The 84362-nt window shown below is 71.1% G+C and carries 77 protein-coding genes, 7 tRNA genes and 2 pseudogenes; 69 read left to right on the forward strand and 17 right to left on the reverse strand.

The window, feature by feature from the left end; translation table 11 throughout:
- Nucleotides 1-1064 (reverse strand): serine/threonine-protein kinase (locus tag BG482_RS27510; RefSeq protein ID WP_069771854.1); only part of this gene is annotated, 1064 nt, incomplete at its 3' end.
- A 197-nt stretch (nucleotides 1065-1261) separates the two neighbouring features.
- Here BG482_RS27510 and BG482_RS27515 point away from each other — a divergent pair.
- The 4 genes from BG482_RS27515 (at nucleotide 1262) to BG482_RS27530 (ending at nucleotide 3457) form a co-directional block, all read left to right on the forward strand.
- Nucleotides 1262-1537, forward strand: a complete 276-nt coding sequence (locus tag BG482_RS27515; RefSeq protein ID WP_069771855.1) for a hypothetical protein — start codon at nucleotides 1262-1264, stop codon at nucleotides 1535-1537.
- A 197-nt stretch (nucleotides 1538-1734) separates the two neighbouring features.
- Entirely contained in the window at nucleotides 1735-1929 is a 195-nt protein-coding gene (locus tag BG482_RS27520; protein WP_069771856.1) for a hypothetical protein, read from the forward strand.
- A gap of 205 nt (nucleotides 1930-2134) precedes the next feature.
- Nucleotides 2135-3070 (forward strand): aminoglycoside phosphotransferase family protein, encoded by a 936-nt coding sequence (locus BG482_RS27525; protein ID WP_069771857.1) that lies wholly within the window; start codon nucleotides 2135-2137, stop codon nucleotides 3068-3070.
- A gap of 81 nt (nucleotides 3071-3151) precedes the next feature.
- Nucleotides 3152-3457 (forward strand): zf-TFIIB domain-containing protein, encoded by a 306-nt coding sequence (locus BG482_RS27530; protein WP_079142217.1) that lies wholly within the window; start codon nucleotides 3152-3154, stop codon nucleotides 3455-3457.
- 56 nt (nucleotides 3458-3513) lie between these two features.
- On the opposite strand, the gene BG482_RS27535 is transcribed toward BG482_RS27530, so the two are convergent.
- The 5 genes from BG482_RS27535 to BG482_RS27555 all read right to left on the reverse strand — a co-directional run bounded on the left by BG482_RS27535 (nucleotide 3514) and on the right by BG482_RS27555 (nucleotide 3975).
- A tRNA-Val gene (locus tag BG482_RS27535) sits at nucleotides 3514-3585 on the reverse strand.
- A 34-nt stretch (nucleotides 3586-3619) separates the two neighbouring features.
- Nucleotides 3620-3691, reverse strand: a tRNA-Val gene (locus BG482_RS27540).
- Between the two features lie 26 nt (nucleotides 3692-3717).
- Nucleotides 3718-3789 (reverse strand) — tRNA-Val (locus BG482_RS27545).
- A 1-nt stretch (nucleotide 3790) separates the two neighbouring features.
- Nucleotides 3791-3864, reverse strand: a tRNA-Cys gene (locus BG482_RS27550).
- Between the two features lie 38 nt (nucleotides 3865-3902).
- Nucleotides 3903-3975, reverse strand: a tRNA-Gly gene (locus BG482_RS27555).
- 188 nt (nucleotides 3976-4163) lie between these two features.
- Between BG482_RS27555 and BG482_RS27560 the strand changes: the two genes are divergently transcribed.
- The 3 genes from BG482_RS27560 to BG482_RS27570 all read left to right on the forward strand — a co-directional run bounded on the left by BG482_RS27560 (nucleotide 4164) and on the right by BG482_RS27570 (nucleotide 6934).
- Nucleotides 4164-5216, forward strand: a complete 1053-nt coding sequence (locus tag BG482_RS27560) for a chorismate-binding protein (protein WP_069771859.1) — start codon at nucleotides 4164-4166, stop codon at nucleotides 5214-5216.
- Nucleotides 5213-6034 carry an aminotransferase class IV gene (locus tag BG482_RS27565; RefSeq protein WP_069771860.1) on the forward strand — a complete coding sequence of 274 codons (822 nt, stop codon included), beginning with the start codon at nucleotides 5213-5215 and terminating at the stop codon, nucleotides 6032-6034. Before BG482_RS27560 ends, BG482_RS27565 begins: the two co-directional genes overlap by 4 nt.
- Nucleotides 6035-6109: 75 nt before the next feature.
- Nucleotides 6110-6934, forward strand: coding sequence for a GNAT family N-acetyltransferase (locus BG482_RS27570; protein ID WP_176741475.1), 825 nt, complete (start codon nucleotides 6110-6112; stop codon nucleotides 6932-6934).
- Nucleotides 6935-7072: 138 nt separating this feature from the next.
- On the opposite strand, the gene BG482_RS27575 is transcribed toward BG482_RS27570, so the two are convergent.
- Nucleotides 7073-7675 carry a DsbA family protein gene (locus BG482_RS27575; RefSeq protein ID WP_256096488.1) on the reverse strand — a complete coding sequence of 201 codons (603 nt, stop codon included), beginning with the start codon at nucleotides 7673-7675 and terminating at the stop codon, nucleotides 7073-7075.
- A 293-nt stretch (nucleotides 7676-7968) separates the two neighbouring features.
- Between BG482_RS27575 and BG482_RS27580 the strand changes: the two genes are divergently transcribed.
- Entirely contained in the window at nucleotides 7969-8415 is a 447-nt protein-coding gene (locus BG482_RS27580) for a hypothetical protein (protein ID WP_069771861.1), read from the forward strand.
- A gap of 202 nt (nucleotides 8416-8617) precedes the next feature.
- On the forward strand, nucleotides 8618-8770 hold the full coding sequence (locus BG482_RS44145; RefSeq protein ID WP_020128804.1) for a hypothetical protein: 153 nt from the start codon (nucleotides 8618-8620) through the stop codon (nucleotides 8768-8770).
- 133 nt (nucleotides 8771-8903) lie between these two features.
- On the opposite strand, the gene BG482_RS27590 is transcribed toward BG482_RS44145, so the two are convergent.
- Together BG482_RS27590 and BG482_RS27595 are read right to left on the reverse strand one after the other, a co-directional pair.
- On the reverse strand, nucleotides 8904-9464 hold the full coding sequence (locus tag BG482_RS27590; protein WP_069771863.1) for a CGNR zinc finger domain-containing protein: 561 nt from the start codon (nucleotides 9462-9464) through the stop codon (nucleotides 8904-8906).
- Nucleotides 9465-9739: 275 nt separating this feature from the next.
- Entirely contained in the window at nucleotides 9740-10153 is a 414-nt protein-coding gene (locus BG482_RS27595; RefSeq protein WP_004002642.1) for an SsgA family sporulation/cell division regulator, read from the reverse strand.
- 191 nt (nucleotides 10154-10344) lie between these two features.
- Between BG482_RS27595 and BG482_RS27600 the strand changes: the two genes are divergently transcribed.
- The 7 genes from BG482_RS27600 (at nucleotide 10345) to BG482_RS27630 (ending at nucleotide 18691) form a co-directional block, all read left to right on the forward strand.
- Nucleotides 10345-10806, forward strand: coding sequence for a TIGR02611 family protein (locus tag BG482_RS27600; protein ID WP_069771864.1), 462 nt, complete (start codon nucleotides 10345-10347; stop codon nucleotides 10804-10806).
- Nucleotides 10807-10896: 90 nt separating this feature from the next.
- A tRNA-Val gene (locus BG482_RS27605) sits at nucleotides 10897-10968 on the forward strand.
- A 1137-nt stretch (nucleotides 10969-12105) separates the two neighbouring features.
- Complete coding sequence (locus BG482_RS27610) at nucleotides 12106-13395, forward strand: ABC transporter substrate-binding protein (protein WP_069771865.1); 1290 nt, start codon at nucleotides 12106-12108, stop codon at nucleotides 13393-13395.
- A 14-nt stretch (nucleotides 13396-13409) separates the two neighbouring features.
- Complete coding sequence (locus tag BG482_RS27615; RefSeq protein WP_069771866.1) at nucleotides 13410-14366, forward strand: carbohydrate ABC transporter permease; 957 nt, start codon at nucleotides 13410-13412, stop codon at nucleotides 14364-14366.
- On the forward strand, nucleotides 14363-15238 hold the full coding sequence (locus BG482_RS27620; RefSeq protein WP_069771867.1) for a carbohydrate ABC transporter permease: 876 nt from the start codon (nucleotides 14363-14365) through the stop codon (nucleotides 15236-15238). Before BG482_RS27615 ends, BG482_RS27620 begins: the two co-directional genes overlap by 4 nt.
- A gap of 10 nt (nucleotides 15239-15248) precedes the next feature.
- Entirely contained in the window at nucleotides 15249-15848 is a 600-nt protein-coding gene (locus BG482_RS27625) for a hypothetical protein (RefSeq protein ID WP_069771868.1), read from the forward strand.
- Between the two features lie 107 nt (nucleotides 15849-15955).
- Entirely contained in the window at nucleotides 15956-18691 is a 2736-nt protein-coding gene (locus tag BG482_RS27630) for a Tat pathway signal sequence domain protein (protein ID WP_069771869.1), read from the forward strand.
- Nucleotides 18692-18698: 7 nt separating this feature from the next.
- Here BG482_RS27630 and BG482_RS27635 read toward each other — a convergent pair whose 3' ends face one another.
- Nucleotides 18699-21068, reverse strand: coding sequence for an SCO7613 C-terminal domain-containing membrane protein (locus BG482_RS27635; protein WP_256096489.1), 2370 nt, complete (start codon nucleotides 21066-21068; stop codon nucleotides 18699-18701).
- Nucleotides 21069-21168: 100 nt separating this feature from the next.
- On the opposite strand from BG482_RS27635, the gene BG482_RS27640 reads away from it, so the two are divergent.
- Complete coding sequence (locus BG482_RS27640) at nucleotides 21169-21615, forward strand: SRPBCC family protein (RefSeq protein WP_069771871.1); 447 nt, start codon at nucleotides 21169-21171, stop codon at nucleotides 21613-21615.
- Nucleotides 21616-21654: 39 nt separating this feature from the next.
- Nucleotides 21655-21726 (forward strand) — tRNA-Val (locus BG482_RS27645).
- A gap of 59 nt (nucleotides 21727-21785) precedes the next feature.
- On the opposite strand, the gene BG482_RS27650 is transcribed toward BG482_RS27645, so the two are convergent.
- On the reverse strand, nucleotides 21786-22511 hold the full coding sequence (locus tag BG482_RS27650) for a 3'-5' exonuclease (RefSeq protein WP_069771872.1): 726 nt from the start codon (nucleotides 22509-22511) through the stop codon (nucleotides 21786-21788).
- Between the two features lie 168 nt (nucleotides 22512-22679).
- Here BG482_RS27650 and BG482_RS27655 point away from each other — a divergent pair, with 168 nt between their 5' ends.
- The 3 genes from BG482_RS27655 (at nucleotide 22680) to thrS (ending at nucleotide 26544) form a co-directional block, all read left to right on the forward strand.
- Nucleotides 22680-23246 (forward strand): DUF4365 domain-containing protein, encoded by a 567-nt coding sequence (locus BG482_RS27655; protein ID WP_069771873.1) that lies wholly within the window; start codon nucleotides 22680-22682, stop codon nucleotides 23244-23246.
- The gene (locus BG482_RS27660) at nucleotides 23243-24478 is read left to right on the forward strand and encodes a hypothetical protein (RefSeq protein WP_069771874.1); all 1236 of its coding nucleotides are present in this window, start codon (nucleotides 23243-23245) and stop codon (nucleotides 24476-24478) included. Before BG482_RS27655 ends, BG482_RS27660 begins: the two co-directional genes overlap by 4 nt.
- Nucleotides 24479-24567: 89 nt before the next feature.
- Nucleotides 24568-26544: a threonine--tRNA ligase gene (thrS, locus tag BG482_RS27665; protein WP_069771875.1), complete on the forward strand. Its 1977-nt coding sequence runs from the start codon at nucleotides 24568-24570 to the stop codon at nucleotides 26542-26544.
- A 62-nt stretch (nucleotides 26545-26606) separates the two neighbouring features.
- Here thrS and BG482_RS27670 read toward each other — a convergent pair whose 3' ends face one another.
- Nucleotides 26607-27266, reverse strand: a complete 660-nt coding sequence (locus BG482_RS27670) for a potassium channel family protein (protein ID WP_069771876.1) — start codon at nucleotides 27264-27266, stop codon at nucleotides 26607-26609.
- Between the two features lie 67 nt (nucleotides 27267-27333).
- On the opposite strand from BG482_RS27670, the gene BG482_RS27675 reads away from it, so the two are divergent.
- The gene (locus BG482_RS27675) at nucleotides 27334-27897 is read left to right on the forward strand and encodes an HIT domain-containing protein (protein ID WP_069771877.1); all 564 of its coding nucleotides are present in this window, start codon (nucleotides 27334-27336) and stop codon (nucleotides 27895-27897) included.
- A 221-nt stretch (nucleotides 27898-28118) separates the two neighbouring features.
- On the opposite strand, the gene BG482_RS27680 is transcribed toward BG482_RS27675, so the two are convergent.
- On the reverse strand, nucleotides 28119-29780 hold the full coding sequence (locus BG482_RS27680; RefSeq protein WP_069771878.1) for a hypothetical protein: 1662 nt from the start codon (nucleotides 29778-29780) through the stop codon (nucleotides 28119-28121).
- Nucleotides 29781-29987: 207 nt separating this feature from the next.
- On the reverse strand, nucleotides 29988-32174 hold the full coding sequence (locus BG482_RS27685; protein WP_069771879.1) for an elongation factor G-like protein EF-G2: 2187 nt from the start codon (nucleotides 32172-32174) through the stop codon (nucleotides 29988-29990).
- A 219-nt stretch (nucleotides 32175-32393) separates the two neighbouring features.
- Here BG482_RS27685 and pgsA point away from each other — a divergent pair.
- The 15 genes and pseudogenes from pgsA to BG482_RS27760 all read left to right on the forward strand — a co-directional run bounded on the left by pgsA (nucleotide 32394) and on the right by BG482_RS27760 (nucleotide 47792).
- Nucleotides 32394-33150 (forward strand): annotated as a pseudogene (gene pgsA / locus BG482_RS27690) (phosphatidylinositol phosphate synthase).
- Nucleotides 33147-34064 (forward strand): phosphatidylinositol mannoside acyltransferase, encoded by a 918-nt coding sequence (locus BG482_RS27695; RefSeq protein ID WP_069771881.1) that lies wholly within the window; start codon nucleotides 33147-33149, stop codon nucleotides 34062-34064. The pseudogene pgsA and the gene BG482_RS27695 overlap by 4 nt, the downstream one beginning before the upstream one ends.
- Nucleotides 34061-35230: a glycosyltransferase family 4 protein gene (locus BG482_RS27700; protein WP_069771882.1), complete on the forward strand. Its 1170-nt coding sequence runs from the start codon at nucleotides 34061-34063 to the stop codon at nucleotides 35228-35230. The genes BG482_RS27695 and BG482_RS27700 overlap by 4 nt, the downstream gene beginning before the upstream one ends.
- Before the next feature lie 147 nt (nucleotides 35231-35377).
- Nucleotides 35378-35929, forward strand: a complete 552-nt coding sequence (locus tag BG482_RS27705) for a hypothetical protein (RefSeq protein WP_069771883.1) — start codon at nucleotides 35378-35380, stop codon at nucleotides 35927-35929.
- A 103-nt stretch (nucleotides 35930-36032) separates the two neighbouring features.
- Nucleotides 36033-36944 (forward strand): pyridoxal 5'-phosphate synthase lyase subunit PdxS, encoded by a 912-nt coding sequence (pdxS, locus tag BG482_RS27710; protein ID WP_069771884.1) that lies wholly within the window; start codon nucleotides 36033-36035, stop codon nucleotides 36942-36944.
- Nucleotides 36945-36951: 7 nt separating this feature from the next.
- Nucleotides 36952-37563: a pyridoxal 5'-phosphate synthase glutaminase subunit PdxT gene (gene pdxT, locus BG482_RS27715; protein WP_069771885.1), complete on the forward strand. Its 612-nt coding sequence runs from the start codon at nucleotides 36952-36954 to the stop codon at nucleotides 37561-37563.
- A gap of 74 nt (nucleotides 37564-37637) precedes the next feature.
- On the forward strand, nucleotides 37638-38390 hold the full coding sequence (locus tag BG482_RS27720) for a YebC/PmpR family DNA-binding transcriptional regulator (protein ID WP_069771886.1): 753 nt from the start codon (nucleotides 37638-37640) through the stop codon (nucleotides 38388-38390).
- Nucleotides 38391-38551: 161 nt separating this feature from the next.
- Complete coding sequence (gene ruvC / locus BG482_RS27725; RefSeq protein ID WP_069771887.1) at nucleotides 38552-39100, forward strand: crossover junction endodeoxyribonuclease RuvC; 549 nt, start codon at nucleotides 38552-38554, stop codon at nucleotides 39098-39100.
- Entirely contained in the window at nucleotides 39097-39702 is a 606-nt protein-coding gene (ruvA, locus tag BG482_RS27730; RefSeq protein WP_069771888.1) for a Holliday junction branch migration protein RuvA, read from the forward strand. Before ruvC ends, ruvA begins: the two co-directional genes overlap by 4 nt.
- Nucleotides 39703-39712: 10 nt before the next feature.
- Nucleotides 39713-40807: a Holliday junction branch migration DNA helicase RuvB gene (ruvB, locus tag BG482_RS27735; protein WP_069771889.1), complete on the forward strand. Its 1095-nt coding sequence runs from the start codon at nucleotides 39713-39715 to the stop codon at nucleotides 40805-40807.
- 176 nt (nucleotides 40808-40983) lie between these two features.
- A complete protein-coding gene (gene yajC, locus BG482_RS27740; protein WP_069771890.1) occupies nucleotides 40984-41502 on the forward strand; it encodes a preprotein translocase subunit YajC in 519 nt (172 codons plus the stop codon).
- 134 nt (nucleotides 41503-41636) lie between these two features.
- Nucleotides 41637-43430, forward strand: a complete 1794-nt coding sequence (gene secD, locus BG482_RS27745) for a protein translocase subunit SecD (RefSeq protein ID WP_176741476.1) — start codon at nucleotides 41637-41639, stop codon at nucleotides 43428-43430.
- 3 nt (nucleotides 43431-43433) lie between these two features.
- Nucleotides 43434-44546 carry a protein translocase subunit SecF gene (secF, locus tag BG482_RS27750; protein WP_069771891.1) on the forward strand — a complete coding sequence of 371 codons (1113 nt, stop codon included), beginning with the start codon at nucleotides 43434-43436 and terminating at the stop codon, nucleotides 44544-44546.
- On the forward strand, nucleotides 44543-45091 hold the full coding sequence (locus tag BG482_RS27755; RefSeq protein ID WP_069771892.1) for an adenine phosphoribosyltransferase: 549 nt from the start codon (nucleotides 44543-44545) through the stop codon (nucleotides 45089-45091). The genes secF and BG482_RS27755 overlap by 4 nt, the downstream gene beginning before the upstream one ends.
- 172 nt (nucleotides 45092-45263) lie before the next feature.
- Nucleotides 45264-47792 (forward strand): bifunctional (p)ppGpp synthetase/guanosine-3',5'-bis(diphosphate) 3'-pyrophosphohydrolase, encoded by a 2529-nt coding sequence (locus tag BG482_RS27760; RefSeq protein WP_069771893.1) that lies wholly within the window; start codon nucleotides 45264-45266, stop codon nucleotides 47790-47792.
- 65 nt (nucleotides 47793-47857) lie between these two features.
- On the opposite strand, the gene BG482_RS27765 is transcribed toward BG482_RS27760, so the two are convergent.
- Nucleotides 47858-49087, reverse strand: a complete 1230-nt coding sequence (locus BG482_RS27765; protein ID WP_069771894.1) for a DUF349 domain-containing protein — start codon at nucleotides 49085-49087, stop codon at nucleotides 47858-47860.
- Nucleotides 49088-49254: 167 nt separating this feature from the next.
- A complete protein-coding gene (locus tag BG482_RS27770; RefSeq protein ID WP_069771895.1) occupies nucleotides 49255-50073 on the reverse strand; it encodes a peptidylprolyl isomerase in 819 nt (272 codons plus the stop codon).
- 179 nt (nucleotides 50074-50252) lie between these two features.
- On the opposite strand from BG482_RS27770, the gene BG482_RS27775 reads away from it, so the two are divergent.
- The 18 genes from BG482_RS27775 to nusB all read left to right on the forward strand — a co-directional run bounded on the left by BG482_RS27775 (nucleotide 50253) and on the right by nusB (nucleotide 68829).
- The gene (locus BG482_RS27775; RefSeq protein ID WP_069771896.1) at nucleotides 50253-50969 is read left to right on the forward strand and encodes an MBL fold metallo-hydrolase; all 717 of its coding nucleotides are present in this window, start codon (nucleotides 50253-50255) and stop codon (nucleotides 50967-50969) included.
- Between the two features lie 13 nt (nucleotides 50970-50982).
- A complete protein-coding gene (hisS, locus tag BG482_RS27780) occupies nucleotides 50983-52245 on the forward strand; it encodes a histidine--tRNA ligase (protein WP_069771897.1) in 1263 nt (420 codons plus the stop codon).
- Nucleotides 52246-52466: 221 nt separating this feature from the next.
- The gene (locus BG482_RS27785) at nucleotides 52467-53126 is read left to right on the forward strand and encodes a vitamin K epoxide reductase family protein (RefSeq protein ID WP_069771898.1); all 660 of its coding nucleotides are present in this window, start codon (nucleotides 52467-52469) and stop codon (nucleotides 53124-53126) included.
- Nucleotides 53127-53210: 84 nt separating this feature from the next.
- Nucleotides 53211-54566, forward strand: a complete 1356-nt coding sequence (locus BG482_RS27790) for a replication-associated recombination protein A (RefSeq protein WP_069771899.1) — start codon at nucleotides 53211-53213, stop codon at nucleotides 54564-54566.
- 317 nt (nucleotides 54567-54883) lie between these two features.
- Nucleotides 54884-55498: a 30S ribosomal protein S4 gene (gene rpsD / locus BG482_RS27795; RefSeq protein ID WP_069771900.1), complete on the forward strand. Its 615-nt coding sequence runs from the start codon at nucleotides 54884-54886 to the stop codon at nucleotides 55496-55498.
- A gap of 199 nt (nucleotides 55499-55697) precedes the next feature.
- Nucleotides 55698-56138 carry a DUF948 domain-containing protein gene (locus BG482_RS27800; protein ID WP_069771901.1) on the forward strand — a complete coding sequence of 147 codons (441 nt, stop codon included), beginning with the start codon at nucleotides 55698-55700 and terminating at the stop codon, nucleotides 56136-56138.
- 9 nt (nucleotides 56139-56147) lie between these two features.
- Complete coding sequence (locus tag BG482_RS27805; protein ID WP_069771902.1) at nucleotides 56148-56480, forward strand: hypothetical protein; 333 nt, start codon at nucleotides 56148-56150, stop codon at nucleotides 56478-56480.
- On the forward strand, nucleotides 56480-59152 hold the full coding sequence (gene alaS / locus BG482_RS27810; protein ID WP_069771903.1) for an alanine--tRNA ligase: 2673 nt from the start codon (nucleotides 56480-56482) through the stop codon (nucleotides 59150-59152). The genes BG482_RS27805 and alaS overlap by 1 nt, the downstream gene beginning before the upstream one ends.
- A gap of 8 nt (nucleotides 59153-59160) precedes the next feature.
- Nucleotides 59161-59625: a Holliday junction resolvase RuvX gene (ruvX, locus tag BG482_RS27815; protein ID WP_069771927.1), complete on the forward strand. Its 465-nt coding sequence runs from the start codon at nucleotides 59161-59163 to the stop codon at nucleotides 59623-59625.
- 123 nt (nucleotides 59626-59748) lie between these two features.
- A complete protein-coding gene (gene mltG, locus BG482_RS27820) occupies nucleotides 59749-61632 on the forward strand; it encodes an endolytic transglycosylase MltG (RefSeq protein WP_079142223.1) in 1884 nt (627 codons plus the stop codon).
- A complete protein-coding gene (locus tag BG482_RS27825; protein ID WP_069771905.1) occupies nucleotides 61613-62470 on the forward strand; it encodes a shikimate dehydrogenase in 858 nt (285 codons plus the stop codon). Before mltG ends, BG482_RS27825 begins: the two co-directional genes overlap by 20 nt.
- Before the next feature lie 172 nt (nucleotides 62471-62642).
- Nucleotides 62643-63827, forward strand: a complete 1185-nt coding sequence (aroC, locus tag BG482_RS27830) for a chorismate synthase (protein WP_069771906.1) — start codon at nucleotides 62643-62645, stop codon at nucleotides 63825-63827.
- Nucleotides 63824-64339 carry a shikimate kinase gene (locus BG482_RS27835; RefSeq protein WP_069771907.1) on the forward strand — a complete coding sequence of 172 codons (516 nt, stop codon included), beginning with the start codon at nucleotides 63824-63826 and terminating at the stop codon, nucleotides 64337-64339. Before aroC ends, BG482_RS27835 begins: the two co-directional genes overlap by 4 nt.
- Nucleotides 64336-65430 carry a 3-dehydroquinate synthase gene (gene aroB / locus BG482_RS27840; RefSeq protein WP_069771908.1) on the forward strand — a complete coding sequence of 365 codons (1095 nt, stop codon included), beginning with the start codon at nucleotides 64336-64338 and terminating at the stop codon, nucleotides 65428-65430. The genes BG482_RS27835 and aroB overlap by 4 nt, the downstream gene beginning before the upstream one ends.
- Before the next feature lie 220 nt (nucleotides 65431-65650).
- A complete protein-coding gene (locus BG482_RS27845) occupies nucleotides 65651-66529 on the forward strand; it encodes a Pro-rich N-terminal domain-containing protein (protein ID WP_069771909.1) in 879 nt (292 codons plus the stop codon).
- 144 nt (nucleotides 66530-66673) lie between these two features.
- Entirely contained in the window at nucleotides 66674-67780 is a 1107-nt protein-coding gene (locus tag BG482_RS27850) for an aminopeptidase P family protein (protein WP_069771910.1), read from the forward strand.
- A 51-nt stretch (nucleotides 67781-67831) separates the two neighbouring features.
- Nucleotides 67832-68398 carry an elongation factor P gene (gene efp, locus BG482_RS27855; RefSeq protein WP_020117452.1) on the forward strand — a complete coding sequence of 189 codons (567 nt, stop codon included), beginning with the start codon at nucleotides 67832-67834 and terminating at the stop codon, nucleotides 68396-68398.
- 2 nt (nucleotides 68399-68400) lie between these two features.
- Complete coding sequence (gene nusB / locus BG482_RS27860) at nucleotides 68401-68829, forward strand: transcription antitermination factor NusB (protein WP_069771911.1); 429 nt, start codon at nucleotides 68401-68403, stop codon at nucleotides 68827-68829.
- A 224-nt stretch (nucleotides 68830-69053) separates the two neighbouring features.
- On the opposite strand, the gene bldD is transcribed toward nusB, so the two are convergent.
- Nucleotides 69054-69554: a transcriptional regulator BldD gene (gene bldD / locus BG482_RS27865; protein ID WP_030785871.1), complete on the reverse strand. Its 501-nt coding sequence runs from the start codon at nucleotides 69552-69554 to the stop codon at nucleotides 69054-69056.
- 240 nt (nucleotides 69555-69794) lie between these two features.
- On the opposite strand from bldD, the gene pyrR reads away from it, so the two are divergent.
- The 14 genes and pseudogenes from pyrR to metK form a co-directional block, all read left to right on the forward strand.
- Complete coding sequence (gene pyrR / locus BG482_RS27870; protein ID WP_069771912.1) at nucleotides 69795-70385, forward strand: bifunctional pyr operon transcriptional regulator/uracil phosphoribosyltransferase PyrR; 591 nt, start codon at nucleotides 69795-69797, stop codon at nucleotides 70383-70385.
- A gap of 98 nt (nucleotides 70386-70483) precedes the next feature.
- Entirely contained in the window at nucleotides 70484-71464 is a 981-nt protein-coding gene (locus BG482_RS27875) for an aspartate carbamoyltransferase catalytic subunit (protein WP_069771913.1), read from the forward strand.
- A 4-nt stretch (nucleotides 71465-71468) separates the two neighbouring features.
- Nucleotides 71469-72755: a dihydroorotase gene (locus tag BG482_RS27880; RefSeq protein ID WP_069771914.1), complete on the forward strand. Its 1287-nt coding sequence runs from the start codon at nucleotides 71469-71471 to the stop codon at nucleotides 72753-72755.
- On the forward strand, nucleotides 72710-73342 hold the full coding sequence (locus tag BG482_RS27885; RefSeq protein WP_079142227.1) for a hypothetical protein: 633 nt from the start codon (nucleotides 72710-72712) through the stop codon (nucleotides 73340-73342). Before BG482_RS27880 ends, BG482_RS27885 begins: the two co-directional genes overlap by 46 nt.
- Nucleotides 73339-74481 carry a glutamine-hydrolyzing carbamoyl-phosphate synthase small subunit gene (gene carA / locus BG482_RS27890; RefSeq protein ID WP_069771916.1) on the forward strand — a complete coding sequence of 381 codons (1143 nt, stop codon included), beginning with the start codon at nucleotides 73339-73341 and terminating at the stop codon, nucleotides 74479-74481. Before BG482_RS27885 ends, carA begins: the two co-directional genes overlap by 4 nt.
- Complete coding sequence (gene carB, locus BG482_RS27895; protein WP_069771917.1) at nucleotides 74474-77788, forward strand: carbamoyl-phosphate synthase large subunit; 3315 nt, start codon at nucleotides 74474-74476, stop codon at nucleotides 77786-77788. Before carA ends, carB begins: the two co-directional genes overlap by 8 nt.
- A gap of 51 nt (nucleotides 77789-77839) precedes the next feature.
- Nucleotides 77840-78946: a quinone-dependent dihydroorotate dehydrogenase gene (locus BG482_RS27900; RefSeq protein ID WP_069771918.1), complete on the forward strand. Its 1107-nt coding sequence runs from the start codon at nucleotides 77840-77842 to the stop codon at nucleotides 78944-78946.
- Nucleotides 78943-79785 carry an orotidine-5'-phosphate decarboxylase gene (pyrF, locus tag BG482_RS27905; protein WP_069771919.1) on the forward strand — a complete coding sequence of 281 codons (843 nt, stop codon included), beginning with the start codon at nucleotides 78943-78945 and terminating at the stop codon, nucleotides 79783-79785. Before BG482_RS27900 ends, pyrF begins: the two co-directional genes overlap by 4 nt.
- A gap of 276 nt (nucleotides 79786-80061) precedes the next feature.
- Entirely contained in the window at nucleotides 80062-80385 is a 324-nt protein-coding gene (locus BG482_RS27910) for an integration host factor (protein WP_003977346.1), read from the forward strand.
- A gap of 60 nt (nucleotides 80386-80445) precedes the next feature.
- Nucleotides 80446-81039 carry a guanylate kinase gene (gene gmk / locus BG482_RS27915; protein ID WP_069771920.1) on the forward strand — a complete coding sequence of 198 codons (594 nt, stop codon included), beginning with the start codon at nucleotides 80446-80448 and terminating at the stop codon, nucleotides 81037-81039.
- A gap of 70 nt (nucleotides 81040-81109) precedes the next feature.
- Complete coding sequence (gene rpoZ, locus BG482_RS27920; RefSeq protein WP_003988945.1) at nucleotides 81110-81382, forward strand: DNA-directed RNA polymerase subunit omega; 273 nt, start codon at nucleotides 81110-81112, stop codon at nucleotides 81380-81382.
- A 124-nt stretch (nucleotides 81383-81506) separates the two neighbouring features.
- Nucleotides 81507-82709, forward strand: a complete 1203-nt coding sequence (coaBC, locus tag BG482_RS27925) for a bifunctional phosphopantothenoylcysteine decarboxylase/phosphopantothenate--cysteine ligase CoaBC (protein ID WP_069771921.1) — start codon at nucleotides 81507-81509, stop codon at nucleotides 82707-82709.
- A 240-nt stretch (nucleotides 82710-82949) separates the two neighbouring features.
- Nucleotides 82950-83192 (forward strand): annotated as a pseudogene (locus BG482_RS27930) (S-adenosylmethionine synthetase N-terminal domain-containing protein); the annotation flags it as partial.
- Between the two features lie 19 nt (nucleotides 83193-83211).
- Nucleotides 83212-84362, forward strand: a 1151-nt coding sequence (metK, locus tag BG482_RS27935; RefSeq protein ID WP_079142231.1) for a methionine adenosyltransferase, incomplete at its 3' end; no start/stop codon positions are given.

Here is an 84362-nt window from a genome sequence, read left to right on the forward strand (position 1 = left end):
CCGAAACGCGCCCCCGGGGCGCCACCGCCCCGGGAGGGGGTCCCGCCGCGAGACGGCGCCCCGCCGCGTGAGGGGACCGGGCCGCGCGAGGACGACGTCCCGCCCCGCGGCGGCGGAGTGCCGGGCCCGCTCTGGTGGCGGAGCGTGCGCTCGGAGTGGCCGGTGTCCGAGAGCCGCCCGGTGGGACGGTCCGCCTCGGCGGCCCGCGGCGCCGGAGGCCGCGCGTCCGCGAGCCCCTGCGCCTCACGGGTGGCGATCTCCTTCAGACGCAGGGAGAGATCGAGGGTGCTGGGCCGCTCCTCGGGGTCCTTCGCCAGACAGGCCCGCACCAGCGGCGCCAGCGCGTCCGGCACCCCGTGCAGCTGTGGTTCCTCGTGCACCACGCGGTACAGCATGACCTCGGAACTGCCGTGCCCGAAGGGGGAGTCGGCCGTCGAGGCGTACGCGAGCGTGGCGCCGAGCGAGAACACGTCGGTGGCCGGGGTGACCAGCGCCCCCCGCACCTGCTCCGGCGCCAGGAACCCGGGCGAGCCGACCGCCGTGCCGACATGCGTCAGGGTCGAGGCCCCCGTCGCCCAGGCGATGCCGAAGTCGATGATCCGAGGACCCTTGGGGGAGAGCAGGATGTTGGACGGCTTCAGGTCCCGGTGCACGACCCCGGCCTCGTGGACGGCGACGAGCCCCTCCGACAGCGCGGCCCCGATGGAGGCGAGCTCGGCGGCGCCGAGCGGCCCCTCGTCGTTGACCTTGTCGTGCAGCGAGGGCCCGGGCACGTACTGGGTGGCGAACCACGGCCGGTCCGCGTCCAGATCCGCCGCGACCAGCCGGGCCGTGCACCCGCCCCGGATCCGCCGCGCGGCCGAGACCTCGCGTGCGAACCGCGAACGGAACTCCTGGTCCTCGGCCAGATCAGGCCTGATCACCTTCAGCGCGACCCGCTGGCCCTTCTTGTCGGACCCCAGGTAGACGACGCCCATGCCGCCCGCGCCGAGCCGTCGGTGAAGCCTGAACGAGCCGACGACACGCGGGTCCTCGCGCCTCAGGCGCATCATCGCCATGTTCATCCCCGCTGCCCGGTCCGTTTGACGTGGCACAGCTTACGTTTCCACGGCCGTTCGCGCGCAGAGGCCGCGCCCTCCGGTCCCGATCGATTGTCAGTGCCCGGTGGGAGAATTGAAGGGTGGTCAGGGGGCCTGGGAAAAGCCGCGCATTGGCGGCACCGTGATCTCAACCCACCTGCCGCAGAAGGGGGATTGAACCCGTGAAGGGTGACCGTGTGGAGATAGTCGTCGACGCCGGCGACACGACCCGGACCTACGAGGTGACGGCGAGCAGGGCGGGCCGCCGTGTGGAGACGGCGGTACGCCGAGGGGTGGTGGAAGTGAGCGAAGTCACGCGAAACGGCACCTCGGTGCGGACGGCCCGATTCATGGCGAACAGGGTGCTCGCCCTGGTCGAGCACCCGATCCCGCGAGAGGAGAGCTCGGACATACCGGCCCGCAGCGGGCGCCCCTTCCGGGAAGACCCCGAGACCTAGGTCCCCGTCTCCACCCAGGGGAGTACTCCGCAGGTCACGGCTCATCCTCCGGGAGGCCCGGCAATCGGTACGAGGGCATGACGTGCGGCGAACGCCGTCCGCCTAGATTTGAGGTCAAGCGGCGGGTGCAGCACTCGTCCCCCGAGGTCAGACACCCGCCGCTGCAAACGACAACTGATCAGGTCAGGAGAGGGACCATGGCCCTTACGGCACCGCGGACGATGCTCCGCACACCGGGACGCACCACGCGTCCTCGTCGCACGGGCCGCCGCCACCCCCTGGTGGCGACGCTGATGGCCCTTCCCCTGGCGGTCCTGCTCCTCGTCGTCTTCGACGGCTGGGAGACAGTGGCCACACAGGCGTCGTCCGTGGGAGTGATGCTGGGGCGCTGAGCGGCGACCCCAGGCCCGGAAGAGCGGTCCGGGCGGGGACATCCACCCATGAAACCCCGTGGGGACGGGGGTGCGGCGGACGGCAAAAGATGCAGGCGCAGCTGGGGAGCTGCGCCTGCATTGTTTTCCCCCCACGGACCCACCGGGCGTCGTCGCGTCTGCGTACCCTCACCGGAAGACCCGTACGCCGCAGTTCTGGAGCCCCGTGACCGCCCATCCCCTGCTCGCCGAGCTGGCCCTGCGGGCCGGAGCCCGCGCTCACCGTACGGTCACGGCCTGCTCCTGCGGCGCGGACACCCTCGCCGACCGCGCGGACGCCACCGTCGTCCGGCACGCCGACACCGTGGCGAAGGCGCACGCCCCCGGCACCGACCCGGCCGCCCTCGCCCCGCGTCTCGCCCTCGCCGCCGAGTTCCCCGACGTCCTCCTCCCGCCTCTCGCGGCGACCCCGGCCGAGCTGCACGGCCGGCTGGTGACCTTCTGGCCGTACGGCGCCCCGGTGGACCCGGCCGACCCGGACGCCGCTCCCTGGGAGGCCGCCGGCGCCCTGCTCGGCCGTCTGCACCGAGTCCCGGCCCCGGCCGCCCTGCCGCCGATGCGCGGCCCCGCCAAGGCCGCGCACGCCGTGGCCCGCCTGGCCGCCGTGGGACGGCATCCCGCGGTCGCGGCCGTCCTGAGCGCCTGGCGCGCGCTGCCCGCCTGGGCCCGCGCCGAGGCGCCGATGCCCGGGCCGGGCGTCGTCTGCCACGGCGACCTCCACCTCGGCCAGCTCGTCCGTCATCCCGTTCCGGACGGCCCCTGGCGGCTGATCGACGTCGACGATCTCGGCGTCGGCGTCCCGGCCTGGGACCTCGCCCGCCCGGCCGCCTGGTACGCGTGCGGTCTGCTCCCGCCGGAGGAGTGGACCCGTTTTCTCGACGCGTACCGTTCCGGAGGCGGACCCGCCGTCCCCGCCTCGGGCGACCCCTGGCCCGCCCTCGACGTCCCGGCGCGCGCACTCACCGTGCAGACGGCGGCACGCGCGGTCACCAAGTCGGCGGCGCGGGGCAGGCCGTTGGACGAGGTCGAGCAGTGCCTGGTCGACGCGTGCGCCCGAATGGGAAACGTCCCGCCGCAGTTGGCGGCGGACTCGGCGAAGTAGGGTGCAACCGACCGCAGCCGGACAGTGTCTGTCCTGGCGGCAGGCGAAACAGCACCGACCGGCGAGGAGTTGAGCCGAACCATGCAGTGCCCGAAGTGTCACGCTCAGATGCACACGTACAACCGCAACGGCGTCCAGATCGAACAGTGCAGCAACTGCCGGGGGATCTTCCTCGACTACGGCGAACTGGAGGCGCTCACCCGCGTCGAGTCCCAGTGGTCCCAGCCCGCGCCGCCGCCCCCTGCCGCTCCGCAGGCGTACCCGTCGGCCCCGGTGGCGCCCGCCTGGGGCGCGCCGGCCCCGCACGGCGGCGGTCACCACGGTGGTGGTCACTACGGCGGTCACCACCGTCACAAGAGCTTCGGGCACATGCTGTTCTCCAGCTGAACCGGAACCGACGAGAAGCCCCCGGCCGCTGAGGCGGCCGGGGGCTTCTCGGGGTGTGGACGATACTGGGATTGAACCAGTGACCTCTTCCGTGTCAGGGAAGCGCTCTCCCGCTGAGCTAATCGTCCTCGGGAACACGATCCGGAGATCATGTGCCGTGCGTGCGCGATACTGGGATTGAACCAGTGACCTCTTCCGTGTCAGGGAAGCGCTCTCCCGCTGAGCTAATCGCGCGGGTTCGGATCTTCGAGCAGATCCAGTGGACGATACTGGGATTGAACCAGTGACCTCTTCCGTGTCAGGGAAGCGCTCTCCCGCTGAGCTAATCGTCCTTGGAGGTGGAGACGGGATTTGAACCCGTGTAGACGGCTTTGCAGGCCGTTGCCTCGCCTCTCGGCCACTCCACCAGGAGTGTAGGGGACCGGGAAGACCCCTTGTTCCTTCGAGCGGACGACGAGGCTCGAACTCGCGACCTCAACCTTGGCAAGGTTGCGCTCTACCAACTGAGCTACGTCCGCTTGTCGTTTCGTTCCGCTCTCACGGCCCGGCGACGAGTTGAACTCTAGCGGATTCCCGGGCCAGTACAAAAACGCGTTTGTGCAGCGTGCTGCGCTGTGCCCGCATGCCGACCTGGTCAGGGGCCCCTGCCGGGACATCCGGGACGTGCGCGGGTCGTCCCCGGACGGCCCGTCCTAGACTCGACAGCGTGCTCGACCTCCCTCCTCTCGCCCGTTTCGGCGGCCGCGTCGCCACCGGCCTCCTCGACGTGACCAGCGATCCCGCGGCCCTCGACTCCGAGGGATTCTGGGCCGTGTGCGCCGACTTCGAGGGCCGTCGGCTCTGCGCGCGCTTCGCCGACGTGCGCGAGGAGCCCGTGCCCGCCCCGGTGCCGAGGGCCTGGCAGGGGCCCGCCGCCGGTGACTGGACGTCGTCCCTCGACCGCGCCGCGTACACGGCGGGCGTGCGGCGCATCCGCGAGCACATCGCGGCCGGCGAGGTCTACCAGGCCAACCTGTGCCGCGTCCTGACCGCGCCGGTGGCCCCCGACGCCAATGTCGACGCGCTGACCGCGCTGCTCGCCCGGGGCAACCCGGCACCGTATGCAGGAACGATTCGCCTGCCTGCGCACGGCGTGGAGACGGCCACCGCGTCCCCCGAGCTGTTCCTGCGCCGCGACGGCAGGGTCGTCGAGTCCGGGCCCATCAAGGGGACCGGGCGCACCGAGGCGGACCTCCTCGCCAAGGACTACGCCGAGAACGTGATGATCGTGGACCTCGTCCGCAACGACGTCGGCCGGGTCTGCGCCACCGGCAGCGTGACCGTCCCCGACCTGTGCGCCGTCGAGAAGCATCCGGGCCTGGTCCACCTCGTCTCCACGGTCCGCGGCGAACTGGACGAGGACGCCGGCTGGCCCGAGCTGTTCGACGCCGCCTTCCCGCCCGGCTCGGTCACCGGCGCCCCCAAGTCCAGCGCCCTGCGCATCATCGACGCGCTGGAGACGGCGCCCCGCGGCCCGTACTGCGGCGGCATCGGCTGGGTCGACGCCGACCGGGGCACGGGCGAGCTGGCCGTCGGGATCCGCACCTTCTGGATCGAGCGGTCCCCCGGGGGCGGGGCCGTGCTGCGGTTCGGCACCGGCGCGGGCATCACCTGGGGTTCGGACCCCGAGGCCGAGTGGGACGAGACCGAGCTCAAGGCTTCCCGACTGCTCGCGGTAGCGTCGGGTGCGTACGAAGTGAGTGAAGGGACGCTTACGTGAAGATCTGGCTCGACGGCGGGCTGCAGGACAGCGGTTCCGCCCGCGTCTCCGTCTTCGACCACGGGCTCACCGTGGGCGACGGCGTCTTCGAGACGCTGAAGGCGGTGGACGGGACGACCTTCGCGCTCACCCGCCACCTCGACCGGCTGACCCGCTCCGCCCGCGGCCTCGGCCTGCCCGACCCCGACCACGACGAGGTCCGCCGCGCCTGCGCCGCCGTCCTCGAAGCGAACCCGATGCCGCTCGGCCGGTTGCGCATCACCTACACCGGCGGCCCGGCCCCCCTCGGCTCGGAGCGGGGCGAACACGGCCCCACCCTCGCCGTCGCCCTCGGCGCGACCACCCGGCGCGCGGACTCCACGGCCGTCGTCACGGTCCCCTGGACCCGCAACGAACGCGGTGCGCTCACCGGGCTCAAGACCACCTCGTACGGCGAGAACGTCGTCGCCCTGGCCCGCGCCCACCGACAGGGCGCCACCGAGGCGCTGTTCGGCAACACCGTCGGGCGGCTCTGCGAGGGCACCGGATCCAACGTCTTCGTCGTCCTGGACGGCGAGATCCACACCCCGCCGCTCGCCTCGGGCTGCCTCGCCGGCATCACGCGCGAGCTGACCGTCGAGTGGACCGGCGCCCACGAGAGCGACCTGCCGCTGGACGTGCTGGAGCGGGCCGACGAGGTCTTCCTCACCTCCACCCTGCGCGACGTCCAGGCCGTCCACCGCGTCGACGACCGCGAACTGCCGGGCGCTCCCGGGCCGGTGACCGCCAAGGCGATGCGGATCTTCGCCGAGCGCAGTGGACACGACCTCGACCCGTGAGGGGCGCCGGCCCACTCGGTGAGCACCGGGAAAACGGGCTGCCGTTCTGCTCCGCAGAGGGGTAGAACACCCCTGATGACCACGACCCTGCGGCCGACCGAGCCGCTGCAACGCTCCGCCGACGGGGCGCTCTCACGCCATTACCAGGTGTGCGTCAGCAGCCGTCCCGTCGGCGAGGTCCGCCTCTCCACGTCCCCGGTCTTCGGCCCCGGCGTCGCCCTGATCGCCGACCTGCACATCGACGAGCGGGACCGCGGGCGGGGCCGGGGAACGGTGGCGGCGCTTGCGGCCGAGGAGGTGGCCCGCGGCTGGGGCTGCACACGGATCGAGCTCAGGGTGCCGGCCGACGCGGGCACCGCGCTGCGCCTGGCGACCGCGCTCGGCTACGTCCACCGCAACCGCGGCATGGAGAAGATCCTCGCGGCCGCCGCGCCCGCCCTGCCCGACGGCAGCCTGGGCAGGTCCATGACCGAAGCGGAGTTCGGGCCCTGGCTGGAGCGCGCGCTCGCCGTCTACGCCCAGGACTGGTGCGACCGCGGGGTGCCCGAGCAGGAGGCGTGGGCCAGGTCGCGGCGGGACCACGAGCGGCTGCTTCCCCAGGGGTTGGCCACGCCGGACACGCTGATCAGCGTCCTGGAACACGAAGGCCGGCCGGTCGGCTCGCTCTGGGTGTCGTTCACCGACGACAAGGCGTTCGTGTTCGACGTCGAGGCCGACGAGGCCCACCGGGGCCGCGGCCACGGCCGTTCCCTGATGCTGTTGGCCGAGGCGCAGGCGATCGGGAACGGCAAGCGGGTCCTCGGCCTCAACGTCTTCGCCGGCAACACTCCGGCCGAGCGGCTGTACGAGTCGCTCGGATACGTGCCGGTGGGCTACTCGATGTACAAGAACCTGGTCTGAGACCCCGCCGGCCGGGCGATCGGCACGCCGGCCGGGCGGCGGGTCCGTCGACCCGGACCGGGGCGGGGCGGGTCGAGTGGGCGGGCCGGGCCGACCGGCGGCCCGGCCGGCCTCTTCCCGTCGGGTTGCCGTCCCGGTTCAGGCCTGCTCGGCCAGGAGCCGGTCGGCGATCTCCTCGATCCGTGCGCGCAGCCCGTCCTGGCTCTTGCCGCCGTCCAGCCGCTCGCCGCCGATGACGTACGTCGGGGTCCCGCTCACGCCGATCGCCTTGCCCTCGGCCTGGTCGGCGTCCACGATCAGCATGTGCCGGCCGTCGATCAGGGCGGTGTCGAACTCCTCGGCGTCCAGCCCCAGTTCGCCGGCGACCTCGACCAGGAAGGGTTCCCCCCTACGGTCCAGCTCCTCGACCCGGCCCAGCACGGCCTCGACGTAGGTCCACCCCTGCCCCTGCTCCCACGCCTCCTCGGCCGCCTGCGCGGCGGCGAAGGCGTGCTTGTGCTTCTCCAGCGGGAAGTGCCGAAGCCGCAGCTCCAGCCGGTCGCCGTAGCGCTCGCGCAGGAGGCGCAGATCGTCGAGCGCGCCACGGCAGTCGGGGCACTGCAGCTCGCACCAGACATCGAGGACGACGGCACGGCCGTGCCCCGAGACGGCCGCGGCCGGCGTGGGCGCGGCGGGGGAGGGGGCGCCGGGGGAGGCCGGGGAGGGTGAGGAGGCGGAGGAGGCCGGGGACGAGTCGCTCATGGGGACAGTCTCCCAGCCACCGCCCGACCGCCCCAATCCGGACCTACGGTGCCGCGCGCACCGGAATCGCACGCGAACCGGCGGGCCGGCATCGCGGGCGGGTCAGGGACGAGCGGGTGCGGCACCTGCGGAGGAGCCGACCCGGAGATGTCCCTGATGTCCGGCCGGAGCGTGGCCCGCGGGGCCCGCGCAGGTGCAGGATGGAAGGGACGACGAAGCGGCGCCCCGGCCCGCGGACCGTGCTGCCGAGTCGGTCTGATCCCGCCCTAGTGAGCCAACGCCTGGAGGACCGGATGATTGCCGAGACCGTCTGTTCCGCCGTCGCCGTGGCCGGCCTGGGCATCGCGGCGGTCACGGCCTACCGCAAACGCTTCCTGGCCGCGGCCCGTATCGCGGCCTACGCCCTCGTACCGCTCGGGCTGGTGATGACCGGGGCCGTGGGATGGGTCGTCGACACCGCCTTCAGTCCCACCGCCTGGGCCGGCTTCCTCGTGCTCGGCGGGGCCTGGGCCCTCTTCGCCACCACCCGGACGGTGGAGCGTCGCCGCGGCGGCACCCGCAAGGAGCGCAGAGCCGCGGCCCGCGCCGCACGGACGGACGCGGTGGCCCCCGCCGCCTCGGCGCCCTCACTGGGGCAGGCCTCCTCTCCGGCGTCCCGACCCGCGGCCGCCCCGAGGGCCACCGGCGGCGCCGACGACTTCAGCGACATCGAGGCCATCCTCAAGAAGCACGGCATATGAAGCGGCCGCGGAGGCGGAGAACGGGAGCGTCGCGGCCTGAACCGCGGCAGGCGGGGCGGACCGCCGAAACGACACAGTCGGCCCGTGCGCGCGCGGAAATGATCACGGCCTGAAACCGACGTCACGGATTACGGCGAACTCCCGCTCAATCGTGCGTCTTGATCGCGCCGAGGATGCAACCTGCGTCATCATCGCCCGCGAGATGCTGGACACGACACAGAGCGACGCCGCGCCCCCTCAGGACGAGCCGCGCGGGTGCCTCTTCGCCCTTTCCCAGCCACCGCTGATGATCTTCCTGGCGGTGATCGGGTGTCTGCTGCTCATGGCCTCGCTGCATGATCTGCTGCTGCTGTGAGCCGTACCCGCGGTCCCCGGCGTCACCCGCCGGGGACCGTCGGCATCGAGTGACTTTCCGGCGCTCCCCCGTGGGGAGAGCGACCTTCCGGTCCCCTCCCGCACGCGCACGAGGACCTCGGTCCGCGGGCTGCTCAGCCCGCGGCCTCCTTGCGGCGCGCCCGGTAGGCGGCCACATGGAGCCGGTTGCCGCAGGTGCGGCTGTCGCAGTACCTGCGGGACCGGTTGCGCGAGAGGTCGACGAAGGCCCGCCGGCAGTCCGGGGCCTCACAACGCCGCAGCCGCTCCTGCTCCCCGGCGACCACGAAGAAGGCCAGCGCCATCCCGCAGTCGGCCGCGAGGTGGTCGGCGACGGACGCGCCGGGCGCGAAGTAGTGCACATGCCAGTCGTAGCCGTCGTGGTCGGTGAGACGGGGTGTGGTGCCCGCGGCGGCCACCAGATCATTGATCAGTCCGGCCGCGACCCGGGGGTCCGTCGCGGCGAAGATCCCGGCGAACCGCCCGCGGATCTTGCGCACCGCGGACAGGTCGAACTCGGAGAGCACGCCGACGTCGCTTATGTCGTGGTTTCGCACGAAATCCTCGAGGGCGGCGACATCCGGCAGCGCGTCCGGGGTCGTGCCGTCCTCCGGGGCGGTGTTCACCAGATCCACCACGGCGTCGAGCGCGCACCGGGTGTCGTGGGTGATCAGCACGTTTCGCTCCCTGGCCTGGAGGTCGGGCGAATGCCCGCCGATGCTGGCCGATGGTAGCCGCACCGGGCCGCCGAACCACGGCCGAACGGGGACCCGGATTCGGTCGGCCCGGAACGACGGACCGCCGGGGGAGCGTCGCCGGGGCGGCCGCAGACACGCCGACGCCGCCCCACGGCAGCCCGTGGCGCGGCGTCGGCGCATGCCCTATGCGGTTGTATCAGCCCGAACCGTCTCCCCGAGTGGACGGCGCCGGGCGGCTCGGTGTGAGCCTCGCCCTAGCTCTCCGCCAGGATGTGCGAGAGCTCTTGGTCGAGATCGAAGTGCCGGTGTTCCGTGCCCGGAGGCACGGCCGCGTCCGTCCGCTTCAGGAAGGACTCCAGGGCCCGCGCCGGGGCCTCGAGCAGGGCTTCGCCCTCAGGGGAGCTCAGGGCGATGCAGACGACGCCCTGACCATGACTGCGCGACGGCCAGACGCGGACGTCGCCGGTGCCGGTGGGCCGGTGCAGCCCTTCGGCGAGGAGGTCGCGGGCGAACACCCACTCGACGGTCTCTTCGGCTCCGGTGTGGAAGGTGGCGTGCACGGCGTAGGGGTCGGCCGTGTCGTACCGCAGGCCTGCGGGGACAGGCAGGGAGGACTCGCTCGACACAACGAGGCGCAGGTGCAGCTCGCAGCTGACCGTGGTGTTCATAAGCGCCAGGGCCTTTCGCTCAGTGTGCGCTCGGGGATTCGCACGTCGGCGAAATCGACATGCCACCTACGGTGCCGTTGTAAACCCCTCTGCGTGTTTTGCGTGCCTTTACGTAACTCTTCCGGCCGACACCTCGATCGCCGAGTGCCACCATTCCGGTGACCGGAATCTCTCGGGTAGGGTCTGGCGGTATGAATACGGGGAGTGACGAGTCCGGCGACGCTGCCGCGACGGCGAACGGGGCGGAACCGGACGGAGCGGCGCAGGAGCAGCACGGACAGGGGCTGGGCTCCAGGGCCCCCGAATTCGTCAAGGCGCGCCGCGCGCTGCACCTCAGCTGGCAGGTCGGCGTCTTCGTGCTCGGCCTCGCCGTGGTGGGCGCCGGCATCGTCATGCTCCCGCTCCCCGGCCCCGGCTGGGTCGTGATCTTCGGAGGCATGGCGATCTGGGCGACCGAGTTCGTCTGGGCCCAGCTGGTGCTCCGCTGGACCAAGCGCAAGGTCACCGAGGCGGCCCAGCGCGCCCTGGACCCGAAGGTCCGGCGCCGCAACATCGTCCTGACCTCGATCGGCCTGGTGGTCATCGGGGCGGTGCTGGGGGTCTACGTGTGGAAGTTCGGGCTGGAGATGCCCTGGAACATCAAGGACCAATAGCCCGCGGCCGTCGGCGGACGGAGGCCTCCGTCCGCCCTCGTACATGGTCACCCTCACCCCCTGACATGGGGTAATGTTCTTCCTGCGTCCGGGCGATTAGCTCAGTGGGAGAGCGCTTCGTTCACACCGAAGAGGTCACTGGTTCGAACCCAGTATCGCCCACCCGGACCGTCGGCCCGTCTGTGAAACCGCAGACGGGCCGACGCCGTCTTGCCACCCGTCCAGGCCCCTTCCGGCCGTCTTGGCCGCCACGGCCGGACATGGCCTCGCCGGCCCTCGCCGACCCTCGCCGGCCCTCGGCACCTGCGGCTCTCCGTGGCCCGTGCGGCTCGGCGCGGCGGCCCGTGTGTTCGTACTGCCCATTGCGTCCGCTGCGGCGGCGCTGCCCCTGCGGCCCGAGTGGCACGGGATCCGGCGACCGGCCTCCACCGGCCCCGCCGGTGCCGAGGGGCCGGCCCTCCCCGGCGTCCCCGTCGGCTTCAGCCGCTGCCGCTGCCGGCCTGCCGTCTGCCCGGGCGGTGGGTTCTCGCCACGCCTCCCGTGGGACCGAGAGGGCCGCTCCGCCCGGTGTCGCCGATGGCCCGGGTAGCCGGTGCCCTGACCTCCCCGACCTCCCCGACCTCCCTGACGAGCCCAGGGGCCGACCTCTCGCGGCGCTCCCTTCGGCTCCGACGCTCTGTGCTGGTCGGGCTTCCCGTCGGGTCAAGTGGGTGGCCGTTCCGGGTGGCCGGTCGAACTCGGTGGAGGGGTGCCGTCGGCGCACCGCCGACCCGCAGGGCCGTCCGTTCCGGCGTCCCCGCCGTCCCCGGGGCCGATGCCCGCCCCATCTCGGGCCCTGCCCCAGCCTCTGCCCCCGAAGCCCACCCCCGGTCACACCCCGTCACCTACCGCCCCCGCCTCCGCCCTTGTCGCCGTCCCGCCCTCATCCCCGTCCCACAGGCAAGCCCCCCACACGCCCCCCGGGCCCCTTCATGCCCCATCAGTTCGTCTGATGTCCCGGGGCACCCCATCCCGCTCAGCATCAACTCGCCCTCCCGAGGCGGGTTTCAGCCGTTCGCCCCTCAGGTGCGAAACCTGATCCTCAGTTCGGTGTGCCGAACGGAAGCTCCTCACCAGGGGTTTCGCGCTCGGGTGAGTGTCGGGCCGTCCGGGAACGGCCGCCTCGCCGTGGAGCCGCCGCACAAGAAATTCCTGTCCGAATCATTGACGCTCCCTCAACCCCCTCGTACCTTGTGCCAGCAAGCGCTTTCTTGAAACGATTCATGCAAGTGGCAATGACGCTGCGGGGAGGGCCCGACTGTGGGAACCAGCAGGAATGTTGAGAGGCGAACGATCCTCAAGGCCGCGGGGGCGACGGCGGCCACGCTGGGCCTGGCCGCGACCACCGGGTGCGGGGGAGACAGCGGGACCTCCGCCGATGGGACGGTGACGATCCGTTACGCGTGGTGGGGTGGCGAGCCGCGCACCATCGCCATCAAGAAGACGATCGCGCTCTTCGAGAAGAAGTACCCGAAGATCAAGATCAAGCCCGAATTCACCGACTACGAGGCGTTCTGGGAGAAGTTCCAGACCCAGGCCTCCGGTGGGAATCCGCCGGACGTTTTCCAGAATGCGGTCGGCTTTCTGCGCAAGTACGACAAGCGCGGTGTTCTGATGGATCTCAAGGCGCAGGCGGACGCGGGGAACCTGAAGCTGGATAACTTCCGCAACGGCGTTCTGGCGAACGGTCAGGTCGACGGCAAGCAGATCGGCGTACCGGTCGGCGCGAACACCATGGCGCTCGTCATCGACCTGAAGGCCTTCAAGAAGGCCGGCGTGGCGGCGAAGTTCGGCTGGACCTGGGACGAGTACTTCGCCGCGCTGCAGACGGTCCAGGACAAACTGAAGATCGCCGGCGACACCGGCTACTTCGCCATCATGTACCTCTACGACCTGTACCTGCGTCAGAACGGCAAGGCCTTCTTCACGGAGACCGGTCTCGGCTTCACCGAGGACGACGTGACGCAGTGGTGGGAGGACGGCTACAAGCGCGTGAAGGCCGGGCTCGTCGCCGACCCGAAGAAGATCGAGCAGGTCAAGCCGAAGTCGGGGCTCTCGGCGGGCCTGGCCGCGTCCGAGTTCACCTGGGACAACTTCTCCATCCGCTACGAGGGCGAGGGCGAGTCGGACTACGGGCTCGCGCCGATCCCCACCACGAACGGCAAGGACACCGGCCAGTACCTCGGCTCGCTGATGCTGAGCGCCTTCTCCGGGACCGAGCACCCGAAGGAGGCGGCCCAGTTCATCGACTTCATGGTCCACGACCCCGAGGTCGGCAAGATCATGGGTTACGACCGCGGCATCCTCGCCACCACCGAGCAGTACGACGCCTTCAAGCCGGCCGACGCCCAGAACAAGGGTGTGGCGGCCTACGAGGACGAGGTCGCCAAGGCGGGAGTGCTCGGGAAGATCACCCCGCACCCGTCCGGCGCGGATGTCGTCGAGGCGGCCTTCCTGCGCATCGGCGGTGAGGTCGCCCAGGGCAAGACCAAGCCGGCCGACGCCGCGAAGGCGCTGTTCAGCGAGGCCAAGGCCGCGTTCGCGGGCTGAGGGGACGTACCACCATGACGCTCGTCAAGGAAGCACCCGCCCGCCCGGCGAAGAAGCGCTCCGCCGCTCCGGTCGCCGGGCGGCGCGGGCGGCGGCGCGAGAATCTCGCCGGCTATCTCTTCATGTCGCCGTGGATCGCGGGGTTCCTGCTGCTCACGGCCGGGCCGATGATCGCCTCGCTGTACTACGCGTTCACCAGCTACAACCTGTTCACGCCGCCCCGGTGGGTGGGTCTCGACAACTTCACCACGATGTTCCAGGATCCGCGCTGGCAGAAGTCGGTGCAGGTCACGCTGAAGTACGTCGTCGTGGCCACACCGCTGAAGCTGCTCCTCGCCCTCGGGGTGGCGCTGCTGCTCGCGCAGAAGCGGCGCGGACAGGCCCTGTACCGGGCCGCGTTCTACATGCCGTCGCTCATCGGGGCCAGCGTCTCCGTGGGCTTCGTGTGGCGGGCGCTGTTCTCCGACGACGCCGTGGTCGACCGGACGCAGAAGCTCTTCGGACTCGACGTCGGCGGCTGGATCGGAGACCCGGACTACGTCCTGTACGCGCTGGTGGCGCTGAGCATCTGGCAGTTCGGCGCGCCGATGGTCATCTTCCTGGCGGGTCTCAAGCAGGTGCCGCGGGAACTGTACGAGGCCGCGGAGATGGACGGGGCCGGCCCCTTCCGGCGGTTCTGGAACATCACGCTGCCGATGATCTCCCCGGTCCTCTTCTTCAACGTGCTGCTGGAGTCGATCCACGCGTTCCAGGTGTTCGGCTCGGCGTACGTCGTCTCCGACACCCGGTGCGGACCGGCCGACGCCACACTGGTCTATACCTGCTACCTCTACCAGAAGGGCTTCAAGGAGGCCCAGATGGGCTTCGCCTCGGCGATGGCCTGGACGCTGGTGGTTGCGGTGGCGCTGGTCACGGCGGTGCTGTTCTGGTCGCAGAAGAAGTGGGTGCACTACGAGGAGGCCGCCAAGTGACCACTGCCACCACTGCCGTCGCGCGGGCCGCGAACGAGCGGCGGCGTATCGGGTCCCTCGTCTGGCACGTGGGCGCGCTGCTCGTGCTCGCGGTCGTCCTCTACCCGGTGATCTGGGTGCTCGGCGCGTCGTTCAAGCCCAGCAAGGACATCATCGCCAGCCTCGACCTGCTGCCCGCAAAACCGGTCTGGGCGAACTTCTCCGGGCTCGCCGACGGCATCTCCGGGATCTCCATCGGCAGCTTCTTCACCAACTCGCTGATGTACGCCGTCCTGGCCGTGGCCGGCGTGGTGCTCTCCAGCTCGCTGACGGCGTACGCCTTCGCCAAGATCCGGTTCGCCGGGCGGAACCTGCTGTTCACCCTGATGATCGGCACGCTGCTGCTGCCGTACCACGTGCTGCTCATCCCGCAGTACGTACTGTTCCGCAAGCTCGGCTACATCGACACGCTCGTCCCGCTCGTGGCGGGCAAGTTCCTGGCCACGGAGGCGTTCTTCGTCTTCCTGATGGTCCAGTTCATGCGCGGACTGCCGCGCGAGCTGGACGAGGCCGCCAAGCTCGACGGCTGCGGGCACCTGAGGACCTACTGGTCCATCGTGCTGCCGCTGAGCCGCCCCGCGATCATCACCAGCGCCATCTTCGCCTTCATCAACGCGTGGAACGACTTCATGGGCCCGTTGATCTACCTCAACACCCCCTCCAAGTACACGGTCTCGCTCGGTCTGATGATGTTCCGCGACCAAGAGGGCATCTCCAACTACGGCAGCATGATCGCGATGTCCCTGGTGGCGCTCGTCCCGGTCGTCGCCTTCTTCATGGCCTTCCAGCGCCATCTCATCGACGGCATGGCGACCTCCGGACTGAAGGGCTGAGGCGGTCACCATGGCGCAAGCACGGGTGAGGGCCCGCTCCGCGCGCGGGGAGTCGGTGTTCGGCGAGCGCTTCGCGGTCTTCGCCGAGTGTCTGCTCACCGGAGTGTGGATCGCGGTGGCCTGCCTCGGGGTCGTCACCTACCCGGCGGCCTTCGCCGCCGGCGCACGGCACCTGCGCCGTCGTACGACCCATCAGGACGGCGGTCTGCGGGACTTCGCCGCGGACTTCCGCGCGGCCGTGCGCGGCGGATGGGTCGTCGGGCTCGCCGGCTGGGCGGCGGCCGCCGCCGTCCTGTTGGACGTCCTGGCCTCGCGGGCCGGTCTTCCCGGCGGGCCGTTCGTCGGGTCCGTGGGCGTCTTCGCGCTGATCGGGCTCGCCGTGGCCGTGCTGCGGGCGGCGGCCGTCTGGACGCCCGGCTCCCGCTGGCGGGCGCTGCTCGCGGGCGCCGGGCGGCGCACCGTGCGCGATCCCGCGGGGTCCTTCCTGATCGTCTGCGGGCTGGCCGTCGTCGCCCTGTCCGCCTGGTTCCTGCCGCCGCTGGCGGTCCCCGTCCTCGGGGCCGCCGCCGCGGCGGCCGTCGCCGTCGAGGTGCGGTCCCGGCGCCGCTGACGGCGGCGGCCTCGTCCAGGGCCGGCGCCCCGTGCGCCGCGCCCTCTGTCTGTCATGCCCCTGACCATCCCGTTGCGCATCCCGCACGGAAAGGAAGGCTGCATCTCATGTCTCCCATCCCCCGCAGGTCCCTGCTCAAGGCGGCGGCCGTCGCCGGCGCCGCCGCGCAGTTCAGCTGGGCCCTAGGAGCCAAGGACGCCGAGGCCGCGCCGAGAGCCGGGGCGGCGGACGCCGACCCCGTCACCCTGGACTGGCTGGAGGACGGCGGCCTCGGCGCCGCCCCTGGCTCCACGCTGGGCGTGCCCTGGCCCATGGGCGCCCACCGGGAGGACCAGACCTTCGCGCTGACCGACGCCGACGGCAAGGACGTCCCCGTACAGTCCTGGCCGATCGCCTACTGGCCCGACGGTTCCCTCAAGTGGACCGCCCACGCCGTGAGTTCGGGCGTCGGCAAGCTCACCCTCGCCGCCGGCGCCCCGGCCGCCCCCGCCGAGAAGGTCACCGTCGACAAGCGCGGCGGCACCGTCGACGTCTCGACCGGCGTCATCACGGCGAAGATCGGCAAGTCGGGCTCCACGATCGTCAAGTCCGTCACCCGCGGCTCCACCGAGATCGCCAGGAACGGCCGGCTGGTGCTGATCCGCCAGCCCGAGATCGAGGACGAGGACCAGGGCTCCGTCCGGACCGAGCGCTTCGACGGGGTCGTCGACGGCGTCACCGTCGAGCAGTCCGGCCCGGTCCGCGCGGTCGTCCGCATCGACGGCAAGCACCGCAGGGGCGGCCGCAGCTGGCTGCCGTTCTCCATCCGCCTCTACTTCTACGCGGGCGCCGACTCCTTCCGCATGGTCCACACCATCACCTACGACGGGAAGCAGGAACCCGGCAAGGCGAGTGGCGACTTCATCCGGGGGCTGGGCGTCCGGTTCACCGTCCCGATGCGCGACGAGTCCTACGACCGGCACATCCGCCTCGGCGGTGAGGGCTCGGGCCTGCTGCGCGAGGCGGTCAAGGGCATCACCGGACTGCGCCGCGACCCGGGCGCCGCGGTCCAGGCGGCCCAGTACGCGGGCCGGAAGCTGCCCGACCCGTCCACCTGGGACCAGCGGGTGACCACCCGGCTCCAGTACATCCCCGAGTGGGGCGACTACACCCTCTCCCAGCTCTCCGCCGACGGCTTCACGGTGCGCAAGCGCACCAAGAAGGGCCATGGCTGGATCGGCGCGGGCGGCGGCAGGCGCGCCTCCGGCTTCGGCTACGTCGGCGGGGTGAGCGGCGGCTTCTCCTTCGGCCTCAGGGACTTCTGGGAGAAGCACCCCGCCCAGCTCGACGTCCGCGAGGCGCACACCGACGAGGCCGAGGTCACCCTCTGGCTCTGGTCGCCCGAGGCGCAGCCCATGGACCTGCGCTTCTACCACGACGGCATGGGCCAGGACACCTACCCCGAGCAGCTCGAAGGCCTCAACATCACCTACGAGGACTACGAGCCCGGCTTCGGCACCCCCTACGGGATCGCCCGTACCTCCGAGCTGATGTTCTGGGCCAACGAGTCGACGCCGTCGCCGGAGAAGCTGGCCGAACAGGTCGCGGCCGTACGGGTGCTGCCGCAGCTCGCCGCCCCGCCCAGGCAGCTCATCAAGGCCAAGGTCCTCGGCCCGGGCCTCTACTCCGAGCCCGACCGCTCCACCCCCGCCAAGGCCAGGATCGAGGACCATCTCGACTTCCTCTTCACCTACTACAAGGACCAGGTGGAACAGCGCCGCTGGTACGGCTTCTGGGACTACGGCGACATCATGCACACCTACGACGCCGTCCGGCACCAGTGGCGCTACGACATCGGCGGCTACGCCTGGGACAACTCCGAGCTGTCGCCGGACATCTGGCTCTGGATGGCGTACCTGCGGTCCGGCCGCGCGGACATCTTCCGCTTCGCCGAGTCGATGACCCGGCACACCGGGGAGGTCGACGTCTACCACCTCGGCCAGTGGGCGGGGCTGGGCACCCGGCACGGCGTGCAGCACTACGCCGACAGCGCCAAGCAGCAGCGCATCGCCAACACCACCTACCGGCGCTACTACTACTTCCTCACCGCCGACGAACGCGTCGGCGACCTCATGCACGCCAACGTCGACTCCGACGAGACGTTCCTCGCCCTCGACCCGCTGCGCAAGATCCGCACCGAGCCCTACACGCCCGACCGGCACGCCCTGTCGATCGGCTTCGGCACCGACTGGAGCGGGCTGGTGTCGGCCTGGCTCACCGAGTGGGAACGCAAGGGCCCCAAGTGGGAGAAGGCCAAGGCGCGCGTACTGTCCACGATGGAGACGATCGCCGCCCAGCCCAACGGCTTCGTCCAGGGCAGCGGCCTGTACGACCTGGACACCGGCCGGTTCGCCGTCGCGAGCGCCCCGGTGGTCGGCGTCTCCCACCTGTCGGCGGTCTTCGGCCTGAACGAACTGTGCGCCGAGCTGATCCACCTGGTCGACATGCCGAAGTTCAACGAGGCCTACTTCGACTACTGCCGCTACTTCAACGCCACCAAGGCGGAACAGGCGGCGCGCTACGGCTCCAACTTCGGCACCCTGCTGCTGTTCCAGGGCCACTCGCGCCTCGACGCCTACGCCGCCGTCCAGACCGGCGACGCGGCGCTCGCCAAGCGGGCGTGGGCGAAGTTCTACGGCTCCGACGGCTACACCGAGTCCTCGCCGTGGAAGACGGAGCCGCTCAGCGGCCCCGCCACCCTGGTCGCGGGCAGCGAAGCCACCTGGGTCGCCACCAACGACACGGCGCTCTACGGCCTCGCCGCCATCGAGAACCTGGCGCTGCTCGGCGACAAGATGCCGTGACGCCCGGCTAGTTCATCCTCTCCAGGACCTCCCGCACCCGCCGGACATCCCGCAGCCGCTGCTCGTACGTCGCCCCGAGTGCGAGCAGCAGCAGTCCGGCGAGGGCGGGCGGCGCCCAGCGCGGGAGCGCGTCGGTCACCTGGACCAGGTACGGGGCGAGTTCGTGCAGCGCGTCCAGCGTGAGAACCGACCCGCCCAGCACGAGCGGGGCCTGCAGACGGTGCCGGGCTCCCAGCAGGGTCACCAGCAGCGCGGACGCGCCCAGCAGCAGAGGGCGGGCCCACCCGGGGTCGCCCCAGGCCACGGCGAGGCTCGGCAGCAGCGTGGCCGCCAGACCGGGACCGTACGCGGTCCAGGACGAGGCCGCCGGGTCCCGGCGGCGGCGCAGGGCCCCGACGAGCAGGGCCGGGACCGTCACCGGGAGGGTGTACGCCTCCGCGAGCCCCACCTGCCAGGACGCCAGCCGCACCCAGGAGGCCAGCACGAATAGGGCGACCGCCGCGTACCCGGCGCGACGACGGTCCGGGCGTACGGCCGTGCCCGCGGCGATCACCGCGCACAGGGCCAGCACCAGGGCGAGCAGCGGCGGGTCGAGCACCGCGAGGCCGACGGCCGACAGGCCCGCCCCGGCGCCGACGGCCTCCACCACGACGGTCGTCACCCGGTCGTCGATCCGCGGTGCGACCAGCGCCGCGACCACGGGGACCAGGAGCACCAGCAGGGCGATGTGCTCCGGCCGCCACCCGGCGGCGGCGCCCGCTGCCACGGCCAGGGCCGTGGCACAGACCAGGGACGCGCCGGCGGACACGGCCGTCGCACGGCCGCGCCACGCGGCCCCCGCGAACATCGCGGTCAGCACCGCGAGAACGGTCAGCGTCGCCGTCTCGGTGGCCAGGGAGAGGAAGGCGAGACCGAGCGAGACGAGCAGGGCGAACCCGGCGGTCGTCCGCGTCTTGTGCGCCAGCAGCGCAGCAGCCGTGACTCCCGGCACGAACAGGGCGGCGGCATAGGGGAGTTCCAGTGCGGCGGGCGCCACGACCACCGCGGCGCAGAGCAGCGTCAGCGCGGCGGTCCGCGCCCGCGGACGCCACTCGCCGTCCGGCACCGCCGTGGCCAGGACCACCGCGACCGCGGCCAGGAGCAGGGGAGCCGTGACGGTGTACGGCGGCCACAAGGCGTCGACCGTCACCGCGGCACGGGCGTCGGCCGGAGCCCCGGACCAGATGTGCCCGAGCCGGGCCGCAGGACCCAGCAGCGTGACGCCGACGGCCGGGGCCGCCCACAGCACCGCCCCCGCCTGGACGAGACCCGAGGCCCAGACGACGCCCCGGCGCACCGCCTCCGGACCCCGGACGACGCCCACCAGCGCGATCCCGCAGGCCAGATACCCGGGCACGGTCCAGTCGCCGGGCGTCGAAGCCCGCAGGACGCCACCCAGACCGGCGACCCCGCACAGCGCGCCGGCCAGCGCCCCGCCCGACACGAAACCGGGATGCGGCGCGAACCGGGCCACGCACAGGGCCACCGCCGCCGCGAGGGCGAGGAGCACGGCCGCACGGGTCGCCTCACCCGGACCGGTCGCCTCCAACGACAGCCCCACGGCCGCCGCCGCGCCCCAGCCGCCGGTGGCGAGCGCGCACCCCACCGCCACCGTGCGCACCGACCGCTGCGCGACCCGCAGACCGACGGCCGCGTCGAACGCCGCCGTCAGCAGCGCCGCCGCCGTGACCGAGTGCGCCCCGCCTCCGGCCGCGAGCGCCCAGAGCGGCAGCGGGAGCTGGCCGGCCGTCAGGGCGGCCGGGCGGGGCAGCCGGAGCGCGGCCGTCCCCGGCAGCGCGGTGAGCGCCGTGCCGTACACCGCCCAGAGCGTCGCCAGCACCGTCGCGGCCGCCGCCGCGTACGTCGTGCCGTCCGCCGCCGTGAACGCCGCCTCGTGCAGGGCGTACGCGTCCAGCGCCGTCAGCGCGAGACCGAGACCCGCGACCGACTCGGCCGTCGAACGCAACCCCCGCCGCAGAAGCGCCACGGGTGCGCCGAGCACGGCGAGTGTGACCGCGCCGAGCACCGCACTGCGCCCCGCGATCCCGAGGTGGCCCCAGCTGACCAGGGTGAAGACCATCGCCGCGACGGTGAGCAGGATCCCGCCGAGCAGAAGGAGAACGTTCTGCACGCCGGGGGCGGTGGTCTCGGGACGCCGGGACGGGAACGGGGGCGCGGGCGGGCTCGGCCATCCCGGCGCGACAGGCGCGGACGCCTGCTGAAGCGCGGTGACCAACCAGGCGCGTCGGGCCAGCAAGTGGGCCCGGCGGACGTCCAGTTGTCGCAGCTCGGTGTCGAGGAGCCGCAGCTCCTCGGCCGGGGGCGGGAAATACGTCATGCCTCGGAGTGTGGTTCGCGTCACGCCCGCCGGCATGAGCGCACGTACTCAGAACGTACTCATCCGCACTGCTCGGGCCGTGCGCGGGCACACTCTGCCCATGGACTGGACCCGTTACCGCTTCCACAGCCTGTGGGCCCTGCCCGCGCCGCCCGCGCGCGTGTACGAGGCGCTGGGGCGGCCCGAGGACTACCCGCGCTGGTGGCCCCAGGTGCGCGAGGTGGCCCGCGTCGACGACACGACCGGCGTCGTGCGCGTCCGCTCCACCCTTCCGTACGACCTGACCTTCACGGTGCGCGCGGTGCGCAGCGATCCGGCGGCAGGGGTCCTGGAGGTCGCCCTGTCCGGCGATCTCGACGGCTGGGCGCGCTGGACGGTCACCGCCGACGGCTCCGGCGCCGCAGCCCGCTACGACCAGGCGGTCCGCGTGGACAAGCCGCTGCTGAGGCGGCTCGCCGTGCCGGGGCGGCCGCTGTTCCGCCTGAACCATCGGCTGATGATGCGTGCCGGGCGGCGCGGTCTGGCGGCGTACCTGGAAGCGGTTTGAAGGAAGCGTGCGGGGACCTGTATGGTTCAGTGCGTTCCCGGGCGATTAGCTCAGTGGGAGAGCGCTTCGTTCACACCGAAGAGGTCACTGGTTCGAACCCAGTATCGCCCACCGGGAGAGGCCGGTCCGCGTCGAGCGGACCGGCTTTTTCGTGTCCGCCGACAGGCGTCCTACGCCGCCGCCGGCAGCTCCGGCCGCAGGGGCCACGACGTGTCCACCGTCTCCGGCGTGCCGCTGCGGGCGAACCACGCCTGCAGCCCCCGCGCCTGCGCCGCGTGCCAGGTCGTCTGCAGGGTGTGCAGTTCGGCGGGGGACAGCCGCTCCAGCCGGGTCGCGAACCGGCGGCCCAGCGCCCTGACGACCTCCAGCGCGGCCAGCGCGTCCGCCGCCGCGTCGTGCGCCTCCGCCAGCGTCACGTCGTAGTGCGCGCACAGGTCGGTGAGCGTGCGCCGCCCTTTGCGGTAGCGGTCCAGGTGCTTGTCCAGCACCCGCGGGTCCAGCACCCGCAGCGGTGTCGCGTCCAGCCAGTCGCCCAGCGACGAGGCGCGGTGCCTGCGCAGCTCGCGGTCGAGCAGCGTCAGGTCGAACGGCGCGTTCATGACCACCAACGGCCGTCCGGCCGCGGCCTGTTCGGCGAGCAGCTCGGCTATCTCGAACATCACCGGCGACGGCCAGCGGCCGTTGCGCTGCAGGTGGTCGTCCGTCAGCCCGTGCACCTCCGTCGCCCCTGCGGGCACCGGGACGCCCGGGTTCACCAGCCACCGGCTCACCCGCGGCCTCGCGCCCGGCGCGTCCTGGACGACGAGGGCGGCCGACACGATCCGGTCGGTCTCCACGTCGACGCCCGTCGTCTCCGTGTCAAATGCGGCCAAAGGGCCCTCGTACCAGTACGCCATACCTACTCAACCCCTCGTTCACCCACGGCAGCTGACGCCCCGTCTTCCGCCTGTTTGGTGATACCCGGGCTGTTTGCGCCGTACGCCGGAAGGACACAACACGAGTACGGGTCTTTGCAGTTCAGCGGCCCGTCACGGGGATCGGCTCTGGTGGGAAGGCTGTTGGCCATGGCGATTGCGCAGCCCGAGCGGGGCGGGCTGCTGCCTGAACGCGCGGACGTTCACCGCGGCACACTCGCCACCACCGCCTGCATGGAGACACTGCAGGTGGGCTATCTGCACGCCGTCGCGGCGGCCGCGGGCTGCTCACTGTCCCAGCCGTTCCCGGACAACGGCATCGACTGGCACGTCAGCCACAGCGCACCCGGACACACCGTCGACGACGAGGTCACCATCAAGGTGCAGCTCAAGGCGACCTACCAGGTGCGCCCCGACCCGCCGGGCCGCTTCTTCTCCTTCACCCTCGACAACGCCCATCTGCGCAAGCTCGCCCGCACCCCGGTGTCGGTGCACAAGATCCTCGTCGTGATGATCGTCCCCCGGTCGCAGGACCAGTGGCTGCGGGCCGGTCACGACCGCCTCGACCTGCGGCACTGCTGCTACTGGGTCAATCTCGCCGGCCACCCGATCACCGGCCGGACCCGGACCACCGTGCGGATACCGACCACACGCATCTTCGACGACCGGGCGCTGTGCGAGATCATGACGCGGGCCGGGACGGGAGGCAGACCATGACCCACCGCCCCCTCGACGAGCCGCTGCGGCCGGTGCGGCCGCACCCCGACACCCCCTGGAACCAGCCCCCCGAGCCCTCCGACGTGGACCCCGCCGTCCTCGGCTCCCTGCTGCGCCGCCACGGCTGGCAGCGACGCGGTGGGGCGGCCGGGCGCTACGGCCGCTGGACCCCGCCCGGACCCGGCGGCGCCGGGACCAGCCTCCTCGTGCCGGAGAGCCGCGCCTTTCCCGACAGCGACGACCTGCTCGGCGAGGCCCTCCAGGCGCTCGCCCGCAGCGGCACGCCCTCCGCGCGCGAGGTGCTCGTCGCCCTGACCGTGCCCAGCGACGAGATCCGCTGGTGGCGGGACTCGCCGACCGGGCCCGCCGGGGCCGCCTCCTGGGCCGTGGAGGAGCAACTGCGCGCAGCCGCACGCCAGATGCTGCTGGCCGGCGCGCTCGCCACCCGCGCGCGAGCCGGCTACCACGGCGCACGGCACCGGCGTGCCGCCCTGGCGACGCTGGACGACGTCCTGGTCGGCTCCGCGACCGGTGGACGCCGGCTCACCGCGTTCGTGCCGGTCGTGGGCGCCCGCTCCCTCGCCGTCCGGCTCCACCAGGCCCTCTACGCCGTCCGCGAGGCCGTCGACTACCAGCGGGCCACCGGCGGCATGGACGCCTTCGACGGCGCCGTGGAGGCCGGCGCCAGCCGCGAGCTCACCGAGGCGCTGATCGCCCTCGTGCGCGGCGCCGAGGGCGCCCGGATCGCCGTCGAGTGGTCTCCCGCGGCCGGCGTCCCCGCGCACTGCGCCGCCGGCGGGGAACCGGTGGAGTTCTCGCCCGGCGACCTGTCCGTGCTCCGCGAGGCGGGCGCCCGCTACCTGCGCGAGGAGCCCTCCGTGACCGTGCGGATCACCGGCGCGGTGGTCCGCCTGCGCAGGTCGGGACCGCGCGGCGACGGAAGCGTACGGCTGCGGGTGCTGGCAGGCGCGGACATCCCGCACCTGCGGCTGACCCTCGACGAGGCGGACTACCGCATCGCCGGCCAGGCCCATCTGGTCGGACTGCCGGTACGGGTGCAGGGCCGGCTGGAGAGCCGGGGCGGGTTCCGCAGGCTCACCGGCGCCTGCGGAGTCGTACCCGTGCAGGTGGACGAGGCGGAACGGGACCGGCTGATGAAGTCCGCGCAGGGGAACGCGGCGGGCACGGACTACTTCGACGAGGCCTGCGGAGAGGAACAGCCGGGGGACTGATTTCGCGGTCGGCGGGTGCGGGTCGGTACGATCGCCTCTTGCGCGCGCTCACGGTATGGCGCCGCACCCCCTTCAGTCAGGAGAGACCGGTGTCAGACGTCCGTGTGATCATCCAACGCGATTCCGAGCGGGAAGAGCGCACGGTGACGACGGGCACCACGGCCGCCGACCTCTTCGCCGGCGAGCGCTCGATCGTCGCCGCGCGGGTGGCCGGCGAGCTCAAGGACCTGTCGTACGCGGTCCGTGAGGGCGACGAGGTCGAGGGCGTCGAGATCTCCTCCGAGGACGGCCTGAACATCCTGCGCCACTCCACCGCGCACGTGATGGCCCAGGCCGTGCAGGAGCTCTTCCCCGAGGCCAAGCTGGGCATCGGCCCGCCGGTCAAGGACGGCTTCTACTACGACTTCGACGTCGAGAAGCCGTTCACGCCCGAGGACCTCAAGGCCGTCGAGAAGAAGATGCAGGAGATCCAGAAGCGGGGGCAGCGGTTCGCCCGGCGCGTCGTCACCGACGAGGCCGCCCGCGAGGAGCTCGCCGACGAGCCCTACAAGCTGGAGCTGATCGGCCTCAAGGGCTCGGCGTCCGGCGACGACGGCGCGGACGTGGAGGTCGGCTCCGGCGAGCTGACGATCTACGACAACCTGGACGCCAAGACCGGCGACCTGTGCTGGAAGGACCTCTGCCGCGGCCCCCACCTGCCCACCACCCGCAACATCCCGGCGTTCAAGCTGATGCGCAACGCGGCCGCCTACTGGCGCGGCAGCGAGAAGAACCCCATGCTCCAGCGCATCTACGGCACCGCCTGGCCCTCCAAGGAGGAGCTGAAGGCCCATCTCGACTTCCTCGCCGAGGCCGAGAAGCGCGACCACCGCAAGCTGGGCAGTGAGCTCGACCTGTTCTCCATCCCCGAGCAGATCGGCTCCGGCCTAGCCGTCTTCCACCCTCGGGGCGGCATCATCCGCCGGGTCATGGAGGACTACTCGCGCCGCCGGCACGAGGAGGAGGGCTACGAGTTCGTCTACACCCCGCACGCGACGAAGGGGAAGCTCTTCGAGACGTCGGGCCACCTGGACTGGTACGCCGACGGCATGTACCCGCCCATGCAGCTCGACGAGGGCGTGGACTACTACCTCAAGCCCATGAACTGCCCGATGCACAACCTGATCTTCGACGCGCGCGGCCGCTCCTACCGCGAACTTCCGCTGCGCCTCTTCGAGTTCGGGACCGTGTACCGGTACGAGAAGTCGGGCGTCGTGCACGGCCTCACCCGCGCCCGCGGCTTCACGCAGGACGACGCGCACATCTACTGCACCCGTGAGCAGATGTCGGAGGAGCTCGACAAGACGCTCACGTTCGTTCTCGGCCTGCTGCGCGACTACGGCCTGGAGGACTTCTACCTGGAGCTGTCCACGAAGGACCCGGAGAAGTTCGTCGGCTCCGACGAGGCCTGGGACGAGGCGACCGAGACGCTGCGCCAGGTCGCGGAGAAGCAGGGCCTGCCCCTCGTGCCCGACCCGGGCGGCGCCGCCTTCTACGGGCCGAAGATCTCCGTCCAGACGAAGGACGCCATCGGCCGCACCTGGCAGATGTCGACCATCCAGCTCGACTTCAACCTGCCCGAGCGCTTCGACCTGGAGTACACCGGCCCGGACGGCGCCAAGCAGCGTCCGGTCATGATCCACCGCGCGCTGTTCGGTTCGATCGAGCGGTTCTTCGCGGTGCTCCTGGAGCACTACGCGGGCGCGTTCCCGGCGTGGCTGGCCCCGGTCCAGGCCCTCGGCATCCCGATCGGCGACGGGCACGTGGAGTACCTGGAGAAGTTCGCCGCGGCCGCGAAGAAGAAGGGGCTGCGCGTCGAGGTGGACTCCTCCTCGGACCGTATGCAGAAGAAGATCCGCAACGCCCAGAAGCAGAAGGTGCCCTTCATGGTCATCGCGGGCGACGAGGACATGGCGGCCGGTTCGGTGTCCTTCCGCTACCGCGACGGCTCGCAGGAGAACGGCATCCCGTTCGACGAGGCCATCGCGAAGATCGCGAAGGTCGTCGAGGAGCGGACGCAGGTCTGAGCCGGAGGCCCGGAGGCCCGGAGGCCCGGAGGCTGAGGCCTTCCGGAGGCCCCCGGAAGGTTTCAGCCTTCCGGGGGCCTCCGGTCGCTCTCGCGAGAGAAGATCTGCAGCAGCCACGACGAGAACGACCCGGTCACCGCCCCGAGGAGGGCCAGACCGCCGGCCATCATGCCCATCGCGATCGCCCGGCCGCCCGGAGTCACCGGTGTGATGTCCCCGTAGCCGACCGTGCTCAGGGTCGAGGCGGCCCACCACACCGCGTCCCCGAACGTCCGCATGGTGGCGCCGGGCGCCCCCCGCTCCTGCTGGTAGACCGCGAGGGCGCCGGCGAAGCCGAGGAGCAGCGTCGACAGGCTGGCGTAGGCGATCACCCGCGCGTGCAGGGAGAGCCGCGGATCCCCCTGACGGTGCTGGATCGCGTCGTAGAGCGGGACGATCCGCAGCGGACGCAGCAGCGGCAGGACGACCACCACCGTGTGCAGGAAGTGCGTCCTGACGAAATGCGCGAAGCGCTGTCCGCCGAGGCGCCAGCGGACGACGTAGTCCGTGACGAACACCAGCCAGAGCGCCAGCATCGTGAACCCGCACAGGCTCTTCCACACGGACGGCATGTCCTCGTCCAGGACGCGGGCGGCATACGCGGCCAGGAACAGCAGCGACGCCAGGAACAGGGGGATCTCGGTGCGCTGCTCCCAGCGGGCGTAGCGGCTGTCTTCGTCCATCGGCCCAGCTTGGCCCGCGTGGCTTTCGCACGAACCCCGGCGACACGCCGCGAACGGGCGAAGCCATATGCTGACGGGCATGACGAGTGAGCCGGAGCAGCAGATCGGAGTGGGGACGCAGGACTCGTTCCAGCGCCTGTGGACCCCCCACCGGATGGCCTACATCCAGGGTGAGAACAAGCCGACCGGCCCGGGGGCCGACGACGGCTGCCCGTTCTGCTCGATCCCGGCGAAGTCCGACGAGGACGGCCTGGTCGTCCGACGCGGTGAGCACGTGTACGCGGTGCTCAATCTGTACCCGTACAACGGCGGCCACCTGATGACCGTGCCCTACCGGCACGTGGCCGACTACACCGATCTGACCGTCGCGGAGACCGCCGAGCTCGCCGAGCTGACCAAGCAGGCGATGACGGCCCTGCGCACCGCGTCCGGTGCGCACGGCTTCAACATCGGCATGAACCAGGGGAGCGTGGCGGGGGCCGGCATCGCCGCCCACCTCCACCAGCACATCGTGCCCCGCTGGGGCGGCGACACGAACTTCATGCCGGTGGTGGGTCACACGCGCGTGCTGCCCCAACTCCTCGCGGACACCCGCAAGATGCTCGCAGACGCCTGGCCGGCCTCGGCCTGACGGCCCCGGCCGGGAAACCGGCCCGGCTCCACCAGGCCGTCCGGCCCTCGAGGACGAGGCGGTTCAGGCCGAAGCGGGGGTCCGGGGGCAGCAGCCCCCGGACCGGCCGCACGGCACCGGCCGCACGGCACCGGCCGCACGGCACCGGCCGCACGGCACCGGCCGCACGGCACCGGTCGCGCCGGTCACCCGCCGTGAGACCCCGCCCGTCCGCCCGAGGCTCACGCGTCGTAGGTGTCCGCCTTGCGCGGCGACACGTCCTGCACCGCGCCGCTCAGGGCCGACGAGCGCGAGCTGAACTTCTCGATGTCCACGTCGTGCTCCCTGAGCACCTTGAGCGCCGCGGCGTGCACCACGCGCAGCACCGGGGTGGCTGCCCGCAGCGCGTCGTCGGCCATGAAGCGGTGGCGCCAGGGCTGATCGGCCCAGGCGTGCCGCAGGCCGAACGGCTCGGGCAGACCGATGCCGCCGCCGAGCCACTTCAGCAGCGGCGGATACCAGCTGATCGTGGCGCGCGCGGACAGCCGGACCACCTCGTCGGCGGTGACCAGCGGAAGCTTCACCGTCCGGGTCTCCCAGAACCGGACGCTCTTGGCGACCTCCTTGACGGGCGCCTCGGACTTGGTGGTGAACAGACCGTTGACCGGGCCCAGGGCGTGCCCGGTGACCTCGATGCGCAGCGTCTCGTGCAGCACCGTCACCGTGATCAGCATGGTGATGATCAACTGGCCGTCCCACAGCGGCCACTGGACGCCCAGGTAGTGCCGGTCGCCGCCGCCGAACTGCTGGTTGTTGCAGATGTCCTCTATGGCCCTCGGCTTGACCTGGTACGCCTCGACGTCGGTGCCCTCCGGCCGGGCGACCGCCTTGGCGTTCTCGCCGACCGGGGTCACGATCCAGTGCCGGACCGAGGGCCGCGGGAAGCCACCGGTCTTCAGGCTCTGCCGGTCGAGCACGCTGAGCTGGTCGTGGATGGCCCGTATGACGGTCCAGCTGCGGAACTCGTGGACGCCCTTGTTCGGGTCGGTGGGCACCAGTTCCTCGGCGAGATGCCATGCGCCCCAGCGGGTGCCCATGCCGAGTATGCCCTTGGGGCCGGCGTAGAAGACCGAGTTGGACTGCTGCTCCGCGCTGAGCCGGGCCAGGGACTGACGCAGTTGCTCGGCGGCCGTCTGGTTCGGGCTGGTCGGCACCGCCTCGGGGACCTTCGCGCCGACGCTGCCGCCCGACAGCAGGCTGTCCCAGCGCTCGCGCAGATCCACCGCGGTCTTCTCGCAGATCCGCTTGGCCAGGAACCAGCCGGCCACCGGAGCCACGACGCACCCGCGCGCGTACCAGCCGACGACACCGCCGAACGGCATCTTGACCAGGAACAGGACGGCGAGCGCGCCCACGGCGACGAGCAGGCCGGTGCCGACGCCGGAGATCCGCTTGTCGTCGAGCCTGCCCATGGTCGCCCGGAGCTGGAAGACCAGCAGCCACACCAGCAGTCCGGGCAGGAAGAGCACGCCGCACAGGAGCATGACGGCGGTGAGCTTCTTGTCGCGTTCGCGCCGGATGCGGGTGGCCGCCAGACAGTGCTCGACGACCACCTGCGGCTCGCTGCCGAAGGACTGGATGAGCGGCTTGCGACCGACGCCGAGCATGCGGTCGATCACCGCCTGCGAGAACGCCTCGCCGAGGTTGGGCCGGAAGATCCGGGCCCACTTGCGGCCGCTGTTGACCGCCGTCTGGTGCCACTCGTTGTCGGCCTTCTTGATGTCCTCGACCGGATTGTCCCGGTAGGCGGCCGAGGCCAGGCCGAACGTCGGCGTCTGCCCGCCGTCGCCCATCTGCGGCACCTGTGGTCCGAAGATGTCCGCGTAACCGCTGCCAACGGTCATTCCCGCCCCCGATCGCCGCTGCTCTCGCCCTTGCGGCCTTCCCGACTTCCGTACTCCGCACACCTGTTGATCAGGTCATCAGCGTATCCGCAGGCACCGACATCCGTCGGCGGACGACCGAAGCCGCCCGCCGAATCGGAAGGAACCGTTCCACTACGGTGCCGCACCGGTCACTTGAAGGCGGCCCCGCATCAAACGTGGCACGACCTAGGCCAGTTGCCGGACCTTCTCGGCGACCTGCGCGGGCATCGGCTCGTGCCGGGCGTACGCACGGTGGAAACGCGCCGTACCGTGCGAGAGCGAGCGCAGGTCGACCGCATACCGGCCGATCTCGATCTCGGGCACCTCGGCCCGCACGAGGGTGCGGTTGCCGCTGATCTGCTCGGTGCCCAGCACCCGGCCGCGCCGCCCCGACAGATCGCTCATCACGGCGCCCACGTACTCGTCGCCGACCAGGACGGACACCTCGGCCACCGGCTCCAGCAGATGGATCTTCGCGTCGGCCGCGGCCTCCCGCAGGGCGAGCGCGCCGGCCGTCTGGAACGCGGCGTCGGAGGAGTCCACCGAGTGCGCCTTGCCGTCGAGCAGCGTGATCCGCACGTCGACCAGCGGATGCCCGGCCACCACGCCCTTGGCCGCCTGTGCGCGGACGCCCTTCTCGACGGAGGGGATGAACTGGCGCGGCACCGCGCCCCCCACTACCTTGTCCACGAACTCGATGCCCGAGCCGCCCGGCAGCGGCTCCACCTCGATCTCGCAGACGGCGTACTGCCCGTGCCCACCGGACTGCTTCACGTGCCGTCCGCGCCCCGCGGACCGCGCCGCGAACGTCTCCCGCAGGGAGACCTTGTGCGGGACGACGTCGACCTGGACGCCGTAGCGCGAACGCAGCCGTTCCAGGGCGACGTCCGAGTGGGCCTCGCCCAGGCACCACAGGACCACCTGGTGGGTGTGCTGATTCTGTTCCAGGCGCATGGTGGGATCCTCGGCGACCAGCCGGCCGAGGCCTTGCGAGAGCTTGTCCTCGTCGGCCTTGCTGTGCGCCTGGATGGCCAGCGGCAGCAACGGGTCGGGCATCTGCCAGGGCTCCATGAGCAACGGGTCGTCCTTGGCGGAGAGGGTGTCGCCGGTCTCCGCGCGGCCGAGTTTCGCCACGCACGCGAGATCGCCCGCGATGCAGTGCGTCAGGCTCCGCTGCTGCTTGCCGAACGGCGCGGACAGGGCGCCGACGCGTTCGTCGACGTCATGGTCCTCGTGGCCGCGGTCGGCGAGGCCGTGCCCCGAGACGTGGACGGTCGCGTCGGGGTGCAGGGTGCCGGAGAAGACGCGCACGAGCGAGACCCGGCCGACGTAGGGGTCGGAGGAGGTCTTCACGACCTCCGCGACCAGCGGGCCGCCGGGATCGCAGCGCTTCAGCTCGCGCGGCTCGCCGTCGACGGTCGTCACCCGGGGCGCCTCGCGCTCCAGGGGCGTCGGGAACCCCCTGGTGACCAGTTCCAGCAGCTCGACCGTGCCGAGGCCCTGCCGGGCCCCGTCCGCGGCGGGGGCCGCGGGCAGCACGGGGAAGAACGTGCCGCGCGCGACGGCCCGCTCCAGGTCCTCGACGAGCGTCCTGACGTCGATCTGCTCGCCGCCGAGATAGCGGTCCATGAGGGTCTCGTCCTCGCTCTCGGCGATGATCCCCTCGATCAGCCGGTTGCGGGCCTCCTCCAGGCCCGGCAACTGGTCCTCTCCCGGCTGGGACTCCTCGCGCCCGCCGGAGGAGTAGTCGAACAGCGTCCGGGACAGCAGCCCGGTCAGCCCCGTCACGGGTGCGTGCCCGTCCGGCCCTTCGGGTCCGCGCAGCGGCAGGTACAGCGGGAGCACGGCGTCCGGGTCGTCGCCGCCGAAGGCCTCCGCGCAGATCCGGGTCATCTCCTCGAAGTCCGCGCGCGCCGCTTCCAGATGCGTGACCACGATCGCGCGGGGCATGCCGACGGCCGCGCACTCCTCCCACACCATGCGGGTGGAGCCGTCCACGCCGTCCGCCGCCGAGACGACGAAGAGGGCCGCGTCCGCGGCGCGCAGACCGGCCCTGAGCTCGCCGACGAAGTCGGCGTATCCGGGGGTGTCGAGAAGGTTGATCTTGATGCCGTCCCATTCGACGGGCACCAGGGAGAGCTGCACCGAGCGCTGCTGCCGGTGCTCGATCTCGTCGTAGTCGGAGACGGTGCCGCCGTCCTCCACACGGCCCGCCCGGTTCACCGCTCCCGCCGTGAGAGCGAGAGCCTCCACCAATGTCGTCTTGCCCGATCCGCAGTGGCCGACCAGCACCACATTCCGCACGGACGCGGGATGGTCGGCCGCTGTAGCCCTGCCGGCGGCTCCGGGGTGTGCGTTCGCCTTGTCGCCCATTTCCTTGCCTCCCGTACACGGTGAGGTCACTGGGGGCGCGGGCACGACGGCCCCGCGTGCGATGGCGGCTCCGGCGACGCCCGCGGTCCTTCGAGCTTTCCACTCCCGTCACCGCGCGTCCATACGACGGACGCGACCCGCCCGTGACCCCGGCTGCCGGCGCGACGGGACACGGGGGTCCGGGTGCCCGACCGTCGCACACACGCGCGCGTGGCTACGATGGGCCAGCCGGTGGCCAGCAGGGGCCGCGCGGCCACACCGAACCCTCGGGAAGGCCATGCTGAACAAGTACGCGCGTGCATTCTTCACGCGTGTCCTCACACCGTTCGCCGCGTTTCTCATCCGCAGGGGCGTGAGCCCCGACACGGTCACGCTCCTCGGCACCGCCGGCGTGATCGCGGGCGCGCTGGTCTTCTATCCCAGGGGGGAGTTCTTCTGGGGCACGATCGTGATCACGCTCTTCGTGTTCTCCGACCTCGTCGACGGCAACATGGCCCGTCAGCTCGGCCGCACCAGCCGCTGGGGCGCCTTCCTGGACTCCACCCTCGACCGGGTCGCCGACGGCGCGATCTTCGGGGGCTTCGCGCTCTGGTACGCGGGCAACGGCGACGACAACGTCCTGTGCGCCGTCTCGATCTTCTGCCTGGCCAGCGGCCAGGTGGTGTCGTACACCAAGGCGCGGGGCGAGTCGATCGGCCTGCCGGTGGCCGTGAACGGACTCGTGGAGCGCGCGGAGCGCCTGGTGATCTCCCTGGTCGCCGCCGGCCTGGCCGGCCTGCACGCCTTCGGCGTGCCGGGCATCCAGGTGCTGCTGCCGATCGCCCTGTGGATCGTCGCCGTCGGCAGCATGGTCACGCTGATCCAGCGCGTCGTCACGGTCCGGCGGGAGTCGGCGGAAGCCGAGGCGGCCGCGGTACAGGAAGCCGGGGGGCACGAGGCGCACGGCGAGACCCAGGGGAGCGAGGCCGCGAAGTGAGCGCCCAGGAGCGCCTGACCGACGCGCTGTACGGCCTCGGCTGGAGCACCGTCAAGAAGCTTCCCGAGCCGGTCGCCGTACGGCTCGGCCGCACCGTCGCCGACCTGGCGTGGGAGCGACGCGGCAAGGGCGTGCGGCGGCTCGAGAGCAACTACGCGCGCGTGGTCCCGGACGCGAGCCCCGAGCGCCTGGCCGAGCTCTCGCGCGCGGGGATGCGCTCCTACCTGCGGTACTGGATGGAGTCCTTCCGGCTGCCGGCCTGGAGCGCCCGGCGCGTGCGCAGCGGGTTCGCCCCCAAGGGCCTGCACCATCTGACCGACGGCATCGCCTCCGGCCGGGGCGTCGTCCTCGCCCTGCCCCACATGGCGAACTGGGATCTGGCCGGCGCCTGGGTCACCACCGAGCTGAAGACGCCGTTCACCACCGTCGCCGAGCGCCTGAAGCCGGAGACGCTGTACGACCGGTTCGTGGCCTACCGGGAAGGGCTCGGCATGGAAGTGCTGCCGCACACCGGCGGCGCCGCGTTCGGCACCCTGGCCCGGCGGCTGCGGGAAGGCGGCCTGGTCTGCCTGGTCGCCGAGCGGGACCTGTCGGCCTCCGGTGTCGAGGTGGACTTCTTCGGGGACCGTACGCGGATGCCTGCGGGCCCCTCCCTGCTCGCCCAGCAGACGGGCGCGCTCCTGCTCCCCGTCACCCTCTGGTACGACGACTCGCCCGTCATGCAGGGCCGCGTGCACCCCCCGATCGAGGTACCCGAGTCAGGCACCCGGGCCGAGAAGACGTCTGTCATGACGCAGGCGCTGGCAGACGCCTTCGCCACCGGCATCGCCGACCACCCGGAGGACTGGCACATGCTCCAGCGTTTGTGGCTCGCGGACCTGGAACCCCGCCCGTCGGACGGGGACCCGGCGTGAGAATCGGCATCGTCTGCCCCTACTCCTGGGACGTGCCCGGCGGCGTCCAGTTCCACATCCGTGACCTCGCCGAGTACTTCATCCGGCTCGGCCACGAGGTGTCCGTCCTGGCCCCCGCCGACGACGACACCCCGCTGCCCCCGTACGTCGTCTCGGCCGGCCGCGCCGTCCCGGTGCCCTACAACGGCTCGGTCGCGCGCCTCAACTTCGGCTTCCTGTCCGCCGCGCGCGTGCGGCGCTGGCTGCATGACGGCGCGTTCGACGTCGTCCACATCCACGAGCCGACCTCACCGTCCCTCGGTCTGCTGACCTGCTGGGCGGCGTCGGGGCCGATAGTGGCCACCTTCCACACGTCCAACCCGCGCTCGCGCGCGATGATCGCCGCCTACTCGATCCTGCAGGCGGCCCTGGAGAAGATCAGCGCGCGGATCGCCGTCAGCGAGTACGCCCGGCGCACGCTGGTGGAGCACCTCGGCGGGGACGCGGTCGTCATCCCCAACGGCGTCGACGTCGAGTTCTTCGCCAGGGCCGAGCCCAACCCCGCATGGCAGGGGGAGACCCTGGGCTTCGTCGGCCGCATCGACGAGCCGCGCAAGGGTCTGCCGGTGCTGATGAGGGCGCTGCCGCGGATCTTCGCCGAGCGGCCGGACGCCCGGCTGCTGGTCGCCGGCCGCGGCGACGAGAAGGAGGCGGTGGCGGACCTGCCCAGGGAGCTGCACGCGCGCGTGGAGTTCCTCGGCATGGTCAGCGACGAGGACAAGGCCCGTTTCCTGCGCAGCGTCGACGTGTACGTCGCGCCCAACACCGGCGGCGAGAGTTTCGGCATCATCCTCGTCGAGGCCATGTCGGCCGGCGCCCCGGTCCTCGCCTCCGACCTCGACGCGTTCGCCCAGGTGCTCGACCAGGGCGCGGCCGGCGAGCTGTTCGCCAACGAGGACGCGGACGCGCTGGCCGAGGCGGCGGTGCGCCTCCTGGGCGACCCGGAACGCAGGGCCGAGCTGCGCGAGCGCGGGAGCGCGCATGTACGGCGCTTCGACTGGTCGACCGTCGGCGCCGACATCCTCTCGGTGTACGAGACGGTCACGGGCGGCGCGGCGGCGGTGGCGGCCGAGGACGACCGGGGGCCGACGGGGCTGCGCTCCAGACTCGGCCTGGCGCGCGACTGATCGCCGGTCCGCCGAACGCGGCCCGGCGGCGGGACCGACCGCCCCGGGCCGCGGTGACGCGCGCGGGCCCGGCCCCGCTCTGAGCGGGGCCCATGGGAGAGGGGCCCGCGGGAGCGGAGCACACGCGCGCGGGGCGCACGGGTAGCCTTGCCGCCCGTGACCGCAACCCTGATCTGGACCCTGGCCGTCCTCGTCGCGATCGGCCTCTACCTGAGCTGGACGGCGGGACGACTGGACCGGCTGCACGCCCGCATCGACGCCGCCCGCGCCGCACTGGACGCGCAGCTCCTGCGCCGTGCCTCGGTGGCCCAGGAGCTGGCCACCTCCAAGGTCCTCGATCCCGCGGCCTCGATCGTCCTGTACGAGGCCGCGCACGCCGCCCGGCAGGCCGAGGAGGAGCAGCGGGAGGTCGCCGAGAGCGAGCTCAGCCAGGCCCTGCGGGCCGTCTTCGCGGACGCCCAGCAGCTGGAGGGCGTCCGCGTCGCGCCCGGGGGAGAGGCGGCGGCCCGTGAGCTCACGGAGGCCGTCCGCCGGGTCCCCATGGCCCGCCGCTTCCACAACGACGCCGTGGGCGCGGCCCGCAGGCTGCGCGAACACCGCAAGGTGCGCTGGTTCCGCCTCGCGGGCCACGCCCCGTTCCCCCTGGCCTTCGAGATGGACGACGAACCGCCGTCCGCGTTGATGGACCGGGCGACCTGACGAAAAGGATCCACCGGCTGTTCATTGGCCCTTGCTGTGGACTGGTCCACTCGCGTTTCCTCGGTGCTGCACAAATCCTCTTTTACATGAGCGAGGTCCCCCCGTGTCCAGCACGATCTCCGAAAACCAGACCCCCGAGACCGGCACTGCGCGCGTGAAGCGCGGCATGGCCGAGCAGCTCAAGGGCGGCGTGATCATGGACGTCGTCACGCCGGAGCAGGCGAAGATCGCCGAGGACGCGGGCGCCGTCGCCGTCATGGCGCTGGAGCGGGTCCCGGCCGACATCCGCAAGGACGGCGGCGTGGCCCGCATGTCCGACCCGGACATGATCGAGGGCATCATCGAGGCCGTGTCTATCCCGGTCATGGCCAAGTCCCGCATCGGCCACTTCGTCGAGGCCCAGGTCCTGCAGTCGCTCGGCGTGGACTACATCGACGAGTCCGAGGTCCTCACCCCGGCCGACGAGGTCAACCACAGCGACAAGTTCGCGTTCACGACCCCGTTCGTGTGCGGCGCCACCAACCTCGGCGAGGCCCTGCGCCGCATCGCCGAGGGCGCCGCGATGATCCGCTCCAAGGGCGAGGCCGGCACCGGCAACGTCGTCGAGGCCGTCCGCCACCTGCGGCAGATCAAGAACGAGATCGCCCGGCTGCGCGGCTTCGACAACAACGAGCTGTACGCCGCCGCCAAGGACCTGCGCGCCCCCTACGAGCTCGTCAAGGAGGTCGCCGAACTCGGCAAGCTCCCCGTCGTGCTGTTCTCCGCCGGCGGCGTGGCCACCCCGGCCGACGCCGCGCTGATGCGCCAGCTCGGCGCCGAGGGCGTCTTCGTCGGCTCCGGCATCTTCAAGTCGGGCGACCCGGCCAAGCGCGCCGCCGCCATCGTGAAGGCCACCACTTTCTACGACGACCCGAAGATCATCGCGGACGCGTCCCGCAACCTCGGCGAGGCCATGGTCGGCATCAACTGCGACACCCTCCCCGAGGCCGAGCGCTACGCCAACCGCGGCTGGTAACGAGTTCATGAGCAACGAAGCCCCAGTCGTGGGCGTCCTGGCCCTCCAGGGCGACGTGCGGGAGCATCTCGTCGCCCTGGCCTCGGCCGACGCCGTGGCCAGGCCGGTGCGGCGCCCCGAGGAACTGGCCGAGGTCGACGGACTCGTCCTGCCCGGCGGTGAGTCCACGACCATCTCCAAGCTGGCCGTCCTCTTCGGCGTGATGGAGCCGCTCCGCGCGCGCGTGCGCGCCGGCATGCCCGTCTACGGCACCTGCGCGGGCCTGATCCTGCTCGCCGACAAGATCCTCGACCCGCGCTCGGGCCAGGAGACCGTCGGCGGCATCGACATGATCGTGCGGCGCAACGCCTTCGGACGGCAGAACGAGTCCTTCGAGGCGGCGGTGGACGTCAAGGGCGTCGCCGGCGCTCCCGTCGACGGCGTGTTCATCCGCGCCCCGTGGGTCGAGTCCGTCGGTGCGGCGGCCGAGGTGCTCGCCGAGCACGACGGCCATATCGTCGCGGTCCGTCAGGGCAACGCGCTCGCCACGTCGTTCCACCCGGAGCTGACCGGCGACCACCGCGTGCACTCCTTGTTCGTCGACATGGTCCGCGCGAACCGGGCGGCCGAGTCCTTGTAGGATTCGGAGGTCCCCCAGGCTCTCGACGCCCGGGGGAGTTCGGACGAGACGGGTTACGCGAAGGAGACAGGCAGATGTCCGGCCACTCTAAATGGGCTACGACGAAGCACAAGAAGGCCGTGATCGACGCCAAGCGCGGCAAGCTCTTCGCGAAGCTGATCAAGAACATCGAGGTCGCGGCGCGCATGGGCGGCGTGGACCTCGAAGGCAACCCCACGCTGTACGACGCCGTGCAGAAGGCGAAGAAGTCGTCGGTTCCGAACAAGAACATCGACTCCGCGATCAAGCGCGGCGGCGGTCTCGAAGCCGGCGGCGCCGACTACGAGACGATCATGTACGAGGGTTACGGCCCGAACGGCGTGGCCGTGCTCATCGAGTGCCTCACGGACAACCGCAACCGCGCCGCCTCCGACGTGCGCGTGGCGATGACCCGCAACGGCGGCTCCATGGCCGACCCGGGCTCCGTGTCGTACCTCTTCAACCGCAAGGGCGTCGTGATCGTCCCCAAGGGCGAGCTGGGCGAGGACGACGTGCTGGGCGCGGTGCTCGACGCGGGCGCCGAGGAGGTCAACGACCTCGGCGAGTCCTTCGAGGTGCTCAGCGAGGCCACCGACCTGGTCGCGGTCCGCACGGCCCTCCAGGAGGCCGGCATCGACTACGACTCCGCCGACGCCAACTTCGTCCCGACCATGCAGGTCGAGCTGGACGAGGACGGCGCGCGCAAGATCTTCAAGCTGATCGACGCGCTGGAGGACAGCGACGACGTGCAGAACGTCTTCGCCAACTTCGACGTCAGCGACGAGGTCATGGAGAAGGTCGACGCGTAGGGCCGCCGCGAACTGAGCGGATCCGTCGGGCCGGTGGGACACGTCCTACCGGCCCGACGTCGTTGTCGGTGCCAGCGGATAGCCTGACGACGTCAGAGATCGCACGGACGACGTCAGAGGTCACCGGGCGACGGCCGTTCAGCGGTGAAGGGGAGGGGTGCGTGCGGGTACTGGGTGTGGACCCCGGACTGACCCGGTGCGGTGTCGGCGTCGTCGAGGGCGTCGCGGGCCGACCGCTCACCATGCTCGGCGTGGGCGTCGTACGCACGCCGAGCGACGCCGAGTTGGGGCAGCGCCTGGTCGCCGTGGAGCAGGGCATCGAACGCTGGCTGGACGAGTACCGGCCCGAATGCGTCGCCGTGGAGCGGGTGTTCAGCCAGCACAACGTGCGCACCGTCATGGGCACCGCCCAGGCCAGCGCCGTCGCGATGCTGTGCGCGGCCCGCCGCGGCCTCCCCGTCGCCCTGCACACCCCCAGCGAGGTCAAGGCCGCCGTCACCGGCAGCGGCCGCGCCGACAAGGCCCAGGTCGGCGCGATGGTCACGCGCCTGCTCCGGCTCGATGCGCCCCCCAAGCCGGCCGACGCCGCGGACGCCCTGGCGCTCGCCATCTGCCACATCTGGCGCGCCCCCGCCCAGAACCGACTCCAGCAGGCCGCGGCCCTGCACGCGGCCCGGTCCCCGATCACATCGAAAGGCCGTACGGCATGATCGCCTTCGTCAGCGGCACGGTCGCCGCACTCGCCCCCGACTCCGCGGTGGTCGAGGTGGGCGGCGTGGGCATGGCCCTGCAGTGCACGCCGAACACGCTGTCCACGCTCCGGCTCGGCCGCCCGGCCAAGCTCGCCACCTCCCTCGTCGTACGGGAGGACTCGCTGACCCTGTACGGCTTCGTGGACGACGACGAACGCCAGGTCTTCGAGCTGCTGCAGACCGCGAGCGGTGTCGGCCCCCGCCTGGCCCAGGCCATGCTGGCGGTGCACGCCCCGGACACACTGCGCCGAGCCGTGGCCACGGGCGACGAGAAGGCGCTGATCGCCGTGCCGGGCATCGGCAAGAAGGGCGCCCAGAAGCTGCTGCTCGAACTCAAGGACAGGCTGGGCGAGCCGGTCGGCGCCCCCGTGGTCGGCGCACCGGTCACCAGCGGATGGCGCGATCAGCTGCACGCCGCGCTGATCGGCCTCGGCTACGCGACCCGGGAGGCCGACGAGGCGGTCGTCGCCGTGACCCCGCAGGCCGAGGCCGCCGGCGGCGCGCCCCAGGTGGGCCAGCTGCTGAAGGCCGCCCTGCAGACCCTGAACCGCGCCCGCTAGGAGAACGTCAGTGAACTGGGACGACACGAGCGACGAGACCGCCCCCGAGCGGCTCGCCGGCCCCGCCGAGGAACGCCTGGTGGGCTCTGTCGCCGACGGGGAGGACCAGGCGGTCGAGGCCGCCCTGCGCCCCAAGGACCTGGGCGAGTTCATCGGCCAGGAGAAGGTCCGCGAACAGCTCGACCTCGTCCTGCGCGCCGCACGCGCGCGGGGTGCGACCGCCGACCACGTGCTGCTCTCGGGCGCGCCCGGCCTGGGCAAGACCACCCTGTCCATGATCATCGCCGCCGAGATGGGCGCCCCGATCCGCATCACCAGCGGCCCGGCCATCCAGCACGCGGGCGACCTCGCGGCGATCCTGTCCTCCCTCCAGGAGGGCGAGGTTCTCTTCCTCGACGAGATCCACCGCATGTCCCGGCCCGCCGAGGAGATGCTGTACATGGCGATGGAGGACTTCCGCGTCGACGTCATCGTCGGCAAGGGGCCCGGAGCGACCGCCATCCCCCTCGAACTGCCCCCGTTCACCCTGGTCGGCGCCACCACGCGCGCGGGTCTGCTGCCGCCGCCGCTGCGCGACCGGTTCGGCTTCACCGCCCACATGGAGTTCTACGAGCCCGGCGAACTGCAGCGCGTGATCCACCGCTCGGCCGACCTGCTCGACGTGGAGATCGACCCGGCCGGCGCCGCCGAGATCGCCGGCCGCTCCCGCGGCACCCCCCGTATCGCCAACCGTCTGCTGCGCCGGGTGCGCGACTACGCGCAGGTCAAGGCCGACGGGAACGTCACCCGTGAGATCGCGGCGGCGGCCCTCAAGGTCTACGAGGTGGACGAGCGCGGGCTGGACCGTCTGGACCGCGCTGTCCTGGAAGCCCTGCTGAAACTGTTCGCCGGCGGTCCGGTCGGCCTGTCCACCCTGGCCGTCGCCGTGGGCGAGGAGCGCGAGACCGTCGAGGAGGTCGCCGAGCCGTTCCTCGTCAGGGAGGGCCTGCTGGCCCGTACGCCGCGGGGAAGGGTGGCCACCCCGGCGGCGTGGGCGCATCTCGGCCTCACGCCGTCGCGTCCCCAGGCCCTCGGCGGCGGACAGGACGGCCTGTTCGGCACGTGATGCGCGGGGCCGTGGCCGGGGCTTTGGCCGGGTAAGGAACCCAGGTGCCATGCTGAGCGTTGTTCCCTGCGCGCGGACTCGCTTAGACTCCGCCGATGCTGCCTTTGTCGGCAGCGCACAACCCCCATCCATCAGGCCGCTCAAGCGTCGCGGTCGTTTGAAGGAAGTTCCGACCCGTGAGTCCTGTGACCCTCCTCCCGTTCATCGTGCTCATCGGGGCCATGTTCCTGATGACCCGGTCGGCCAAGAAGAAGCAGCAGCAAGCGGCCGCCATGCGCAACGACCTGCAGCCCGGCAGTGGTGTCCGCACCATCGGGGGCATGTACGCGACGGTCAAGGAGGTCAATGACGACACGATCCTCCTCGATGCGGGGCCGGGCGTGGAACTGGTCTTCGCGAAGAACTCGATCGGCGCCGTCCTGACCGATGACGAGTACAACCGCATCGTCCACGGCGTCGAGCACGACCTGAAGTCCGACACCGACATCGTCCCGGACGACGCCTCCTCCCTCACCGAGTCCGCCGACACCGACGACTCCGCCGACGAAGCTGCCGCCGCCTCCGACGAGAAGGTTGTCGACCTCGGCAAGAAGGACGGACCCGACGAGGTCCGGGAGAAGGCCGCCGAAACCGAGCAGGCCGATGCCGGTGAACAGCCGAAGAAGACCGACGGCGACTCCGACGCGCAGAAGTAGCCACGTCCCCGGCGCACACGGGCCACACCCGTACGCGCCGGGGCGCGCGCATCTCGCCAGGGGATCCCGACACCATGTCATGGCCGTGGCCGCGCTGACCCGGCGCGAGGCGGCCCGAGAGGGAGTACGAGAAGGTGGCAGCACCTAAGAAGGGCCGGAGCGCGAGTGCCCAGAGCAAGCCAGGGCGCTCGCTGGCCCTGATCCTGATCGCCATCGTGGGGCTCACCGGAGGCATGTTCGCCTCCGGTCACACCACTCCGCGTCTCGGCATCGACCTTGCCGGCGGTACCAGCATCACGCTGGAGGCCAAGGGCGACCAGGGATCCGCGATCAACAAGGCCAACATGGACACCGCGGTCGACATCATGAACCGCCGTGTCAACGGGCTGGGCGTCTCCGAGGCGGAGGTGCAGACCCAGGGCAGCAAGAACATCATCGTCAACATCCCCAAGGGCACCAACTCCGAGGAAGCCCGCCAGCAGGTGGGCACCACCGCCAAGCTGTACTTCCGCCCGGTCGTGGCCCAGGAGGCCACGGGTCCCGCCGCTGCCACCCCCTCGCCGAGCGCGTCCGCCAGCGGCGGTTCGAGCGCCTCGCCCAGCTCGTCCGCGAGCCCTTCGGCGAGCGCCTCCGGCACCGGTGAGAAGGCGACCTCCTCGACGTCCCCGTCGGCCTCGGCCACCTCGCAGGGCCGTGCCGTCACCGACGGCCTGAAGGCCGACGCCACCCCGTCGGCCTCCGCCGGCGCCAAGGCGGGCTCCTCCCCGAGCCCCTCGGCCCCGCCGAGCGGCGGCGCCTCCACCGGCGCGAACGCCGCGCTGCAGGCCAAGTTCGCGACCCTGGACTGCTCCGACAAGGCGGTCCGCACCAAGGCCGGCGAGGGCGTCAAGCCCGGCGTCCCGACCGTGGCCTGCGGTGAGGTCGACAACGTCTGGTACAAGTACCTCCTCGGTCCGGCGGCCGTCGACGGCACCGACGTCAAGAAGGCCCAGGCCGTCTTCGACACGCAGGGTGCGGCCGGCTGGCAGGTCAACATGACCTTCACCGGCAAGGGCTCCAAGAAGTTCGCCACGATCACGGGTCAGCTCGCGCAGAACCAGCGGCCGCAGAACGAGTTCGCCATCGTGCTCGACGGGGACGTCGTCTCCAGCCCCTACGTGCAGAACGCGATCACCGGCGGCCAGGCCCAGATCTCCGGCAGCTTCAAGCAGGAGGAGGCCCAGAGCCTCGCCAACATGCTGTCGTACGGCGCGCTTCCGCTGTCCTTCAAGGAGCAGAGCGTCACCACGGTGACCGCGGCCCTCGGCGGCGACCAGCTGCACGCCGGTCTGCTCGCGGGCGCCATCGGCCTCGCCCTTGTCGTCCTGTACCTGGTGGCCTACTACCGCGGTCTGTCGCTCATCGCGATGGCCTCGCTGCTGGTCTCCGCCGCCCTCACCTACGTGCTCATGGCGCTGCTCGGCCCGGCCATCGGCTTCGCGCTGAACCTGCCGGCGGTCTGCGGCGCCATCGTCGCCATCGGCATCACGGCGGACTCGTTCATCGTGTACTTCGAACGGGTCCGGGACGAGATCCGCGAGGGCCGCACCCTGCGCCCGGCCGTCGAGCGTGCCTGGCCGCGCGCCCGGCGCACCATCCTGGTCTCCGACTTCGTGTCGTTCCTCGCCGCAGCGGTGCTGTTCATCGTCACCGTCGGCAAGGTCCAGGGCTTCGCGTTCACGCTGGGCCTGACCACCGTCCTCGACGTGGTCGTGGTCTTCTTCTTCACCAAGCCGCTGATGACGCTCATCGCCCGGCGGAAGTTCTTCGCGAGCGGCCACAAGTGGTCCGGCCTCGACCCGAAGGGCCTGGGGGCCAAACCGCCGATCCGCCGCACCCGCCGTCCCTCCGGTCCTGGCGCCGGCCCCGTCGAGACGAAGGAGGCGTGAGCGATGTCGAAACTCGGCAATCTCGGCGCCCGACTGCACCGTGGCGAGGTCAGCTATGACTTCATCGGCCACCGCAAGCTCTGGTACGGCATCTCGATCCTGATCACCATCACGGCCATCCTCGGCCTGGCGGTGCGCGGCCTGAACATGGGCATCGACTTCCAGGGCGGCGCCGTCTTCACCACGGAGAAGACCAGCGCCTCCGTCTCCCAGGCCGAGGAGTACGCGAAGTCGGCGTCCGGCCACGACGCGGTCGTGCAGAAGCTGGGCAACGGCACGCTGCGCATCCAGATCGCCGGCATGGACATCCAGCAGTCCAGCAAGATCAAGTCCGAGCTCGCCCAGGACTTCAAGGCCGACCCGGAGACGATCACCGCGGAACTGGTCGGTCCCAGCTGGGGCGACCAGATCGCCAACAAGGCCTGGCAGGGCCTGGCGATCTTCATGGTGCTGGTCGTGATCTACCTGGCGATCGCCTTCGAGTGGCGCATGGCCATCGCGGCGCTCGTCGCCCTGATCCACGACATCACCATCACCGTCGGCATCTACGCCCTCGTCGGCTTCGAGGTCACGCCCGGCACGGTGATCGGTCTGCTGACCATCCTCGGTTACTCGCTGTACGACACGGTCGTCGTCTTCGACTCCCTCAAGGAACAGACGAAGGACCTCACCAAGCAGACCCGCTTCACCTACAGCGAGATCGCCAACCGTTCGATCAACGGCACCCTGGTCCGTTCGATCAACACGACGGTCGTCGCGCTGCTGCCGGTCGCGGGCCTGCTGTTCATCGGCGGCGGCTTCCTCGGCGCGGGCACGCTCAACGACATCTCGCTGTCGCTGTTCGTGGGTCTCGCCGCCGGCGCCTACTCCTCGATCTTCATCGCCACGCCGCTCGTCGCCGACCTCAAGGAGCGCGAGCCGCAGATCAAGGCGCTGAGGAAGCGTGTCCTGGCCAAGCGCGCCCAGGGCGGCAACGAGCCCGAGGCGGCCGAGGCGCCCCGCGCCGACGACTACGACGACGAGCCGGAGGACGCCACGCCGGCGGTCGTCGGACCGCGCAACCAGCCCTCGTCCCGTGGCCGCGGCCGCGGCCGTCCCTCGGGGAAGCGCCGGTGACCGAGACAACCGACACCGCCACGCTGCTGCTCAGCCGTATCCGTGACGTGGCCGACTACCCGGAGCCGGGCGTGATGTTCAAGGACATCACCCCGCTCCTGGCGGACCCGGCGGCGTTCACCGCGCTCACCGACGCCTTCGCGGAGATCGCCGTCCGCACCGGCGCCACCAAGATCGTCGGTCTGGAGGCCCGGGGCTTCATCCTGGGCGCCCCGGTCGCCGTCCGCGCGGGCCTCGGCTTCATCCCCGTGCGCAAGGCGGGCAAGCTCCCCGGAGCGACCCTCGGCCAGGCCTACGACCTGGAGTACGGCTCGGCCGAGATCGAGGTGCACGCGGAGGACCTGAGCACCGGCGACCGGGTGCTCATCGTCGACGACGTCCTGGCCACCGGCGGCACCGCAGAGGCGTCGATCCAGCTCATCCACCGGGCGGGCGCCGAGGTCGCGGGCGTCGCCGTCCTGATGGAGCTGGGCTTCCTCGCGGGCCGGCCCCGGCTGGAGGCGGCCCTCGGCGGAGCTCCCCTGGAGTCACTGCTCACGATCTGACGAGTGCCGTACGCGAGCGGGCGGGCTGCCGGAGGAATCCGGCGCCCGCCCCTCGCGTTTCCTCCAGCCGAAGGCCCTCTCATCGGCCTGAAGGCGATCCTGGAGCCCAGGATCGCTACGATGGGTGCTCCGGAGCCTGACCGGGGACCCGGATCGCGTACGAGGAGTCCTCTTGCCAGACGAGGCCCAGCACCTGACCGCCGCCAAGCCCGAGTCCGCCTCGGGCCCCGCGGCTGAGCCCGCGTCGCAGGCGCAGGACGACGCCCGCGGGCCGGTCGAGCACGACCGTTCCGCGCCCGTCGACAAGCCGGACGAGCAGCCGCGGCCCAAGCCGGCCCCGCCCGAGCCCTCCTCGGCCGCACCGCCCGCCCGTCCGGCCGCCGCCGCGCAGCCGCCCGCCCGCTCCGGCTCCTCCAACCGCGTCCGCGCCCGTCTCGCCCGGCTCGGCGTCCAGCGCCAGAACCCGTACAACCCGGTCCTGGAGCCCCTGCTGCGGATAGTGCGCAGCAACGACCCCAAGATCGAGACGGCGACGCTGCGCCAGATCGAGAAGTCCTACCAGGTCGCCGAGCGCTGGCACCGAGGGCAGAAGCGCAAGAGCGGCGACCCCTACATCACCCACCCGCTCGCGGTGACGACGATCCTCGCCGAGCTGGGCATGGACCCGGCGACGCTCATGGCCGGCCTGCTGCACGACACCGTCGAGGACACCGAGTACGGCCTGGAGGACCTGCGCCGCGACTTCGGCGACCAGGTCGCCCTCCTGGTCGACGGTGTCACCAAGCTCGACAAGGTCAAGTTCGGCGAGGCCGCGCAGGCCGAGACCGTGCGCAAGATGGTCGTCGCCATGGCCAAGGACCCGCGTGTCCTGGTCATCAAGCTCGCCGACCGGCTGCACAACATGCGCACCATGCGTTACCTCAAGCGCGAGAAGCAGGAGAAGAAGGCGCGCGAGACGCTGGAGATCTACGCGCCCCTCGCCCACCGCCTCGGCATGAACACCATCAAGTGGGAACTGGAGGACCTCGCCTTCGCGATCCTCTACCCCAAGATGTACGACGAGATCGTACGGCTGGTGGCCGAAAGAGCGCCCAAGCGTGACGAGTACCTGGCCATAGTGACCGACGAGGTCCAGGCCGACCTGCGCGCCGCCCGCATCAAGGCGACCGTCACCGGCCGCCCGAAGCACTACTACAGCGTTTACCAGAAGATGATCGTCCGCGGCCGTGACTTCGCGGAGATCTACGACCTGGTGGGCATCCGCGTCCTCGTGGACACCGTCCGCGACTGCTACGCGGCCCTCGGCACCGTGCACGCGCGATGGAACCCGGTCCCCGGCCGGTTCAAGGACTACATCGCGATGCCCAAGTTCAACATGTACCAGTCGCTGCACACGACGGTCATCGGCCCCAACGGCAAGCCGGTCGAACTCCAGATCCGCACGTTCGACATGCACCGCCGCGCCGAGTACGGCATCGCCGCGCACTGGAAGTACAAGCAGGAGGCCGTCGCCGGCGCCTCCAAGGTGCGCTCGGACCAGCCGAGGACCACCGGCAAGGACGACCACCTCAACGACATGGCGTGGCTGCGCCAGCTCCTGGACTGGCAGAAGGAGACCGAGGACCCCGGCGAGTTCCTGGAGTCCCTGCGCTTCGACCTGTCGCGCAACGAGGTCTTCGTCTTCACCCCCAAGGGCGACGTCATAGCGTTGCCGGCCGGCGCCACGCCGGTGGACTTCTCCTACGCCGTCCACACCGAGGTGGGCCACCGCACGATAGGAGCCCGGGTCAACGGGCGTCTGGTGCCACTGGAGTCGACCCTGGACAACGGCGACCTGGTGGAGGTCTTCACCTCCAAGGCGGCCGGCGCCGGACCGTCCCGGGACTGGCTGAACTTCGTCAAGTCGCCGCGCGCCCGCAACAAGATCCGCGCCTGGTTCTCCAAGGAGCGCCGCGACGAGGCGATCGAGCAGGGCAAGGACGCCATCGCGCGCGCCATGCGCAAGCAGAACCTCCCGATCCAGCGCATCCTCACCGGCGACTCCCTCGTCACGCTCGCACACGAGATGCGCTACCCGGACATCTCCTCGCTGTACGCGGCGATCGGCGAGGGCCATGTGGCCGCGCAGAACGTCGTGCAGAAGCTGGTGCAGGCGCTCGGCGGCGAGGAGGCGGCCTCCGAGGAGATGGACGAGGCGGTCCCGCCCTCCCATGCCCGGGGCCGCAAGCGGCGCAGCAACCAGGACCCGGGCGTGGTCGTCAAGGGCGTCGACGACGTGTGGGTCAAACTGGCCCGCTGCTGCACCCCGGTCCCCGGGGACCCGATCATCGGCTTCGTCACGCGCGGTAGCGGCGTATCGGTTCACCGCAGCGACTGCGTCAACGTGGAGTCACTGTCCCGGGAGCCGGAGCGCATCCTCGACGTCGAGTGGGCGCCGACGCAGTCGTCGGTCTTCCTGGTGGCCATCCAGGTCGAGGCGCTGGACCGCTCCCGACTGCTCTCGGACGTCACACGGGTGCTTTCCGACCAGCACGTCAACATCCTCTCCGCGGCCGTCCAGACCTCCCGTGACCGGGTGGCCACCTCCCGCTTCACGTTCGAGATGGGCGACCCCAAGCACCTGGGACACGTCCTGAAGGCCGTACGCGGGGTCGAGGGCGTCTACGACGTGTACCGGGTGACATCGGCCCGCAGGCCATAGCCGAGCACACGAGAGGCCCCCGTACACGAGGTACGGGGGCCTTGTCGTCGTACGGCGGCCGGAGATCAGCCGCCGAACTCCTGCAGACCCTTCATCGCCTGGTCCAGCAGCGCCTGACGGCCCTCGAGCTCACGCTCCAGCTTGTCGGCCCGCGCGGAGTTGCCCTGGGCGCGGGCCTGCTCGATCTGACCCTTCAGCTTGTCCACGGCGGCCTGGAGCTGACCGGTCAGACCCGCGGCACGCGCGCGTGCCTCCGGGTTGGTCCGACGCCACTCGGTCTCCTCGGACTCCTGGATCGCCCGCTCCACCGCGTGCATCCGGCCCTCGATCTTCGGCCGCGCGTCGCGCGGCACATGACCGATGGCCTCCCAGCGCTCGTTGATCGTGCGGAACGAGGCGCGCGCCGCCTTCAGGTCGCCGACCGGCAGGAGCTTCTCGGCCTCCTCGGCCAGCTCCTCCTTGAGCTTGAGGTTCTCGGTCTGCTCCGCGTCCCGTTCGGCGAACACCGAGCTGCGGGCGGCGAAGAAGACGTCCTGGGCGCCGCGGAAGCGGTTCCACAGGTCGTCCTCGTGCTCGCGCTGGGCGCGGCCCGCCGCCTTCCACTCCGCCATCAGCTCGCGGTAGCGAGCCGCCGTCGGACCCCAGTCCGTCGAACCGGACAGCGCCTCGGCCTCGGAGACCAGCCGCTCCTTGATGCGCCGGGCATCCTCGCGCTGCGCGTCCAGCTGCGCGAAGTGCGCCTTGCGGCGCTTGGAGAACGCCGAGCGCGCGTGCGAGAACCGGTGCCACAGCTCGTCGTCCGACTTGCGGTCCAGCCGGGGCAGGCCCTTCCAGGTGTCCACCAGCGCCCGCAGGCGTTCGCCGGCGGCCCGCCACTGGTCGGACTGCGCCAGCTGCTCCGCCTCGGTGACCAGGTCCTCCTTGGCCTTACGAGCCTCGTCGGACTGCTTGGCCCGCTGCTGCTTGCGCTCCTCGCGCCGCGACTCGACCGTCGCCACCAGCTTGTCCAGCCGCTCCCGCAGCGCCTGCAGATCGCCGACCGCGTGATGCGCGTCGACCTGCTCGCGGATGTGGTCGATGGCGACCTGCGCGTCCTTGGCCGACAGATCGGTGGTCTGCACTCGCTTCTCGAGGAGGCCGATCTCGACAACCAGGCCCTCGTACTTGCGCTCGAAGTAGGCCAGCGCCTCCTCGGGGGAGCCTGCCTGCCAGGAACCGACCACCTGCTCGCCGTCGGCCGTACGCACGTACACGGTCCCCGTCTCGTCGACGCGGCCCCACGGGTCGCTGCTCACAGCGCCTCCTCCACATGATGCCTCCGAGGGGCTTCGGCGCCCCTGGGCATCGTCCACAGTTTCGTCACGGCCAACATAGGCGACCGGCGGGTCGCCTGTCCGCATCCAGCGCGACCGAAATTGCGCAGTTGACCGCCCCTTGTCGTCGGCTTCTCGCCAGGTCGTCGTCAGGACTTCGTGACCGTCGCCTTGTTGATCACGACCGTCGCGTTGGGGGCCCCGTCACCGGCGCCGGAGTTCTCGCCCGCGGCGGCGATCTTCTTCAGGACCTTCATGCCGTCGGCCGTCAGCGTCCCGAACGGCGTGTAGCTGGGCGGCAGCTGACTGTCCTGGTAGACGAGGAAGAACTGGCTGCCGCCGGTGTGCGCCTGACCGGTGTTGGCCATCGCGACCGTGCCCGCCGGGTAGACGTTCGCCTTGAGGCTGGCGTCCTTCAGGTTCTCGTCCGGAATCGTGTAGCCGGGGCCGCCGCTGCCGCTGCCCGTGGGGTCGCCGCACTGCAGCACGTAGATCCCGTTGGTGGTCAGGCGGTGGCATTTGGTGTGGTCGAAGAAGCCCTTGCCGGCGAGGAAGCTGAAGGAGTTCACCGTGTGCGGCGCGGCCTTCGCCTTGAGCGCTATGCCGATGTCGCCGCAGGTCGTCGAGAGCGTCATCGTGTACTTCGCCGACTCGTCGATCGCGACCGCCGGCTCCTTCTTCCAGGTCTGCGTCTTCACCGACCCGGCGGCCGGTTTCTCGCACGGGTCCTTCGCGGCGCTGGGCGCGGCCGACGGCGACGTCTGCGAACTCGCGGCCGCCTTCTTGTCGTCGTCCTTGAGGACACCGGTCGTGTACAGCGCCACGCTGCCGATGACGACCACGCCGAGCACCGACGCGATCACCGAGTTGCGCATACGCGCCTTGCGCCGGGCGCTCGTCCGCCGCTGCTGCTGCCGCAAGAACTTCTCCCGGGCGAGCTGACGCTTCCGCTGTTCCTGGGTGACCACCGGATTCTCTCCTCATGCGTCTCGTACGTCGACTGGGACGCGTGCGTCTTGTGAGCCGACCGCCTGCGTGTGCCCCGTACCGTATATGGGTTCGCTGAGGAAACGGCAGCGCCGGTAGGCTCTGACCACTGGCGCAGCCGCCAGAAGCCCACGCGTATCGACACAAACGAAGGACGATCGTGCTCATTGCCGGGTTCCCCGCCGGGGCCTGGGGGACGAACTGTTATCTCGTCGCCCCCGCCGCCGGTGAGGAGTGCGTGATCATCGACCCGGGCCACCAGGCTGCCCCAGGAGTCGAGGAAGCCGTCCGAAAGCATCGGCTCAAGCCCGTCGCCGTCGTCCTCACCCACGGCCACATCGACCATGTGGCCTCGGTCGTCCCGGTCTGCGGCGCACACGACGTGCCGGCCTGGATCCACCCCGAGGACCGGTACATGATGAGCGACCCGGAGAAGGCGCTCGGCCGGTCCATCGGGATGCCCCTCATGGGCGAGCTGACGGTGGGCGAACCGGACGACGTCCGTGAGCTGACCGACGGCGTGAAGCTGGACCTCGCCGGTCTGGAGTTCTCCGTCGCGCACGCGCCGGGCCATACCAAGGGGTCGGTGACCTTCCGGATGCCCGAGACGGCCGACGTCCCGTCGGTCTTCTTCTCCGGGGACCTGCTGTTCGCCGGCTCCATCGGACGCACCGACCTGCCCGGCGGCGACATGGCCGAGATGCTCGACTCGCTGGCCCGCGTGTGCCTGCCGCTCGAGGACTCGACCGTGGTGCTGTCCGGCCACGGCCCCCAGACGACCATCGGCCAGGAGCGCGCCGCCAACCCGTATCTGCGGCAGGTGGCGGCCGGCGGCCAGGGAGAGGGTTCCCACACCCCTCCCCGACGAGGAATGTGACGAGAGACCTTCCGTGAGCAGCTTCCAGGCCCCCAAGGGCACGTACGACCTGATCCCGCCGGACAGCGCCAAGTACCTCGCCGTCCGCGAGGCCATCGCCGCGCCGCTGCGCAACTCCGGCTACGGCTACATCGAGACGCCCGGCTTCGAGAACGTGGAGCTCTTCGCGCGCGGTGTGGGCGAGTCGACCGACATCGTGACGAAGGAGATGTACGCCTTCGAGACCAAGGGCGGCGACCGCCTCGCCCTGCGTCCCGAGGGCACGGCGTCCGTGCTGCGCGCCGCACTCGAGGCCAACCTGCACAAGGCGGGCAACCTGCCGGTCAAGCTCTGGTACTCCGGCTCGTACTACCGCTACGAGCGCCCCCAGAAGGGCCGTTACCGGCACTTCTCGCAGGTGGGCGCGGAGGCGATCGGCGCCGAGGACCCGGCACTGGACGCCGAGCTGATCATCCTGGCGGACCAGGCGTACCGCTCGCTGGGGCTGCGGAACTTCCGCATCCTGCTCAACAGCCTCGGCGACAAGGAGTGCCGCCCGGTGTACCGGGAGGCGCTGCAGAACTTCCTGCGGAGTCTGGACCTCGACGAGGACACGCTGCGCCGCGCGGAGATCAACCCGCTGCGGGTCCTGGACGACAAACGCGAGTCGGTCCAGAAGCAGCTCGGCGACGCTCCGCTGCTGCGCGACTACCTCTGCGACGCCTGCAAGGCGTACCACGAGGAGGTCCGTGAGCTGATCACGGCGGCGGGCGTCGGTTTCGAGGACGACCCGAAGCTGGTCCGCGGCCTCGACTACTACACCCGCACGACCTTCGAGTTCGTCCACGACGGACTGGGCTCGCAGTCCGCGGTGGGCGGCGGCGGCCGCTACGACGGACTCTCCGAGATGATCGGCGGTCCCGCGCTGCCGTCGGTGGGCTGGGCGCTGGGCGTCGACCGCACGGTGCTGGCGCTGGAGGCGGAGGGCGTGGAGCTGGAGCTGCCCGCCGTGACGTCCGTGTTCGCCGTGCCGCTCGGCGAGGAGGCCCGCAGGGTGCTCTTCGCGAAGGTCACCGAGCTGCGCAAGCTCGGTGTCGCGGCCGACTTCTCCTACGGCGCCAAGGGGCTCAAGGGCGCCATGAAGAACGCCAACCGCAGCGGCGCCCGCTACACGGTCGTGGCCGGTGAACGCGACCTCGCCGAGGGCGTCGTCCAGCTCAAGGACATGGAGTCCGGCGAGCAGAGGGCGATCGGCGTGAACGAGATCGTGGCCGAGCTGGAGTCGAGGCTGGGCTAGGCCGTCCGGCCCGGAGCCAGGGCCTCCGGGGTGCCGGGTCGTGCGATCCGGCACCCTTCGTTCGCGTGTGCTGTCCGGCTTCGTCCATCGGCCGAAACCGAACGCTCCGGGCCCGCCGCACGTACTTCCTTATGTCCGCCGAACGGTGGAGACACGGTCCGGTGCGGCACAATAGGCCCCTGCCCGAAGATGGTCCAACTCTCAAGTGACGGATCGGCGTGATGAGCAAGACGACAGTCAAAGACGTCTCCACGGAGTCCGAGCCCGAGCGCGTCGCCGCGACGGAGCCACGGAACGTGGGCGGCAGCCGTGCCTTCGCGATCCTGCTGCTGATCACCGGTGCGGCCGGCCTGCTCGCCGCCTGGGTCATCACGATCGACAAGATGAAGATCCTCGAGGCCAAGGCCGAGGGGAAGACCTTCACGCCCAGCTGCAGCATCAGCCCGATCATCAGCTGTGGCAGCGTCATGGAGAGCAAGCAGGCCTCCGTCTTCGGGTTCCCGAACCCGATGCTCGGCCTGGTCGCCTACGGCATCGTCATCTGCGTCGGCATGAGCCTGCTGGCCGGCGCCCGCTTCCCGCGCTGGTACTGGCTCACCTTCAACTTCGGCACGCTCTTCGGCGTGGGCTTCGTCACCTGGCTGCAGTACCAGTCGCTGTACAACATCAACGCCCTGTGCCTGTGGTGCTCGCTGGCCTGGGTCGCGACGATCACCATGTTCTGGTACGTCACCTCGTTCAACCTGCGCAACGGCTTCCTGCCCGCGCCGGACGGGCTCAAGCGGTTCTTCGGCGAGTTCACCTGGGTCCTGCCGGCCACCCATGTCGGCATCATCGCCATGCTGATCCTCACCCGCTGGGGCGCCGACCTCTGGGCCTGAGCCCGTTGCCGCACCGGGCGACCCGCGGAGCACCGGACCGGACGCCGGACAGGAGTGTCAGACCCCTGACGTAGGCTCCGACGTGTGGAGCCCGACCTGTTCACCGCTGCAGCGGAAGACCGCCAGGAGAAGGACCCCGCCGGGAGCCCCCTGGCGGTCCGGATGCGCCCGCGCACCCTCGACGAGGTGGTGGGCCAGCAGCACCTGCTGAAACCCGGCTCGCCTCTGCGCCGCCTGGTCGGCGACGGCGCCAAGGGCCCGGCCGGCCCCTCCTCGGTGATCCTCTGGGGACCGCCGGGCACGGGGAAGACCACCCTGGCGTACGTCGTCTCCAAGGCCACCGACAAGCGGTTCGTCGAACTGTCGGCCATCACCGCCGGCGTCAAGGAGGTCCGCGCGGTCATCGACGGCGCCCGCCGCGCCATCGGCGGATTCGGCAAGGAGACCGTCCTCTTCCTCGACGAGATCCACCGCTTCAGCAAGGCCCAGCAGGACTCCCTCCTCCCGGCCGTCGAGAACCGCTGGGTGACACTGATCGCGGCGACCACCGAGAACCCCTACTTCTCGGTCATCTCCCCGCTGCTGTCCCGCTCCCTCCTGCTGACCCTCGAACCCCTCACGGACGACGACCTGCGCGCCCTCGTCCGGCGCGCCCTGGCCGACGAGCGCGGCCTCAAGGGAGCCGTCACCCTTCCCGAGGAGACCGAGGCCCACCTGCTGCGCATCGCCGGCGGCGACGCCCGGCGGGCACTGACCGCCCTGGAGGCCGCCGCAGGCGCCGCCCTCGACCAGGACGAGGCGGAGATCAGCCTTCAGACGCTGGAACAGACCGTCGACCGCGCGGCGGTGAAGTACGACCGGGACGGCGACCAGCACTACGACGTCGCCAGCGCCCTGATCAAGTCCATCCGGGGCTCGGACGTCGACGCCGCCCTGCACTACCTGGCCCGCATGATCGAGGCCGGCGAGGACCCCCGCTTCATCGCCCGCCGCCTGATGATCTCCGCCAGCGAGGACATCGGCCTCGCCGATCCGAACGCCCTGCCCGTCGCGGTCGCCGCCGCCCAGGCCGTCGCGATGATCGGCTTCCCCGAAGCGGCCCTCACCCTCAGCCACGCCACGATCGCCCTCGCCCTGGCCCCCAAGTCCAACGCCGCGACGACGGCGATCGGCGCCGCCCTGGAGGACGTCCGCAAGGGACTGGCCGGGCCCGTCCCGCCGCACCTGCGGGACGGGCACTACAAGGGCGCCGCCAAGCTGGGCCACGCGCAGGGGTACGTGTATCCGCACGACCTGCCGGAGGGCATCGCCGCCCAGCAGTACGCCCCGGACGCGGTCCACGGCCGGGAGTACTACACGCCCACCCGGCACGGAGCCGAGGCCCGCTACGCGGACGCCGTCGAATGGACCCGGCAGCGCCTCGGTCGCAAGGGGTCCTGAGCACCCTGTAGACTCGCCCGAAGTGCTGCGTCCCGTGCAGTCAGAACGGGACAGTCAGCCGGAGCGCCGGTCTTCGGGCCGGCAACCGGTCTTCGGACCGGCTCCAAGGAGCGTCGCGCACCGTCGAAGGTGTCGCGGGCAGCCCACCACCACCCGGCTTCCGGGAACGGTCGGTGGGCCACTCGCGTGCTGCACGTATGTGCCCAGACCAGGGGAGCGGCTGCCCGACAGGTCCCATGCGGACCCGACGGGTTTCCCCGGCTGCGGATTGCGACCTCCCTCCACCCTGACAAGCCGAAACCAGGAAATGAGAGACAGTGGCGAACCAGTCCCGCCCCAAGGTCAAGAAGTCGCGTGCCCTCGGCATCGCGCTCACCCCGAAGGCCGTCAAGTACTTCGAGGCCCGTCCCTACCCGCCGGGCGAGCACGGTCGTGGCCGCAAGCAGAACTCGGACTACAAGGTCCGTCTGCTCGAGAAGCAGCGTCTGCGCGCGCAGTACGACGTGTCCGAGCGTCAGCTCGTCCGCGCCTACGAGCGTGCCTCCAAGGTCCAGGGCAAGACCGGTGAGGCCCTGATCATCGAGCTCGAGCGCCGTCTCGACGCCCTGGTCCTGCGTTCGGGCATCGCCCGCACGATCTACCAGGCCCGCCAGATGGTCGTCCACGGCCACATCGAGGTCAACGGCCAGAAGGTCGACAAGCCCTCCTTCCGCGTCCGTCCCGACGACGTCGTGATGGTCCGCGAGCGCAGCCGCGGCAAGACGCTGTTCGAGGTCGCCCGCGCCGGTGGCTTCGCCCCCGACGGCGAGACCCCGCGCTACCTCCAGGTGAACCTCGGCGCCCTGGCGTTCCGCCTGGACCGCGAGCCGAACCGCAAGGAGATCCCCGTGATCTGCGACGAGCAGCTCGTCGTCGAGTACTACGCCCGCTGATCCCCACCCGGATCGGTTCCGCGGCCGTCGCAGGACTTCCGCGCTCGAGGCCCGTCGTCCTCCCGCCCTTCGGGGCGGGCGGGGCGGCGGGCCTTCGCGCACCCCTAATCCGGTACGGACCGGCGGCGTCGGCGCGATAGGCTCGCCTCCAGAGAAGCTGCAGAGACAGCTGTCCGTCAGCACAGGGAGCGGGTGCGCAGTGTCCGGTGGAGAGGTGGCCGGCATCCTGGTGGCCGTGTTCTGGGCGATCCTGGTCTCCTTCCTCGCCGTCGCGCTGGCGAGGCTGGCCCAGACGCTCAGGGCGACGACCAGACTCGTCGCGGACGTCACCGAACAGGCCGTCCCGCTGCTCGCCGACGCCTCCGCGGCGGTGCGCTCCGCACAGACCCAGATCGACCGGGTCGACGCGATCGCCACCGACGTCCAGGAAGTCACGTCGAACGCCTCGGCGCTGTCCACCACGGTCGCCTCCACCTTCGGCGGCCCCCTGGTGAAGGTCGCCGCCTTCGGCTACGGCGTCCGGCGAGCCCTCGGCGGCCGCAAGGACGACCTGCCCGCCGGGGACCCCCGGCGTACCGTGATCGTGGGCCGCACGGTCTCCCGGCGGGAGAAGCGCAAGCCCCGTGGAAAGAGGGACTGAGAGCCAGCGATGTTCCGCCGCACCTTCTGGTTCAGCACGGGCGTGGCCGCCGGTGTCTGGGCCACCACCAAGGTCAACCGCAAGCTCAGGCAGCTGACCCCCGAGAGCCTCGCCGCCGCCGCGGCCAACAAGGCGCTCGAGACGGGAGCACGCCTCAAGGACCGCGCGGTCGGCTTCGCGCTCGACGTGCGCGACAACATGGCCCAGCGCGAGGCAGAACTCGGGGAGGCTCTCGGGATCCACGAGGACCCCGCGCTCCCCGCGCCCAGGCGGTATCCCGCCATCGAGAACACGACGTACTCGCAGCAGAAGAACCCGTACAACCGGAATGAGGACCACTGATGGAGTCGGCCGAGATTCGCCGCCGCTGGCTGAGCTTCTACGAGGAGCGCGGGCACACCGTCGTCCCTTCGGCGTCGCTCATCGCGGACGACCCGACTCTGCTCCTGGTCCCCGCCGGCATGGTCCCCTTCAAGCCGTACTTCCTCGGCGAGGTCAAGCCGCCGTGGTCGCGCGCCACCAGCGTGCAGAAGTGCGTGCGCACGCCCGACATCGAAGAGGTCGGCAAGACCACCCGCCACGGCACGTTCTTCCAGATGTGCGGCAACTTCTCCTTCGGCGACTACTTCAAGGAAGGCGCCGTCAAGTACGCCTGGGAGCTGCTCACCACGCCCCAGGACAAGGGCGGTTACGGCCTGGATCCGGAGCGGCTCTGGATCACCGTCTACAAGGACGACGACGAGGCCGAGCGCATCTGGCACGACGTCGTCGGTGTGCCCAAGGAGCGCATCCAGCGCCTCGGCATGAAGGACAACTACTGGTCCATGGGCGTCCCCGGCCCCTGCGGACCGTGTTCCGAGATCAACTACGACCGCGGCCCCGAGTTCGGCGTCGAGGGCGGCCCGGCCGTCAACGACGAGCGGTACGTGGAGATCTGGAACCTCGTCTTCATGCAGTACGAGCGCGGCGAGGGCATCGGCAAGGACAACTTCGAGATCCTGGGCGAGCTGCCGAGCAAGAACATCGACACGGGCCTCGGCCTGGAGCGCCTCGCCATGATTCTGCAGGGCGTGCAGAACATGTACGAGATCGACACCTCCATGGCCGTCATCAAGAAGGCCACCGAGCTGACCGGCGTCGAGTACGGCCGTGCCCACGACTCGGACGTCTCCCTGCGCGTGGTCACCGACCACATGCGCACGTCCGTGATGCTCATCGGCGACGGCGTCACCCCCGGCAACGAGGGCCGCGGCTACGTGCTGCGCCGCATCATGCGCCGCGCCATCCGCAACATGCGCCTCCTCGGCGCCACCGGTCCGGTCGTCAAGGACCTCATCGACACCGTCATCGAGATGATGGGTCAGCAGTACCCGGAGCTCGTCACCGACCGGCAGCGCATCGAGACGGTGGCCCTCGCCGAGGAGGCCGCCTTCCTCAAGACCCTGAAGGCCGGCACGAACATCCTCGACACGGCCATCAGCGAGACGAAGCAGTCCGGCGGCGCGGTCCTCGCCGGCGACAAGGCCTTCCTGCTCCACGACACCTGGGGCTTCCCGATCGACCTCACCCTCGAGATGGCCGCCGAGCAGGGCCTCTCCGTGGACGAGGACGGCTTCCGCCGTCTGATGAAGGAGCAGCGGGACAAGGCCAAGGCCGACGCCCAGGCCAAGAAGACCGGCCACGCCGGTGTGGGCGCCTACCGCGAGATCGCCGACCAGGCCGGGGCGACCGACTTCATCGGCTACTCCGACACCGAGGCCGAGTCGACGATCGTCGGCATCCTCGTCGACGGGGCCTCCTCGCCCGCCGCCACCGAGGGCGACGAGGTCGAGATCGTCCTCGACCGCACCCCGTTCTACGCCGAGGGCGGCGGCCAGATCGGCGACACCGGCCGGATCAGGCTGGACACCGGCGCGATCGTCGAGATCCGCGACACCCAGAAGCCGGTTCCCGGCGTGTACGTCCACAAGGGCGTCGTCCAGGTCGGCGAGGTCACGGTCGGCGCCAAGGCCCACGCCTCGATCGACCGGCGTCGCCGCACGGCCATCGCCCGCGCCCACTCCGCCACCCACCTCACCCACCAGGCGCTGCGGGACGCCCTCGGTCCGACGGCCGCCCAGGCCGGTTCCGAGAACCAGCCCGGCCGCTTCCGCTTCGACTTCGGCTCCCCGGCCGCCGTTCCGACGGCCGTGATGACCGACGTCGAGCAGAAGATCAACGAGGTGCTGGCCCGCGAACTCGACGTCCAGGCCGAGGTCATGGGCATCGACGAGGCCAAGAAGCAGGGCGCCATCGCCGAGTTCGGCGAGAAGTACGGCGAGCGCGTCCGCGTCGTCACCATCGGCGACTTCTCCAAGGAGCTGTGCGGCGGCACGCATGTGCACAACACCGCTCAGCTCGGACTGGTCAAGCTGCTGGGAGAGTCGTCCATCGGTTCCGGCGTGCGCCGGATCGAGGCCCTCGTCGGCGTCGACGCCTACAACTTCCTCGCCCGTGAGCACACGGTCGTCGCCCAGCTCCAGGAGCTGATCAAGGGACGTCCCGAGGAGCTCCCGGAGAAGGTCTCCGCCATGCTCGGCAAGCTGAAGGACGCCGAGAAGGAGATCGAGAAGTTCCGCGCCGAGAAGGTACTGCAGGCCGCCGCGGGTCTCGTGGACTCCGCCAAGGACGTCCGCGGCATCGCCGTCGTCACCGGCCAGGTCCCGGACGGCACCACGCCGGACGACCTGCGCAGGCTGGTTCTCGACGTGCGCGGCCGCATCCAGGGCGGCCGGGCCGCGGTGGTCGCCCTGTTCACGGTGAACAACGGCAAGCCGCTGACGGTCATCGCCACCAACGAGGCCGCCCGTGAGCGTGGTCTCAAGGCCGGCGAGCTGGTCCGTACGGCCGCCAAGACGCTCGGCGGCGGCGGTGGCGGCAAGCCGGACGTCGCTCAGGGCGGCGGCCAGAACGCGGCCGCCGTCGGCGAGGCCGTGGACGCCGTCGAGCGCCTCGTGGCGGAAACGGCCAAGTGAGCGAGCCGATGCGCAAGGGCCGTCGACTCGCGATCGACGTCGGGGACGCCCGGATCGGGGTCGCCTCGTGCGACCCCGACGGGATCCTCGCCACTCCGGTGGAGACGGTCCCCGGCCGGGACGTCCCGGCGGCTCATCGGCGGCTGTCACAGCTGGTCGAGGAGTACGAGCCGATCGAGGTCGTCGTCGGTCTCCCTCGCTCCCTCAAGGGGGGCGAGGGGCCCGCCGCGGTGAAGGTGCGCGGATTCGCACAGGAGCTGGCGAACAGAATCGCGCCCGTATCCGTACGTCTGGTGGACGAGAGGATGACGACCGTGACGGCCAGTCAGGGACTGCGTGCCTCAGGCGTGAAGGCGAAGAAGGGCCGGTCGGTGATCGACCAGGCAGCCGCTGTGATCATCCTGCAGCAGGCGCTGGAATCCGAACGAGTGTCAGGCAAAGCACCGGGCGAGGGCGTCGAAGTGGTCATCTGATCGCGATACGGTAACGTTCCGCGCGATGTGGCGGTGTTCGAACAGCCGCCGCACAGAGAGAGGCGGAACGGTGATGGGCCCGCGAAGGCCGAGTGATCGCCGCCTTGCGGCTCTAGGGGATCGATGACTGAGTATGGCCGGGGCCCAGGCTCCGAACCGTGGCATCCGGAGGACCCGTTGTACGGGGACGGCGGATGGGAAGGGCAGCAGGCCCCCACGGGTCATCAGCCTGCCTACGGCGGCCAGCAGCAGCACCACTACCCGCAGCAGCAGGACCCTCAGCACCCGCAGCACCCTCAGCAGTCAGAGTACGGAGACTGGGGCCAGGGGCAGCAGTACGACCGGCAACAGGCCCCGTACGACCCGCAGTACCAGGGCTACGGCCAGCAGCAGTACACCGATCCGGGCCAGCAGCAGTACCCCGATCAAGGCCAGCAGCAGTACCCCGATCAAGGCCAGCAGCAGTACGGCGATCAGGGACAGCAGCAGTACGCCCATCAGAACCAGCAGCACCAGAACCAGCAGCACGGCTACCACGAGGGGTACCAGGAGGGCGGCTGGGACGGGACGGGCACGCATGCCCACGTCCCCTACGCGGCCGACCCCGGTGACCCCTACGGCCAGCAGGCCGCCGCCTACGGCGCGGAACAGCCGGACTTCTACGGCACTCCGGACGCGTATCCGCCGCCCGAGCCGCCCGCCCGGCGCCGGCCCGAGCCCGAGCCCGAAGCCGAACCGGAGCCCGAGGCGGCGCCGGAGTCCGGATCCGAGCAGAACACCGACTGGGATCCGGGACCCGACCAGGGGGAGCACGCGTTCTTCGCGGGCGGCGACGCCGATGCCGACGACGAGGACGACGAGGAGTCGGACCGCGGGAAGCGCCGAAGCCGCGCAGGCAAAGGCGCGAAGGGCACGAAGAGCAAGAAGAAGAGCCGCAACGGCTGCGCCTGTCTGATCGTCGTCCTGGTGTTCGCGGGCGGCATCGGAGGCGTCGGCTACGTCGGGTACCACTACTACAAGAATCGTTACAGCGCGGCTCCGGACTTCGCCGGCGGGGGCACCGGCCAGACCGTGAGCGTGGAGGTTCCCAAAGGCTCGGGCGGCGCGGACATCGGCCGTCTGCTGAAGGAGGCCGGCGTCGTCAAGAGCGTCGACGCCTTCGTGTCCGCGTGCACGTCCAATCCGGACGGGGGCAAGATCCAGGCGGGTGCGTACATCCTGAAGAAGCAGATGTCCGCGAAGAGCGCCGTCGCGATGATGCTCGACCCCAAGAGCCAGGCCAACGTGCTGGTGACGCCGGGGCAGCGGAACGTGGCGGTCTACCGGAGCATCGACGCGAAACTCGGCCTCGCCGAGGGCGCCACCCGGAAGGTCGCGGAGAGCAAGTACGCGACGCTCGGGCTACCCAAGTGGGCCGACGACAACAGGGAGATCAAGGACCCGTTGGAGGGCTTCCTCTTCCCGGGCACCTACGGGGCCGCCAAGGGCATGAAGCCGGAGACGGTCCTCAAGGCGATGGTCGACCACGCCAACGACGTGTACGGCAGGTACGACTTCGTGGCCAAGGCCAAGGCGCTCAAGCTGGAGAGTCCGCTCCAGGTCATCACGGTCGCCAGCCTGGTCCAGGCCGAGGGCAAGACGCACGACGACTACCGCAAGATGGCGGAGGTCGTCTACAACCGCCTCAAGCCCACCAACGACCAGACCAACCAGTTGCTGCAGTTCGACTCGACCTTTAACTACCTGAAGGGCGAGAGCAAGATCCACATCAGCGAGTCCGAGATCAACAGCAACAAGGACCCGTACAACACCTACACCAACAGGGGCCTGCCTCCCGGTCCGATCGGCAACCCCGGTGAGGACGCGCTGAAGGCCACGCTGAATCCGACCTCCGACGGCTGGATCTACTTCGTGGCCACCGACGGCAAGAGCAACACCGAATTCGCCAAGACCTACGCCGAATTCAAGCGACTCAAGGAAAAGTTCGATGCCAGCTCGGGCAACTGACGCCCGCCGGGCCGCCGTGCTCGGCAGCCCCATCGCCCACTCCCTCTCCCCGGCGCTGCACCGTGCCGCGTACGAGGCGCTGGAACTCACCGGCTGGACGTACGACCGATTCGACGTCGACGAGGATGCCCTGGCCGCCTTCCTCGACGGGCTGGGCGCCGAGTGGACCGGTCTGTCGCTGACCATGCCGCTGAAGCGCGCGGTCATCCCGTTGCTCGACGAGATCAGCGAGACCGCGGCCTCCGTCGAGGCGGTCAACACCCTCGTGTTCACCGAGGACGGCCGTCGGCTCGGCGACAACACCGACGTCCCCGGCATGGTCGACGCGCTGCGCGAGCGCGGAATCGAACAGGTCGAGTCGGCCGCGATCCTCGGCGCCGGCGCCACCGCGTCCTCCGCCCTGGCCGCGCTCACCCGGGTCTGCACCGGTCGGATCGTCGCCTACGTGCGCAGCGAGGCCCGCGCGGCCGAGATGCGGCAGTGGGGCGAGCGGCTCGACGTCGAGATCCTGATCGCCGACTGGGCGGACGCCGCCGACGCGCTGAACTTCCCGCTGGTCGTCGCGACCACCCCGGCCGGGGCCACGGACGCCCTCGCCGCGTCCGTGCCGGAGCGCCCCGCCACCCTCTTCGACGTGCTCTACGACCCCTGGCCGACCGAGCTGGCCGCGCGCTGGTCCATGTTCGGCGGCGCCGTGGTCAGCGGCCTCGACCTGCTGGTGCACCAGGCCGTGCTCCAGGTGGAGCAGATGACCGGTCGCGCCCCGGCCCCGGTGGAGGCCATGCGCCGGGCGGGCGAGCGGGCCCTCGCCTCCCGCCGAGCGCCGCACCGCCCGTGACCGACCCGGGCGTCCCGCCGTCCGCTTGCTGGACCGGCGACCGGCTTCGGGGCCGGGACGTGGGAGGATCGGGGGTGGCGGGCCAGGGCCGCGCACCCGGTCACGCCGACGACGTACGCGAAGGACGCGCGTACGCAGAGCAGTACCAGGGCGCGAGCACTGAGGAGCATCGTTGAGCAGGCTGCGTTGGCTGACCGCGGGGGAATCCCACGGTCCCGCACTTGTCGCGACGCTGGAGGGCCTTCCCGCCGGCGTGCCGATCACCACCGAGATGGTCGCCGACCACCTCGCGCGGCGACGGCTCGGCTATGGGCGCGGTGCGCGGATGAAGTTCGAGCGCGACGAGATCACCTTCCTCGGCGGCGTCCGGCACGGTCTGACCATGGGTTCGCCGGTCGCCGTCATGGTGGGCAACACGGAGTGGCCCAAGTGGGAACAGGTCATGGCGGCCGACCCGGTCGACCCGGAGATCCTCGCGGGCCTCGCCCGCAACGCCCCGCTCACCCGGCCGCGCCCCGGCCACGCCGACCTCGCCGGAATGCAGAAGTACGGCTTCGACGAGGCCCGCCCGATCCTGGAGCGCGCCTCCGCGCGGGAGACCGCCGCCCGGGTCGCCCTCGGCGCGGTCGCCCGGTCGTACCTCAAGGAGACGGCCGGCATCGAGATCGTCTCCCACGTCGTGGAGCTGGCCGCCGCCAAGGCGCCGTACGGCGTCCTGCCGACCCCGGCCGACGTCGAGAAGCTGGACGCCGACCCGGTCCGCTGCCTGGACGCGGACGCGTCGAAGGCGATGGTCGCGGAGATCGACCAGGCCCACAAGGACGGCGACACCCTCGGCGGCGTCGTCGAAGTGCTGGCCTACGGCGTCCCGGTCGGACTCGGCTCGCACGTGCACTGGGACCGCCGGCTGGACGCCCGGCTGGCCGCCGCGCTGATGGGCATCCAGGCGATCAAGGGCGTGGAGGTCGGCGACGGCTTCGACCTCGCGCGCGTGCCGGGCTCGAAGGCGCACGACGAGATCCTCGCCACCGGCGACGGCATCAAGCGCGCCTCCGGCCGCTCCGGCGGCACCGAGGGCGGACTGACCACCGGCGAGCTGCTGCGCGTGCGCGCGGCGATGAAGCCGATCGCGACCGTGCCGCGGGCCCTGCAGACGGTCGACGTCGCCACGGGCGAGGCGACCCAGGCGCATCACCAGCGTTCCGACGTGTGCGCGGTCCCGGCCGCCGGCATCGTCGCCGAGGCGATGGTCGCGCTGGTGCTGGCGGACGCGGTGGCGGAGAAGTTCGGCGGCGACAGCGTCGTCGAGACCCGTCGCAACGTGCGCTCGTACCTCGACAACCTGCACATCCGATGAGCGGGCCACGCGTCGTCCTGGTGGGCCCCATGGGCGTCGGCAAGTCCACCGTCGGGCGACTGCTCGCCGAGCGGCTCGGCGTCGCCTACCGCGACACCGACGACGACATCGTCGCCGAGGCGGGGCGCAGCATCGCGGAGGTCTTCGTCGACGAGGGCGAGGACGCCTTCCGTGCGATGGAGAAGCAGGCCGTGCGGCGCGCCCTCGCCGAGCACGACGGCGTCCTGGCGCTCGGCGGCGGCTCGATCCTGGACCCGGACACGCGCGACCTGCTGGCCGGTCAGCGCGTGCTCTACCTGGCGATGGACGTCGAGGAGGCGGTCAAGCGCACCGGCCTGAACGCGGCCCGCCCGTTGCTCGCCGTCAACCCGCGCAAGCAGTGGCGCGAGTTGATGGAGGCCCGGCGCCCTCTGTACGAGGGCGTCGCCACCGCGGTCGTGACCACGGACGGCCGTACGCCCGAAGAGGTCAGCCAAGCAGCCCTGGACGCACTGGAGTTGAAGGAAGCATGAGCAGCGAGTCCGTGACGCGGATCCGGATCGGCGGCAGTGCGGGGACGGACCCCTACGAGGTGCTGGTCGGCCGTCAGCTGCTGGGTGAGCTCGGCGGCCTGATCGGCGACCGCGTCAAGCGGGTCGCCGTGATCCACCCCGAGGCGCTCGCCGAGACCGGGGACGCGCTCCGCGCCGACCTGGCCGGGCAGGGCTTCGACGCCGTCGCCATCCAGGTGCCCAACGCGGAGGAGGCCAAGACCGCCGAGGTCGCGGCCTACTGCTGGAAGGCGCTCGGTCAGTCCGGGTTCACCCGCACGGACGTCGTCGTGGGCGTCGGCGGCGGCTCGACCACCGACCTGGCCGGGTTCGTCGCCGCGACCTGGCTGCGCGGGGTGCGCTGGGTCGCCGTCCCGACGACGGTGCTCGCCATGGTCGACGCGGCCGTCGGCGGCAAGACCGGCATCAACACCGCCGAGGGCAAGAACCTCGTCGGCTCCTTCCACCCGCCGGCCGGGGTGCTGTGCGACCTGGCCGCGCTCGACTCCCTCCCGGTGAACGACTACGTCTCGGGCCTGGCCGAGATCATCAAGGCCGGTTTCATCGCCGACCCGGTGATCCTTGACCTCATCGAGTCCGACCCGGAGGCCGCGCGCACCCCGCAGGGTCCGCACACCGCCGAGCTCATCGAGCGCTCCATCAGGGTCAAGGCGGACGTCGTGTCCTCCGACCTCAAGGAGTCCGGCCTGCGGGAGATCCTCAACTACGGCCACACCCTCGCGCACGCCATCGAGAAGAACGAGCGCTACAAGTGGCGGCACGGCGCGGCCGTCTCCGTGGGCATGCACTTCGCCGCCGAACTGGGCCGCCTCGCGGGCCGCCTGGACGACGCCACGGCCGACCGGCACCGCACGGTCCTGGAGTCGGTGGGCCTCCCGCTGCACTACCGCCTCGACCAGTGGCCCAAGCTGCTGGAGAACATGAAGGTCGACAAGAAGTCCCGTGGCGACCTGCTGCGCTTCATCGTCCTGGACGGCCTGGCCAAGCCGACCGTCCTCGAAGGGCCCGACCCGGCCGTTCTGCTCGCCGCGTACGGCGAGGTGGGCGAGTAGGACCGCCGGGCGGCCGGGTAGGTCCGCCCGCTCCCCTTCCGCCCGATTCGCCGTCCACATCGGGCACTTCGGACCGCCCCCGGCCGTTCACCGAACGACAGCCGGGGGCGATACCGTTCGGACGGGGGCACCTCCACACGCCCTTTAGGCTGTGGTGAGACAGGGGGGCCGCGCCCCCACAGCCAGCGCCCATTGCCTGTACGAGACGGAGTGGCACCGGATGCAGCACGCAGTGGGTTCTCCGCTGCCGCCGCCCCACCAGCCGGGGCACGGTCCGGCCGCCGGCTGGTCGCCGGCCGCGCAACACCCGGGCCCGCAGCAGCCGGGCAGCGCCCCGCACCAGCCGGGTCGGCTCAGCAACCCCGCGGGCCCCGTCCCGCCCGCGCCCCAGCCACCGGTGCCGGTCGTGCCGCCCCCACCCGCGCCGCAGCACGCCCCGGTCCCGCAGGGCGCCGATACCACCGGGCACGTCCCGCTGCCGCCCGGCGCGCCCGTCCCCATGCCCAGCGCGCCGCCCGCCCCGACGCCCCCCGACCCGGCGGCCACGACGCTGGCGGTGCTGCTGATCGGCCCGGCGGGCGCCGGAAAGACCAGCGTCGCCAAGTTCTGGGCCGACCACCGCCGGGTGCCCACCGCCCACGTCAGCCTCGACGACGTGCGCGAGTGGGTCCGCTCGGGCTTCGCCGACCCACAGTCGGGGTGGAACGACCACTCCGAGGCCCAGTACCGGCTGGCCCGCCGCACCTGCGGCTTCGCCGCCCGCAACTTCCTGGCCAACGGCATCTCGTGCATCCTGGACGACGCGATCTTCCCCGACCGTCCAGCCGTGGGCCTGGGCGGCTGGAAACGCCATGTGGGCCCGGGCCTGCTGCCCGTCGTCCTGCTGCCCGGTCTGGAAGTCGTCCTGGAGCGCAACGCCGAGCGTTCCGGCAACCGCCGCCTCACCGACGAGGAGGTCGCCCGCATCCACGGCCGCATGGCCGGCTGGTACGGCTCGGGCCTCCCCATCATCGACAACTCCCAGCTCGACGTCCCGACGACGGCCAGAGTCCTGGACGACGTGCTGGCCCGGGCGATCGCCAGCCCGCCCAAGTGGTAGCCGGCGGGACGGGGGACCGTCGCAGGCGCGGGTGACGGCGCGACAGGCCTCGTCTGCCGGGCGGCGCACGCCCGCTCGTGGAGCCGCGTCCCCCGAACGCCTTCCCAACCGGCGCGATCCGGTCGGCGCTCCTACGCTCGTGTCATGTCAGAGGTGTACGAATCCCGCCGAAACCGCCTACGGGAACGTTGCCGCGCGGCAGGCAGCGCGGCAGCGCTGATCTCCCGTCCCGCCAACGTGAGGTATCTCGCGGGCGCCGCCCCGAACGGCGCCGTCCTGCTGCTGGGCGCACGGGACGACCTCCTCGTCTGCCCCGGGCCGCTCGACGAGCGTCCGGGCGAAGGCCGACCGGACGACGCGCTGCGCGTCCACTCCCTGTCGCACGCCGGAGGCGATCCGGCGGTCGCCGCCGCCGACCTCCACGTGGCCGGGGGCGGCGATTCGCTCGCGATCGAGGAGCATCACCTCACGGTGTCCCGGCACCGCGAGATCCGCTCCGTAGCGCCCCGGCTGCGGGTGGTCGACCTGGGCGGCGCGGTGGAGCAGGCGAGGGTGGTGAAGGACGAGGAGGAGATCTCCTGCCTGCGCATCGGCGCCGAGATCGCCGACCAGGCCCTGGGGGAGCTCCTGGAGTCCATCCTGGTGGGGCGCACGGAACGCCATCTCGCCCTCGAACTGGAGCGACGCCTGGTCGACCACGGCGCCGACGGACCCGCCTTCGCCACCTCGGTCGGCACCGGCCCGAACTCGGGCCGCCGCGGGCACCGGCCCACCGACCGGCGGGTCGAGGAGGGTGACTTCCTCTCGGTCTGTCTGGGGGCGGCCTACCGAGGCTACCGCTGCGAGATCGGCCGCACCTTCGTGATCGGCACCTCTCCCGCCGACTGGCAGATCGAGCTGTACGACCTCGTCTTCGCCGCTCAGCGCGCCGGGCGGGAGGCCCTGGCACCCGGTGTGGCCTGCCGTGACGTCGACCGCGCGGCACGCCAGGTGCTGGGTTCCGCGGGCCACTGCGACGGGCTCCCGGCGCTCGTCGGGCACGGTGTCGGACTCGAAAACGAAGAGGACCCGCAGTTGACTCCCGCAGCCATGGGTAAACTGGACGCTTGCGTGCCGGTCACCGTCGAACCCGGGGTCCACCTCCCGGGTCGGGGCGGCGTCCGGATCGATGACACGCTCGTCGTGCGCCCCGAGGCGGACGGCGGACCCGAGCTACTCACCATCACGACCAAGGAGCTGCTCGCCCTCTAGGCAGGTGCGTGCCCCGGGGTCGTCCACGTCAGTCCAGGAGATTCCGCAACCGTGGCTTCCACGAACGACCTCAAGAACGGCCTGGTGCTCAAGCTCGAAGGCGGCCAGCTCTGGTCCGTCGTCGAGTTCCAGCACGTCAAGCCCGGCAAGGGCCCGGCCTTCGTGCGCACCAAGCTGAAGAACGTGCTGTCCGGCAAGGTGGTCGACAAGACCTTCAACGCCGGCGTCAAGGTCGAGACGGCCACTGTCGACAAGCGCGACATGCAGTTCTCGTACATGGACGGCGAGTACTTCGTCTTCATGGACATGGAGACCTATGACCAGCTCATGGTCGACCGCAAGGCGGTCGGCGACGCCGCCAACTTCCTGATCGAGGGCTTCACGGCCACCGTGGCGCAGCACGAGGGCGAGGTGCTCTTCGTCGAGCTGCCGGCGGCCGTCGAGCTCGTCGTCCAGGAGACCGAGCCGGGCCTGCAGGGCGACCGTTCCACCGGCGGCACCAAGCCCGCCACCCTGGAGACCGGTCACCAGATCCAGGTCCCGCTCTTCATCACCACCGGTGAGAAGATCAAGGTCGACACCCGCACCAGCGACTACCTCGGCCGGGTGAACAGCTAACCGTGGCTGCCCGCAACACGGCCCGCAAGCGTGCCTTCCAGATCCTCTTCGAGGGCGACCAGCGCGGAGCCGACGTCCTGACGGTCCTCGCGGACTGGGTCCGGCTCTCCCGGGCCGACACCCGGCAGCCGCCGGTGAGCGAGTACACGATGCAGCTGGTCGAGGGCTACGCGGAGCACGCGCGGCGCATCGACGACCTGCTCTCCCAGTACTCGGTCGGCTGGACGCTGGACCGGATGCCGGTCGTCGACCGCAACATCCTGCGGCTCGGAGCCTACGAGCTGATCTGGGCCGACGAGACCCCGGACGCCGTCGTTCTCGACGAGATGGTGCAGCTGGCGAAGGAGTTCTCGACGGACGAGTCGCCCTCGTTCGTCAACGGCCTGCTCGGCCGCCTCAAGGAGCTCAAGCCGTCCCTGCGGCGCGAATAGCGCACCGCCGGGTGACGGGCCCGGGCGCCGCGGGCCGCCACAGGCGGTCTGCGGGCCGCCAGCGGCGCGTGAAGGCGCTCCGCGTCCCTCGGGGGCGTGAACATGCCGGAGGGCCCACAGCACGTGCTGTGGGCCCTCCGGCATGTTCACGCCTCGACGGAAGTGGCCGGAACCGCCGGGTTCCGGCCACCGCGAGGGTACGTTTCTGCTCAGCCGCGAAGCGGCTAGTTCTCCTCGTGGGAGACGGCGCGCCGCGCGTCCGCGTCCAGCACGCCCCAGCTGATCAGCTGCTCGGTCAGGACCGAGGGCGACTGGTCGTAGATGACGGCGAGGGTGCGCAGGTCGTCCTGGCGGATCGACAGCACCTTGCCGTTGTAGTCGCCGCGCTGCGACTGGATCGTGGCCGCGTAACGCTGCAGCGGGCCCGCCTTCTCGACCGGCACATGGGCCAGTCGCTCCAGGTCGAGGACCAGCTTCGGCGGGGGCTCGGCCGCCCCGCCCGGGGTGGTGCCCGGCAGCAATTCCTGCACGGGAACGCCGTAGAAGTCCGCCAGCTCGGCAAGGCGCTGCACGGTCACGGCGCGGTCGCCGCGCTCGTACGAACCGACCACGACCGCCTTCCAGCGTCCCTGGGACTTCTCCTCGACACCGTGGAGGGAAAGGCCCTGCTGGGTGCGGATCGCCCGGAGCTTGGCCCCGAGCTGTTTGGCGTATTCGCTGGACATATAGCTCCCCGGCACTGGGTCGACGCGGCACGAGCCGCGTGCTGGTAACTCACTGTGAGGTTACGCAGCGTGATTCTTCTGCGTCAAGCCGAATGGTCCACACCGACTCTTCCGTGGTAGTGGCGGCCGATTAGGCCAAGGGGGTGATCGGGGCGCGGTCCCGGCCTGCTACCGTGGATGGCGCAAATCCGACGTCCTTTAAGGTCCGTCCCGTGAGGCGGAGAAGGAGGTCCGTTTCGTATGGACAAGCGTGCCATCGAGCAGGACATCGAGCAGGACCCCCGGCAGGCCGACGCCCGGCCCGTCCTCGAAGCCCCCGACATCGCCCGCGTGCTGACCCGCATCGCCCACGAGATCGTCGAACGCGCCAGGGGCGCCGACGACGTGGTCCTCCTCGGCATCCCGACGCGCGGCGTGTTCCTCGCCCAGCGGCTCGGCGCCAAGCTGGAGCAGATCACCGACCGCAAGATCCCCGTCGGTTCCCTCGACATCACCATGTACCGCGACGACCTGCGCATGCACCCGCCGCGCGCGCTGGCCCGCACGGAGATCCCCGGGGACGGCCTGGACGGCAGGCTGGTCGTCCTCGTCGACGACGTGCTCTTCTCGGGGCGCACCATCCGCGCCGCCCTCGACGCCCTGAACGACCTCGGGCGCCCGCGCGCGGTCCAGCTCGCGGTCCTCGTCGACCGCGGCCACCGCGAACTGCCCATCCGCGCCGACTACGTCGGCAAGAACCTCCCCACGTCGCTGCGGGAGACGGTCAAGGTCCAGCTCGCCGAGGAGGACGGTCGCGACACCGTGCTGCTCGGCGTGAAGCAGACCCAGTAGCAGACGGATCGCGTAGGCCGCCGCCGTACGCCCCTTCGGCACGCCTCCGCCTGCCCGGAACCTCCCCGAATCCTGAACTGCCTTACGGAGCCTGACAGATGCAGCGTCATCTCATCTCGGCCGCCGACCTCACCCGCGACGACGCCGTCCTGATCCTCGACACCGCCGAGGAGATGGCCCGGGTCGCCGACCGGCCCATCAAGAAACTGCCGACCCTGCGCGGCCGCACCATCGTCAACCTCTTCTTCGAGGACTCCACCCGCACCCGCATCTCCTTCGAGGCCGCCGAGAAGCGCCTCTCCGCGGACGTCATCAACTTCTCCGCCAAGGGCTCGAGCGTGTCCAAGGGCGAGTCCCTGAAGGACACCGCGCAGACGCTGGAGGCCATGGGCGTCGACGCGGTCGTCATCCGGCACGGAGCCTCCGGCGCCCCCTACCGGCTGGCCACCTCCGGCTGGATCGACGCCGTCGTCGTCAACGCCGGCGACGGCACCCACCAGCACCCGACCCAGGCCCTCCTGGACGCCTTCACCATGCGCCGCCGGCTCGTCGGCCGGGACGCCGGGATCGGCCAGGACCTCGCGGGCAAGCGCATCACGATCGTCGGCGACGTCCTGCACAGCCGTGTCGCGCGCTCCAACGTCGACCTGCTGCACACCCTCGGCGCGGAGGTCACCCTGGTCGCCCCGCCCACGCTGGTGCCGGTCGGCATCGAGACCTGGCCCTGCGCCGTCTCCTACGACCTGGACAGCACGCTGCCGAAGTCCGACGCGGTGATGATGCTGCGCGTGCAGCGCGAGCGGATGAACGCCGCGTTCTTCCCGACCGAGCGCGAGTACTCGCGGCGCTACGGCCTCGACGGCGACCGCATGGCCCGGATGCCCGAGCACGCCATCGTGATGCACCCCGGACCGATGGTGCGCGGCATGGAGATCACCGCCGAGGTGGCCGACTCCGATCGCTGCACCGTCGTCGAGCAGGTCGCCAACGGCGTGTCCATCCGGATGGCCGTCCTCTACCTGCTCCTGGGCGGCAACGAACCCGCCGTCAGCCACGCCCGCACCACCGAGGAGAAGTAAGAACATGAGCAAGATCCTGATCCGTGGTGCGCAGGTGCTCGGCGGCGAGCCGCAGGACGTCCTGATCGACGGTTCCACGATCGCCGAGGTGGGCGTCGGCCTGAGCGCCGAGGGCGCCGAGGTCGTCGAGGCCGCCGGCAAGGTGCTGCTGCCGGGCCTGGTCGACCTGCACACGCATCTGCGCGAGCCGGGCCGCGAGGACTCCGAGACCGTGCTGACCGGCACGCGCGCCGCGGCCTCCGGCGGCTACACGGCCGTCTTCGCCATGGCGAACACCTTCCCCGTCGCCGACACCGCCGGCGTGGTCGAGCAGGTCTACCGGCTCGGGCAGGAGCACGGCTACTGCGACGTGCAGCCCATCGGCGCGGTCACCGTCGGCCTGGAGGGCAGGAAGCTCGCCGAGCTCGGCGCCATGCACGAGTCGGCCGCCGGCGTCACCGTGTTCTCCGACGACGGCAAGTGCGTCGACGACGCCGTGATCATGCGCCGGGCCCTGGAGTACGTGAAGGCCTTCGGCGGGGTCGTCGCCCAGCACGCGCAGGAGCCGCGGCTGACCGAGGGCGCCCAGATGAACGAGGGCGTCGTCTCCGCCGAGCTCGGGCTCGGGGGGTGGCCCGCGGTGGCCGAGGAGTCGATCATCGCCCGGGACGTCCTGCTCGCCGAGCACGTCGGCTCCCGCGTCCACATCTGCCACCTCTCCACCGCCGGCTCGGTCGAGATCGTCCGCTGGGCCAAGTCCCGCGGCATCGACGTCACCGCCGAGGTCACCCCGCACCACCTGCTGCTGACCGACGAGCTGGTCCGGTCGTACGACCCGGTCTACAAGGTGAACCCGCCGCTGCGCACCGAGCGGGACGTGCTCGCCCTGCGCGAGGCCCTCGCCGACGGCACCATCGACATCGTGGCCACCGACCACGCCCCGCACCCGCACGAGGACAAGGACTGCGAGTGGGCCGCGGCCGCCATGGGCATGGTCGGCCTGGAGACCGCGCTGTCGGTGGTCCAGGAGACCATGGTGGAGACGGGCCTGCTGGACTGGGCCGGGGTCGCCGACCGCATGTCCTTCAAGCCCGCCCGGATCGGGCGGGCCACCGGGCACGGGCGTCCCGTCTCGGCTGGTGAGCCCGCCAACCTCACGCTGGTCGACACGGAATACCGTGGGTCCGTGGACCCCGCGGGCTTCGCCTCGCGCAGCCGGAACACCCCGTACGAGGGGCGTGAGCTGCCGGGCCGTGTCACGCACACATGGCTGCGGGGCAAGGCCACGCTCGTCGACGGGAAGCTCACGTGACATCTGCAGCACTACTGCTCGCGGCCGGGAAGGAATCGGCCGAAGTGACCGACTGGGCCGCGCGGATCGGCTGGGTGGTCGGCCTCGGCCTCTTCGTCGCGCTCGTCTACTGGCTGATGCGCGAGGGCTGGAAGTGGCGCGGCACGCTCCAGGGCGACCTGCCCGAGCTTCCCGCCGCGCCGTCCGAGCCCGGCGAGGCGAGACTGACGGTGTTGTCGATGAGCGGCCGCTACCACGGCACCACCACAGCGGGGCAGTGGCTCGACCGCATCGTGGCGCACGGCCTGGGCACCCGCAGCCGGGTCGAGCTCACCCTCACCGACGCGGGACTGGACGTCGTCCGCCCCGGCGCGAGCGACTTCTTCGTCCCGGCCGCGGCGCTGCGCGAGGCCCGGCTCGACAAGGGCATCGCCGGCAAGGTCCTCACCGAGGGCGGCCTGCTGGTGGTGACCTGGGCGCACGGCGACCGGCTGCTCGACTCCGGGTTCCGCTCGGACCACGCGGCCGAGCACGCCGCCTGGGTGGCCGCCATCAACTCAATGACCCACACGACGGAAACTCCGACGGAAACGGAAGGCGCACGATGACGACCTCCACAAGGGGAGCCGCGAAGGTTCCCGCCGTACTCGTCCTGGAGGACGGCCGGATCTTCCGCGGCCGTGCCTACGGGGCCGTGGGGGAGACCTTCGGCGAAGCGGTGTTCTCCACCGGCATGACCGGCTACCAGGAGACCCTCACCGACCCTTCGTACGACCGCCAGATCGTCGTGGCGACCGCCCCGCAGATCGGCAACACGGGCTGGAACGACGAGGACGACGAGTCGGGCCGCATCTGGGTCTCCGGCTATGTCGTGCGCGACCCCGCGCGCGTGCCCTCCAACTGGCGCGCCAAGCGCTCCCTGGACGATGAGCTCGTCGCCCAGGGCGTCGTCGGGATCTCCGGCGTCGACACCCGCGCCCTCACCCGCCATCTGCGCGAGCGCGGCTCGATGCGCGCCGGCGTCTTCTCCGGCGAGGCGATCGCCGCCGACGGCGAGCTCCTCGCACGCGTGCAGGCCCAGCCGCACATGAAGGGCGCGAGCCTCTACGAGGAGGTCGCCACCAAGGAGGCCTACGTCGTCCCGGCGGTCGGCGAGAAGCGGTTCACCGTCGCCGCCATCGACCTCGGCATCAAGGGCATGACCCCGCACCGCATGGCCGAGCGCGGCATCGAGGTGCACGTGCTGCCCGCGACGGCCTCGGCGGACGAGGTGTACGCCGTGAACCCCGACGGCGTGTTCTTCTCCAACGGGCCCGGCGACCCGGCCACCGCCGACGGTCCCGTGGCGCTGATGACCGAGGTGCTGGAGCGCAGGACGCCCCTGTTCGGCATCTGCTTCGGCAACCAGATCCTCGGCCGTGCCCTCGGCTTCGGCACGTACAAGCTGAAGTACGGCCACCGGGGCATCAACCAGCCGGTCCAGGACCGCACGACCGGCAAGGTCGAGGTCACCGCGCACAACCACGGCTTCGCCGTGGACGCGCCGCTCGACAAGGTCAGCGAGACGACGTTCGGCCGCGCCGAGGTCTCGCACGTCTGTCTGAACGACGACGTCGTGGAGGGGCTGCAGCTGCTCGACCAGCCGGCCTTCTCCGTCCAGTACCACCCCGAAGCGGCAGCGGGCCCGCACGACGCCGCCTACCTGTTCGACCGCTTCGTATCCCTGATGGAGGGCCAGCGTGCCTAAGCGCACCGATATCCAGTCCGTCCTGGTCATCGGCTCCGGCCCGATCGTCATCGGACAGGCCGCCGAGTTCGACTACTCCGGCACCCAGGCGTGCCGCATCCTGCGCGCCGAGGGCCTGCGGGTCGTCCTGGTCAACTCCAACCCGGCGACGATCATGACCGACCCGGAGATCGCCGACGCCACCTACGTCGAGCCGATCACCCCCGAGTTCGTCGAGAAGATCATCGCCAAGGAGCGGCCCGACGCCCTGCTGCCCACCCTGGGCGGCCAGACGGCCCTCAACACGGCGATCTCGCTCGCCGAGAACGGCGTCCTGGACAAGTACGGCGTCGAACTGATCGGCGCCAACGTCGAGGCCATCAACAAGGGCGAGGACCGCGACCTGTTCAAGGGCGTCGTGGAAGCCGTCCGCGCCAAGATCGGGCACGGCGAGTCGGCCCGCTCGGTCATCTGCCACACCATGGACGAGGTGATCGCCGGGGTCGACGAGCTCGGCGGCTACCCGGTCGTCGTGCGCCCCTCCTTCACCATGGGCGGCGCCGGCTCCGGCTTCGCCCACGACGAGGAGGAGCTGCGCCGCATCGCCGGCCAGGGGCTCACGCTCTCGCCGACCACCGAGGTGCTCCTGGAGGAGTCCATCCTCGGCTGGAAGGAGTACGAGCTGGAGCTGATGCGCGACAAGCACGACAACGTCGTGGTCGTCTGCTCCATCGAGAACTTCGACCCCATGGGCGTGCACACCGGCGACTCGATCACCGTCGCCCCCGCGATGACGCTGACCGACCGCGAGTACCAGGTGCTGCGCGACGTCGGCATCGCGATCATCCGCGAGGTCGGCGTCGACACCGGCGGCTGCAACATCCAGTTCGCGGTGAACCCCGAGGACGGCCGCGTCATCGTCATCGAGATGAACCCGCGCGTGTCGCGGTCCTCGGCGCTCGCCTCCAAGGCGACCGGCTTCCCGATCGCGAAGATCGCGGCCAAGCTCGCCGTCGGCTACACCCTCGACGAGATCCCCAACGACATCACGCGGGAGACCCCGGCCTCCTTCGAGCCCACGCTCGACTACGTGGTCGTCAAGGCCCCGCGCTTCGCCTTCGAGAAGTTCCCGAGCGCCGACTCCACGCTGACCACCACCATGAAGTCGGTCGGCGAGGCCATGGCCATCGGCCGCAACTTCACCGAGGCCTTCCAGAAGGCGCTGCGCTCGCTGGAGAAGAAGGGCAGCCAGTTCACGTTCGTCGGCGAGCCCGGCGACAAGGACGAACTGCTGCGCGAGGCCGTCCGGCCCACCGACGGGCGCATCAACACCGTCATGCAGGCCATCCGCGCGGGCGCCACGCCCGAGGAGGTCTTCGAGTACACCAAGATCGACCCCTGGTTCGTCGACCAGCTCTTCCTGATCAAGGAGACCGCCGACGAGCTGGCCGCCGCCGACCGCCTCGACGGCGAGCTGCTCGCCGAGGCCAAGCGGCACGGCTTCTCCGACGTGCAGATCGCCGAGATCCGCGGGCTGCGCGAGGACGTGGTGCGCGAGGTCCGCCACGCGCTGGGCGTACGGCCGGTCTACAAGACGGTCGACACCTGCGCCGCCGAGTTCGCCGCGAAGACGCCGTACTTCTACTCCTCCTACGACGAGGAGAGCGAGGTCGCTCCCCGCGAGAAGGCGGCCGTCATCATCCTGGGCTCCGGTCCGAACCGCATCGGCCAGGGCATCGAGTTCGACTACTCCTGCGTCCACGCCTCCTTCGCGCTGAGCGAGGCGGGCTACGAGACCGTGATGGTCAACTGCAACCCGGAGACCGTCTCCACCGACTACGACACCTCCGACCGTCTGTACTTCGAGCCGCTGACGCTCGAGGACGTGCTGGAGGTCGTGCACGCGGAGGCGCAGGCCGGCCCGATCGCCGGTGTCGTCGTCCAGCTCGGCGGACAGACCCCGCTCGGTCTGGCGCAGGCCCTGAAGGACAACGGCGTGCCGATCGTCGGCACCCCGCCCGAGGCCATCCACGCGGCCGAGGACCGGGGCGCCTTCGGACGGGTGCTCGCCGAGGCGGGCCTGCCGGCCCCCAAGCACGGCACCGCCACCACCTTCGCCGAGGCCAAGGCCATCGCGGACGAGATCGGCTATCCGGTTCTCGTACGGCCGTCGTACGTGCTCGGCGGCCGCGGCATGGAGATCGTCTACGACGAGACCCGGCTGTCGTCCTACATCGCCGAGTCCACCGAGATCAGCCCCACCCGGCCGGTCCTGGTCGACCGTTTCCTCGACGACGCCATCGAGATCGACGTCGACGCCCTGTACGACGGCGAGGAGCTGTACCTCGGCGGAGTGATGGAGCACATCGAAGAGGCCGGCATCCACTCCGGCGACTCGGCCTGCGCACTGCCCCCGATCACCCTCGGCGGCTTCGACATCAAGCGCCTGCGGGCGTCCACCGAGGCGATCGCCAAGGGCGTCGGCGTGCGCGGCCTGATCAACATTCAGTTCGCCATGGCGGGCGACATCCTCTACGTGCTGGAGGCCAACCCGCGCGCGTCGCGCACCGTGCCCTTCACCTCGAAGGCGACCGCGGTGCCGCTGGCGAAGGCCGCCGCCCGGATCTCGCTCGGCGCGACCGTCGCCGAGCTGCGCGCGGAAGGCCTGCTCCCGGCGACCGGCGACGGCGGCGAGCTGCCGCTGGACGCGCCGATCTCCGTCAAGGAGGCCGTGATGCCGTGGAGCCGCTTCCGGGACACCTCCGGCCGCGGCGTCGACACCGTCCTCGGCCCGGAGATGCGCTCCACCGGCGAGGTCATGGGCATCGACTCCGTCTTCGGCACCGCATACGCCAAGTCGCAGGCCGGCGCCTACGGTCCGCTGCCCACCAAGGGCCGCGCGTTCATCTCGGTCGCCAACCGCGACAAGCGGTCGATGATCTTCCCCGCGCGCGAGCTGGTCGCCCACGGCTTCGAGCTGCTCGCCACGTCCGGCACCGCCGAGGTCCTCAGGCGCAACGGCATCAACGCCACGGTGGTGCGCAAGCAGTCCGAGGGCACCGGACCCAACGGCGAGAAGACCATCGTCCAGTGCATCCACGACGGCGAGGTCGACCTCATCGTCAACACCCCGTACGGCACCGGCGGCCGCCTCGACGGCTACGAGATCCGCACGGCGGCCGTGGCGCGGTCCGTGCCGTGTCTGACGACGGTCCAGGCGCTCGCCGCCGCCGTCCAGGGCATCGACGCGCTCAACCACGGCGACGTGGGCGTGCGCTCGCTCCAGGAACACGCCGAACACCTGAATGCGGCCCGAGACCGCGACTAGCAGCGCTGAGGGGGACACCGGGAACGGTGTCCCCCTCTTCACGAGGGAACCATGTACAAGATCTTCTTCAATCTCGTCTTCAAGCGGATGGACCCCGAGCAGGCCCACCACCTGGCCTTCCGCTGGATCCGCCTCGCCGTCCGCGTCCCCGTGCTGCGCACCTTCGTGGCCGCCGCCTTCGCCCCCCGCTACGAAGAGCTCCGCACCGAGGCCTTCGGCCTGCGCATGCACGGCCCCTTCGGGCTCGCGGCCGGCTTCGACAAGAACGCGATCGCGATCGACGGCATGGCGATGCTCGGCTTCGACCACGTCGAGATCGGCACGGTCACCGGTGAGCCGCAGCCCGGCAACCCCAAGCGGCGGCTGTTCCGCCTCGTGAAGGACCGGGCGCTCATCAACCGGATGGGCTTCAACAACGAGGGCTCGCTGGCCGTCGCCGCGCGGCTGGCCTCCCGCACCCCCGTCTTCAAGCCCGTCGTCGGCGTCAACATCGGCAAGACCAAGGTCGTCCCCGAGGAGGAGGCCGTCGGCGACTACGTGAAGTCGGCCGAGCGGCTCGCCCCCTACGCCGACTACCTCGTCGTGAACGTGTCCTCGCCGAACACGCCCGGGCTGCGCAACCTGCAGGCCACCGAGGCGCTCCGGCCGCTGCTGAGCGCCGTGCGCGAGGCCGCCGACCGCGCGGTGGGCGCGCGCCGGGTCCCGCTGCTGGTGAAGATCGCCCCGGACCTGGCGGACGAGGACGTCGACGCGGTCGCCGACCTGGCCGTGGAGCTGGGCCTGGACGGGATCATCGCGACCAACACCACCGTCGAGCGCGAGGGCCTGGGGCTGACGTCCGACCCCTCGCTGGTGAAGGAGACCGGCGGACTGTCCGGAGCGCCCCTCAAGGCCCGCTCCCTGGAGGTGCTGCGCCGGCTCTACGCGCGCGTGGGCGACCGGATCACCCTGGTGGGCGTCGGCGGCGTCGAGGACGCCGAGGACGCCTGGCAGCGCATCCTGGCCGGGGCCACGCTGGTCCAGGGGTACAGCGCCTTCGTCTACGAAGGGCCGTTCTACGCTCGCGGCCTCCACAAGGGGCTCGCCGCCCGCCTGCGGACGAGCCCGCACGCCACCCTCGCCGACGCCGTCGGCGCCGACGTGAGGAAGACGGCATGACCCTGGAGCCCTTCGGCGCGCGACTGCGCCGTGCCATGGACGAGCGCGGTCCCCTGTGCGTCGGCATCGACCCGCACGCGTCCCTGCTCGCCGAGTGGGGTCTGAACGACGACGTGGCCGGTCTGGAGCGGTTCAGCCGCACGGTCGTCGAGGCGACCGCGGACCGGGTCGCCCTGCTGAAGCCGCAGAGCGCCTTCTTCGAGCGGTTCGGCTCGCGCGGGGTCGCCGTCCTGGAGAGGACGGTGCAGGAGGCGCGGGCGGCCGGCGCGCTGGTCGTCATGGACGCCAAGCGTGGCGACATCGGCTCGACCATGGCCGCCTACGCCGAGTCCTTCCTGCACAAGGACGCGCCGTTGTTCTCCGACGCCCTCACCGTCTCGCCGTACCTCGGCTACGGATCGCTCGCCCCGGCGGTGGCGCTGGCCCGGGAGAGCGGCGCCGGGCTGTTCGTGCTGGCGCTCACCTCCAACCCGGAGGGCGGCGAGGTGCAGCACGCGGTACGCGCCGACGGGCGGAACGTGGGCGCGACGATGCTCGCGCACCTGGCGGCGGAGAACGCGGGGGAGGAGCCGCTGGGCTCCTTCGGGGCGGTCGTGGGCGCCACGCTGGGCGATCTCTCGGCGTACGACCTCGACGTCAACGGGCCGCTCCTCGCGCCCGGCGTCGGCGCCCAGGGGGCGACCCCGGCCGATCTGCCGCGGGCCTTCGGGACCGCGGTGCGCAACGTGGTGCCGAACGTGAGCCGGGGTGTGTTGCGTCACGGTCCCGACGTGGTCGCTCTGCGTGACGCCGTGGAGCGGTTCGCGCGAGAAGTGCGGACCGCCGTGACCTCCGTCTGACGGGCTCCGGCCGTCCGACCGGGGGCTCGATCGGGCGGCCGGTGGTCGACTTGAGCCTGGATACATTCTCAAATCCGGGGCACTATGTCTTAAATGTCCGGCCCTACGGAGGCTGACCAGGACTTTTCCTCTGTTCTCGCTGACTCTGGCGGAGTTGGCCGCTAGTCTCCGACGGAGAGTGAACGGGCAAGCGTGTTGTCCGGCTCACCTGGTGAGGGACGACTAGGTTCCTCACCGGTCCGTATCCGACAGTTCGACATCCGAGGTGACGTAGGCGTGGCTCTTCCGCCCCTTACCCCCGAACAGCGCGCAGCCGCGCTCGAAAAGGCCGCCGCGGCTCGCCGGGAGCGGGCCGAGGTCAAGAATCGACTCAAGCACTCCGGCGCCTCTCTTCACGAGGTCATCAAGCAGGGTCAGGAAAACGACGTCATCGGCAAGATGAAGGTCTCCGCCCTCCTGGAGTCGCTCCCGGGCGTGGGCAAGGTCCGCGCCAAGCAGATCATGGAGCGACTCGGCATCTCCGAGAGCCGCCGTGTACGCGGCCTCGGTTCCAACCAGATCGCCTCCCTGGAGCGTGAGTTCGGCAGCACCGGCTCCTGATTCCCGGGTCTTGCCGGTAGGGAGTCCCGGGCACTCCGGGATTGCTGGAATAATCGCTGCATGGCTGCAACATTCCGGGGGACGACCCCCGAGCCCCCGGACGTACGTCCGCGGCTGACCGTGCTCTCCGGCCCCTCCGGGGTCGGCAAGAGCACGGTCGTCGCTCATATGCGCAAGGAACACCCCGAGGTCTGGCTCTCGGTGTCGGCGACGACCCGCAAGCCCCGCCCCGGCGAGCAGCACGGCGTCCACTACTTCTTCGTCACCGACGAGGAGATGGACAAGCTGATCGCCAACGGCGAGCTGCTGGAGTGGGCCGAGTTCGCCGGCAACCGGTACGGCACTCCGCGCGCCGCCGTGCTGGAGCGCCTGGAGTCGGGCGAGCCGGTGCTGCTGGAGATCGATCTCCAGGGCGCCCGGCAGGTCCGCGAGTCCATGTCCGACGCCCAGCTGGTGTTCCTGGCTCCGCCGTCCTGGGAGGAGCTGGTGCGCAGACTCACCGGGCGGGGCACCGAACCGCCCGAGGTCATCGAGCGCCGCCTGGCGGCGGCGAAGATCGAACTCGCGGCCGAGCCGGAGTTCGACGAGACCCTGGTCAACACCTCCGTCGAGGACGTGGCGCGTGAGCTGCTAGCCTTGATGGATGTTGTGTGATCGCGGATTCGTGCTCTTCGCGGCCTCTGTGATCACGACCGGTCTTTTCCCATCCATCGGAAGGTAGAGCGTGTCCTCTTCCATCTCCGCGCCCGAGGGCATCATCAACCCGCCGATCGACGAGCTCCTCGAGGCCACCGACTCGAAGTACAGCCTCGTGATCTACGCGGCCAAGCGGGCCCGCCAGATCAACGCGTACTACTCGCAGCTCGGCGAGGGCCTCCTCGAGTACGTCGGTCCGCTCGTGGACACCCACGTCCACGAGAAGCCGCTCTCGATCGCCCTCCGCGAGATCAACGCCGGACTGCTGACGTCCGAGGCCGTCGAAGGCCCCGCCCAGTAGTATTTTCGGCTCGCAGTTGGTTTTTCCACAGGCCCGGCAGCACGACTGCCGGGCCTGTGGTGTGTGATGGACTCGTACGCCGGGAGCCACGGCGGACGAAATCGTCGAGGTCCGGGGAGAGACGGTGGACACACCGAAGGTCGTTCTGGGGGTCAGCGGCGGCATCGCCGCCTACAAGGCCTGTGAGCTGCTGCGCCGGCTGACGGAGTCGGGTCATGACGTGCGCGTCGTCCCCACCGCCTCCGCGCTGCACTTCGTCGGCGCCGCCACCTGGTCCGCCCTGTCCGGCCACCCGGTCTCCACCGAGGTGTGGGACGACGTCCACGAGGTACCGCACGTCCGTATCGGCCAGCACGCCGACCTGGTCGTCGTCGCTCCGGCCACCGCCGACATGCTCGCCAAGGCCGCCCACGGCCTGGCCGACGACCTCCTCACCAACACCCTCCTCACGGCCCGCTGCCCGGTCGTCTTCGCCCCCGCGATGCACACTGAGATGTGGGAGCACCCGGCCACCCAGGAGAACGTGGCGACACTGCGCCGCCGGGGCGCCGTCGTGATCGAACCGGCCGTCGGCCGGCTCACCGGCGTCGACACCGGCAAGGGCCGCCTGCCCGACCCCGGCGAGATCTTCGAGGTCTGCCGCCGCGTCCTGGCCCGGGGCGTGCGCGAACCCGACCTGGCCGGCCGGCATGTCGTGGTCAGCGCCGGCGGCACCCGCGAACCCCTCGACCCGGTCCGCTTCCTCGGCAACCGCTCCTCCGGCAAGCAGGGCTACGCGCTGGCCCGCACCGCCGCCGCCCGTGGCGCCCGTGTCACCCTCGTCGCGGCCAACACCGGCCTGCCCGACCCGGCGGGGGTCGACGTCGTACAGGTCGGCACGGCCGTGCACCTGCGCGAGGCCGTCCTGAAGGCGGCCGCCGACGCCGACGCGGTCGTCATGGCGGCCGCCGTAGCCGATTTCCGGCCGGAGACCTACACGGCCGGAAAGATCAAGAAGAAGGACGGCAAGGAACCGGACCCGATCGTCCTCGTGCGAAATCCGGACATCCTCGCGGAGCTGTCCGCCGACCGGGCGCGCGCCGATCAGGTGGTCGTCGGCTTCGCCGCCGAGACCGACGACGTCCTGGCCAACGGCCGGACGAAGCTGCGGCGCAAGGGGTGCGATCTGCTGGTGGTGAACGAGGTGGGAGAGCGCAGGACATTCGGCTCCGAGGAGAACGAGGCCGTTGTGCTGGGCGCCGACGGCAGTGAAACGCCCGTGCCCCACGGCCCCAAGGAGGCCCTGGCCGAAATCGTATGGGACCTGGTGACGCGGCGACTGAGCTGACTGTTTGATGCGCTTCATCGTCGCCTCCCACCCGGCTCGATTCCGGCGCGGCGCCCCTGGCCAAGGGTGCTCGGCCTCCGGCAGAATGCCCGTGCCGCAGGTCACAGCGCTCCCGAGAGGCGAGACGGGTGGGCCGGTGGCGGGGTATGACCGATAAACTGTTCTCGGACGACGCCGGGCGCAGCTCCCGTCGCGTCCGCCCATGATCAGCCAGCAGCCGCTGCAACCCCAGGGAGCGTTGTGTCCCGTCGCCTGTTCACTTCGGAGTCTGTGACCGAGGGTCACCCCGACAAGATCGCTGACCAGATCAGCGACACCATTCTCGATGCCCTGCTGCGTGAGGACCCGACCTCCCGGGTCGCCGTCGAGACCCTGATCACGACCGGTCTGGTGCATGTGGCCGGCGAGGTCACGACCAAGGCCTACGCGCCGATCCCCCAGCTGGTGCGCGACAAGATCCTCGAGATCGGCTACGACTCCTCCAAGAAGGGCTTCTCGTCGCCTGTTCACTTCGGAGTCTGTGACCGAGGGTCACCCCGACAAGATCGCTGACCAGATCAGCGACACCATTCTCGATGCCCTGCTGCGTGAGGACCCGACCTCCCGGGTCGCCGTCGAGACCCTGATCACGACCGGTCTGGTGCATGTGGCCGGCGAGGTCACGACCAAGGCCTACGCGCCGATCCCCCAGCTGGTGCGCGACAAGATCCTCGAGATCGGCTACGACTCCTCCAAGAAGGGCTTCGACGGCGCGTCCTGCGGCGTCTCGGTGTCCATCGGCGCGCAGTCCCCGGACATCGCCCAGGGCGTCGACACCGCGTACGAGAACCGCGTCGAGGGCGACGAGGACGAGCTGGACCGGCAGGGCGCGGGCGACCAGGGCCTGATGTTCGGCTACGCCTCCGACGAGACGCCGACCCTGATGCCGCTGCCGATCTTCCTGGCGCACCGGTTGTCGAAGCGTCTGTCGGACGTCCGCAAGAACGGGACCATCCCCTACCTGCGCCCCGACGGCAAGACCCAGGTCACCATCGAGTACGACGGCGACAAGGCGGTCCGGCTGGACACCGTCGTSGTGTCCTCGCAGCACGCGTCCGACATCGACCTGGACTCGCTGCTGACCCCCGACATCCGCGAGTTCGTCGTGGAGCCGGAGCTCAAGGCGCTCCTGGACGACGGGATCAAGCTGGACACGGAGAACTACCGTCTGCTGGTGAACCCGACCGGGCGCTTCGAGATCGGCGGCCCGATGGGCGACGCCGGCCTCACCGGCCGCAAGATCATCATCGACACCTACGGCGGCATGGCCCGCCACGGCGGCGGCGCCTTCTCGGGCAAGGACCCGTCCAAGGTGGACCGCTCGGCCGCCTACGCGATGCGCTGGGTGGCGAAGAACGTGGTCGCGGCGGGTCTCGCGGCCCGCTGCGAGGTCCAGGTCGCCTACGCGATCGGCAAGGCCGAGCCGGTCGGTCTGTTCATCGAGACCTTCGGCACCGCCAAGATCGACGCCGAGAAGATCGAGAAGGCCATCGACGAGGTCTTCGACCTCCGCCCGGCCGCGATCATCCGCGACCTCGACCTGCTGCGCCCGATCTACGCCCAGACCGCCGCTTACGGCCACTTCGGCCGTGAGCTGCCCGACTTCACCTGGGA

Origin of the sequence: Streptomyces sp. LUP30 (assembly GCF_001746365.1) — a bacterium.
Taxonomy (GTDB): Bacteria; Actinomycetota; Actinomycetes; order Streptomycetales; family Streptomycetaceae; genus Streptomyces.

Excerpts from the sequence above, each read along its gene's own strand:
- BG482_RS27520 (WP_069771856.1), top strand. The coding sequence starts at position 1,735 with ATGGCCCTTACGGCACCGCGGACGATGCTCCGCACACCGGGACGCACC.
- BG482_RS27530 (WP_079142217.1), top strand. The coding sequence starts at position 3,152 with ATGCAGTGCCCGAAGTGTCACGCTCAGATGCACACGTACAACCGCAAC.
- BG482_RS27570 (WP_176741475.1), top strand. The coding sequence starts at position 6,110 with ATGACCACGACCCTGCGGCCGACCGAGCCGCTGCAACGCTCCGCCGAC.
- BG482_RS27575 (WP_256096488.1), bottom strand. The coding sequence starts at position 7,675 with ATGAGCGACTCGTCCCCGGCCTCCTCCGCCTCCTCACCCTCCCCGGCC.
- BG482_RS27580 (WP_069771861.1), top strand. The coding sequence starts at position 7,969 with ATGATTGCCGAGACCGTCTGTTCCGCCGTCGCCGTGGCCGGCCTGGGC.
- BG482_RS44145 (WP_020128804.1), top strand. The coding sequence starts at position 8,618 with ATGCTGGACACGACACAGAGCGACGCCGCGCCCCCTCAGGACGAGCCG.
- BG482_RS27595 (WP_004002642.1), bottom strand. The coding sequence starts at position 10,153 with ATGAACACCACGGTCAGCTGCGAGCTGCACCTGCGCCTCGTTGTGTCG.
- BG482_RS27600 (WP_069771864.1), top strand. The coding sequence starts at position 10,345 with ATGAATACGGGGAGTGACGAGTCCGGCGACGCTGCCGCGACGGCGAAC.
- BG482_RS27615 (WP_069771866.1), top strand. The coding sequence starts at position 13,410 with ATGACGCTCGTCAAGGAAGCACCCGCCCGCCCGGCGAAGAAGCGCTCC.
- BG482_RS27625 (WP_069771868.1), top strand. The coding sequence starts at position 15,249 with ATGGCGCAAGCACGGGTGAGGGCCCGCTCCGCGCGCGGGGAGTCGGTG.
- BG482_RS27630 (WP_069771869.1), top strand. The coding sequence starts at position 15,956 with ATGTCTCCCATCCCCCGCAGGTCCCTGCTCAAGGCGGCGGCCGTCGCC.
- BG482_RS27635 (WP_256096489.1), bottom strand. The coding sequence starts at position 21,068 with ATGACGTATTTCCCGCCCCCGGCCGAGGAGCTGCGGCTCCTCGACACC.
- BG482_RS27640 (WP_069771871.1), top strand. The coding sequence starts at position 21,169 with ATGGACTGGACCCGTTACCGCTTCCACAGCCTGTGGGCCCTGCCCGCG.
- BG482_RS27650 (WP_069771872.1), bottom strand. The coding sequence starts at position 22,511 with ATGGCGTACTGGTACGAGGGCCCTTTGGCCGCATTTGACACGGAGACG.
- BG482_RS27655 (WP_069771873.1), top strand. The coding sequence starts at position 22,680 with ATGGCGATTGCGCAGCCCGAGCGGGGCGGGCTGCTGCCTGAACGCGCG.
- BG482_RS27660 (WP_069771874.1), top strand. The coding sequence starts at position 23,243 with ATGACCCACCGCCCCCTCGACGAGCCGCTGCGGCCGGTGCGGCCGCAC.
- BG482_RS27670 (WP_069771876.1), bottom strand. The coding sequence starts at position 27,266 with ATGGACGAAGACAGCCGCTACGCCCGCTGGGAGCAGCGCACCGAGATC.
- BG482_RS27675 (WP_069771877.1), top strand. The coding sequence starts at position 27,334 with ATGCTGACGGGCATGACGAGTGAGCCGGAGCAGCAGATCGGAGTGGGG.
- BG482_RS27680 (WP_069771878.1), bottom strand. The coding sequence starts at position 29,780 with ATGACCGTTGGCAGCGGTTACGCGGACATCTTCGGACCACAGGTGCCG.
- BG482_RS27685 (WP_069771879.1), bottom strand. The coding sequence starts at position 32,174 with ATGGGCGACAAGGCGAACGCACACCCCGGAGCCGCCGGCAGGGCTACA.
- pdxT (WP_069771885.1), top strand. The coding sequence starts at position 36,952 with ATGAGCAACGAAGCCCCAGTCGTGGGCGTCCTGGCCCTCCAGGGCGAC.
- BG482_RS27720 (WP_069771886.1), top strand. The coding sequence starts at position 37,638 with ATGTCCGGCCACTCTAAATGGGCTACGACGAAGCACAAGAAGGCCGTG.
- ruvA (WP_069771888.1), top strand. The coding sequence starts at position 39,097 with ATGATCGCCTTCGTCAGCGGCACGGTCGCCGCACTCGCCCCCGACTCC.
- secF (WP_069771891.1), top strand. The coding sequence starts at position 43,434 with ATGTCGAAACTCGGCAATCTCGGCGCCCGACTGCACCGTGGCGAGGTC.
- BG482_RS27785 (WP_069771898.1), top strand. The coding sequence starts at position 52,467 with ATGAGCAAGACGACAGTCAAAGACGTCTCCACGGAGTCCGAGCCCGAG.
- BG482_RS27805 (WP_069771902.1), top strand. The coding sequence starts at position 56,148 with ATGTTCCGCCGCACCTTCTGGTTCAGCACGGGCGTGGCCGCCGGTGTC.
- alaS (WP_069771903.1), top strand. The coding sequence starts at position 56,480 with ATGGAGTCGGCCGAGATTCGCCGCCGCTGGCTGAGCTTCTACGAGGAG.
- ruvX (WP_069771927.1), top strand. The coding sequence starts at position 59,161 with ATGCGCAAGGGCCGTCGACTCGCGATCGACGTCGGGGACGCCCGGATC.
- mltG (WP_079142223.1), top strand. The coding sequence starts at position 59,749 with ATGACTGAGTATGGCCGGGGCCCAGGCTCCGAACCGTGGCATCCGGAG.
- BG482_RS27825 (WP_069771905.1), top strand. The coding sequence starts at position 61,613 with ATGCCAGCTCGGGCAACTGACGCCCGCCGGGCCGCCGTGCTCGGCAGC.
- BG482_RS27835 (WP_069771907.1), top strand. The coding sequence starts at position 63,824 with ATGAGCGGGCCACGCGTCGTCCTGGTGGGCCCCATGGGCGTCGGCAAG.
- aroB (WP_069771908.1), top strand. The coding sequence starts at position 64,336 with ATGAGCAGCGAGTCCGTGACGCGGATCCGGATCGGCGGCAGTGCGGGG.
- BG482_RS27845 (WP_069771909.1), top strand. The coding sequence starts at position 65,651 with ATGCAGCACGCAGTGGGTTCTCCGCTGCCGCCGCCCCACCAGCCGGGG.
- BG482_RS27850 (WP_069771910.1), top strand. The coding sequence starts at position 66,674 with ATGTCAGAGGTGTACGAATCCCGCCGAAACCGCCTACGGGAACGTTGC.
- bldD (WP_030785871.1), bottom strand. The coding sequence starts at position 69,554 with ATGTCCAGCGAATACGCCAAACAGCTCGGGGCCAAGCTCCGGGCGATC.
- pyrR (WP_069771912.1), top strand. The coding sequence starts at position 69,795 with ATGGACAAGCGTGCCATCGAGCAGGACATCGAGCAGGACCCCCGGCAG.
- BG482_RS27875 (WP_069771913.1), top strand. The coding sequence starts at position 70,484 with ATGCAGCGTCATCTCATCTCGGCCGCCGACCTCACCCGCGACGACGCC.
- BG482_RS27880 (WP_069771914.1), top strand. The coding sequence starts at position 71,469 with ATGAGCAAGATCCTGATCCGTGGTGCGCAGGTGCTCGGCGGCGAGCCG.
- BG482_RS27885 (WP_079142227.1), top strand. The coding sequence starts at position 72,710 with ATGGCTGCGGGGCAAGGCCACGCTCGTCGACGGGAAGCTCACGTGACA.
- carA (WP_069771916.1), top strand. The coding sequence starts at position 73,339 with ATGACGACCTCCACAAGGGGAGCCGCGAAGGTTCCCGCCGTACTCGTC.
- BG482_RS27900 (WP_069771918.1), top strand. The coding sequence starts at position 77,840 with ATGTACAAGATCTTCTTCAATCTCGTCTTCAAGCGGATGGACCCCGAG.
- pyrF (WP_069771919.1), top strand. The coding sequence starts at position 78,943 with ATGACCCTGGAGCCCTTCGGCGCGCGACTGCGCCGTGCCATGGACGAG.
- gmk (WP_069771920.1), top strand. The coding sequence starts at position 80,446 with ATGGCTGCAACATTCCGGGGGACGACCCCCGAGCCCCCGGACGTACGT.